Origin of the sequence: Mycoplasmopsis equigenitalium (assembly GCF_024498255.1) — a bacterium.
GTDB classification, from domain to species: domain Bacteria; phylum Bacillota_I; class Bacilli_A; order Mycoplasmatales; family Metamycoplasmataceae; genus Mycoplasma_H; species Mycoplasma_H equigenitalium.
The window spans coordinates 692,059-806,532 of record NZ_CP101808.1 but is presented as its reverse complement, the minus strand read 5'-3'; the positions used below and the strand labels follow the sequence as shown (position 1 = coordinate 806,532).

At 31.0% G+C, this 114,474-nt stretch carries 91 protein-coding genes and 2 tRNA genes (1 of these 93 only partly in view); 57 read left to right on the top strand and 36 right to left on the bottom strand.

What is annotated here, in order from left to right; all coding sequences use genetic code 4:
- Positions 1 to 275: 275 nt before the first annotated feature.
- Entirely contained in the window at positions 276 to 536 is a 261-nt protein-coding gene (locus NPA09_RS03575; protein WP_129722702.1) for a hypothetical protein, read from the top strand.
- A 9-nt stretch (positions 537 to 545) separates the two neighbouring features.
- A complete protein-coding gene (gene fba, locus NPA09_RS03570; RefSeq protein ID WP_129722705.1) occupies positions 546 to 1,406 on the top strand; it encodes a class II fructose-1,6-bisphosphate aldolase in 861 nt (286 codons plus the stop codon).
- Positions 1,407 to 1,447: 41 nt separating this feature from the next.
- On the opposite strand, the gene NPA09_RS03565 is transcribed toward fba, so the two are convergent.
- Complete coding sequence (locus NPA09_RS03565; protein WP_129722708.1) at positions 1,448 to 5,839, bottom strand: PolC-type DNA polymerase III; 4,392 nt, start codon at positions 5,837 to 5,839, stop codon at positions 1,448 to 1,450.
- An 88-nt stretch (positions 5,840 to 5,927) separates the two neighbouring features.
- Here NPA09_RS03565 and tmk point away from each other — a divergent pair, with 88 nt between their 5' ends.
- The 13 genes from tmk to NPA09_RS03500 all read left to right on the top strand — a co-directional run bounded on the left by tmk (position 5,928) and on the right by NPA09_RS03500 (position 17,668).
- Complete coding sequence (gene tmk, locus NPA09_RS03560; protein WP_129722711.1) at positions 5,928 to 6,578, top strand: dTMP kinase; 651 nt, start codon at positions 5,928 to 5,930, stop codon at positions 6,576 to 6,578.
- Positions 6,565 to 7,473 carry a hypothetical protein gene (locus NPA09_RS03555; RefSeq protein WP_129722714.1) on the top strand — a complete coding sequence of 303 codons (909 nt, stop codon included), beginning with the start codon at positions 6,565 to 6,567 and terminating at the stop codon, positions 7,471 to 7,473. Before tmk ends, NPA09_RS03555 begins: the two co-directional genes overlap by 14 nt.
- A complete protein-coding gene (gene rsmI / locus NPA09_RS03550; RefSeq protein ID WP_129722717.1) occupies positions 7,466 to 8,128 on the top strand; it encodes a 16S rRNA (cytidine(1402)-2'-O)-methyltransferase in 663 nt (220 codons plus the stop codon). The genes NPA09_RS03555 and rsmI overlap by 8 nt, the downstream gene beginning before the upstream one ends.
- An 89-nt stretch (positions 8,129 to 8,217) precedes the next feature.
- Positions 8,218 to 9,645 carry a proline--tRNA ligase gene (gene proS / locus NPA09_RS03545; RefSeq protein WP_129722720.1) on the top strand — a complete coding sequence of 476 codons (1,428 nt, stop codon included), beginning with the start codon at positions 8,218 to 8,220 and terminating at the stop codon, positions 9,643 to 9,645.
- An 85-nt stretch (positions 9,646 to 9,730) separates the two neighbouring features.
- Entirely contained in the window at positions 9,731 to 10,078 is a 348-nt protein-coding gene (locus NPA09_RS03540) for an MG284/MPN403 family protein (protein ID WP_129722723.1), read from the top strand.
- Positions 10,078 to 11,226, top strand: coding sequence for an MHO_1580 family protein (locus NPA09_RS03535; RefSeq protein ID WP_129722726.1), 1,149 nt, complete (start codon positions 10,078 to 10,080; stop codon positions 11,224 to 11,226). The genes NPA09_RS03540 and NPA09_RS03535 overlap by 1 nt, the downstream gene beginning before the upstream one ends.
- Positions 11,216 to 11,644, top strand: coding sequence for an MHO_1590 family protein (locus NPA09_RS03530; protein ID WP_129722729.1), 429 nt, complete (start codon positions 11,216 to 11,218; stop codon positions 11,642 to 11,644). Before NPA09_RS03535 ends, NPA09_RS03530 begins: the two co-directional genes overlap by 11 nt.
- Positions 11,645 to 11,934: 290 nt before the next feature.
- Positions 11,935 to 12,912 (top strand): lipoate--protein ligase, encoded by a 978-nt coding sequence (locus tag NPA09_RS03525; protein ID WP_129722732.1) that lies wholly within the window; start codon positions 11,935 to 11,937, stop codon positions 12,910 to 12,912.
- Positions 12,913 to 12,914: 2 nt separating this feature from the next.
- Entirely contained in the window at positions 12,915 to 13,700 is a 786-nt protein-coding gene (locus tag NPA09_RS03520) for an alpha/beta fold hydrolase (RefSeq protein ID WP_129722734.1), read from the top strand.
- 143 nt (positions 13,701 to 13,843) lie between these two features.
- Positions 13,844 to 15,028: an elongation factor Tu gene (tuf, locus tag NPA09_RS03515; RefSeq protein ID WP_129722737.1), complete on the top strand. Its 1,185-nt coding sequence runs from the start codon at positions 13,844 to 13,846 to the stop codon at positions 15,026 to 15,028.
- Positions 15,029 to 15,274: 246 nt separating this feature from the next.
- Positions 15,275 to 15,952 (top strand): hypothetical protein, encoded by a 678-nt coding sequence (locus NPA09_RS03510; protein WP_129722741.1) that lies wholly within the window; start codon positions 15,275 to 15,277, stop codon positions 15,950 to 15,952.
- A gap of 70 nt (positions 15,953 to 16,022) precedes the next feature.
- A complete protein-coding gene (locus NPA09_RS03505; RefSeq protein WP_129722744.1) occupies positions 16,023 to 17,024 on the top strand; it encodes a hypothetical protein in 1,002 nt (333 codons plus the stop codon).
- A gap of 56 nt (positions 17,025 to 17,080) precedes the next feature.
- Positions 17,081 to 17,668: a 4'-phosphopantetheinyl transferase family protein gene (locus NPA09_RS03500; protein ID WP_129722747.1), complete on the top strand. Its 588-nt coding sequence runs from the start codon at positions 17,081 to 17,083 to the stop codon at positions 17,666 to 17,668.
- A 43-nt stretch (positions 17,669 to 17,711) separates the two neighbouring features.
- Here NPA09_RS03500 and NPA09_RS03495 read toward each other — a convergent pair whose 3' ends face one another.
- A complete protein-coding gene (locus NPA09_RS03495; RefSeq protein ID WP_129722750.1) occupies positions 17,712 to 18,770 on the bottom strand; it encodes a hypothetical protein in 1,059 nt (352 codons plus the stop codon).
- A gap of 271 nt (positions 18,771 to 19,041) precedes the next feature.
- On the opposite strand from NPA09_RS03495, the gene NPA09_RS03490 reads away from it, so the two are divergent.
- Together NPA09_RS03490 and NPA09_RS03485 are read left to right on the top strand one after the other, a co-directional pair.
- The gene (locus NPA09_RS03490; protein ID WP_129722753.1) at positions 19,042 to 20,019 is read left to right on the top strand and encodes a PTS sugar transporter subunit IIC; all 978 of its coding nucleotides are present in this window, start codon (positions 19,042 to 19,044) and stop codon (positions 20,017 to 20,019) included.
- Positions 20,020 to 20,146: 127 nt separating this feature from the next.
- A complete protein-coding gene (locus tag NPA09_RS03485; protein WP_129722757.1) occupies positions 20,147 to 21,142 on the top strand; it encodes a nicotinate phosphoribosyltransferase in 996 nt (331 codons plus the stop codon).
- 25 nt (positions 21,143 to 21,167) lie between these two features.
- Here the strand turns inward: NPA09_RS03485 and NPA09_RS03480 are convergent, their stop codons facing one another.
- Positions 21,168 to 23,114 (bottom strand): transketolase-like TK C-terminal-containing protein, encoded by a 1,947-nt coding sequence (locus NPA09_RS03480; RefSeq protein ID WP_129722760.1) that lies wholly within the window; start codon positions 23,112 to 23,114, stop codon positions 21,168 to 21,170.
- Between the two features lie 152 nt (positions 23,115 to 23,266).
- Between NPA09_RS03480 and NPA09_RS03475 the strand changes: the two genes are divergently transcribed.
- From NPA09_RS03475 to NPA09_RS03445, 7 genes are all read left to right on the top strand, one after another.
- Entirely contained in the window at positions 23,267 to 23,911 is a 645-nt protein-coding gene (locus tag NPA09_RS03475; RefSeq protein WP_165036258.1) for a beta/alpha barrel domain-containing protein, read from the top strand.
- Complete coding sequence (locus NPA09_RS03470) at positions 23,911 to 24,573, top strand: hypothetical protein (protein WP_129722765.1); 663 nt, start codon at positions 23,911 to 23,913, stop codon at positions 24,571 to 24,573. Before NPA09_RS03475 ends, NPA09_RS03470 begins: the two co-directional genes overlap by 1 nt.
- The gene (locus NPA09_RS03465) at positions 24,573 to 25,268 is read left to right on the top strand and encodes a hypothetical protein (protein ID WP_129722768.1); all 696 of its coding nucleotides are present in this window, start codon (positions 24,573 to 24,575) and stop codon (positions 25,266 to 25,268) included. Before NPA09_RS03470 ends, NPA09_RS03465 begins: the two co-directional genes overlap by 1 nt.
- Positions 25,261 to 25,578: a hypothetical protein gene (locus NPA09_RS03460; RefSeq protein ID WP_129722771.1), complete on the top strand. Its 318-nt coding sequence runs from the start codon at positions 25,261 to 25,263 to the stop codon at positions 25,576 to 25,578. Before NPA09_RS03465 ends, NPA09_RS03460 begins: the two co-directional genes overlap by 8 nt.
- Positions 25,579 to 25,586: 8 nt before the next feature.
- Positions 25,587 to 26,036, top strand: a complete 450-nt coding sequence (locus NPA09_RS03455) for a PTS sugar transporter subunit IIA (RefSeq protein ID WP_129722774.1) — start codon at positions 25,587 to 25,589, stop codon at positions 26,034 to 26,036.
- A complete protein-coding gene (locus tag NPA09_RS03450) occupies positions 26,036 to 26,311 on the top strand; it encodes a PTS sugar transporter subunit IIB (protein WP_129722777.1) in 276 nt (91 codons plus the stop codon). Before NPA09_RS03455 ends, NPA09_RS03450 begins: the two co-directional genes overlap by 1 nt.
- Positions 26,312 to 26,419: 108 nt before the next feature.
- Complete coding sequence (locus NPA09_RS03445; RefSeq protein WP_256541827.1) at positions 26,420 to 28,009, top strand: PTS sugar transporter subunit IIC; 1,590 nt, start codon at positions 26,420 to 26,422, stop codon at positions 28,007 to 28,009.
- 37 nt (positions 28,010 to 28,046) lie between these two features.
- On the opposite strand, the gene NPA09_RS03440 is transcribed toward NPA09_RS03445, so the two are convergent.
- The 6 genes from NPA09_RS03440 to ychF all read right to left on the bottom strand — a co-directional run bounded on the left by NPA09_RS03440 (position 28,047) and on the right by ychF (position 33,389).
- Positions 28,047 to 29,711: a S41 family peptidase gene (locus tag NPA09_RS03440; protein WP_129722782.1), complete on the bottom strand. Its 1,665-nt coding sequence runs from the start codon at positions 29,709 to 29,711 to the stop codon at positions 28,047 to 28,049.
- 46 nt (positions 29,712 to 29,757) lie between these two features.
- Positions 29,758 to 30,237 carry a nucleoside 2-deoxyribosyltransferase gene (locus tag NPA09_RS03435; RefSeq protein ID WP_129722786.1) on the bottom strand — a complete coding sequence of 160 codons (480 nt, stop codon included), beginning with the start codon at positions 30,235 to 30,237 and terminating at the stop codon, positions 29,758 to 29,760.
- A 177-nt stretch (positions 30,238 to 30,414) separates the two neighbouring features.
- Positions 30,415 to 31,347 (bottom strand): tRNA (adenosine(37)-N6)-threonylcarbamoyltransferase complex transferase subunit TsaD, encoded by a 933-nt coding sequence (gene tsaD, locus NPA09_RS03430; protein WP_129722789.1) that lies wholly within the window; start codon positions 31,345 to 31,347, stop codon positions 30,415 to 30,417.
- Position 31,348: 1 nt separating this feature from the next.
- The gene (locus NPA09_RS03425) at positions 31,349 to 31,885 is read right to left on the bottom strand and encodes a hypothetical protein (RefSeq protein ID WP_256541826.1); all 537 of its coding nucleotides are present in this window, start codon (positions 31,883 to 31,885) and stop codon (positions 31,349 to 31,351) included.
- A 15-nt stretch (positions 31,886 to 31,900) separates the two neighbouring features.
- Entirely contained in the window at positions 31,901 to 32,293 is a 393-nt protein-coding gene (gene tsaE, locus NPA09_RS03420) for a tRNA (adenosine(37)-N6)-threonylcarbamoyltransferase complex ATPase subunit type 1 TsaE (protein WP_165036268.1), read from the bottom strand.
- Between the two features lies 1 nt (position 32,294).
- The gene (ychF, locus tag NPA09_RS03415; RefSeq protein WP_129722798.1) at positions 32,295 to 33,389 is read right to left on the bottom strand and encodes a redox-regulated ATPase YchF; all 1,095 of its coding nucleotides are present in this window, start codon (positions 33,387 to 33,389) and stop codon (positions 32,295 to 32,297) included.
- An 82-nt stretch (positions 33,390 to 33,471) separates the two neighbouring features.
- Here ychF and NPA09_RS03410 point away from each other — a divergent pair, with 82 nt between their 5' ends.
- Together NPA09_RS03410 and NPA09_RS03405 are read left to right on the top strand one after the other, a co-directional pair.
- A complete protein-coding gene (locus NPA09_RS03410; protein ID WP_129722801.1) occupies positions 33,472 to 34,344 on the top strand; it encodes an MAGa7180 family putative nuclease in 873 nt (290 codons plus the stop codon).
- Entirely contained in the window at positions 34,334 to 36,226 is a 1,893-nt protein-coding gene (locus tag NPA09_RS03405; protein ID WP_129722804.1) for a UU173 family protein, read from the top strand. The genes NPA09_RS03410 and NPA09_RS03405 overlap by 11 nt, the downstream gene beginning before the upstream one ends.
- A gap of 39 nt (positions 36,227 to 36,265) precedes the next feature.
- Here NPA09_RS03405 and NPA09_RS03400 read toward each other — a convergent pair whose 3' ends face one another.
- From NPA09_RS03400 to NPA09_RS03380, 5 genes are all read right to left on the bottom strand, one after another.
- A complete protein-coding gene (locus NPA09_RS03400) occupies positions 36,266 to 37,687 on the bottom strand; it encodes an alpha-amylase family glycosyl hydrolase (protein WP_129722807.1) in 1,422 nt (473 codons plus the stop codon).
- Positions 37,687 to 38,643, bottom strand: a complete 957-nt coding sequence (holA, locus tag NPA09_RS03395) for a DNA polymerase III subunit delta (protein WP_129722810.1) — start codon at positions 38,641 to 38,643, stop codon at positions 37,687 to 37,689. The genes NPA09_RS03400 and holA overlap by 1 nt, the downstream gene beginning before the upstream one ends.
- A 150-nt stretch (positions 38,644 to 38,793) precedes the next feature.
- Positions 38,794 to 40,593: a translation elongation factor 4 gene (gene lepA, locus NPA09_RS03390; protein ID WP_129722813.1), complete on the bottom strand. Its 1,800-nt coding sequence runs from the start codon at positions 40,591 to 40,593 to the stop codon at positions 38,794 to 38,796.
- Between the two features lie 172 nt (positions 40,594 to 40,765).
- Positions 40,766 to 41,467 carry a glycerol-3-phosphate 1-O-acyltransferase PlsY gene (plsY, locus tag NPA09_RS03385; RefSeq protein WP_129722815.1) on the bottom strand — a complete coding sequence of 234 codons (702 nt, stop codon included), beginning with the start codon at positions 41,465 to 41,467 and terminating at the stop codon, positions 40,766 to 40,768.
- A complete protein-coding gene (locus tag NPA09_RS03380) occupies positions 41,452 to 42,213 on the bottom strand; it encodes a type I phosphomannose isomerase catalytic subunit (RefSeq protein WP_129722818.1) in 762 nt (253 codons plus the stop codon). Before NPA09_RS03380 ends, plsY begins: the two co-directional genes overlap by 16 nt.
- Before the next feature lie 43 nt (positions 42,214 to 42,256).
- Here NPA09_RS03380 and NPA09_RS03375 point away from each other — a divergent pair, with 43 nt between their 5' ends.
- Positions 42,257 to 43,096 (top strand): Cof-type HAD-IIB family hydrolase, encoded by an 840-nt coding sequence (locus tag NPA09_RS03375; RefSeq protein ID WP_129722821.1) that lies wholly within the window; start codon positions 42,257 to 42,259, stop codon positions 43,094 to 43,096.
- 14 nt (positions 43,097 to 43,110) lie between these two features.
- Here NPA09_RS03375 and NPA09_RS03370 read toward each other — a convergent pair whose 3' ends face one another.
- The gene (locus tag NPA09_RS03370) at positions 43,111 to 43,989 is read right to left on the bottom strand and encodes a DegV family protein (RefSeq protein WP_256541825.1); all 879 of its coding nucleotides are present in this window, start codon (positions 43,987 to 43,989) and stop codon (positions 43,111 to 43,113) included.
- A 27-nt stretch (positions 43,990 to 44,016) separates the two neighbouring features.
- On the opposite strand from NPA09_RS03370, the gene NPA09_RS03365 reads away from it, so the two are divergent.
- The 3 genes from NPA09_RS03365 to NPA09_RS03355 are packed head-to-tail and all read left to right on the top strand — an operon-like array spanning position 44,017 to position 47,246.
- On the top strand, positions 44,017 to 44,580 hold the full coding sequence (locus tag NPA09_RS03365; protein WP_129722827.1) for a hypothetical protein: 564 nt from the start codon (positions 44,017 to 44,019) through the stop codon (positions 44,578 to 44,580).
- Entirely contained in the window at positions 44,573 to 46,069 is a 1,497-nt protein-coding gene (locus NPA09_RS03360) for a hypothetical protein (RefSeq protein ID WP_129722830.1), read from the top strand. The genes NPA09_RS03365 and NPA09_RS03360 overlap by 8 nt, the downstream gene beginning before the upstream one ends.
- A gap of 19 nt (positions 46,070 to 46,088) precedes the next feature.
- Positions 46,089 to 47,246 (top strand): CvpA family protein, encoded by a 1,158-nt coding sequence (locus NPA09_RS03355; protein WP_129722833.1) that lies wholly within the window; start codon positions 46,089 to 46,091, stop codon positions 47,244 to 47,246.
- A gap of 27 nt (positions 47,247 to 47,273) precedes the next feature.
- Here NPA09_RS03355 and gyrA read toward each other — a convergent pair whose 3' ends face one another.
- Both gyrA and NPA09_RS03345 read right to left on the bottom strand, forming a co-directional pair.
- Entirely contained in the window at positions 47,274 to 49,958 is a 2,685-nt protein-coding gene (gyrA, locus tag NPA09_RS03350) for a DNA gyrase subunit A (RefSeq protein WP_129722836.1), read from the bottom strand.
- 93 nt (positions 49,959 to 50,051) lie between these two features.
- Complete coding sequence (locus NPA09_RS03345; RefSeq protein WP_129722840.1) at positions 50,052 to 51,548, bottom strand: TrkH family potassium uptake protein; 1,497 nt, start codon at positions 51,546 to 51,548, stop codon at positions 50,052 to 50,054.
- Between the two features lie 76 nt (positions 51,549 to 51,624).
- Between NPA09_RS03345 and NPA09_RS03340 the strand changes: the two genes are divergently transcribed.
- The 7 genes from NPA09_RS03340 to NPA09_RS03310 all read left to right on the top strand — a co-directional run bounded on the left by NPA09_RS03340 (position 51,625) and on the right by NPA09_RS03310 (position 59,900).
- Positions 51,625 to 52,311 (top strand): potassium channel family protein, encoded by a 687-nt coding sequence (locus NPA09_RS03340; RefSeq protein WP_256541824.1) that lies wholly within the window; start codon positions 51,625 to 51,627, stop codon positions 52,309 to 52,311.
- On the top strand, positions 52,311 to 54,026 hold the full coding sequence (gene aspS / locus NPA09_RS03335) for an aspartate--tRNA ligase (RefSeq protein ID WP_129722845.1): 1,716 nt from the start codon (positions 52,311 to 52,313) through the stop codon (positions 54,024 to 54,026). The genes NPA09_RS03340 and aspS overlap by 1 nt, the downstream gene beginning before the upstream one ends.
- A 1-nt stretch (position 54,027) precedes the next feature.
- Positions 54,028 to 54,450, top strand: a complete 423-nt coding sequence (locus NPA09_RS03330) for a large conductance mechanosensitive channel protein MscL (RefSeq protein WP_129722848.1) — start codon at positions 54,028 to 54,030, stop codon at positions 54,448 to 54,450.
- Between the two features lie 223 nt (positions 54,451 to 54,673).
- On the top strand, positions 54,674 to 55,963 hold the full coding sequence (locus tag NPA09_RS03325; RefSeq protein ID WP_129722850.1) for a PhnD/SsuA/transferrin family substrate-binding protein: 1,290 nt from the start codon (positions 54,674 to 54,676) through the stop codon (positions 55,961 to 55,963).
- A 23-nt stretch (positions 55,964 to 55,986) separates the two neighbouring features.
- Positions 55,987 to 56,874 (top strand): phosphonate ABC transporter ATP-binding protein, encoded by an 888-nt coding sequence (gene phnC, locus NPA09_RS03320; RefSeq protein WP_129722853.1) that lies wholly within the window; start codon positions 55,987 to 55,989, stop codon positions 56,872 to 56,874.
- A complete protein-coding gene (locus NPA09_RS03315) occupies positions 56,861 to 58,990 on the top strand; it encodes a PhnE/PtxC family ABC transporter permease (protein ID WP_129722856.1) in 2,130 nt (709 codons plus the stop codon). The genes phnC and NPA09_RS03315 overlap by 14 nt, the downstream gene beginning before the upstream one ends.
- Positions 58,974 to 59,900, top strand: a complete 927-nt coding sequence (locus NPA09_RS03310) for a DHH family phosphoesterase (protein WP_129722859.1) — start codon at positions 58,974 to 58,976, stop codon at positions 59,898 to 59,900. Before NPA09_RS03315 ends, NPA09_RS03310 begins: the two co-directional genes overlap by 17 nt.
- Positions 59,901 to 59,910: 10 nt before the next feature.
- On the opposite strand, the gene NPA09_RS03305 is transcribed toward NPA09_RS03310, so the two are convergent.
- Positions 59,911 to 60,408: a dUTP diphosphatase gene (locus tag NPA09_RS03305; RefSeq protein ID WP_129722862.1), complete on the bottom strand. Its 498-nt coding sequence runs from the start codon at positions 60,406 to 60,408 to the stop codon at positions 59,911 to 59,913.
- A 45-nt stretch (positions 60,409 to 60,453) separates the two neighbouring features.
- Between NPA09_RS03305 and gltX the strand changes: the two genes are divergently transcribed.
- The gene (gene gltX / locus NPA09_RS03300) at positions 60,454 to 61,848 is read left to right on the top strand and encodes a glutamate--tRNA ligase (RefSeq protein ID WP_129722865.1); all 1,395 of its coding nucleotides are present in this window, start codon (positions 60,454 to 60,456) and stop codon (positions 61,846 to 61,848) included.
- Positions 61,839 to 62,213 (top strand): YwiB family protein, encoded by a 375-nt coding sequence (locus NPA09_RS03295; protein ID WP_129722868.1) that lies wholly within the window; start codon positions 61,839 to 61,841, stop codon positions 62,211 to 62,213. The genes gltX and NPA09_RS03295 overlap by 10 nt, the downstream gene beginning before the upstream one ends.
- Before the next feature lie 26 nt (positions 62,214 to 62,239).
- Here NPA09_RS03295 and pgsA read toward each other — a convergent pair whose 3' ends face one another.
- Genes pgsA through NPA09_RS03275 form a run of 4 tightly spaced genes read right to left on the bottom strand, consistent with a single transcriptional unit; the run spans position 62,240 to position 65,179 of the window.
- Positions 62,240 to 62,884, bottom strand: coding sequence for a CDP-diacylglycerol--glycerol-3-phosphate 3-phosphatidyltransferase (pgsA, locus tag NPA09_RS03290; protein ID WP_129722871.1), 645 nt, complete (start codon positions 62,882 to 62,884; stop codon positions 62,240 to 62,242).
- Positions 62,871 to 63,446 (bottom strand): MHJ_0274 family protein, encoded by a 576-nt coding sequence (locus NPA09_RS03285; protein ID WP_129722873.1) that lies wholly within the window; start codon positions 63,444 to 63,446, stop codon positions 62,871 to 62,873. Before NPA09_RS03285 ends, pgsA begins: the two co-directional genes overlap by 14 nt.
- 15 nt (positions 63,447 to 63,461) lie before the next feature.
- Entirely contained in the window at positions 63,462 to 64,280 is an 819-nt protein-coding gene (locus tag NPA09_RS03280) for a YcsE-related riboflavin metabolism phosphatase (RefSeq protein ID WP_129722876.1), read from the bottom strand.
- Positions 64,281 to 64,285: 5 nt separating this feature from the next.
- Positions 64,286 to 65,179 carry an MSC_0882 family membrane protein gene (locus NPA09_RS03275; RefSeq protein WP_129722879.1) on the bottom strand — a complete coding sequence of 298 codons (894 nt, stop codon included), beginning with the start codon at positions 65,177 to 65,179 and terminating at the stop codon, positions 64,286 to 64,288.
- Positions 65,180 to 65,239: 60 nt separating this feature from the next.
- Between NPA09_RS03275 and pth the strand changes: the two genes are divergently transcribed.
- From pth to NPA09_RS03230, 9 genes are all read left to right on the top strand, one after another.
- Positions 65,240 to 65,806: an aminoacyl-tRNA hydrolase gene (pth, locus tag NPA09_RS03270; RefSeq protein ID WP_165036272.1), complete on the top strand. Its 567-nt coding sequence runs from the start codon at positions 65,240 to 65,242 to the stop codon at positions 65,804 to 65,806.
- Positions 65,799 to 66,659: a tRNA lysidine(34) synthetase TilS gene (gene tilS, locus NPA09_RS03265; protein WP_129722886.1), complete on the top strand. Its 861-nt coding sequence runs from the start codon at positions 65,799 to 65,801 to the stop codon at positions 66,657 to 66,659. The genes pth and tilS overlap by 8 nt, the downstream gene beginning before the upstream one ends.
- Positions 66,660 to 66,704: 45 nt before the next feature.
- Positions 66,705 to 68,912: an ATP-dependent zinc metalloprotease FtsH gene (gene ftsH, locus NPA09_RS03260; RefSeq protein ID WP_129722889.1), complete on the top strand. Its 2,208-nt coding sequence runs from the start codon at positions 66,705 to 66,707 to the stop codon at positions 68,910 to 68,912.
- A gap of 128 nt (positions 68,913 to 69,040) precedes the next feature.
- A complete protein-coding gene (locus NPA09_RS03255; protein ID WP_129722892.1) occupies positions 69,041 to 77,431 on the top strand; it encodes an ABC transporter permease in 8,391 nt (2,796 codons plus the stop codon).
- Positions 77,431 to 78,324: an ABC transporter ATP-binding protein gene (locus NPA09_RS03250; RefSeq protein WP_129722895.1), complete on the top strand. Its 894-nt coding sequence runs from the start codon at positions 77,431 to 77,433 to the stop codon at positions 78,322 to 78,324. The genes NPA09_RS03255 and NPA09_RS03250 overlap by 1 nt, the downstream gene beginning before the upstream one ends.
- Before the next feature lie 359 nt (positions 78,325 to 78,683).
- Positions 78,684 to 79,403: a hypothetical protein gene (locus tag NPA09_RS03245; RefSeq protein ID WP_129722898.1), complete on the top strand. Its 720-nt coding sequence runs from the start codon at positions 78,684 to 78,686 to the stop codon at positions 79,401 to 79,403.
- A complete protein-coding gene (locus NPA09_RS03240; protein ID WP_129722901.1) occupies positions 79,403 to 81,106 on the top strand; it encodes an AAA family ATPase in 1,704 nt (567 codons plus the stop codon). Before NPA09_RS03245 ends, NPA09_RS03240 begins: the two co-directional genes overlap by 1 nt.
- 1 nt (position 81,107) lies before the next feature.
- Positions 81,108 to 81,398 (top strand): hypothetical protein, encoded by a 291-nt coding sequence (locus NPA09_RS03235; RefSeq protein WP_129722903.1) that lies wholly within the window; start codon positions 81,108 to 81,110, stop codon positions 81,396 to 81,398.
- A gap of 129 nt (positions 81,399 to 81,527) precedes the next feature.
- Complete coding sequence (locus NPA09_RS03230; protein WP_129722905.1) at positions 81,528 to 82,262, top strand: phosphotransferase; 735 nt, start codon at positions 81,528 to 81,530, stop codon at positions 82,260 to 82,262.
- Here NPA09_RS03230 and rbfA read toward each other — a convergent pair.
- The 3 genes from rbfA to ftsY are packed head-to-tail and all read right to left on the bottom strand — an operon-like array spanning position 82,259 to position 83,926.
- Entirely contained in the window at positions 82,259 to 82,594 is a 336-nt protein-coding gene (gene rbfA, locus NPA09_RS03225; protein ID WP_129722907.1) for a 30S ribosome-binding factor RbfA, read from the bottom strand. The genes NPA09_RS03230 and rbfA overlap by 4 nt on opposite strands.
- 1 nt (position 82,595) lies before the next feature.
- The gene (locus NPA09_RS03220; protein ID WP_129722909.1) at positions 82,596 to 82,817 is read right to left on the bottom strand and encodes a sigma factor-like helix-turn-helix DNA-binding protein; all 222 of its coding nucleotides are present in this window, start codon (positions 82,815 to 82,817) and stop codon (positions 82,596 to 82,598) included.
- Entirely contained in the window at positions 82,817 to 83,926 is a 1,110-nt protein-coding gene (gene ftsY, locus NPA09_RS03215; RefSeq protein WP_129722912.1) for a signal recognition particle-docking protein FtsY, read from the bottom strand. The genes NPA09_RS03220 and ftsY overlap by 1 nt, the downstream gene beginning before the upstream one ends.
- Before the next feature lie 206 nt (positions 83,927 to 84,132).
- Between ftsY and tpiA the strand changes: the two genes are divergently transcribed.
- A complete protein-coding gene (tpiA, locus tag NPA09_RS03210) occupies positions 84,133 to 84,849 on the top strand; it encodes a triose-phosphate isomerase (protein ID WP_256541823.1) in 717 nt (238 codons plus the stop codon).
- Positions 84,850 to 84,881: 32 nt separating this feature from the next.
- Here the strand turns inward: tpiA and NPA09_RS03205 are convergent, their stop codons facing one another.
- The 7 genes from NPA09_RS03205 to NPA09_RS03175 form a co-directional block, all read right to left on the bottom strand.
- Positions 84,882 to 87,815 (bottom strand): AAA family ATPase, encoded by a 2,934-nt coding sequence (locus tag NPA09_RS03205; protein ID WP_129722914.1) that lies wholly within the window; start codon positions 87,813 to 87,815, stop codon positions 84,882 to 84,884.
- Positions 87,802 to 88,545: a ribonuclease III family protein gene (locus tag NPA09_RS03200; protein ID WP_129722916.1), complete on the bottom strand. Its 744-nt coding sequence runs from the start codon at positions 88,543 to 88,545 to the stop codon at positions 87,802 to 87,804. The genes NPA09_RS03205 and NPA09_RS03200 overlap by 14 nt, the downstream gene beginning before the upstream one ends.
- Complete coding sequence (gene plsX, locus NPA09_RS03195; RefSeq protein WP_129722918.1) at positions 88,545 to 89,525, bottom strand: phosphate acyltransferase PlsX; 981 nt, start codon at positions 89,523 to 89,525, stop codon at positions 88,545 to 88,547. The genes NPA09_RS03200 and plsX overlap by 1 nt, the downstream gene beginning before the upstream one ends.
- Positions 89,525 to 91,141 carry a DAK2 domain-containing protein gene (locus NPA09_RS03190; RefSeq protein ID WP_129722920.1) on the bottom strand — a complete coding sequence of 539 codons (1,617 nt, stop codon included), beginning with the start codon at positions 91,139 to 91,141 and terminating at the stop codon, positions 89,525 to 89,527. The genes plsX and NPA09_RS03190 overlap by 1 nt, the downstream gene beginning before the upstream one ends.
- Positions 91,134 to 91,445 carry a hypothetical protein gene (locus NPA09_RS03185; RefSeq protein ID WP_129722922.1) on the bottom strand — a complete coding sequence of 104 codons (312 nt, stop codon included), beginning with the start codon at positions 91,443 to 91,445 and terminating at the stop codon, positions 91,134 to 91,136. Before NPA09_RS03185 ends, NPA09_RS03190 begins: the two co-directional genes overlap by 8 nt.
- A 100-nt stretch (positions 91,446 to 91,545) precedes the next feature.
- Positions 91,546 to 93,561 carry a hypothetical protein gene (locus NPA09_RS03180; protein WP_129722924.1) on the bottom strand — a complete coding sequence of 672 codons (2,016 nt, stop codon included), beginning with the start codon at positions 93,559 to 93,561 and terminating at the stop codon, positions 91,546 to 91,548.
- Between the two features lie 54 nt (positions 93,562 to 93,615).
- A complete protein-coding gene (locus NPA09_RS03175; protein WP_165036274.1) occupies positions 93,616 to 97,926 on the bottom strand; it encodes a lipoprotein 17-related variable surface protein in 4,311 nt (1,436 codons plus the stop codon).
- A gap of 555 nt (positions 97,927 to 98,481) precedes the next feature.
- Between NPA09_RS03175 and NPA09_RS03170 the strand changes: the two genes are divergently transcribed.
- From NPA09_RS03170 to NPA09_RS03155, 4 genes are all read left to right on the top strand, one after another.
- The gene (locus NPA09_RS03170; RefSeq protein WP_129722928.1) at positions 98,482 to 99,549 is read left to right on the top strand and encodes a lipoprotein 17-related variable surface protein; all 1,068 of its coding nucleotides are present in this window, start codon (positions 98,482 to 98,484) and stop codon (positions 99,547 to 99,549) included.
- A 2-nt stretch (positions 99,550 to 99,551) separates the two neighbouring features.
- Positions 99,552 to 100,394, top strand: a complete 843-nt coding sequence (locus tag NPA09_RS03165; RefSeq protein ID WP_129722930.1) for a coiled-coil domain-containing protein — start codon at positions 99,552 to 99,554, stop codon at positions 100,392 to 100,394.
- A gap of 90 nt (positions 100,395 to 100,484) precedes the next feature.
- Positions 100,485 to 106,055: a lipoprotein 17-related variable surface protein gene (locus tag NPA09_RS03160; RefSeq protein WP_129722932.1), complete on the top strand. Its 5,571-nt coding sequence runs from the start codon at positions 100,485 to 100,487 to the stop codon at positions 106,053 to 106,055.
- Between the two features lies 1 nt (position 106,056).
- Positions 106,057 to 106,281 carry a hypothetical protein gene (locus NPA09_RS03155; RefSeq protein ID WP_129722934.1) on the top strand — a complete coding sequence of 75 codons (225 nt, stop codon included), beginning with the start codon at positions 106,057 to 106,059 and terminating at the stop codon, positions 106,279 to 106,281.
- Between the two features lie 74 nt (positions 106,282 to 106,355).
- Here the strand turns inward: NPA09_RS03155 and NPA09_RS03150 are convergent.
- The 4 genes from NPA09_RS03150 to nrnA (NPA09_RS03135) all read right to left on the bottom strand — a co-directional run bounded on the left by NPA09_RS03150 (position 106,356) and on the right by nrnA (NPA09_RS03135) (position 108,517).
- Positions 106,356 to 106,430: transfer RNA gene (locus tag NPA09_RS03150), tRNA-Gln, on the bottom strand.
- A gap of 4 nt (positions 106,431 to 106,434) precedes the next feature.
- Positions 106,435 to 106,518 (bottom strand) — tRNA-Tyr (locus NPA09_RS03145).
- An 80-nt stretch (positions 106,519 to 106,598) separates the two neighbouring features.
- A complete protein-coding gene (nrnA, locus tag NPA09_RS03140) occupies positions 106,599 to 107,552 on the bottom strand; it encodes a bifunctional oligoribonuclease/PAP phosphatase NrnA (RefSeq protein WP_129722936.1) in 954 nt (317 codons plus the stop codon).
- Positions 107,543 to 108,517: a bifunctional oligoribonuclease/PAP phosphatase NrnA gene (nrnA, locus tag NPA09_RS03135; RefSeq protein WP_129722938.1), complete on the bottom strand. Its 975-nt coding sequence runs from the start codon at positions 108,515 to 108,517 to the stop codon at positions 107,543 to 107,545. Before nrnA (NPA09_RS03135) ends, nrnA (NPA09_RS03140) begins: the two co-directional genes overlap by 10 nt.
- Before the next feature lie 211 nt (positions 108,518 to 108,728).
- Here nrnA (NPA09_RS03135) and NPA09_RS03130 point away from each other — a divergent pair, with 211 nt between their 5' ends.
- The 4 genes from NPA09_RS03130 to NPA09_RS03115 form a co-directional block, all read left to right on the top strand.
- Positions 108,729 to 110,864: a P68 family surface lipoprotein gene (locus NPA09_RS03130; RefSeq protein WP_129722940.1), complete on the top strand. Its 2,136-nt coding sequence runs from the start codon at positions 108,729 to 108,731 to the stop codon at positions 110,862 to 110,864.
- Between the two features lie 65 nt (positions 110,865 to 110,929).
- Entirely contained in the window at positions 110,930 to 112,135 is a 1,206-nt protein-coding gene (locus NPA09_RS03125; RefSeq protein WP_129722942.1) for a thermonuclease family protein, read from the top strand.
- Between the two features lie 12 nt (positions 112,136 to 112,147).
- Positions 112,148 to 114,247, top strand: a complete 2,100-nt coding sequence (locus NPA09_RS03120; RefSeq protein ID WP_129722944.1) for an ATP-binding cassette domain-containing protein — start codon at positions 112,148 to 112,150, stop codon at positions 114,245 to 114,247.
- Positions 114,231 to 114,474: the start of a carbohydrate ABC transporter permease gene (locus NPA09_RS03115; RefSeq protein WP_129722946.1), read on the top strand. 830 nt of this gene lie beyond the right edge of the window; only the first 244 of its 1,074 coding nucleotides appear in the window; it begins with the start codon at positions 114,231 to 114,233; the stop codon falls past the right edge of the window. The genes NPA09_RS03120 and NPA09_RS03115 overlap by 17 nt, the downstream gene beginning before the upstream one ends.

Here is a 114,474-nt window from a genome sequence, read left to right as displayed (position 1 = left end):
GCTTGCAAACATTAATTTATTTATTAATTTATTAACAATATATATTATTAATAAGCAAAACACGAAATGTTAAAAAATATTGAAAAAAAAGCAAAAAGTTAAAATTAATGCCAAAAAACTAAATTAAATTATTTTTTTACAATATTTTCAAGTGTGAAAAACTTTTCAAAAACTAACAAAATAATGTCGAAAATTTTGGCCGCAACTTTTTTATTTGTCGCGCATGGAAAAATAAACAAGTATTATATAATAATAAAGATTACGAAAGGATGCTGATGAAAACAATGGTTGACATCGCCTTAGAGCACTTAAATGCTCATGGTGAAGACAAGTTTGAAAACATTTTTGTATCAATTAAAAATGAATTTTTAGAAAGATGACAACATGAATCTGAAAAAAATAACACCCCAATTGAGGAAACTTTAACCAAGAAAATGGGTGAATTGTATAAACTTTTAACTGTAGATGCTAAATTTACTTATCTCGGTGATAACAGATGAGATGTTGCTTACCGTGAAAACGAAACAAGAAAATAGGAGAAAAATATGATTGTTAATGCAAAAAAAATGCTGAAAGATGCATACAAAAACGGCTACGCCGTTCCACATATTAATACAAATAATTTAGAGTGAACAAAAGCTATTCTTTTAACTGCTGAAGAAATGAAGTCACCAATTATTATTGCAACAAGCGAAGGTGCAATTAAATATATGGGTGGTTTTAACGTTGCTGCTGATTTAGTTAAAGCAATGGATAAAGATTTAAAAATTACCGTTCCAGTTGCTTTGCACTTAGACCATGGTACATTTGAAGGCGCTAAAAAAGCTATCGAAGCTGGTTACACTTCAATTATGTATGATGGATCACACGAACCATTTGCTAAAAACTATGAAAACACTAAAGAATTATTAAAACTTGCTAAGAAACATGATTTAAGTTTTGAAGCAGAAGTTGGAACTTTAGGTGGTGAAGAAGACGGAATTATTGGTGCTGGTGAGTTTGCTGACCCAGCCGAAGCTAAAAAAATGGCTGATTTAGGAATTGATGTTTTAGCTGCTGGTATTGGTAATATTCATGGTCCATACCCTAAAGGTTGAAAATCATTAAACTTTGATGTTCTTAAAAACATTTCGAAAACAATTGGTATGGGTGTTGTACTTCATGGTGGTTCAGGTATTCCTAAAGACCAAATTCAAAAAGCAATTTCATTAGGTGTTGCTAAAATTAACGTTAATACCGAATTACAACAAGCAAACCACAAAGCAATTCGTGCATTTATTGAATCTGGTAAAGATTTAGAAGGTAAAAACTTTGATCCAAGAAAACTTTACGCACCAGGTTACAAAGCAATGTGCGATACAGTTCGTGAAAAAATTGAAGAATTCGGTTCAAACAATAAGGCTTAATTTTGAATAAAAAACCGCTAAAGTGCGGTTTTTTATTTATTTTAATCATCAAACAAAGTAAATTGTTCTGAGTTGCTCAAATTATTAAGTGCACCAAGTGCATCCATTTCGGCAAAAAGAGTTTTATTAATTGCTGTTCGTTTTTGTAAATCTTCTTTTGAAGTGAAAGGTGCTTTTTTACGAGCGTTAACAATTGACTCAGCAACTGCTTCACCAAGTCCTTCGATTGCTGTAAATGGAGGAATTAGTTTTTTGTTTTTATAGTCAATTAATCATTCAGTTGCGGCTGATTTTTCGATACAAATTTTGTCAAAACTAAAACCTCTTAATGTCATTTCGTAAGCAACCTCTAAAGTTGTTAGTGTTTCTTTTTCTTTAGTAGTTAATTCATTTTTTAAATTACGTTTTTCAAGTAATCGTTCGTATTTTTTAGCAATCGCATCTTTGCCTTTACATAAAGTTTTTATATCAAACTCTTCCGCTCTGACTGTAAAGTAGGTTGCGTAATGTTCGAGTGGTTTATATAATTTGAATCAAGCTACTCTTCAACCCATAAGCACATATGCGGCAGCGTGTGCTTTTGGGAACATGTATTCAATTTTTTTCATACTTTCAATATATCAATCAGGAATTTTATTTTTCTTTAAAATTTCTTCTTGTTCCGGTGTTACTGTTCCATTTTTCTTCCGAACATTTTCCATAATTTGGAATGCAACAAGTGGTTTAATTCCTTTTTTCATTAAGTAGTTCATTACGTCGTCACGACAAGAAATAACATCTTTAATTTTTTTATTTCCTTCTTTAATTAAATTCTGAGCATTATTAAGTCATACATTAGTACCATGACTTAATCCTGAAACAGAAATTAAGTCTGCAAACGACTCGACTTGCACTTCTGCTAACATTTGACGAACAAATGAAGTACCAAATTCTGGAAGACCAATTGCGCCGGTTGTATCTTTTCCAATTGTTCCTGGTTCGATATTCAGTGCTTTCGAAGATCTAAAAAGTGATAAAACTTTTTCATCCATATTAGGGATTTCAGAGAAGCTAATTTTAGTTAAACGCTCAAGCATTTTAATAGCGGTTGGATCTTTATGACCTAATAAGTCTAGTTTTAATAATGATTCGTGAATCGCTTCAAAGTTGAAGTGAGTTGTTTTTCATTCACTTTTTTCATCATTACTTGGGTAGTTGATTGGAGTAAAATCTTCGACATCATATTCTTTTGGAACAACAACAATACCACCCGCATGTTGTCCTGATGTTCTTTTGGTTCCTTCGATCGAAGATGCTAGATATTTAGTGAAACCATAAGTCATAGGTTTTCTAATTTCTTGGGCATAAGTTTTTACATAACCAAAACAAGTTTTGTATTGTGCTGCCAAAATTGTGCCAGCACGAAATGTGTGGTGTTCACCAAACATTTTCTTAACTTCCTCGTGAATAATTGGTTGATATTCACCAGGGAAGTTAAGATCAATATCAGGAACTTTGTCTGCGTTGAAACCTAAAAATGTTTCAAAAGGAATTAATTGTCCATCTTTGTATAAATCGGTATGACAATTTGGACACATTTTATTTGGTAAATCGAAACCAGAAGTGTAATCAGTTTTTTCTAAAAGTTCGAAATATTTACATTTTTTACAAATGTAGTGAGGCGGAAGTGGATTGATTTCGGTAATACCAGCAAGAGCAGCGACAAGCGAAGAACCAACACTACCACGACTACCAGCGAGATACCCATCATTTCTTGTTTTTTGAATTAGTTTGCTTGCGATTCAATAAATAACAGAAAAACCATATTTTAAAATAGGATTAATTTCTTTTTCAATTCTAGACTCAATAATTTTTGGTAATTTTTCTCCGTATTGTTTATGCGCGTTTTTATAAACAAGTTCTTTTAATTTAACATCAGAATTATCGTAAATTGGGGTAAATAATTTGTTTTCAAAAATTGTAATTTGATTTATTTGTTCTGCTAATTTATACGTGTTTTCGACAACAATGTCATTGATTAATTTGGGGTCACTTAAAAACTTAAAGTAGTCAATCATTTGGTTGGTTGTGGGAACAAATTGAAGTGGGTAAAGTAAAGTTCCTTCTTGTGCCTTTTTATAGTTGTATAGATAGTGTTTTGAGTTTCCTACACCACTTGTATGAATTAAAACTTTATGAATTTCTTGTTCATGTGGATAGACATATCTCGCATCAGAAACAGCAATAACCAATTTACCCATTTTGGTTGCTTCTTTAACTAAAATTTTTAGTAATTTTTTAATTTGCTCTTTTGAAAATTTATCCTCTAAATAAGTGAAATTATGAGGAGGTGTAATTTCAATATAATCATAATTTTCAAGTTCTTTTCTAACTGCAGAAAGGGAGCGATAAAATAAACAATCGTAAAGATCGCTTCGAAGAGTTGATGATCCTAATAACAAGTTTTGTGAGCCCTTTAGTTTATCAAAAAATATTAAAGGGTTTTTGCTCATTTTGTGTTCAATTAAGTCGGTGTGCGCTTGTGAAATTAATTTATAAAGTTCTTTTAGCCCCTCTTGATTTTTAACCAAAACACTTACTTCTGAAGTTAGAAAGTTTGGAACAAAACCACGATATTTTAACTGACTTAGTTGTGTTATAGTTGTAATTTTTTTATTGATTAAAAGATTTTTAAAGACGATTCAAATTTTAGCCAAAACTTCGGCATCGTAATCACCACGGTGCGCTTCAGTTGTGTTGTATGTTATACCAAGACGTTTTGCTACTGCGCCAAGTGTATGTTTATCATTGTCTTTAGATATAATCCTCGAAAGTGAAAGTGTATCAATAAAGGTGGTATTTCCATCATCGAACCCATACTCTTCAAATTTTTGTAAAATAACATTCATATCAAAGGCAGCGTTATGAGCAACAGTGACTTTATTTTTAACGATGTTATAAATTTTTTCAATGCCTTCTTTTTGTGAAAGACCACTTTCCAACATCTCGTTTGTTATCCCTGTTAGTTTTGTTATTTCCTCAGAAACAGGGTGTGTAGGTTTAATTAAGAATTGATAATTTTTTATAATACTTTTACCTTTAACAACACTTGCACCGAACTCAATTACTTCATCTAAAATTGGAGATAAACCAGTTGTCTCAACGTCAAAAACAATATACTCGTTATCGTCTAAATTTTCTTCGCATTCAGATCTTTTTAAAACAATGTTGTTAAGCTGTTTTATGGTTGTAAAAGTTGAACCATAAAATTTAGAAAAATCAACAGAATTTGTTGAAAAATTGTTGAATTCTGGAAAATTCTGTACTGAATCAACATCCATTAAAGCCATCCCTCGAAGACCCATTTCCTTAAGCTCTTTAGCGATAGCTTTAGCGGGTTTGAAACCATCTAAAACAGTCATATTTGATTTAACATTAAATTCAATTCTTGGTTTTTTAGTTTTATCCTTTTCCAAAGAAATAAGAGGGTCAATTTCATGGAAAGAGTTAAGGAGAATATTTCATTCTTGTAAAGTGCCAAGAGTTTTAAATTGTGTGGTCCCCTTAAATTCGTAACTTTGACCGGTTTTGAGTTTTTTAAATTCTTCAATCATTTCTTTTTCGCGCGCAAAACCAACAAAGGAAATAGCATCCTTATAGTCGGTAATATTAAATACAAACATAATTGAACCATTTTTTACAGGTTTATATTCCACGTTTCCAAAAATAGTTCCTCTAACAATAACGCGCTCTTTAATATTTGTGTCTTCGGTCATGTTAATTTCTGAAATAGTTCGCTTGAAATATTGATAACTTGTGTTTTTAAAGGTGCGTGAAAAATTGCTTAATGGTTCTTCTTCAATTTCTTCATAAATACCATTTTTAAAATTGTCTGATTTTTGTTGTTCTAAAACTTCGAATAGTTCATCATGATTCTTTTTCTTTGTTACATAAAAACGAACAGTTTTAAATCCTGTGTCGTGAATTAGTTTTAGCATATCGTCTTTAATTTTTTCAAAGGCTGTTTTTAGCTCGTCATTTTCGAACGAAAAAGTAATTTTTCCATTTTGCTCAAAATTAAATGAATTCCCAAAATATTTTCTAAAAAGCAAACATTCTTCAGTTGTTAGTCGGTCAGCTACTTGTTCGTAAAAGTGTCATAAATAAGTAGTAAAATTACCAGCAGTATACACCGGGGTTTTAACGTTAATTATCAAATTATTTCCAAACGGGTCATCCTTATTTAATACAGCTCAAAACTTTTTAAATTCGACTGAATTTGGAATTGTATCAAATGTTAAATCCAATTCACGAATCCATCCCTTTTCAACATCAAAATCACCATATAATTTAATTACCTTAAACTGGTTTCAATTAACATCGATTTTAAGTTTTTTGCAGATGAGTAAAAAGAATGATTTTGTTTCTAATTCTCTAGCGCTATCGTTTGTCATACTATGATTATAATAAAATAATGTGTCTAAATTACGAATAAATTTTTATTAATTAATGACATAATTATTTAAGTTAAAAGGAGATGAAATGTTCATAACTTTTGAAGGTTTAGATGCTAGTGGAAAATCAACAGCAATAAAAAAAGTTTATAAATATTTAAAAGAAAAATATCCAAAACTTGAATTAGTTTTAACAAGAGAACCAGGCGGAATTAATTTAGTAGAAGCAGAGCGCGTTAGGGAAATTGTGTTAGATAAAAATTCACATCTTTCAGATTGATCTGAAGCATTTTTAATTTCAGCTGCCAGAAGAATTCATATGGAAAAAGTAATTTGACCTGCTTTAAAAGCTAAAAAACTAATTTTATGTGATCGTTATGTTGACTCTTTTTATGCTTATCAGGGTTTTGGTCGTGAAATAGGGTATCAAAAATTATACGAGTTCTCAAAATTTATTATTGAAGACACAATGCCAAATTTAACTTTTTATTTTGAAATCAGTGTTGATAAATGTTTGGAACGTATGCATAAAACAAGAACAACACTTGATCGCTTGGATAGTCTAGAACATCACTTTTATGAACGTGTTGAAGAAGGCTACAAATTTTTAATTAATCAAGACAAAGAACGTTTTTTGATGATTGATGCCACCAAAAGTGTGAATAAAGTAGTTGAACAAGTAATTGAAAAACTAGAAAATAACAAACGTTTCCAGGAGTATATTAATGGATATTTTTAAAGTTATGGATGCTTATGTGAAAAATAAACAACTAACACATTGTTATATTTTTCACGCATCACAAAATACTGATATCGAACAATATATGCTTTATTTTTTTAATAAAATTAATAAATCAAATTTTAAAAAACTAGATTACGAACAAAGTTATGATAACGTACAACTTGTTAATTTTGATTACGCGCAAAAAACTGATGCCAAAATTACCGGTAAAGAAGCGATGGTTCGCGCTTTTAGTCAGTTAGAAAATAAAATTAGTGGTGGTCGTAAAAAGTTTTTAATGATAAAAAACCTAGATGAAATGCATGTTAATGCGATTGGGTACATTTTAAAGTTAATCGAAGAACCATCGCCAAATTCGATTATTATGATTAGTACAAGAAACCTTTCTAATTTACCAAAAACAATTATTTCAAGAGCAGCATTATTAAAAGTGCCAATTACTTTTTCTGAACAAGAATTAAAACAAATTAAAAAAGAAATTACTAGTAAAGAATTTAAAGAAATTTTAATGAATATTTTTTATTCATACAAACATATTAGTGAATTTATTAAGTTTTTTAGTTTGCAAGATATAACTAATGTGCTGAGTGTGTTGGTTGAATCAACTACTAATAAATATAAACTTGCCGCTTATATCATTGAAAAAATGGATATGAAAAATTATTACTATTTATGTTCGCTATTAATTTTTCTATTTCAAGAAGCAAGATTACAAAAGACTCAATACGCGCAAAAAAACATCGAACAATTTGAAGTGATTGCTAATTCAAAAATAGCTGTAGAAAAGGTTGTTGAATACATTTATAAATTTATAAAAACAGCTAGAAGTAAATATAATTTTTTCCTTTTCAAACAAATTTTAATAATTGATATTATGAGGTCTTATGTCTAAACTATACTTAGTGGCTACCCCTATTGGCAATTTAAAAGATATTACATTACGTGCGCTTGAAGTGTTAGGGAGTGTTGATTATATCGCTTGCGAAGACACAAGAACATCAGCAAAATTGTTAAACCATTACAACATTAAAAAACCACTTTTGTCACACCATACACATAACGAGAGAAACAGTACAAAAGGTATTTTAAAATTACTTGAAGAAGGGAAAAATGTAGCATTAATTTCCGATGCGGGAATGCCAATTATTTCCGATCCTGGTTTTAATCTTTTACAAGAAGCAAAAGAGCATAATTTCGAGTTTGAAATTATTCCTGGTGCCTCAGCATCTGTGCTTGCTTTTGCTTATTCTAATTTAGGGAATAGTTTCACCTTTTTAGGTTTTTTAGAATCGAAAACAACACGGATTAAAAACCAGTTATCCTCATTACCAAAAGGAACATATGTAGCGTTTGTTTCACCTCATAAATTAATGACAACAATGAGCATTTTTCAAGAGAATTTCAACAAAAATGTTGAAATTTACTTAGTTAAGGAACTTACAAAAGTTAATGAAAAACACTTTACAGGAACACCTGATGAAGTAATCGAACAACTTAACAAAAGTTCATTAAAAGGCGAGTTTACAATTGTCTTTAAAATCAAATAAATAGTACTTAGGCCACCAAAAAACACCTTTTTGGTGGTTTTTTCATATGAAAAAACAACTTTTTATGTTTTTTGTGTCATAATTCTTAAATGAAGACATTAAATAAGATTACTCCACAAAAAGAAAATTTTGCAAAATGATATGTTGACGTTGTTAAAAACGGCGAATTGATGGAATATGGCTTAGTAAAAGGAACAATTATTTTCAAACCAAACAGTTTTGGAATATGAGAAAATATTCAACGAATTTTAAATGAAAAGTTTAAGCAAGAAGGTGTTGAAAACGTTTATCTTCCAATGCTTATTCCTACTCAGCAATTTCAAAAAGAAAAAAACCATATCGCAGGTTTTAATCCCGAATTAGCAACCATCACTAAAGTTGGTGATAAGGAACTACCTGAACATATTTATATAAGACCCACATCAGAAGTTCTTTTTGCAGATTTATTTCGTAATATAATTAGCGAAAAAAATGAGCTGCCAATTCTTTTTAATCAATGAGCAAATGTTCTTAGATGAGAAAAAACAACAAATCCATTTTTAAGAAACTCGGAATTTTTATGACAAGAAGGACACACAGTTCACGATAACGCTATTGAAGCAAGAAAATTAACAAGAAAAATGTTAAGCATTTATGCAAAATTTATTAAAGATTATTTAGCGATCCCAACAATTACTGGTAAAAAAACACCACGCGAAAAGTTTGCGGGCGCATGTACTACTTATACAGTTGAAGCGATGATGAAAGATGGTAAGGCGCTACAAAGTGCTACAAGCCACTATTTAGCCCAAAACTTTTCAAAACCTTATGACATAAAATTTAAAAATAAAGATAATGAGTTTGAATACGTTTACCAAACCTCGTGAGGAGTTTCGACTAGATTAATTGGAGCAATCATTATGAATCACGGTGATGATCGAGGTGTGATTATACCACCACTTATTGCAAATACACAAATTGATATTCTTACATTGTTTTCGAATAAAAATCCTGATGTTTCGAAGGTTGCCAAACAAATTTTTAACAAATTAATTAAAAAATATCGTGTAAAAATTGATGATACCGATAAACAACCTGGTTTTAAAGCCGCACAAAGCGAAATTCAAGGTGTTCCGATTAGAATAGAAGTTGGTCCACGCGACCTAGCAAATAATCAAGTATCAATTGTGCGGCGTGATACTTTAGAAAAAACATTGGTTGATATTGACAAAATTCAAGTTTTTATTAAAAAATTAATTAAAGATATTCAAGACAACTTATATAAAATGGCGAAAGAAAGACTTGATGCCAATATTGTTGAAGTTAATAACTATAAAGAATTTAAAGAAGCCATTGCGCAAAATAGATTCGTTATTGCGCCTTTTGAGGGCGAAGAAGTTGTAGAAGAAATCATTCAAAAAGAAACCGGCGCTACATCGCGTTGTATCTTGATTCAAAACAAAAAAGCATCTCTCAAAAAATGCATTTATACAAGCACCAAAACTAAGCGAAGAGTGCTTTTTGCTAAAAGCTACTAGGAAAAAATGGGCAAAATTCCCATTTTTTTTCTTTTTTATATCAATTTTGACCCCTCAGAATACATATATAGGTAGGAGGACATAAATGAATATAAAAAAATTAGACTTCACATCTAAGAAAAACTTAGTTAAAGACGCTTGCAAATTGTACAAACGTGTTAAAGGTGTACAGTTAAGCGACGAAGTTTTAAAAAGATATAACACATCTGCTAAGAACACCTTAGAATTGAATAAAACTATGAAAGTAAAATCAATTTTTGAACAAATTTTGAATTTACTTTCGCCAACAAGTTATATGATTATCGATAACTTGTTTCTTAAAGAACACGAAGAAAAAGAAAAATGAATTGACCAATACTTTTCAAAAACCACTTTTTATAAAAGACAACACGAGGCTATAGATGAGTTTCTAGACTATCTATATGAAAAATAATGATAGTACTAAACTACGATATGCCCCAGAAACAGGTTAAGGAAGTATTTCAAGGTCAAGTTGATTATCATTTTAAAGGAAAAAGGACAAACATTAGTTTGGACATAAATCCTAAAAACCAATTATTTTATATTAGATACGCATTTTATTCAGGCGAAATGACTGGAAGAACAGGTAAAATAAGAATGAAAGTATTTATTAATTCAGAATTAGTTTGTGATTCGACCGAATTACAATGCACACACTACGCTTATGGATATTATGGTATAGAGATACCAGAACCAGCACTAAAATTTACAAAATGAAACGAAGTAAAAAATATTTTTATATCGTCTGAATATAAAACATCAGAAGATAACGAATGACATGTCTTCGACAAATTACATATTGTAAATAGCACAAATGAAGAAGACATTAAAAACAAAGAATATTCTTTTGGAAAAAAAGGAATCGTTTTCGGCGAACTAACCGGACTTAGAGTAAATGATAATGGCTTTAAAGAAAGTCATTCAACAATGACAATTATACCTATTCTGGACGAAAACGAAGACACGTATGATTATAAAACAAGATTTTTTAAAGTGCGTGTAGACGCAGAAGGACAATATAATAATTATCCTGTTGATCACGAAATTTATGGAATTAGTAATTTGATTATTGATAACAAGTTACAAACATTACCTACAAAATTTGAATATTTTTCTTCGAGAGAACGAAAACATTTCTTTGTTGATATTGATGCACAAACATCGTATGATTATCATAACAAAACTACTACATCAAACATAGATTCTAATAGCAAGGATGGATATATTATTCCATATTCTTTTGCCGGAACATTTTCTCCAAGATTAGAATTCAGTTTTGGTAGTTTTAAGAATATTAAAGCAGGTTTTGATGTAGATGTAGAAAACTCACTATTAGGTGATATAGATAGTAAAATTACGGTTGACATAAAAGAAAAAAACTCAATAGAAAATAAAGGTTTTTCTTGAAATTATTATTCAATTAGTTCAAAAGATTTTGCATATATTTTACCTGATAAACTTAATTTCTCATTACTACTTAAACGATCGTTAGCTACAGGAACTTTGCCTGTTTGAAAAGAAAAAGATTTTGAAATTAAAAAGGAAGAAAATGAAGAATAAAATTAAAAAGTTTTTAATTAGTTTTTCCCCGCTTCCTATCTTACTTCCTTGCGTTGCAGTTAGCTGCGATAAAGGAACAAAAAGCAGTCAAAACAACAGCACTGATTTAGACAATATAGATTCTACAAATAGTGGGACAAACTCAAATGATTACACCCATAAAAATGTTTTCCCCGATTTTAGAAATGATGAATTTCAAAAATTTGTCAGATATAACTCGCTCACAAAACAAGCATATTTAGACAAAGAAATTATTGCGGCATTCATTAATAGTTTAATAACTAGAATGAATATTCTAACCGGGGAGTTGCGTTGAAGTTTCTCACAACCTTCTCCCCGGATTCTTGAGATTTACATTTCATGATTTAATAATAATAAAACACTAGACAAGACTTATGTGTTTTCAATTAATGGTTAAAAATTTATAAAAAATATTATAGAATACATCTAAATACAATTACACTCCTTCTTTTTTTATTTATATTATTTATATTATTTTCGGTTTATATTTTCATACTAACTAAATTAAAAATTAAATTATAAAGTTTGCATTTTTGATTATGGGCATAGTTCATTCCTTCTATTTAATTGCTTATTTTCACAAAATTTTAATAAAAAAAACAGAACACCTTACCTCCTTTCTTTTCTTTGGTGTTCTGTTTTTTGTATTTTTGTGAAATAATTATTTGGCTATAAAAAGGAGAGAAAATGATAGTTTTGAAAATGAAATCTAATGAACCATACAAAACACTATCGTTAGAAGAATTAATTTTAAAAGACGAAAAATATATAGATCAAGACATTATGTTGTTATATCAACATGACAATTCAATTATTATTGGCCGCAATCAAAATTTACACGAAGAAATTAATCTAGATTATACCAATGAACATAACATAAAAATAGCAAGAAGAATATCTGGTGGCGGCGCCGTTTATCATGATTTAAACAATTTAAATTTTAGTTTTATAACCAACAAAACCACCAAAGGATATAAACAATTTTTACAACCTATTATTGAATATTTGAATCAAATTGGCGTACCTGCTCAATTTGAAGGGCGCAACGATATAAAAGCTAATGGTTTGAAAATTAGCGGTAATGCTCAATTTATTTATAAAAACAGAATGTTTAGTCACGGCACCCTACTTTTTAATGTTAATATTGAAAAAATGGTCGGTTCACTTAAACCCAACCCATTAAAAATGCAATCAAAAGGCATTAAGTCAGTTAGACAAAGAGTGGGAAATATCAAGGATATGCTCAAAGAAGATATTTCTATAGATGATTTTGCAAATAATTTAATTAAATATATGCAAGAAAAATATGGAGCCGTTTTAAAAACAGAAAAAGATTTTGACTACAAAGAACACGCCGCACTTGCAAAATACAAACAATCAGATGAGTGATTATATTTCAAAAATCCAGAATTTAGTATTGTTAACACAATGAAATTTGATAACGGACTTATTTCATTTAAGGCAAATTTGGAAGAAAACAAAATTAAGTCAATTGCATTTGAAGGTGATTTTTTATCACAAAAAGAAATGAGCGATGTTATTCATTTATTTGATAATGCAAATTACGACAAAAAAACTTTCGCTACAATTTTAGATAAAATCGACTTAAATTTATATTTTGGCTGAATTAAGAAAGAAGAATTAATTACTTTAATTTTTGGGTAGGCATGACAATTAAACTTTTAAATGAAACAATTGAATATACAAGTGATGATACAGGCAAGGAAAAAGTAATTTTTATTCATGGATTTGGCTCAAACGGCGCCGTAATCAACAGGTTAAAAAAATATAATTTGAATTTTGATTTAGTACAAATTGATCTTCCTGGCTGTGGAAAATCAACAATGAATAAAGAAATTTGTTCGCTTGAATATATGTATGAAATTGTTGTTCAATTTATTAAAGAAACAAAATTTAATTTTAAATTTGCGATTTCGCATTCAATGGGCAGCGATATTGTTTTACAACTCTTAAAAAATAAGTTGGTTGAAAAAGCGATTTTAGTTTCTCCACTTACTTATCAACTTCATCATACTAAGATTAATATTAAAAACAATATCTTGCCAACAAATTCCGAACAAGCAAAACAATCGCTTTTAAATTTATTCGCGCACCATTCTGAAGGTTTTTTAAGTATTGTAGATCGCCAGGCTCAAACAGCTTTAAATTATGCTAATGAACATCGTAGTTTTTTTGAAGCAATGGTAGATAATCAAATTTTGAATTCAAATTATTTAAATCAAAAACAATTTGATATTTTTCAGAAATATCATAAATATATCAGCATTATTGTTGGGCAAAACGATCTATTCACTGTATGTGAAGCGTTAGAAAAATTAGCAAAAGAACACGATATTAATTTTTACACTATTCCCGATTGTGGTCATGCTATCTTTGTGGAAAAATCGGAAACAACTGCTAACTTAATAAATAATATATATAATGATATATAGTACAAAAATGTAATATAATAAGTTTTATTTTTGTTAAAATATAGTAACTACGTGCTCTATGGACAGGTTATAGGTGAAAGACTATACAAAGGTGGTTTTAGCGCGTTAAAACAATTTTTTATAAATAAAATGAAAGGATAAAAATGGCAAAACAAGATTTTGACCGTAGTAAAGAACACGTTAATATTGGTACCATTGGTCACGTTGACCACGGTAAAACCACATTAACTGCTGCTATTGCTACAGTATTAGCTAAAAAGGGTTTATCAGAAGCTAAAGACTATGCTTCAATTGATAATGCACCTGAGGAAAAAGCTCGTGGTATTACTATTAATACATCACACATTGAATACCAAACAGAAAAAAGACACTATGCACACGTAGACTGTCCTGGTCACGCCGACTATGTTAAAAACATGATTACCGGTGCTGCACAAATGGATGGTGCAATTCTAGTTGTTGCTGCATCAGATGGTCCAATGCCTCAAACTCGTGAACACATTCTTCTTTCAAAACAAGTGGGTGTTCCAAAAATGGTTGTTTACCTTAACAAATGTGATATGGTTAACGACGAAGAAATGATTGACTTAGTTGAAGTTGAAATTCGTGAATTACTTTCACAATACGGATTTGACGGTGACAATACACCTATTATTCGTGGTTCAGCTCTTAAAGCACTTAACGGCGATGCAAAATATGAAGAATCAATTTTCGAATTAATGAACGCTGTTGACACATGAATCGAAAACCCACCAAAAGAATTCGACAAACCATTCTTACTTGCAGTTGAAGACGTTTTCACAATCACAGGTCGTGGAACTGTTGCTACAGGTAGAGTTGAACGTGGTGTTTTAAAACTTAATGAAGAAGTTGAAATCGTTGGTCTAAAACCAACTAAAAAAACAGTTGTTACTGGTATCGAAATGTTCCGTAAAAACCTTAAAGAAGCACAAGCAGGTGACAATGCCGGCTTACTTCTTAGAGGGGTTGACCGTGATGGTATCGAACGTGGACAAGTTCTAGCAAAACCAGGATCAATTATTCCTCACACAACTTTTGAAGCAGCTATCTATGCTCTTAAAAAAGAAGAAGGCGGACGTCACACTCCTTTCTTTAAAAACTATAAACCACAATTCTACTTTAGAACAACTGACGTTACTGGTGGTGTAGAATTTGAAAAAGGCCGTGAAATGGTTATGCCAGGGGAAAATGTTAACTTAAAAGTTACACTTATCGCTCCTATTGCTGTTGAAGAAGGTACAAAGTTCTCAATCCGTGAAGGTGGTAGAACAGTTGGTGCCGGATCAGTTACAAAAATTATTAAATAATTTTATAAAAAAGCGAAATAACAATTCGCTTTTTTATTTTTTCAAGGAAAAACAAAGAAAAACAAACAATATTTATGTTTTTTTGTATTATGAAATCACGCTAAAACAAAGAGAAAAAAACAAAAAAATATCGAAAATCCGGCATTTAATTCGGATTTTTTTTTTTTTTACTTTTAGTGTATAAATTGGGTATACCAACAATAAGTCGCATTTATTGATTGGTGTAAAAATATTAAGGAGGTTTCAATGAAACTAAGAAAATTAAATTTAATAGCTCTAGCAATATTACCTACAATTACAACCGTTGCTGTAAGTTGTGGTAATTCAGAAAACAAAACTAAAGAATTAGATGCTTTAAAAGCATATGTTAATGAAAATAAGGTTGAAGCTCTTCTTAGTGGTGTAACAATTGTTGCCACAGAAGACGAAGCAAAACCCGAAAATGTTGAAGAAGGTAAAAAAGTTATTCTTCAATCAGATGTCGATGCTTATAAAGTTACTTGACAAACAGCAAACGGAGTTACAGAAGAATCTAAGGCAAAAGAGGCAAAGACAGCTTTAGAAAATGCTGTTACGGTTCTCAAAGGAAAAATTGTAACAGGAACCAAGGTTACAACACCTACAACAGAAATCGATACTTTAAAAGCATATTTACCAACCGTTAGTGTGGGAAAACTTAAAGAAGCTGGCCAATTATTGGACAGTACAAAAGTAGAGATTGTCGAATCTCTTCCAGGTGCTGACACATACGAAATAGGAACTTTCAAGGTTCTCAAATCAGATGTTGAGGCTTATGGGGCTGTATGAAATGACGCAAATGGTTCGGGTGTAACTAATGATCAAGCAGCTGCCAAACAACAAGCGGTTAAAGATGCTCTTGAAGCTCTTAAAACTAAACTTGTTGAAGGTACAAAAACAGAGTAAAAATAATTAATTATTTTTTTAATTTATTAATATAATTTTTCTTTGTCAAAAAATAGAAAAAAGGAGAATTATGAAATCGATTAAGTTAACTTTAACAGCGTTAGCATTTTTACCCATTGCAATTACTGCTGTAAGTTGTAATCAAGAAAATAAAAAAGAAAATAAACAAAAAGAAAACAAGGAATTAGCTGAACTTAAAGAATTTATTGCTTCTCATAGCGTAGAAAAACTACAAGAAGCTGGCGGAGTATTAGAAAACGTTAAGGAACAAATAACAACTTCGCTTGATGCTGCCAATATTTTAGAAAACGAAAAACAAATTCTTAAAACGGACTTAGATGTTTATAAAGAAGCTTTAAAAAAAGCGAGCGAAGCTACGGACAATACTAAAGCTTCTGCAGCAAAATTAACACTTGAAGCAGCATATAACACACTATTGTCAAAGATTGTAATTGGTACAAAAAAACCAGCTCCATCAACCACAGAATATGAAAAAGCTAAAGCGCTGATGGTTACATATGATTATGGTAAATTATCAAAATACGATCTTACATTAAAAGGCGATGTAGAGCCAAAACCAGAGGAATACGGTGAAGGGTTTAAGGTTGTTTTGAACAAATATTTAATGCCTTTTAAAAAAGCATATGTTGCAATTCAGAGGTTAAGTAAAAAAGATGGTGAAGCCAAAGCCAAAGAATTAGCTGATAATCTTATTAAAACAGCAGAAGAACTTATAGCAAAAACTGTTATTGGTACATCTAAAGTTCCTGCTCAATTAGGTGAGGCTGTAAAAAAATACTCGCTTGAAAAACTACAAGAGGCTGGCGGAATTCTTTATGGTGTTGAGTATGTTGATACTACAGTTGCGTCTGCAGATTTGCCAGCAGGTAAAAAGCAATTATCAAACGCTAATAAAGAAAAATATATAAAAGTATATGCTAAGGCTAATAGACTTTACATTAACTTTTCAAAAAAAGCAACCATTAAAGAAATGCAAGAAGTTATACCAGAATTAGAACAAGCGGTACAAGAGCTTAAAAATAATATTGTTATTGGTACTAAAGCTAATTAAAATAAAAACCAGCCAACAGGTTGGTTTTTATTTATAAAAAGGTAAAATATATAAAAATGAGTTTATATGTTTATTTATCCAATGTAAATAGAGAGATCGATTTAGATAAAATCTATTCAGAAACAAGAAAACAAGAAATTAATAATACAAGTAATATTGATGTAAAAAGTAGCAAGTATAGTGGATGACTTTTATTGCAAAAAGCAGTTAAAGAAGTTTTGAATTTAGACCCAAGCAAAATCAACTTTACAAAAGACATCAATAATAAATGGATATGTAAAGAATTTTATTTCTCGCTTTCACATACCAATAAATTTGTTGCAGTTGCAGTCTCAGATCAAAGAGTGGGTATCGATATAGAAGAGATAAAAACGGTTTATGTAAATATCTCGCAACGTATTTTAACCAGTGAGGAATTAGAAGAATTTACTTTGCTTTCACAAGAAAAAAGAAATGATTATTTATTAGAAAAATGAACACAAAAAGAGGCGCTTTTTAAATATGGACACAACAGCATTTTTGAAGCTAAAAAACTAGACACGATCACAAACCAGAATTTATTATCAACGCAAATACTTAACAATAATTTAGTACTATCAATTTGTTCGAAAAACAGCAAAAAACCAAAAATCATTTTTAATTAAAAATCAACACATTTTCTTTATTTTGTGTTGATTTTTTACTATTTTATGAACGAATAATTTTAATATTTATAGTACTAAATTTATTAAAAATATCATTTAGAACTTCCTGGCGTCTTTCTTCTGATTTTTTAAGATTATTAGTGTTGGTTTCGATCCTTGTTTTTAACGTTTTTTTATTATTCAAGGACAATCATTGTTTTAAGGTTTCGAATTTTTTAATTGAGAAAAGAGCATCAAAAAAAGTAATTAAAAGGGCCTTTTCTTTTTTATCCAACGAACTGGTTTCAATAAGTTTTGGATAGTCTTTTGTTAGGTTATTGTATTTAGTTTCTTTTAGTGCTTCTAACACTTTATAAAATGATTTTTGTTCATTTAAAGCATTTTCTAATTTTGTATTGCTTGAGCTTAAGTTGTAAATACTTACAAGTTTTTCTTTTAACTCATCTTTAATTTCATAAGCATAAACCATTGTTTCAACATCGCTATATGAGTAATTTACCATTTCATCAAACATTTCTTGGCTTGTAATGTATTTTGTAAGCGATTTTCATTTGGGATCGCCATTTGTTAGTTTTCAATAAATGTAACCACAAACACTTGCCATACGGCCATTTTTCTCGATCATTTTCTTATTAATTTCTGATTTCGCATATCCTGGAATTATTCTTAAAACATTTTTATTTAACATTACAGAACGAAATTTTGGAAATTGACTTTCGCCTTTACCATTTTTTAAGGTGTTAAGAGCAACCCGTGCTCTGTCAAAATTTCCATCTCTAATATCATTAGCAATAATTTGAGTACCTGTTTTTAAATTTTTAAAAATCCTGTTTTCGAATTCGGGCGCTCATCCTCAAAATTGTGAGGTTTCCGCAAACTCTTGTCAGGATTTTATTGACAATTCTTCAAACACGACATTTTCAATTTCTTTCAGCATTAATTCGCTTCAATTTTTCTCATTAACATTTTTAAAATCTACTCATTTTGTGAATGTTTTATAAGTTTTTTCGTCTTTTTTAATTGCCATTGAAAACATATATGGAATGCTAATACCATATGATTGTATACCTTCAAAATCAATTAAAACGACGTTCTTACTCATAATACCCCCTAATTATATGACAAAGCCCTAAACACAATAATATTTTTTATGTCTTTTAATTATCATAGTGCCTTATTTATTTATATAATATAAATGCAGTCACAAAGATTGTAGTTTCCTGACTGGGTTAGTTTCCCAACCGGATGTTAAAGCCATCGTACTCATTGAGCATGAGCAGGTGAAATTCCTGAGCCGACAGTAAAGTCTGAAGATAGTCTCTACACACTGTGTAAAGCTTTTGCAGGAACTTCTTCAAAGGAGTTTTTTATTTATGAAATTCACTAAATGGAAAGAAATAAATCATAAGAATTTATGGTTTGATTCTTTAACTGGAACCGGAATTGGTTTCTTTGCCACATTAATTGTGGGAGGATTGTTTGGAATGATAGGAACATATTCGGACGATAATTTGTTCCTTTCCATTAAAAAGTTTTTAGCATACATCTCACCACTCGCGATTGGTATTGCAATTGGAATCAAAAGTAAAAAAACTATTTTAGAAACGTTAGCAATTGGTATTGCAGCTTTTATTGTTGCAAATAGCACAATTAAACCATTTTTTGATTTAGCGAACAATACAATTGTTTATCAAGTTAAAACAATTAATATTAATTTAAATATGAATGTTATTGGCGATGCCGTTAGTGCATGATTAAGTGCGGTGTTTATTCTTTATTTTTTAACAATGATTAATATCGAAAATTCATTTTCGATTATTATCTTACCAATTGTTGGTGTAGCCCTTGGAATTATTAATGCGCTTTGATTAACGTATCTTTGTAATTTGCTTTTGGTTTGGATTGAATGGATTATTAATAATTCAGTTAATTCAAGTTATGGGTTACGAATTGCACTTTCGCCACTAGTAAGTTTGATTATGGGGCTTGCATTAACATTGCCTATTTCTAGCGCGTCAATTGCTTATTCAATTCACTTAGATTCGTACGGCGCATCAATTGCGGTGGCGGCCACAAGTGCTCAAATGATCGCGTATGGCTTTATTGTTTTACTTGCAACTCGTAATATGAGTTATTATATTTCTACAAGTTTTGGCACGACAATGACACACATTAACAACTATACAAAAAATTGAAAACTGTTAATTTTACCTTGCGTTGCCTCAATAATTTCGGGATTTATTGCTAGTTTTATGCCTTGCGATTTTGACTTAGAACCAACAAAAATTTTGTGTTGGGCGGAATGGGAACAGCGATTTTATATGGGCCAATTTTTAGTATCATTGAACTAGGTTATAATCAACCATGATCTTGAATCCATGTGTTGTGCTTGCAGTTTGCGCTACCAATAGTATTAGCTACGGGATTTTATTTTTTAAATAAAAAACTTAATTGATTTGAAAATAAGGAGTTTGAATTATGAAAGAATATATAGCAGAATACTTTTTTAAAACCAAAAAAATACTTGAAGCAAAAAAACCAAACAACGTTATTACAATGCAGTTTTTTCAACGCGAAGATAATACTGTACTTTGTGGAATGAAGGAAGTTTTAGAACTTCTAGAAAAAGAAACCGATACAAAGAAATATAAAATTCGTTACTTGCCAGACGGAAGTATTATTAATGATAAAGAAGTTGTGCTCGAACTTGAAGGACATTATCAAGATTTTGGTATTTACGAAGGAATGATTGATGGAATTTTAGCGCGTAGCTCAAGTATTGCAACCAACACAAGACGAATTGTTGAGGTAGCTAATGGTAAAAAAATTGTTTATATGGGAGACCGCGCCGATCATTATTTAATGCAAAGATTTGATGGTTATGCTGTGCATATTGGAGGAGTTGATACACAATGTACAAAAGAACACGTTGCACTTCATAACGGGCTAGCGGTTGGTACAGTTCCTCATGTTTTGTTTCAAGGTTTTGATGGTGATATTGTCAAAGCTCTTCAAGCTTACAAAGAAGTGATTAATGAACCAATAACTGCTTTAGTTGATTTTAATAATGATGTTATAAACGATTCTTTAAAAGCATTGAAAGTTTTTGGTAAAGATATGGTCGCATTAAGGGTTGATACGGCCCAAAATGTTCGTGATAAAATGTTTAAAAATAACGAAGACGAATTTGGGGTAACCCCAAACCAAATTAAACGTCTTCGTCAAGCGCTTGATGAGCATAATGGAAAGCATGTTAAGATTATTGTTTCGAGTGGATTTAATGCTAAAAAAGTTAAGTGGTTTGAAGACGAAAAAACGCCTGTTGATGTATACGGAATAGGCGGAAGCATTTTAAAAATTAAGTTAAACTTCAGCGCTGACGCTGTTAAATTAAATGGTAAAGAAATAGCAAAATTTGGACGAGTTTATTCGCACAATCCAAAACTAATTGAATACAAAAAAAGCAGCAAATAGGCTGCTTTTTATTATTTATCTATTTTTATTTCTTTAATAATTTTTTTATTAAAAAGCTTTTAACTTTTTTAACTAAGTTTTCAACACTAAAACCTTTTAATGCATAAACTTTTCCACCATCTTCTGAGTAGCCGTATGTACTTGCGAGGTGAGCATCTATTTTGTTATATTTTGACAATCTAAATCACATACTATCGTTTGTAGCTTCGATTGCGAACATAGGTTTTTTGTCAAGTTTTAATTCTTTTGCAAGTTTGTCATTATCAACAAGTTCTTGAAGTAATGGTACTGAAACAACTTGTGCTTTGATGTTTTCTTTTGCAAGCGCATCAGCAACTTCGGTTGCTAATCCAACTTCTGAACCTGATGCAAGAAGTGAAATGTCGAATTTTGGTGTCGATTTAACTACATATGCACTCTTGAATTCTTTAAGTAAATTAAACGATTTAATTCCTTGACGACAAGCAATAATTGCATATTTTTCTTTATTTTGGTTAAGTGCTTTATCAAATCCAAATTTCATTTCTGTTTCATCACAAGGACGAATAACTTTTACATTTGCCATTGCTCTAAGCATAGGGATTTGATCGAATGGTTGGTGTGTTGGCCCATCTCCCCCAACTTGATATGAGTCGTGAGTGTAAACATGAACACTAGGAATTTCCATTAAAGCACCAAGTCTGAGCGCTCCCTTAGCATAGTCGGCAAATGCTAAGAAAGTAGAATCGATAGTTTTTAAGTTTGAGTGAAGGAAAATACCATTATTAATTGCGGTCATAGCGTGTTCTCTAATTCCGTATTTAATGTATTTGCCACCTTCACTAATTGTCTTGGCAAATTTAATTTTGGTTGCGGCAGCAAGGTCTGCACTACCACCAATGATGTAAGGATTGTTTTCTAATTCTTTCATAATTGGTGAGAAGTAGTTTCTTGTTGCAACATTTGTTTCACTAAATGTAACTTTTGAGAAATCAAATTTATATGTTTTTTCTTTTAATGTATTAAGGAATTCAAAGTCTTCTGGGTGTGATTTTTTGAATTCTTCAAATGTTTTTTGTCATTCACTGTATGTTTTTTCTTTTTCTTCTCAATGTTTTTGTGCATGAACATAAACATCTTCGTCATATTCAAATGGTTCTTTGTTATCTAGACCAAGTTTTGCTTTGAAAGCAAGTGTTTTTTCAGGGTCGAGAATTCCATTGTGGCCTGCTGATGTGTTTTCAACTGGTGTGTTAGCAGCAATCACAGTGTGAATTTGAACATATGAAGGTTTGTTAGCATTTTTAGCTTTTTCTAATGCAGCCTCAATGTTTTCTGGAGTAGGTTCGGTAACAACGAATGTTGCAAAGTTTTGTGCTTGGAAGTAAGAAACAAGGTCGATGTTGTTAACTTCGTTTGCTCTTGAATCGATTTGTACGTCGTTAAAATCGTGAATCAAGATTAATTTGTCAAGGTTAAGTGTACCTGCTAATTGAATTGCTTCAAGAGCAACACCTTCTTGAACGCAACCATCACCATGCAATACATAAATGTTGTGGTCAATTACGTTTAGTCCTGGTTTGTTAACACGATTTTGTAGGTATTTTTGGCTAAGTGCCATTCCCACACCCATCGCGATTCCTTGTCCAAGTGGTCCGGTTGATGCATCAACAAAATCTTGTGAGTCGATTTCTGGGTGACTTGGTGTTTTTGAGTAAAGTTTTTTGTGGTTTTTAATATCTTCAACACTTAAAAGTCCAAGGAAATGCATAATTGAATACATCGACATTGAACCGTGACCAGCACTTAATACAAAACGATCTCTGTTGATTCATTTTGGATCGTTCTTGTTAATGTGAAGTAGTTTTGAAAATAATGTATATGTGATCGGTGCAGCACCAATTGCCATTCCAATGTGACCTTGGCCTGCTTTGTTAATGGCATCAAGCGCAATTCCTTGCATCGATGCTATTACTTTTTTATCTAAGTTCATTTATCCCTTTCTGATTGATAGTTTAATTACATCTCAATTATACATTTTATGGAAAAATATCGGCTAATAGTTAATCATTATGTTTGAATTTTGAAAAATCCGTTATTTAAAATATATCATTTTAATGTTAAATAACACATATGGAGGTGTGGATGCAATATTCACAAAGTATATGCGCCTTAAATTCTTTCGAATCGCTCAGTGATATCGACTACTTATATCAAAATGGATTTGATAATTTTCATCTTGATTTTATAGATTTTCATTACGTAAAAAGTTTTGGTTTAAAACTTGATGATGTACTTTGATTGCGTAAGCGTTATACCAAAGCAACCTTTGAAGCGCATTGCATGTGTGTATATTCACATCCCCTTATTTCCACTCTTGTTGGTGCTGGCATAAATAAAATTTCTTTGCCAGCCAAAGAATTTAACCTCAAGTATCTTTTAGAAAATAAGAAGTTATTCCCTAATACTAAATTCGGAATTATGATAGAGGCTAAAGACGATGTACAAGAATTAAGTGAATTAATAAAAAAATGCGATTATGTCGTTTTAATGACAATTGATATTATTGGTGGTGTTGGTCAAAAACTTAATCCAACACTTCTTGAAAAAGTTCCACAGATCAGAAAGATTAAGAAAAACATAGAAATTATTTCTGACGGTGGTCTTCGTCAGGAAAATGTTTTTGAGTTTTTAAAAGCGGGTGTAGACATTGCTGTTGGTGGATCAATTTTGCATAATTTTCCAACAAAATTCAAAACTTTTAAAGAATTTTGAAAGGAAGTTGAATAATGTTTACCCAGCCTACAATTCTTAATATTGCCTTGTGAGTATTGAGTGGAATATTAGTATTAATTGTTTTAGGGGTAGTTATTTGAAGAATTGTAATTCACTACAAACCATCCCTAGACAAAAAAGGCAATAACAAAAAACAAATCGGCTCAATCAATAATGATTTGAACAAGTTTGTTAAAACCATTATTCTTAAAAAAGACTCGCATTTAATTTATAACGTCTTACTTAAAAACAAATTTGCAAAATTAAATTATTCATTAATACCAATTTTAATTTTTCACAACAATCAAGCATTTCTTGTTTCTAATCTTATTCGCAACACGAAAAACGAAACAATTGTGTTGGAAGAAGGTACACTTAAGCTAATAAATAGTAAAAAACAATTAGAAATCGAAGATGTGAAAATTGAGTGATATGAAGATATTGTTAAATTACTTGAAAGTAAGTTTGAACTCAAACAATCGCAACTCACTAAAATTTTCTTAACACTTAACAATTCAGAGCAAGCAACACTTAATGATTATCACATTGTTTCTACATACGAGCTTGTCCCCTTTATTGAAAAAATAGAGACAGAAAAAATTTCATCTTTTGAAATTGAAAAAATAAAAGACAAAATCTTAAGTAAAAATATGATTAAGTTAAAGGTGGGTAAATAATGTTCGATTTTACAAACTACGACTTTTACATTAGTTTTGCCATTATTGTATCCATCATTTGCTTTAGTTGTTTTTATAACTATATTGTGTTATTCAACATTACTCATGAACAAAGACAAATGCCGTTGCCGCGCGAGAATCCGGTGTTATATGAAGCAAACGAAATAACACGAAAATATAAAATTAATTCTTTATTTCGGCAAACTAACTTTACATTTTTGGTACCTTACAATCTTAAAAAGTCAATTATTAAATTTAAGAAAGATGTATTCGTAAATAACAATCTTTATAATTCAACTAACGCAATTTTTACGACATTTGCATTTATTAGCGATAAGTTAAAACAAAAAAATTTTACTTATTGATTTAATAAAATATTTAGTTATTTCAACTTAGTTATTTGAATTATTGAATTAGTTTTCTTAGCAATGTCGTGATGAGAAATAGGGCTTGCCGTCATAGGGTTTAGGTTGATTGCGATAATAATTAAATTTTTCATAAATTTGAAAAATATCAACAAAAACATTGAAATTACACTGAAATTTTTAGAAACAAGTGATGAAAATTTTAATAAAAAAATCAAAAAAGTGTTGTCATTAAAACATTTAGGAATTTTAAATGATACTTTTAATTGGTATTCGAAAAATATTTTTGAATTCGCAGTGTGATTTAAGGAATGGGGGAGAAATGAGTAATGCAAAATTTGATCGCGATCATGTTATCCAACTCTTAGTCAATGTTTATGGCGAAGATTTCGAAAAATTACAAACATATAACGATGACGAACTCGAAGAGTTGCGTAATAAATATGAAAAAGAACAAATAAAAAAGAAAATGAATCCAAACAATTTTTTCTTAATTAAAGGAATGCCAATTCCTAAAGAATACGAACCTAAAACTTCAACGAAGGCCGGCTGGATTCTATTTATAGCAATTATTGCTGCCATTCTTTTCTCTTTTATTACATTTTTATTAATAGGTTTCAAGATGAATGGAATTATTTAGGAGGTTATATGAAACTATTTGACAAAAAAATGATGGAATACAGAAACGATTTAAGCGACTGAAAAGATGTTGTTTGTGCTGGTGTTGACTTACTTGTTAAAAATAAGTATGCAACTAAAGAACTAGCGGACGCTGTCTTCGAATCAACAGAACAATATGGCGCTTATTATGTTTTAGAAAAAGGGCTTGCACTTGTTCATGCTAAACCTGGACCTTATGCTCTTAAACCGGGAACAAGTACATTGATCCTTGATCGCTATGTTAAATTTAACAATCAAGATGATAAAGAAGCTAAGATTATTATTACTTTATCAGCGATTGATAGTACTAGTCATATTAGTATTATTCAAGAATTTGGTGAATATTTTACTGACGAGAATTTTAAAAAACAAGCTTTAGCTTGTGAATCACTTCAATCATTTGTTAAATTATTGGATAATTATAAAGGAGGTGAATAATGAATATTAAGACGGTATGTGGATCTGGTTTAGGCTCTTCATTACTTGTAGAAATGAATGTTAAAAGTGTTTTAGACAAGTTAGGAGTTGACTACGATAGTTGTGAACACACAAATATCTCAAGTTTTTCAGCACATGGGGTAGACCTTATTGTTGTAGGAGCTGATATTGCTGAAGCAATTGATTTCCCTGAAGAACATAAAATTATTTTAACTAATATCTTGTCTAAAGTTGAACTTGAAGAAAAACTTAGAAAATACTTCAAATTAAACTAAAGCAATTGATAAAGAATTTAAAACATTTGTGATTCGTCTATTGTCACAATACTCATTGCGAAAGCTTGTTTTAGATTTTAGAAATAGATAAAAAATGAAAGGAAAAGTATGTGATTCTTAGAATTCCTTAAGGCTTTTATTGGTGTTCCTGCATTCTTAGTTGGTATTTTTACTTTAATTGGTGCATTAATCCAACGTAAAAAAGCCTCACAAGTTACTTTATCTGTATTTAAAGTAATTATTGGTTTCTTGATTCTAGGTGGTGGTGCAGGTGTTGTTGTTGGTTCAATCAGCAGCTTCCAACCTGTTTTCCAAGCAACATTTGGACTAACTGGTGTTATTCCTAACAACGATGCTCTTGCTGGTGCACTTACAGGCCCACTTCCTAAAATCGTTACACTAGGTAGCTTAATTATGATTATCGGTATGATTCTTAATATGATCCTTGCCGCATTCTCAAGATTAAGATACGTATATCTATCAGGCCACGTTCTATACTATACATCATTAATGATTGCCATGGTATTTTACGCAATGGGCTTTAAATTTGATAGCAATGGTGGTGACTTTGCTGCCGCTCTTATCTCAGGAAGTGCATTAATAGCTGCATATATGGTTATCGCACCTGCTACTCAACAAAGATATATGAGAATGATTACTGGTACCGACGAAATCGGTCTAGGCCACACAGGTGGTTTTGGTTACGCACTTAGCGGTCTAATTGGTGAAGGTATTGGTAAACTTTCAAAAGGAAAAATTGTTTCAACTGAAGAAATTAGATTCCCTAAAGGACTTTACTTCTTAAGAAATACAATTATTTCGTTAACAATTTCAATCTTTATTTTCTACGCTGTAGCATTTATCCCAGGTGGTATTCAATACGAAATGGGTAGAATTACCGAAAGCAATTACAAAGATGCTTACAATGTTTTAAGTAAAGGCAACTGAGTTATTACACTATTCGTACAAGCGTTTACATTTACCGCTGGGGTAGAAATCCTACTTTCAGGGGTTAGATTATTCGTTGGTGAATTAGTGCCTATGTTCAAAGGTATTAGTGAAAAACTAATTAAAAACTCAAAAGCTGCAGTTGACTGTCCAGTTGTATTCCCATACGCTCCAGTTGCTGTACTAATTGGTTTCTTATCGTCATTCGTTGCTGCCGTTATTGGTATGGGAATTACAATTGGTCTTAACAAAGCAAACTTATTATCAGTTGTTATCCTTCCAGGTCTTGTTCCTCACTTCTTCTTAGGAGCAACATCAGGTGTATTTGGTAACGTACGTGGTGGATGAGTTGGAGCTATTGTTGGTCCATTTGTTGGTGGTATTATCATCACCTTTGTTCATGCAATCTTTATCTGAGGTGGATGAGTTCCAGTTTCAAACGAAGAATTCGCTAAACTAATTGAAGAACACGCAAAATCAGGTTTATCAGATCCAAAAGAAATTGCTGATGCAGTTCAGAAAGCTAAAAGTACCCTTAACACCCTTAACTGAGGTGACACCGATTATATCATTGGTGCTATTCCTGGTGTATTTGGAAAAATTAAAGGTACCGCAGGTAAATGAGTTGGATTTGCAGTTCCTCTTCTTATTTACTTTGGTGTTCTTCTTGATGGTATTATTAGCTACTTCATTAAGAAAAACAAACCACAACCAGCTGAAGAAACTAAAGAAGCTTCTGTTGAAGCCTAAAATAACAAACAAAAAAACATCGCTTGCGGTGTTTTTTTTATTTGTTAATTGCTTTATAAAGTTCAGCATCATTATAGAAGAAATCGTATTCAAGATTGATGTCGGGTTCAACACCATTTTCTGTTTCGATATATTTATCTCCATCATGAATAACAATACAGTTATTTGAACTAATTTGGAACGAAGTTCCATCAACCAAAACAACAGGCATTACAGCACACATACCGCCACCGGTTTTTTTACCAACCAACTTAGCTACTTTTGTATATTTAGCTAAGAAAGAAAACAAATTGGCAGCACTAAAGGTATTATCGCTAGTTAAAACGTATCATTCATATTGTGTGTATGCATCTTGATCTTTATAATCGCCATCATTATCGGAATCGATTTTCATTGTTGTTGTCATAACACTATCTGTAATTGAATCTTTCCAACTTTGTTTAACATTTTGGTTTGTTAAAAAACCAAATGTTTTATTCATAGCAGCAACGCTACCGCCACCATTTAGCGAAAGATCAATAACGACTTTTTTAATGGTTTTGTTTTCTTCGCATTTTTGCATTGCGGTTTCAAATAATTTAAAAGTATCTTCTTTGATTGTGTGGCGATTTACCTTGCCTATTTTAAAACTGTCGAAGCTGATAACTGCCATGTCGTTATAAAAACGAATCGGAGGAACGCCGTTTGGGAATTTCTTATTTCTTAAACCTTTTAGTTTTTGTTTTATGTTTTTATATTGGATAAAACGACTGCCTTCAGTACCGTATTTACTTAGTTTGTCGTTAGGGTCATGGTAAAACGAGAGTAGTGTAGGCGAGGTATGTAATTCGTTTAATTTGTTGTAAATTAAATCCATATACGCTTTTGTAAATTCGGCAGGATTAGTAGAAAGAATTCGCTCAGAAAGTCCTGGGCCCATAAATGTTTTAAAATCATTGATTGACTTGTTATTTTTTAATCCATAGAAATAATCAAGCGTAAATCATAAATGGTTAAGTGTATCACGACGTTCTGTTTCTGTTGGTTTTGTTAAATTTAATGGGTTTTGTGATACCTCTTTGATGTTAGGAATATTTTCGTCGAGAAGGAAATAAGCACCAATTACTTTATCGCCAGCGAAGTATAAATTATAGTAATTTGTGCTACAGAACAGCGTACTAAATAAAGCTAACGGAATTAGTATTTTATCCTTAACGTGAACGATATCCAAATTGTATTTATCTAAATTGAAAAGAACGCTTTGTTCGCCCTTTTCGATTTCTGTTTTTAGATATCTAATGTTAGAGCCAAAATCTGATACCTGCGATTCGTGAACGCATCCAAAAACATCTTGGTTGCTAACTCATATAGTGTTTTCTTTTCAATTTAAAATTAATTTCGAACCATTAGCTCAAATATATAGTTCGTTTTTAAATCAACTTTTATGAGTATGTATAGAATGAGTTCTAAAAAAACCATCTAAATTGTTAATCATCTCCTCAACATCAACATATTTTGTTTTACCATCATTAATCTCGTATAACTTCACATTTGCTGTATCAATTTCGTATTCTTGTGTTGTATTATAAAATTCATAACGTTTACTTGTAACGTTTATCTCTTTATCAACTTGGTGAAAAGGCGTGGTACATGATAATGCGCTTAGCGGTATGACGCTAAAAGCTGTTCCTATAAGAAGTTTAATATTTTTGTTTTTCATCATATAAAGATTATATTGTTAAAAAATAAAAATAAAAAAACACGTTAAATTACATGTTTTTTAGTTTAGAAATCAAATCATCCACATTATCGAATACATCACCATTTTCTTTGATTGCGCCAATAACAAATAAATTAAAATACATGAATTGGGACTCGGCAACTTTAGTTTTTATAATTTCTAATTTTGGATCATTTCCTTGCATATGTCCGGTTTTTCTAGAATCGGTAATTAAGCCTAAAATTGGTTTTTTTGACTGTGCAAAAATTCCGATTTCCGCAGCAACGCCAGGATCAATTACCAATCCATCAAGCACAGCAACAAGAATGTCTGAGCGGTCTAATTCATTTTTATCAGCGCGATAAATATCAACAGAATCGGCTGATTTAGTTTTATCATTAATACTCATATTTTCTTGTGGTGCATACACTGTGTATTTTTTTAGTTCTCGAATTTTTTCAATTAATGTTTTATTAAACATAACTTCTGCTTGAGAAAATAAAGCATTTGCAAAATATATTCTTTTCATAATCTCCCCTTCAAATAAATAGTACAAAACTATAATATAATATGCGATTAAATAAATTATTGTTCTATATTAAAATTGCTGGAACAGTAATTCATAATTAAAAAACACAAAATTATTATTTTCAACATAAAACATTGATTAATTATTGAAAGTAGCATAGAAATTGTTTAAAAAAAACTACTTACTTATAAGCAGTTTTTCATAGCAACATTGGGCAATCATTGCGCCGTTATCTTGACAGTATTCTGGTGCGGGAATTAAAGCGTTTTTGTGTAGCTTTAAAAACTTTTCACGTAATAATGTATTAGAACTTACACCACCACAAAGAATAATTGATTTTGGGTTAAATTTATTTATTGCCAATTCCATTTTTTCAATCACATAATTAATTGCAGTGTCCATAAATGAGGTAACAATGTTTTCGACATCAATGTCATTTTTAGCATTTTTATTATAGTAATTTACTACTTGTGTTTTGATACCGCTGAATGAAAAATCTAAATCATTTAAAGTTTTAGGTTTTGTGAATTTAATTAGTTTTTGACATTTATTTTTGTTGTAGATTTTATTTATAATTGGACCACCCGGAAAACCTAGATTGCATTTAGTGGATACTTTATCAAACGCTTCCCCGATTGCATCATCTTGTGTTTCGCCAACAATAATATAATCTAATGGTTTTTTAGCTAAAATAATTTCACTATGACCACCAGAAACAACCAATGCTAGAGCGGGGTATTTAATTTTTCTTTCATCAATATTTACTGAATAAAAATGTCCTAACATATGATTAATTGGAACAAGCGGAACATCAAGAGCAATGTTTAGACCTTCTGCAAAAAGTCTGCCAACTTGTAATGAACCAATAAGGCCTGGTTCATTTGTGTAGGCTATGTAATCAAGAGAGTCTAACATTTTATTTTTATTTAAAAGGTTAAAAATTATTTGAATGTTCTTTGTGTGTTCGCGAGATGCTAATTCTGGAATTGTACCTCCGAATTCTTTGAAAATATCAATTTGTGATAAAGTAATCATTTTAACAATTTTATTGTCTTCTCATAAAGCAACCGATGTGTCGTCATGACTCGTTTCTATACCTAGGATTCGCATTTTAGACACCTCCTATTTGAGGATTTTTGGCGTAAAGTGGTTCAATAATTTCTTCGGAATTTATCAATTTAAAATTACTTGTAATTAGTTTAATATTTTTTTCAAGCAATTCATAATCAATAGTAGAAGTTATTAAATTGGAAGCTTTATCAACAAGAGAGACTTTATTTGTATCGCGGTTTCATACAAATAGTTGGGTTTTGCTTGCTTCTAAAAAAATGTCATTATCAGTTTTTAGAACTTTTAAGATGTCAAATGTATTACCAATGTAAATATCCTTTTTTAAAACACTTGCAATTGTTTTGAAAAGAATTAGTGCGCTACGGCTACCTGTAAAAGAGCCGGGACCAATATTAATATAGAATGAATCAATTTGTTCTAATTTAATATTTTTTTCTTTTAATAGTTGTCTAAATTTAAAAATCATTGGTTCAATTTTTTTAACTAAATCACAAACATAAATTCTTGCATGCAACTTGTTATTTTTAAAAATGCCAATGTATAAATCTTTACCTGCGGTGTCTGCGAACAACATCATAGCGCACCTCCTTTTTTAATAGAATAAGTATTCTCGTTCGTCTTCGTTTTTTGTGTATTTTATTTCAATTGTTAATTGTTTATTATATTTTTTATAGTCGATCAAATTAGCTCATTCAACGATAATTAATTTATCGTCAAAGAAATCCTCAAAATCGTCAATACCATTTTTCAAATTGTAAGCATCAATGTGCACGAACTTATCATAAATTTTAATGTAATTGAACGAAGGCGAATTAACTGTTTTTGTTTCGCCAAGCAATTTTCCAATTAGTTTTACAAGCGTTGTTTTTCCAGTTCCTAATTCACCTATTAAAAACAAATAATCAACATTTTTTATTGATTTTTGTAGAAAATCAACGAATTTTTGATTTTCATTTAAAGGTAATTTTAATGTAAATTTATGCATATTATTTTCCAAATCTAAAGTGGCAGATATCGCCGTCATTCATTATGTAATTTTTACCTTCGAGTCTTAATTTTCCGGCGTTTTTTGCTCCCAATTCACCTTCAAATTTTACATAATCTTCATATGAAATAACCCCTGCTTTTATAAATTTATTTTGAAAATCAGAGTGAATGATTCCTGCACATTCTGGAGCCAACATTCCATCTTTATATACCCATGCTCTCACTTCCATTTTACCGGCAGTAAAATAAGTTTTTAAGCCGAGGATATCAAAAGTTATTCTAGTTAATTTATTAAGACTTGTGTCTTGTAAATTATACATTTCCATAAATTCAACTTTTTCATCATCATTAACCTGAGAAATTTCGTTTTCGGTAAGGATGCAGATTGGTAATAGTGGTTTACTTCCTAAATATTTTTTTAGGCTTGCAACAAAAGGGTTCGCCTCTATATTATCAAGCGATTTTGCATCTATGTTGGCAACATAAATCATTGGTTTTGCAGTTAAAAATTGATATTTTTTAAACAAGTCTTCATTTGCCATAAGTTCTTTATCATCGTAAATTAAATTTCCCGATTCTAATAAACTTTTAATTTTTAAGAACAAATTGTATTCTTCTTGCGCCTCTTTGTCGCCGCTTTTCGCTTTTTTATTAATCTTAGCAATCATACTTTCAAGTGCGCTTATGTCAGCAAGAATTAATTCTTCATTAATAGTTTGAACATCATAAACCGGGTCAATTTTATTATTAACATGCAAAATATCTTTGTTTTCAAAACATCTTACAACATGTACTATAGCATTAACCTCTTTAATGTTGCTTAGAAATTTATTTCCTAAACCTTCACCTTTGCTAGCGCCTTTAACGAGACCGGCAATATCAACAAAATCAAAGGTTGCATAAACAATTTTGTCTGGTTTAACAATCTCAGCCAATTTATCAAGGCGTTTATCTTCAAGTGTAACTGTGCTGATATTAGGGTCGATTGTAGTAAATGCATAATTACTCGATTCGACCATTTTTTTCGTAAGCGCATTAAACAAACAGCTTTTTCCCACATTAGGCAAGCCTACAATTCCTGCTTTAAGACCCATATATTCCTCCGCCTTATATATTGTTAGTATACTAACAATGAATTTATATTAATATTATGTGTATTATATATAATTCTATTATATGAAAAGATATTATTATAAAAACAAAGATTACATAATTGATTATGACAAGCGGGTTGTAGTAATTAACAGAGATTTGCACGAAAAATTATTAAATAAACAATGTGTTTATCCAGGAACGGCAATAAAATATGGTTACAAAAAGATCGGAGGATCAACAATAGGTAACATTTTGAAAGCAACAGCGTTTAGTTCGGATTTTAATGCCTTTTGTGGCTATGCATATTTAGCACCAAAACCACTAGTGATGAAATACATAAATGCCGGGATAGCTGTCGAGCCAAAAGTGATTAAATTGCTTGATGAATTTCTTAATAAAAATAGAAAAGAAAACGAAAAAGTAATTGTTTCGGGTACAAACGCCAAAGATTACAATTATGATTATTTTAGTGGTCACGACACGTTAATTAATGGGGTACCTGATGGATTTATTACTTTGCCCAATAAGTCGCAAGTTTTGTTAGAAATTAAAACTGCTGGCGAGAAAAAATTTGCAGAATGAAAGCGAAACGTTCCGAAAAATTACATTAAACAAGCGCAACTTTATGCGTATATTTTAGGGATTAAAAAGTTTTGAATTGTTACATCTTTCCTTAAAGAAAGCGATTATGCCGAACCAGAGGAAATTCCTGTGCATAACCGGATACTTAAAAATTTTATGTTTGTAGTAAATGAATCCGAAGCAAAGGACGATATGGAATATGCAAAAGAATGATACAAAAAATATATTCATAATGGTGTTTCTCCAGAATTTAACCGAACAAAAGATGCAGAACTTTTAGAATATTTAGAGTGTGAAAACGAGGAACAATGACAAGCATTAATTAATAAATGAAAAAAAGAAGGGGAGTGTGATCAAGATTATGAAGGATAATAAAAAAATAGATTTTCGATTATTTTACAATTCAATGACAAGGTCTAAAGGGTTGTGATTTGATGATGAAGAATCAAGTGATGATGACTTAGAAGAAAATATTTTAATTATTTCGAATTTTGATGACGATGAGGGAGAAGAAAAATCATATTTAAATGGACCAATTTCCATTTTCGAAGACTATAAAAAAGCAAGAGACATTTTTTTCGAAAATTCAACAAAAAACAAGAAATTACATTGAAATTCTTCAAAAAGTGCTGAAGATAAAGTAAAAGAAACTATCGAAGAAATTAAAGCTAATAAAAGTGACATTATTGTTAATGGAGCGTTAGAATATAATGATGCTGTTTCGACGTTTTATGCCTTAGATTTAAAATCAATGACATTGTATGTTGAAACATTTAGTATTATGCCAGTCGCAAAAGATATCTTGAAAGCGTATTTTGCTTATGGTGTTGTTAATGGCTATTTCAAACCATTTAATAAATCGTTAGCGTGTGTTAAGTTTATTTGTCGTAGTGAAGAAGAAAAATATGAGTTACGCAAGTTTTATTTTAAATTCACGGAACATGCGGTATGTTTGAAAGCAAGACCAAATAATATGAAAAGAACATTAATTACTAAGAAATTTGGCTTTGTAAATGCATGTAATTTGAAGTACTTAGAAGATTTTGAAAAATCTAAATTAATTAATATGTTTGACACGCTGACGTTATATGAAATTGGAATACCAAAAAGAGGTACAAGTAATTCTTTAGAAGTTAAAGAAAGTCAAAAGTGTGTACTAAACCCGTTCAATGGAATTTTAACTTACATTAAAGGTTTTATGAATCATAAGTTTGATAAAAACGATTATTTAGAGAAACCGATTTTATTCTATATCGAGAATAAAAGTTCATGAGGAGATAATCCACATTTCAATGACCTTTATGCAGAAATTTTTCCAGAATATGCTGGTATTCAAGGTAACTTTATTCCTAGAAAAAAATTACTCGATGAGTTAACTAAAGGAGACTTGTCATTAGCATTAATGGCTAAAAAGTACTTAAATGTAAAAGAACAATTTATTATTCCTGATCGTGAAAAATTACAACAAGAAATTGAAAAACTAGATAATAAAAAAGTCGTGTGATATGACTACGAATCAATTTCATTACCATATGCAATAGTAGAAAATTCAAGACCTTACCAACAAATAGTATTCCAAGTATCTATTATTAAATCTAAGAATAACAAAATATATGAATCTAAAGATATTGTTTATGATCCAAAAACAATAAATGTCATGGACTTTGTAGATAATTTTTATCAATTGTATGAAGAAAACGCAGATCAATATGTTGTGTACAACAAAGGATTCGAAAACACAAGAAATGATGAAATGATCGTGATGATAGAACAAGCGATGGACGATCCGGAATTCGCTAAAAAGGTAAGTGATAAATATAATTTAACAATTGTCGACTTGAAAAATATGGTTCAAAGTATTAAAGAAAAAACTTATGACTTAGCTGACATTTTTGATTTTCGAATCACTAATCCTAAAACAACAGGAGCAACAGAAATAACAGACAGAAATGTTCCGCTTTTATATATTCCATATTTAAGATTTTATTATTCAATTAAAAAGGTTGAAAAGTTTGTTTCTAATAATCCAGAAATTAAGTTAGAACACAAGATAAAAAAATACGAAAACTTGGATATAAAAAATGGTATGTATGCTCAAGAAGCAGGTATTAAAAGATATTTGGGCGATCATAAAGATAATGTTTGAAAAGAAGTTGCTGAGAAATTAAAAGAGTATTGTCATAATGATGTTATGGCAATGCTAATGGCCTTCGATTTAGTTAAATATTGTCAAAATAAATACAAATCAAAATAATAAAAAAATCAACAAAGAACATAGAGTTTTTGTTGATTTTTATCAAATTAGTTCATCTTTAAAATAGGGGTTATCGATATAAGCGACGATTTCGTAAGGATTGATAAAATTTTTGTTTTTAATAGTCTTAATATCAATATTGTAATTACTAAAAATCATATTTTGAGTGTCAAATTTTTTGACATATTTTTTTCTAATATCAAGATTAGCAAAAATTATAATTGAGTAATCAAGACCAATAATTTTTATCTTTAGTAAATTGAAGAAACCAGTTACCTTAATACGCGCATTCTTAAGTAGTTTTTGATATGTTTCGTTATTTGAAAAAGTTATTAGTTTTTTGTAAAAATGAAGAGTGGAATTAGGTTCATTTCTTTGAACTTTGTGGTTATTATTTTTATAGCTTTGATCGTAGATGCCGACGATATCTCTAGCATCGCTAAAACCAGAATTTTCATTGCTGTTTCAAGTAAATACTAGTTTCTGATTTTTTGGCTTAAAGAAATTCTTAAGGAACATATCTACGGAAAATTCTGGCTCCGCCTCGCTAAATAAATTAAGACCTATTTCATCACCGAAATAGATAAATTGTTTTTCTTTAATTAATAGCACTAATCCAAGTAATAATTTAGAAATCTCGGTATTTAAATAATAGTTACTAAAGAGTGTTCTAAGAACTCGGTTATGGTTAAGGTGGGTTAGGTTTATGATGCAATCAGCTTTAATAACTTTTTTGATTTTTCTAACAAAATTATGCTTTGTTAAGTTATTAATTTGAGTTATTAAAATATCATCAAAAATTGCTCCACGAAGATATTTTAGTTGTCTTAATTTATTTAATGGAACCTCAAAAATAATGCTTGTAAGCTCATTAAGGGTTTTTAAATCTCCGTACACTGATTTTAGAAATTCAATTCAATTATGGTTGTTATTAATTTTTTCCTCTGAAAAATCTTTAAATACAAATCCGTATACACCAAGATCTAGAAAGTAGTGTAGTATCTCTAAAAATTTTTGTCCTTGTTCGTTTACTTGTTTGGCGAAAGGTAAAACATAAGTATTTTCAGAAATATAGAAGCTTTCAGTTTTATCGATGTCGGCATATTCTTTAGCAACTACATCGTTTTTGTTAATTTGAAAGCGGTCTTGTAAATTGTTGTATCAAACAATAATTTCATTTATTTTTGATAAATCAATTTCAATCAAAGATTTTAATTTGTTTTTATTTAAATTCTCAATCAAGTTTTTAAAATCTTCAAATGTTCCATATTTGTTTTCGTTAGAGACGATCTCTTCAATGAAACTTGATTTGTAGATTGATAGTGGGTTTGGCAAAATTACGTAAGTTAAATCAAGCTTACTAATAACATTAATTTTTTGGATAACGCCATTGTAATCACCAAAACCGGAATTATTACTATCGAAAAATAAAGATGGTTGAATTTTATAATATCTTTTCATTATTTGCTAACTATATCAATAAGTTTTGTGATGAAATAGTCAAACCACCTTTCTCTGTTGATGCTTGTTGTTCTTGAATTTATTTCAATTTTACCAAGTTCGATAATAATGTTATTAATTCGGCTAATACCGTATGTACTAATGGTGCGTTTTGCAAAAGTAAGACGATGAGGGTTAATTTGTGTTATTTGTTGAATTGCCGCATCACTAAAACCTGCTTTTAAAAAACAATAATATTGGCTTGCTAAAGTAAAAAAGTTAGAGAACACTTTGATTAGTCGTGAGGTATCTCCATCAATTTCGAGATTTTTACGACATTCTTCTAAAAGTCCGGCAAGGTTTTTGCTTTGTAAGTGGTCTTGGATTGCAAACGGCTTGTTACTAATATAAACTGGGAAATCAAGCTCGGGGTTAATTTCTATTTTTGGATTACGACTAATAAGTTTATCTAATTCTTTTGAAATAACTAGTAGTTCGTGTGGCAAACATTCAATAATTGTGTCAATGTTTTTTTCGCTAATAGTTGCATTTTTTGATGTTACATATTTTTCAATTCAAAAACCCAACTGGCGTTCATTTAGTTTTTTGATTACTGTTACATTTGAGTTTTTTAATAAATATTGAATGATAGGATTTGTTTCATCAAGTTTATCAGTATTAAATTTGAAAATGAAATCCATATTTTTACGACGATTAAGCGCATCAATAATTTGTGTTGTTATATTTTTATTTTTAGAATTTTTAAGTAGAAATGCAAGGTTATCGCAAACAATAATACGTTGTGAAAAAATTAGTGAGTCGTTTTGAATTTCGAATAAAAAATCTTCTTCAGTAGTGTTTTCGCCAAGTTTTGAGATATCGATATCTAGTTCATCGAATTTCTTTAAATATTGGTTAATGATGTCCTGAATTTTTTGTTCTATAAGATATTTTTCTTCGCCATAAATTACATACATACTTAATTATTATATTTAACTATTTAAGTTTTTATTAAATAAAAAACCTAATTAAAACTCTAGAGTTATACTGAAAATAATCAATAATCTTGAAAGCGAAAATTTAAAAAAATCAACGAAAAACGTTGAGTTTTTGTTGATTTTGTTTTTTTATTTCTTTTTAACTACATTAGTTTTTAGTATTGTAATAAATGCTTCTTGAGGAACTTCTACACTTCCAAATTGCTTCATTCGTTTCTTTCCTGCTTTTTGTTTTTTTAGTAGTTTTTGACGTCTAGTAACATCGCCACCATACAACTTGGCAGTAACATCCTTACGGTATGCTTTAATTGTTTCGCGAGCAATAATTTTGCCACCAATTGCAGCCTGTACAGGAATTTCAAACGATTGACGCGGGATTACTTCTTTTAATTTTTCAACCAATTCTCTTGCTTGTGGATATGTATGATCTTTGTGACAAATTATAGAAAAGGCATCAATCTTGTCGCCATTTAGTAATATATCAACTTTTACTAAATCGCTAATTCTTTCTTCAATTAGTTCATATTCAAAACTTGCGTATCCTTTAGAAATAGATTTCATTTTGTCGAAAAAGTCAAAAATAATTTCTGCAAGCGGTAGTTCATAAATTAATTTACGGCGATCACCCTCTAAAAATTCGATGTCCACATAAATTCCCCGTTTTGTTTGACAAAGATCCATTATCGGACCAATGTATTTTTCTGGTAACAAAATACTTGCTCGAATATATGGTTCTGTAATTTCTTTAATTAATGTTTTATCTGGTAATAAGGCGGGATTGGAAATTTTTTGAATAGTTCCGTTATTCATATAAATTGTATATTCAACACTTGGTGCAGTAGCAATAACCCCAATGTTATATTCACGATCAAGACGTTCTTGTAAAATTTCCATGTGAAGCAACCCAAGGAAACCAACGCGGAAACCAAAACCTAGCGCTTTTGTCGATTCCTGTTCTCAGGTAAGCGAAGAGTCTGATAATGAAATTTTTTCAAGACTCTCTTTTAAATCGTCATAATCAAGGGTATCGATGGGATAGAAACCGCTATAGACAACAGGTTTCATTTTTTTATATCCTGGCAACGCAGTTGTTGTAGGGTTTTCGATGCTGGTAATTGTATCACCGACAGAAACTTCTTTCGCATCACGGATGTTTGCGGCAACTCAACCAACCTCGCCTGCTACTAACATATTTTTTTTAATTTCTGTTGGATTTTTAATCCCCAATTCTGAAACATAATATTCAGCATTGTTTGACATAAATTTAATTTTTTGATCTTGTTTTAGAACGCCATCAAAAATTCTAACAAGTAGAACCACACCACGATAAGGATCAAAGTAAGAATCGAAGATTAATGCTTTTAATGGTTTGGTATCATCAGCTTCTTTAGGAGAAGGAATATATTCTATAATTGCATCAAGCACCTTTTCGCAGTTGAGTCCGGTCTTGGCGGAAATTTCAACAGCGTTATCGGTTGGAATACCAATGATATCTTCTATTTCTTTTTTTACTCGTTCAGGGTCTGCGCTTGGTAAATCAATTTTGTTAATAATTGGAATAATTTCTAAATTGTTATCCATTGCTAAATAAACATTAGCAAGAGTTTGTGCTTCAATTCCTTGGGTAGCATCAACAATTAATAATGCCCCTTCGCTAGCGGCTAGCGAACGAGAAACTTCATAAGTAAAATCGACATGTCCTGGAGTGTCAATTAAATGAAAAACATAATCTTTATATTTGATTTGTGCTGCATTTAATTTAATAGTGATTCCACGTTCGCGTTCTAAATCCATTGTATCCATTGTTTGTTGTTTGATTTCGCGTTTAGTTAAGGTGTTGGTTAATTCTAAAATTCGGTCAGCCAAGGTTGACTTTCCGTGATCAATATGAGCAATAATTGAGAAATTTCTAATTTTAGATTTATTCATATACATAGTATTATAAACAAAGTTAGAATAAAGCAAGATTAAAAAATGTATTATATTTACATTAAAATTAATTTTTTTGTGTCTAAAAAACGAGTTTCAAAAATTTTTGATAATCAATAAAAATTCAGTATTTTTTACTGAAAATATAGAAAAAATGTAAAGAAAAACCCGATTAATTTTCGGGTTGTTTCTTTTTGAATGAATTCTCTTGTCCTTTAACCAAACGTATAATATTTTGTCGATGAGCAATCAAGACAAAAATATATGAAAGACAGGATACAATCCCAATTAATCAAAAGCATTCCTTAACGCTTTTATTTAATTCGGCAAGCGGTGAGCCAGTTGCTATTCAAGGGATAAAGGCAAGACCACTTAAAACAAGAGTAACACTTATAACTGATATTGAAACAATTTTTGTAATGTAGACCATTGCAATAAATAAGATTAATCCAATAATAAATAATGTGATGTTAATTGAGGTGATTAAGCCAGCAAAACAACTTGCACCTTTGCCACCGCGAAAATTGTGATATATAGGGAAGATGTGACCGATAACAACACCAAGACCGATACTTTGGGGAATGATGTAGTTGTTATAAAATCAGTTTTCGCCAACCGGTTCCAAAAATCTAGCTAATAATCCAATAATTAAAATTGGGATATAACTTTTAAAAAAGTCAAAAAGCAAGATCGTTAGGCCGATTTTTTTTCCATAAACACGAAGTCCGTTTGTAGCACCAGCGTTTCCTGAACCCTTGTCTCTGATATCTTCTTTTAGTTTTCGTTTTGAAATAAAAAGTGCAATATTAAATGAGCCAATTAAATACCCGATCACAAGCAAAACCAAGTTGTAAAGAATTACATAACCGTGCATGTTCGTACCTTTACTATCCAAACGTTTTTTAATTTAATTGGTTCTTCGGGTTCAAATAAAAATGTTTCATATGTGTCTTTTTTAATTACTCAAGAATAAGTATCCATTTTGACATCTTTTGCTTTTGTATCAATAATTGAATAATTTTGAAGTTTATAAACTTTTCAGTCACCCGTTTGTTTTTGAAAATCAACGCTTGTGTATTTTAAAGCGGCTAATGATTTTTCCAAATGAAGTTCGCGGTAGGTTCCGTCTTTTTGTTTGCGGTGGTAGTCATATAAACGATAGGTAACATCGCTAGGTTGCTGTACCTCTAGTACTTCAATAAAATCATCGTGATTGTAACCAATTCCATGAATTAAACCAGCGGGCACATTGTAAAAACCACCAATTTCAGGTTCGATAATATTAAGGTGTTCATCAAGCGTATTGTTCAAAACGGCCTCTTTAATTATGTTTTTATCAATGGTTTTTGAACCTCAAACAAGTTTTGCGGCTTTACTTTTTTTGAGTAAAAGTCAAGCCTCATTTTTGCCGTTTGGTTCGTTTTCTAGCTTTTTAGCAAGTTCATCATCGGGGTGAACTTGAATACTAAGTGGCTGATTTGCTGAAATTATTTTAATCAAAGGACCAAAAGTGTTTTTTGTATCATCTTCAAAAGTAGTTTCCATTCCTTTTAGGGGCGAGTGTAATCAAATTTCTTTACCCCACAATTTTTCGTGAACAACAGGTATTATTTTTTTCATAACTTATATTATATTTTAAAAATTTATAAATTATAATATAGACATGTCAGTAATTTTCGCAGATATCGATGGCACAATTTATGGCCACGGCGAATCAATTTCGCCCCAAACAAAAGAGAAAATTTTATCATTAAAAAATCTTAATGTTGATTTCGTCCTTAATACCGGTAATGCTAATTATCAAAAACACGTTAAGTTAGCAGAAGATTTAAATACTTCATACGCAATTTTTAGTTGCGGAGCAGGGATTTGAGATGTTAAAAATAAAAAATATCTTAAAACATTTCGAATGGATCCTAAAATTGGTCAACAAATAGTTGACATCGCAATTAAAAATAATTGCGGCCTTTATTATTTTGGCGAACACAAACAATACTTATTTAATACATCAGAAGTTTATGATGAATTTATTTTTAATCACACCGGAACAAAAAACTTTGAAAAAACAGGAACTGTTCCTGAAGATTTAATTAAAATTGAGATTTGTCACGATTCACTTTTTGAAATAAACTCATTAGGACAAGAAAATGCCAACATTAAAAAATGTTATGAGGCACTTGTAGCAGCAGGTTTGGATAAAAAAGTACATATTATGTATATGAATGGTACACATATGGAAATTGTTGCGAAAGGCATTTCAAAAGGTAGTGGAATTAAATGAATGTGCGAAAATGTTTATAACATTGATCCCGAACATGTTATGGCAATTGGCGATAGTCCAAATGATATTTCAATGTTTGAAAATGTTGGATATAGTTATGCAATGGACAACTCGCCTCGCAATGTTAAAAATGCTGTTAAGTATCATACTTGTGATGTTAGTCAAGAAGGCTTATATATGGCGATTATTGATTATCTTCATCGCCGAAAAATTGAAATTTAATATAAAAAATTGCCCTAAAGCGATTTTTTTCTTAAATTAGCTAGCAATTCAAGATGCTTATCTTGAGCGTTCATATTCATTATTGAAATTGATTCTGGGCCTGTGTGAATTGCCACAACGGGTGGAATATGATATAAATATTTTAGCTCGGCTTTTTCCGTTTTCAAAATATCTAAAAAGGCTTTTAAGTCAGAGCAGCGCGCTTCTAAAAATGCTAGTTTTAAATGTTGATTTTTGTTGGAACATTCAATTGCATCATTAATTAAATTTGAAACTGTTTTAACAAATTTATGACCTTTTCCGTATTTTAAAAGTTTACCGTCACGGAATTCGATAATCGGTACTATTCGAAAAATTTTTGCAAGCGTATTTGCAGCAGGCTTAAGGCGCCCGCCTTTAAGTAAAAAATCAGTAGTTTTAGGAATTAGTAATACAACTTGATCTTGTTTGAACTTTCCTAATTTACTAAATTCGTCTTCAAATTGTTCGTTGGTTGTAATTTTTTTGTCAAGAAATTCAAGAATATCGATTGTGATATATTCACAAATGTTTTCGCTAGGCACAACATAAACGTTATTAAAATCGTGTGATAAAACTTTTAAATTTGCATATTGCGAAGAAAGATGCATTGATATTGGATAAACCACAACTTTATCGAATTCGGCACTTAATTTTGTAAGTAATTTTGTTGCTTCGTTTAGGTTAGAAGCAGAGGTTTTAACAACAGATTCTTTGTTATAAATATCAAAAAAATCAAGAGCATTAAAATCCACGCCATCAGCGTAATCTTTGCCATCAATATTAATATATAGAGGGAGTAAATTTCATCCTAATTCTTCAGCTTCGCGTTTATTTAGATTTGCCGATGAATCAATAACTATTGCAATTTTCATAAACATATTTTACATTATAATTTATGTATGATAATAAAACTAAGTATTGATAATAATTTTAAAAACCACACTATTTATAAAATTAGTAATGTCAAAAATAAAGAAAATTTGCAAATTATTAAGGATAATAATTTCATCGGTTATGTCGAAGAAGGTAATTTAGTAACAGTTATTGATACAAACGACAGTGCTAATAAGGCTCGTTTTCAACTTATAAATGAACTGCCAAAAAGTATTAAAAATGCTTTTAATGAATTTTCTGTGAAAGAAAACGATTTTTATATCTACGCAAAAATTGCTAAAAAAGAGCAATTAAAAAATAGTAAGTTATATGGGCTTGAAGTTGAGTATAAAAATAATAAATATAGCATTTTAACAAACAGAGAAGATGTAATTGAAGGCAAAAAATATTGATTTGGTCTTGCTGGTGCTGTACTTTTTGATGGTAGCGTTTTGGAAAATACTAAAATTAATAATGTGCTTTCACAAGGAATGATTTTGGGTGAAAAATCAATTTATAATATAGATAGCAAAAGATTGTTGAGTGAGCGCAGCGATTTGGATAAATTGTCTAAAGGGATAAATGGATAACGAAGAATTATTACTTTCAAACTGAGAAAATTTTTGATTAAAACAAAAGAAAAACAAACTTGCAAATTTGGTTAGAAAAACAAACAATCAAGTTATGTTTTTAAGTGCACCACTTATTGATGAACGAGGCGCAATTGTTTGAAGTAATTTTGAAGGTTATAGTAAACTAAATTCGTTTACCTTATCTCAATTTATTCAAGAATTTAATGAAGAAATTGGACTTGAACGCAAAAAAGTTTTGGTGGTACAAAATCTTGACAAACCAAATATTATTTATGATGTTTTCAGCTCATATCTTGACGAATTTAATTCCACGATTTATGTTACAAAACGTAAACAAAGAACATGTGATGTTGTTGTTAAAGAAGTTATTAAACGTGTTAGTGTTGATTTAGCATTTTATTTTTACGAAGATAATACTGAAACATATTTACTAATTTACAATAATAAGGGCGAGTTATTAGATAAGGAAAAATTAACACAAATTATTGAAAAAGCAAGAATTCAAAATGTAGATTTACCAAACAAGAATTACAATAAAGCAATTAATATTGATCAGAATTTAGTGATTGAAGATTATGCAGAAAAACTAATTAAAGATTTCGCCGGTAGTTTTCTTTATGACGAACCATTAGTAAATGTTTTTGTTCATAACAACAAAACACAGTATGACACCATTTTTAAACTTTTTGCCCAAAAGATGAAGTGAAATATTAAGTTTTCTAAGTTGTCAAACCGAATTTTTTTCACTCGTTTCTTGAACTGAATTAGATTCAAACTTTTTCGTAACACTGACTTAATTTTAGATTTCAAAGCGGTTGGCGAATTGCCTGAGATTAAAATGTTTCACGATGCAAAATACAAAACAATTCAATCGAATAATTTGTGTGGTTCATTTTTAGACCATTATTTAGAAAGCGAAAAACGACTTGGTAATAGTGAAAATCTAAACATTATTCTTGATAATTATTCAAACAAATTTGTGGAAAAAATAATTAGTAAATACAATCAAAATAATCAACAAAATGAAGATGAATATTTCTTCAAAAAACAAGAACATAATATTTCGCTTTCGAGCAAATATCCTAACGATAATATTCCATTTTTATTTAAGTATATTCAATATGTTAATTACTTAAAAAATCAAAATATTAATTTCTTTTTAAAATGAAAGAGCCTATTTAAAATCTACGGCAACTATTTCGAAGCATTTCGCACATTTGATTTTGTAGATGTGGATTCTGATTCGTTTCGTCAGTCGCTAGAAAACAATCTTGATGCATCTCAATTTGAAGTTGAAGATATTACAAAAATAACTAATGGATTTAAAATCAAATTTGAGAACGATATGTTTGTTGTTGTTACTTTTGATGCTTTAAAAAAACATTACAAAATTTTCATAAATATCAACAAAAATCAACGAAAATTCAAGAAAATTACTAAAAAATTGTTTAACACAATTATTCGTTCAATTACGGAAACACAATAAAAAAGAAAGAGGGGCAAAAATGAACAAGGAACAAATTTCTCCAGTGCTTGATTCGTATATTAAATTTACTGAGAATAACGCGCTATTATATATTCCTTTATGTGTATTTATTGGTGTTCTTTTGATTGGTTTACTTTTAGGTGTTTGAAAAGGAATTTGATATTCTTTATATTTTCTTGGTATTGGTGTGCTATCGTTATTGCTATCAATCGCGATAGCGCCGCCAATAGCAAACGCATTAAAAGACAAGTTTGTAAGCGATCCTAATTATCAACAGATAGTCGATAATCATACGTCAATGTTTGCTGGAATTGTTGCGCTTGTAATTTGGTTTATTATATTTACTATTGCTGGAATCGTTTTTATTTTTATCAGGTTATTTTTCAAGAAAAAAGACAAAAGTCTTGGATACACTTTATTTTTTAGAATAGGTGGTGCAGTCGCAGGTGTTGCGGGCGCTTCGATTCCGGCAGTTCTTATTGCAAATACTGCCTCATTAATTAATTCGGGACAAAGCAAAAAGTTTGACGATTTTCTTGACAAAGTTCTTAATATATATTCATTTAATACGGGCAAAATGGGAAGCGCAGGAAAAGGTGTGCGTTCGCTTCCAACGCTGGCTAAAATCGGTAAAAACTTACTTGAAATAGAATCGATGGATTGATTTTATGATGCGATATTTAATGGTAAGCCAGGTGATTTAGAGGGTCAAAAACTTCAAGAACAACAAGTACTTGCCTACAAACCAAAACTCAACAATATTATTGAATTATCGCATGACTTAGTGCATGATGATAATAATCGTTATAACGTTATTGATGACTTTATTCGTATAATTGAAATTAAATTTAATGAGATGTTAGATGCCAGTGGCGGTTCAATGAATTTGGATAGTGCGCTTTATAAAAAGCTTTCTCTCGCCAATGCCTTAAAGCCAGGATATATTGACAATACAATTAAGAAAAATATTGATGAAAACAATATTAAAATGATGGCCTTGCCTGATAAGATCACTAAGCTCTTTGTTAATATTTTTATGGCTAGAATCACAGTTAATAAAGATCCAATTGAAGATAGATGACAACCAGAATTAAGTGACGAACAAAGACAAAAACTTGCTGAAGATATTTTAAAAAAACACTTAGATATTGTCTTACCATATCTTTTTAGCGAATAAAAAAAGAAGCGACTTGCTTCTTTTTCATTACTCATCATCGTTGTCTTCGCTACGTTGACTGAGTAATACTTCCTGAGTTCTTTGGTATTCTGCTTCCGCTTCTTCCTCAATACCTTTGCTATCAACAATTTCAAAGGCCTTTAAGGTTTCGTTACGTTTGAGACTAATAACTTTTACACCTTTAGCAAAACGACCAATTACTGGAATTTCATCACCACTGATTCGAATTGTCATTCCTTTATTGTTAAGCAGAATAATGTCTTCATCACCTTTGATGTAACGACAACCAATTAAATCACCGGCTTTGTCAGTGTTAAGGGTGTGTACCCCACGTGCACCACGTTTGGTTTTTCTATATTCGTCTGCAATAGTTTTTTTACCAAATCCTTTATCACCAAGTGAAAGAATAAAGTCACCTTCACCACTATGGCTAGCAGAAACAACATAAGCATCCTCTCTAAGACGCATACCAATAACACCAATTGCGGTTCTTCCGCTTTGACGAATGTCACCACAAGCAAAACGTGCTAGGCTACCATCGTTTGATGCGATTACAATATCTTTGTTTTCATCAACGATCATTGCCCGAATTACTTCATCTTCTTCTTTAAGACCTAAAGCAATTTTTCCGTTAGCATTAATTCTTCTATATTCAGAAATTGGTGTCTTTTTAATCATTCCTTGTTTTGTAACAGTTACAAGATAATTGTGATCATCATAGTCATTATTAGCGATAATTGAGATTACTCGTTCTTCAGCCATTAAATCAATAATGTTAACAAATGGTAGACCTTTTGAATTTTTACCTTGTTCCGGAATTTGAAGAGCACGAATCCGATAAATTCGACCAAGCGAAGTGAAAATTAATAAGTCGATGTGCGTTGTAGTAATAATTAATTGTTCAACATCATCATCTTGATAAGTTTGCATTCCTTTAGCACCAACACCACCACGTCTTTGTGCGCGGTATTGCATTAAATCTGTTCTTTTTACATAACCTTTTGAGCTAAGTGAAATAACAATTTCGCGTTCAGGAATTAAATCTTCATCTGAGATTTGAACTGATGCCGATTCGTTGACAATGGTACGACGTTTATCAGCGTATTTTTCTTTAATTGCTGCTAATTCATCAACAATTAAATCGGTAAGTAATTCGCGACTTGCAAGAATTGCTTTGATCTTACTAATTTCAGCTTCAAGCATTGCAATTTCTTCATTCATACGGTCGATTGCAAGTCCAGTCAAACGACCTAGACGCATATCAACAATTGATTTGGCTTGAATTTCAACAAGTTCAAAGCGTTTCATTAAACGCTCAATTGCGTCTTGGTCGTTAGCCGATCTTTTAATAATTTGAACAACTTCGTCAATGTTATCAACGGCAATTTTTAAACCTTCTAAGATTAATAATCTTGCTTCATTTTTTTCAAGGTCAAATTTTAAACGTCTTGTTACAACATCGTATTGGTGTTCAAGATAATACTCAAGTGTTTCTTTTAGATTAAGTAATTTAGGCTCACCTTTAACTAGCGCAACAATGTTTGCGTTGTAATTAGTTTGAAGCGGAGTTTGACGATAAAGTTGGTTAAGCACAATGTTAGGTTCGGTGTTTTTCTTAATTAAAATTACGATTCGAATTCCGTCTTTATTTGATTCATCACGAAGATCGGTAATACCTTCGATTGCTTTATTTTTAACTAATTCAGCAATCTTTTCAATGATTGTTGTTTTCTTAATTTCGTAAGGAATTTCGGTAATAATAATTTTTGACTTACCACTTGCTAGTGTTTCAATTTTAGCTTTGCTACGCACCGGAATTGTGCCACGACCAGTCATATAGGTCTCAAAAATACCACGTTTACCAAGAATTTCTGCTCCGGTTGGGAAGTCGGGTCCTTTAACAAATTGCATTAATTCTTCAATGGTAATTTCTGGATTTCTGGCAAGCGCAATTGTGGCATCAATTGTTTCGCCAAGGTTGTGAGGAGGAATTGAGGTTGCCATCCCAACCGCAATTCCGGTTGCGCCAGAAACTAAAATATTTGGGAAACGCGAAGGTAGAACAACAGGTTCTAATTCGCTGGCATCATAGTTATCAACAAAATCAACTGTATTTTTCTTGATTCCATCAAGCATTTCAGCAGCAATTTTTGACATTCTTGCTTCAGTATAACGCATCGCAGCAGCGGGGTCGCCATCAATGCTACCAAAGTTTCCGTGACCATCAATTAATGGATAACGAAGAGAAAAATCCTGAGCCAAACGCACCATTGCTTCATACACAGAGCTATCACCGTGTGGGTGGTATTTCCCTAAAACATCACCAACAATTCTCGCTGATTTTTTGTGCGCACTTGAGTAAGTAATTCCCAGTTCATTCATCCCGTGTAAAATTCTTCGGTGAACAGGTTTTAAACCATCGCGAACATCAGGTAGTGCCCGTGAAACAATAACGCTCATTGCATAATCAAGGAACGAATTTTTCATTTCTTCACGAATTTCGCGAGGGTAAAGACCTTGGGTAGGTTCTTCAATAATTGCTGATTCTACCTGATATCCCGCAGCATTTTGGGGAAGATTTTCTTCCTCTTCATCTTCTAATTCTTCTTTTGGTTTATCATCACTAAAGACTGTTTTGATTTCCTCATCATCATATTCTTCAGTTTCGTTATCATTTACTTTTTTTTCTTCTTCATCATCTAAAAATAACATATTAACTCCTATTTAACTGATAACTTTCTTTTATATAAATAATTAATAATAAATTATTACTATATATTATATATATTTATATAAAAAATATTGCTATCCAAGCGCAATATTTTCTTCAATATATTCGTAATAGTTTTCTTTTGAACTTCGATCTTTTCAAACAAGGATTGTACTTGAAATTCCGAACTGACCAATAAACATAATTAAGATTAACATTAATTTCGAAGGCAGATTAAGCATTGCGGTGATTCCGGTACTTAAACCTGTTGTTCCAAAGGCGGAAGCTGTTTCAAATAAAAGGTGTGCCGAACTATATGTATCAGGTAATTTGCCATTGTAAATATCAAGCGACGAATGAAGAACAAGTGTGCCAATAATAATTAAAAATAAACTAATCATAAAAATGTTTGAAGCCATTTGAACCCGGTCATTAACAATTTTCCGTTTGAACATTCTGGTTGATTTGTAACCAAGCATTTTTGAAAATAATGAGATAAAAACTACAGCAAAGGTAGTAGTTCTAATTCCACCACCCGTCGAAGCGGGAGCAGCTCCGATAAACATTAAGATACTAAAAATAATTAGTGTAGCAGGCGAAAAGTTATTCATATCTGTAACCGCAAAACCGGCACTTCTTGTAGAAAATGTTGAGAAAAACATCACCCAAGTTTTACTTCATTTATCACCCAAAGCTTCATCTTTTCAATATTTAGTGTTACCACCCATTTCGATAGTAATCACAATTAAAAAACCAATTAATGAAACAATAAAGTAGGTGGTAACACTAACTTTTGAAATTAGCGATCATTTGTAATGTACTCCTTTATTTTTTTTGTTAAAACGGAATTTAACAAACATAATAAAATCGTAGATTACAGGGTAACCTATGCCACCAATTAAAAAAAGAACTAGAAAGATAACATGAAGCCCAAAGTTGTAGTAATAAGGTGCTATCGAGTGTTTACCCATAATATCAAAACCAGCATTATTAAGGGCACTAATGGCGTGAAAAAAACCAAAACGACAGGCGAGCGAAGCATTATGGTAGGGGCTTTCTGGTAAAGCGCTAGTATCCAGGCTTGCAAGCGGTTTGTTTGGCACAAAGTAAAAATATAAAGTTAAAGAAATTCCGCCAATAATTAATGTTCCAATAATAAAGTTAATACTACTAATAACCAAATCACTAGTTTGACGAGTAGTGTCGCCCCGTTCAGCGTTTAATAATTCACGTTGTGAAAAATCATATGTTTTGATTTTGAAAAGATAATTAATAATAAAGATTTTTAAAGCAAAGAATCCAATTCCACCAATAAAGATTAAAGTTGCGATAATTGCTTGACCAAACATATTTCAAGCATTTCGTGTTGTGACCGTAATTAATCCGGTATCACTAAAAGCACTAGCACTTGTAAATAGCGCATCGCCATAGTTTATTGTTTCGTTCCCACTGTGTGCCCAAGGAAAAAATAGAATTAACGATGCAATCAAGACAATTAAAAAATACACAAAGAAAATGTATTTAATCTTTTTTTTGTTTGAACGCTTGTTTTGAAAACGTGATGATAATAATTGGAATTTATTATTTTTCATAATTCTATATTTTATACTATTATTAGTATATATCTTATTTTATGCCCAGGGCATGCAAAGGAGATAAAAGATAAATATGAAGATGAAAAGAGATATTTGTGTCATAGGCGCGGGTCGTTATGGACAAGCTATTATAGAACAATTAAACAAGTTAAATCACTCAGTTTTTGTACTTGATAAAGACGAAAAAGCATTACAGGCTGTTAGTGATTTATCAAGCAATGTTTATATTGTTGACGCTGCTGATATGAAGGCTCTAAATGCGATTGATATTAAAGAAGTATCAACCGTTATTGTTGCTTCGCCTGATAACATTGAGATTGTAGCGGCACTATTAGAATTAAAAGTTAAAAACATTATAGTACGTGCCACTTCAAGAAGACATGCTCGTGTTCTTAAACAAATTGGTGTACATATGATTGTGCATCCAGAATATGAAGCCGGAGTTCGTACCGCATTAATTGCCACCAACCCTAACTTTATTCACTATTCAAAAAATTTAAACGAAGTTGGGAACAACTTTGTGATGGGAACAACATACGTTTATAACAAAGACTTTGAAAATAAAGAATTGAAAGATTTAAATTTATACCAACAAGGAATTAATGTTGTGCTTGTTTCACGTGATGGGAAAAGTATTTTACCAATTGGTACAACCAAACTTTTAAGAAACGATAGTATTACATTTGTTGGTTCAATTGCCGATGCCACAAAATTTATGGCTGTAATTAATTTAGAAAACGAAAAGAAATTGGAAGATTAATGAAAACAATTAATAATAATGATATTACATCGAAGTTAGTTAATAAAACTGTTACGGTGTTTGGATGGGTACAAAATAAACGTCGTTTTGGTAAAAAAACTTTTATTGATTTGCGCGATCGAAGTGGAATCGTGCAAATTGTTTTTGATAATTTAGATTTACACATTAGCAAAGAATCAGTGTTAAAAGCAGCAGGTAAAGTTGTCAAAAGACTAGAACCTAATAAAGAAATTAATTCGGGTGAGATCGAGATTTTAGTTAGTGATTACGAGATTATGTCTACATCGAACGAATTGCCTTTTACAATTCGTGACGATAATAATGTTAATGAAGATTTGCGGATTAAATATCGTTATCTTGACTTACGTCGTAACGTAATGCAAAAGAACATTATTTTAAGATCGAAAGTAATTTCAGCTATGAGAAATTATTTGGATGCTCAAGATTTCTTAGAAATAGAAACGCCAATTTTAGGAAAATCAACACCCGAAGGAGCGCGCGATTATCTTGTGGCTACAAGACACGCAGGCAAGTTTTTTGCCTTGCCTCAATCACCACAACTTTTTAAACAATTGTTAATGGCTTCAGGTTTTGAAAGATATTACCAAGTTGCAAAAGTATTTCGTGACGAAGATTCACGAAAAGATCGTCAACCAGAATTTACTCAGTTTGATATTGAAGTTTCATTTATGACTAAAGCACATTTTCAAGAACACATTGAAAAAATGATGCAGAAAGCATTTGCTGTTATTGGACAAAAGATTAAAATTCCGTTCGCTAGAATGAGCTTTGATACAGCGATTGATTTATATGGTTGTGATAAACCTGATGTTCGCTATGATTGTAAAATTTCAACTATTAATGAATGAGATCGCAACTCAAATTTCGAAATTATTTCGAAACAAGAATCGATTAGAATGATTCACATCCCTGATGTAATTTCAAATAATGATTTTAAAATTTTAGAGGAAATTGCTAAGAAAAATGGCGCTAATATTCTTTGATATATTACCCACGAAAATAACAAAATTTTAAAAAGCAATTTTGCAGCAAAAGACCAACAAAACTCAACAAAAATCGTTGAAAAATCGAAGAAAATGTTTGGCAAAAAAGGAACGATTTTCATTGTAGCTAATACCTATAATATCGCTTCAAATTCATTGGGCGCAGTACGGGTAAAAGCAAACGAATTATTTAATTATGCTAAAGATGCTTACGAGTTTCTTTGAATTGAAGATTGACCTATGTTCGAGTATGATGAAGAATCAAAACGCTATGTTGCAATGCATCATCCATTTACTAATTTTGAAGGCGATATTGATAATGTTGATATTACAAAAATGAAATCACAAGCATATGATTTAGTTCTTAATGGATATGAAATTGCGGGAGGTAGTGTAAGAATTCATAAAAAAGAGATTCAGCAAAAAATGTTCGATTTAATTAAATTATCAAAAGAAGAAATAAAAAATAAATTTGGATTTTTTATTGAGGCATTTAATTATGGATTACCACCACATTTAGGAATGGCGTTTGGGGTCGATCGTTTAATTATGATTATGACAAACTCGAATTCAATTCGCGATGTTATCGCTTTCCCTAAAAATGCTAACGGTTTTGATTTACTTACAGAGTCGCCTTCTAATGTTTTATCAACGCAATTAGACGAAGTTCATTTACAATTAAAAGAGGAAAAAAAGAAAAAGGAGAATTAAGATGGAAAAGAAAAAACCAGGTGTTGTTAGAAAATCATTTTCTGACGCAAGAAAGGCCTTAAGTAAAGGTAATATGATCATGTTGGCTATTGGTTTAATTATTGGTGCCGCATTTGGTGCAGTAGTTAAATCATTAGCAGATGACGTGATTATGGCAGCAATCGTTAAATTTGTTGGAGTTAACGAAAAACTTGCAGAATGACAAGTTAATGGAATTTACGTTGGCAAATTTTTAGCAGCATTACTTTACTTTGTGATTGTATTTGTGTTCTTATTTATTTTCTTAGGCTCATACTTCTTAATCAGAAACTTGGTTATTGCAGCAAGAGAAAAAAGAAAACCAAAAGAAGAACCAGCAGCGCCAGCACCAACAACAGAAGAACTTATTCTTGAAGAACTTAAAAAATTGAATAGTAAAAAATAAGTTTTTTAGACAACGCTTTGGCGTTGTTTTTTATTCAAAATAAATAAAACAAATATGTTTAATTTATTAATTTCTATATATCTTGACAAACTAAAAAAATAATTGTTTTCACCACCTTTTATTGTCTTTTTTAATATAAATTTTTGATTTTATTATAATGTGGGTGTATTTATTTGTCAAAGGTAAATGCGTTATATATGAAAAAGAAAAAAAGGAAATTAAAATGAACAAAAAACTTATTTTAACAGGGGCAGCCCTTGTTTCTTCAGCGGCGTTACCAGTAGCCGCTATTTCTTGTGGAACACAAGATAGTAGTGATGCAGTAGCACTTAAAATGAATGGTTATTCAGACGCAATGAACAAAGTAGCCGCAGGCGATATCACCTTAGCCGGTGTTTGGGGCGATGCTAGATATATGGCGGGTGAAAATGCCAAAGATTTAATTGCAATTGGTGCCACCAGAACCATTGCTAACGATGGTGTGCAAGCACGTAGTAATCTCAAAAAAGGTGATTTGGAAGCAATTCAAGAAATTTTAATTGAAGCAATTAAAAATTCTAAGGAAAAAGATGCTAATGGAGCATACAAATATCCAGACCTAACTTATACGGATAAAGATGGCAAAGCGCAACCTATTTTTAAAATTTATTCACACGATGCATATTCAAAAGTAGGGGAAAATTCAAAAATTTTCTATTCTTCAAAAGGCGAAAACAAACCAGCTTTTAGTGTTAAACCTGAAGAAGGCAATGAATATTTTGAAAAAGCGGGAACAAAATATCAAATGAAAGCAGGGGCAGCAGAATTTAAAATTCAATTTATTCCTTCGAATGATCCTGCTTTAGTGCAACAAGCAACCGCTAATTTACAAAAATATTTAAATGGTATTGGTTTTACAAATATTAAAGTAACTGTTTCTGCCGATTACAATGCAGCGGCAAACGCTTTAAAAAATAAATCAATTGATGTTGCTTTCTTACCAGTTAATGCATGAGCAAAGGAAGCGGGAGATGCATCATTTATTCTTGTAGCGGGTCGAGGTGTTCAAATTATTGATCCATATAAGGCGGTTGATAATACTGCCGAAGCACAATTCGAAGATGAGCAAATTTTAATTGATGCGCACAACAACTATTTAGAGTTTAACAAAGCAGCAGGTAAAGGTGCGTTGTATATTAACGACGATCCAAGTAAAAACCCAGCAGCAGTTGCAACTGGTTACCCAGAAGATCTTAAAAAACATGTTGATAAATTAGCGAACGAAGCAAGTATGCCAACTACAGGATTTTACCGCTCATATATTATTGCTCGTAAAGATTCTGAAATCGCTAAACTTGTTTTAAAAGCATTGAAAGAACAAGGTACAAACTGAAAATTACCATGAGCAGATGTAAAACATTTGGTTAAATATGGATATACATCAACTACATCATCAGCATCATATAACTATGTTGAAGAATGAATGCAAAGACACTTCGAAGGGTTTGCAAATTTAGCTTCATTAATCAAATAGCGAAAAATAAGTTAAAGGTTTTTATGGAACAAAAAAATATAAAAACCGAAACTAAGCAAGATTGACAGATAGATTGACAAAATATTAGCAAAACTTATCCTAATGGAAAGAAAGCGCTGGTGAATGTCAATCTTTCTATTAAACAAGGAGAATTTGTCGCAATTATCGGTTTAAGTGGAGCAGGTAAAACCACGCTTATTAAAACCGTTAATAAGATTAACGACATAACGGAAGGAAAACTATTTGTTGGACCTTATGATGTTAATTCTCTGAAAGGAAAATTTTTGCGTAAGTTTCGGAGTAAGGTTGGGATTGTTTTTCAACGTTATAACTTGATTGAAAACATTTCGGTTTTACAAAATGTTTTAACCGCAAGGCTACCGCAGATGAATAAATTTAGAGCCTTTTTTGGTTTGTATTCAAAAGAAGATACTGATTTTGCTTATCAATGTTTAGCCCGAGTTAATATCTTAGAAAATGCATATGATTTAGCTCGCGATTTAAGCGGGGGACAAATGCAGCGCGTAGCGCTAGCTAGAACCCTAGCACAAAGACCAAATATTATTTTAGCTGACGAGCCCGTAGGGGCGCTCGATCCAATTATGGCTAAAAGTGTGATGGATGGTTTTTTACTAGTTAATAAATTAGATAAAATCACTGTTTTAGCTAATTTGCACCATGTCGATTTAGCATTACAATATGCAGACCGAATTATTGGCGTTCGCGAAGGTCGTATTGTTTTTGATGGCTCTAGTCAAGAAGTTAATTATGATGTTTTAAAAACGATATATGGTGATGAATTACAAGAATTTGACAAAGAACAATTTACAGAAACTTTTAGAAAAAGACATTTAGTACAAACAGAAGTTTTGGAAAAAATCGAAAGATTTAAAGAAAATGAAAAATCATAAAAATCAACAAAAAATCAACAAATTTAAAGAATTTTCTAAAAATTTTGTAAATCATTTTCGTGTTAAATTTACTGATATTGATGGTCAGAAAGTTGTCAAAAAATTTCCTTGATGAACACTTGTTGGATGGATTGTTGGAATTATCATTTTTACAGTTATGATGTATGAGGTCAGACCTGATTTTGGTAACTTTAAAATTTTCTGAGAATACATTGGCAAGTTTTTTGAGACTAATAAAGATGCAAACATTGCTTCTGCAAAAATTACACCAAACGAAACATTTATTAAGTCTTTGAGTTTACTTTGAAAGACTGTTACTTATTCAATTTTAGGAACTATTTTTGGCATTATAGCCTCAATTCCGATCGCATTACTTAGTTCAAAAAATTTTATTCGTAGTCCGTGAATTTATACACCTATGCGAATGATTATGTCGGTCATAAGAACGGTACCACCTCTTGTTTATGCTTTTATCTTTTTCTTTGTTTTTAGCAGTGATTTAGCAGCAACCATCTCCGTAGCCTTCTTTGTTGCTTCACTAATGGCAAAATGGTTATACGAAGATATGGACACGTATGATATGAACGCATATTACGGAATGCTTGCAATTGGTAATACAAAATTCAATGCTTTTAAAAAATCAATTTTACCTTACCTTTCAAAGCGAATTAGTTCATACGGGTTTTACTCATTTGAAATGGTTGTTCGTTTTGCTGCAATCCTTAGTGCTGTAGGAATTACCACAATCGGACAATTATTGAGTGATAATTATGCGACTCCTGACAATTATTCGCATCTTTCGATTGTGCTTTGAGTATTAATTACATTTATGATTGTTATCGAGTTTTTGAACTACCTTCTTAAAAAATATGTTTTAGAACCAAAACCAAAAAGTTCGCAAATCGATAAGTCAAAAACATATAATGAACAGCTCAAACAACTTAAGAAACAAAAACCAAAAAGAATTTATTTAATTATTACTGTTTGGGTATGCGTCGCTATTTTGATAATTGTTTCATTGTTTCAAATTGATTATTCAATAGCTAATCCAATTAAATTAAAAATGTTTAAAAAAGGTTTACAACGTTTATTTCAACCTGATTGATCTTTGTATGCGGAGTGAGATAATGGTGTAAATCCAATTAATTTAGGTCTAACGGCACTTTCAATTTCGGTGTTATCAGCTTTTCTTGGAACAATCATTGCTGTTATTTTTGGAATTTTAGCATCTAAAAAAATTACCGGGTTCTTTATTTCTAAAGTTTTCAAATTAATTATTATTGTTTTAAGAGCAATCCCTCCATTTACCTTTGCACTTTTATTCTTAAATATTCAGTTGAATTCAATCGAGTGAGCCGGAATGTTGGCTCTCGTGTTCCACTCGGTGGGTATGCTTGGCAAGCTCGTTAACGAATCAGTTGACAAAATAGATGATAAAGTTTTTGAATCGCTTGATGCTGTAGGCTGCAATTGATATGACAAAATTCGCTATGGTGTTATCAAGCAAATTATGCCGCAGACATTATCAAATTTCTTGTACAGGATAGAAATCAACTTTAAAACAACTGTAGCAATAGGTGTGGTAGGAGCTTCGGCATTTGGTTTTCAGGTTGTAACATATTCAAGTGACATTAATTATTGAGAACAGTTGTCTTCATATTTATTCTTTACAATGATTTTACTTTTAGTTCTTGAACAGATATCAAACATTTTACGTAAAAAAATAATGACCGGATATTTCTTGAAACAAGACGCGTTTGCTAAACAGATTACTAATATGCGTAAAAAATCGCGCGCATTAGCAATTGCAATTACGAATAAAGCTAGATATAAAACCGGTTACAAAAACGTTGAATATGCAATTGCCAAATGAAATGAAATTGATATTAAATTTGCAAATAAAGAAATTTATAAAAACTCACTTAATTCAATTAATAAAAAACTTACATCATTATTCTGAGGTGCCTTTAAAGATAGTCTAAGATATACAAGTAAAAAGCAATGTTGAAGACTTTTCACAAGATTAAAAAATGCATTAAAAGTTTCATTTAATAAGGTCGATGAATATTTTGATAGTTATAATAACAAGGTATTAAATTATGAAACAACAATTTAAAAAATTTTGAAGTTATATTTTAAAAAACGAATATATTACGCTTTGTACTCATATCGAACCTGATGGAGATACACTAGGCTCGGCAGTAGCTCTAGCGGAAGTTATTAAGTTAAATGCGAAGAATGTTAAGCAAGTTAAGATTTCAGGAGGTGTTTTTCCTAGAAACCTTAACTTTCTGATAAATCAACAAATTTCAACAGTTTCTACTGATTTTTTCGAAAAATCGTTAAAAATTGTTATTGATACTTCAACTGTTTCAAGAATATATGATGACCGTGTTGTGCCGGAACAATCACTGAAAATAGATCATCATCCCCTCGAGAATAATTGATTATTTGAAATTGGTGGAGACAAATGGCCGGCGACTGGACAGTTGCTTACTCAGGTGATAAAAGAATTAAAATTAAAAGTTAATTACTTAGCTCTTGAAGGACTTGCGGTTGCAATTATTACTGATACCGAAAATTTTAAAGAGCGCAATATTACTAGTGAAACATTTGAAGCAATGGCGTTTTTATTAGAAAACGGACTTGACTATTTAAATTTGGTTAAGAAAATGAGCCTACTACCAAATGAGAATAAGCAAATATTTAAATATTTAAAAGATGTAAAAAGAGAACAAAATATTACTTATGTGGTGGCGGACGAGCCAGTACACAATGACATTGTTCGTCCATTAGTTGCTAAACTTGCCGAGCTATCTGATACTGAGGTGTGTGTCGCTTTTTTAAAAAAAGACGACGGAAATTATCGAGCAGAAATTAGATCAAAAACAAATTTTGATGTCTCTAAAATAGCAACACATTTTGGCGGCGGGGGTCATCTTAATTCGTCAGGTTTTATTGTTAAAAACCGAAGCGATATAAAGCAAGTTTTAGATTATATTAAAGAAAAAAACAGCCAACTGTAAGGGCTGTTTTTTAATAGTTATTATTAATTCGATCTCAATTAATTTTATTTTTAGCAAGATATGATTGTTCAATATCGCTTTGGCTTAGACCAATAATTTGTGCCAGACCAATAATTAATTCTAAAGCATAGGTAACGTTTCGGGTGCTATCATCATCAAACAATTTATTAACTGCTTTTACAATTTCGATAAATTGATCGTTAGGATCGCCGTTAATAATTTGTGGCTCGATTGTAGGATTTACATTTTTTAATACAGCTCAGCTAATAATAAAATGTAAAACATCCGCTAATTCTTCTTTGATTTTATTGATATTGTTTTTTCTATGTTGCTTTCAGTATTTGAAAGTTTCAAGTTCGTTCATAAATTCACAAATTTCTATGAGTAGTGAAATTTTACTTAATTTATGTCTTTGTTCTGTGGTCAGCGAGGCGTACACAGCTTTTGATTTTTGAATGATCGAGTTATCAAGCTCACGTTGTTTGATAAATATTTTTTCTAAGTTCATGTGTTTATTATAAACTCTTTTATAGTGAAGTGTTAAAATAAGGATATGAAAAAAATTAGAACAAGATACGCACCTAGTCCAACTGGTTATTTACACATTGGAGGAGCTCGAACAGCCCTTTTTTCTTACCTTTTTGCTAAACATTTTAAAGGCACATTTGTTATTAGAACCGAAGATACAGATCAAAAACGTGATGTTAAAGACGGAGAAAAGTCACAACTAGAAAATCTTGCTTGACTTGGTATTATAGCTGATGAAGATCCGCTTCACCCAAATCCAAAATATGGTAAATATCGTCAATCAGAAAAACTTGATCGTTATAACGAAGTAATAGACGAAATGTTGAAAAAGGATTTGGTTTACAAGGCTTATGATAATTCTGAAGAACTAGAAGCGCAAAAGCAAGAACAGCTCGCTCAAGGGATTACATCATTTCGCTATGACTCGAAATGATTAAAAATTTCAGATGCCGAAAAAGCAAAGCGTGAAAAAGCGGGTGATTACTCAATAAGATTTCGCGTTCCACAACATAAAATTTACAAATGAAATGATTTAGTACGTGGTGAAATTGAATTTAATTCTGATGAGATTAGTGATTTTGTAATTAAAAAAAGCGACGGGTTTCCAACCTATAATTTCGCTGTTGTTGTCGATGATCATGATATGCAAATTACTCATATTTTAAGAGGTGAAGAGCATATCGCTAACACGCCAAAACAACTTGCAATTTATGATGTATTAAAATGAGATGTTCCTGAGTTTGGACATTTAACTATTATTACTAATATGGAAGGTAAAAAACTTTCGAAGCGTGACTTAAGTCTTAAACAATTTATTGAAGACTACAAAAATGAAGGTTATGTTCCTGAGGCTGTATTTAATTTTCTTGCATTATTAGGTTGGACTGATGCTGAATCAAAGGAAATTATGTCACATAAAGAATTGATTGAACGCTTCGATTATAAACGTTTATCAAAAAGTCCAAGTAAGTTTGACATTACAAAAATGCAATGATTTTCTAAACAATATTTAAAACAAATTGATGATCAGATTTTAGCAAAATCACTTGTTTCAAAACAAAATAAAGAATGAAAATTATTATTTATAGAAACATATAAAGATAGTGTATTTTCCGTAAAAGAATTACAAGAAAAACTAAGCATTTATGACGACCATAAAATAGCCAAATTTGACATCGAAAATTTTGATGATTTAGTAATCAAAGAATTCAAAAAATCAATAGAAAATCAACATTTTACTGTTGAAAACATAAAAAAAGCGATTTCAGATACACAGGCTAAAACCGGAATTAAAGGCAAGAATTTATTTATGCCAATTCGTTTAGCAACAACTAACCAACAACACGGTCCAGAACTAGCAAAAGCAATCTATTTATTTGGAGAAAAAACGATTAAAGAAAGACTAAAACTATGAAAATAAATTTTAATAGTGTTAGTGAGATTAACGGTGAAAAAAACGTAATTGATTTTACTTCATTTGTTGAAATTGATAAACATGAGGATTTTGATGTTTTTGAATTCCTAGAACCAAGTAATAAAGTTATGAATCGTATTGAAGTTAAAGATGATGCTGTTAACATTATTGCGGGTACAAGTTTTCTTGAACTTGAATTGGGAAAGAAAATAGAAAACACATATCAAACAGAACACGGTGCGATCGATTTAATTATTCATGCAACCAAAATAAAAAATAATAAAAATGACATTTCTTTTGAATACGAAATGCTCGATCATAATGAAAATAAAGTAGCAAATTTTGTTATTACGCTTAAAATATTTGAATAAAAAACCACATCATTTTGGTGTGGTTTTTATCTTTGACTTAAATATGGTCAAATCGATTTTAAATATAAAACTCCTGAATAAATACTAAAGAAAACAGAAAGAATAATAAAGATATTTAGTGAGTGATTTACAATTACATCAAGTCAGTATTGAAAGGTTTGATTTTCGTGTTTGATTAAATGAGCATCAACGCTAAAACCTGTGTAAAATCCCATCACAACAATAATTCCGAATGATAAAAATAATGTTTTAAGTTTTCCTCAAATTGATGCAGAAAGCTCAATATTATATTTTGCCATCACAACTCTTGCGCCATCAACAATTAAATCGCGAAGAATGTGAATTAATAAAATTCAAACAGGCACCATTCTAAAACCAACTAAAAATAATAATGCAGTTGTTGTAATAATTTTGTCAGCAAGAGGGTCTCACAACTTACCAAATTCAGTGATCGTTTTATTTTTTCTTGCATAGTGTCCATCAAGATAATCTGTAAACATTGCAACCATAAAAATAAGAAGCGAAACACCTAGGAATATACGACCATAAATTTCATAACCCATATTGTTAATTGAAATACTTACTTTGTACATAGTAAGACAAACAATAAAAGGAATTACTAAAATTAAGCGACTAATTGTTAATTTATTGGGTAGGTTATAATTTTTCATTTTTTTCCTTTTGATAAAGCTTTTCAATTCTATTTTTTGCTCATAAACGACGGTTTTCAAAATCTTCAAGAGAATTCTTTAAATTTTCTTCAAGCCCCGCAAAAAAATCAAGTGTATCAGTTAGTTTTTTGCGTCAAAGATTGCTTTTTGTATCTTTTAAAAGTAAAGTTTGGTTATAAAGATCGTCATATTCGCCACTGTTTTTGAAAATCGTTTGATATGTATCGCTTTCAATAAGTTCGCTAAGGAATTTACGAGCCGCGCCTGTAATTTCACCCATTTTGTAAGTGCCTATTGAAACTTCAAAGTTTTCTAATTTGTTGTCATTCTCACGAATTAAAGCATTAATATCAAGAATTGCTTGTTCAAAACCTTTTTGTGCCAGCCCCTCAATAAGAGCTTTTTGCTTTTTAATTTTACGTTTTCCCAAAACACTTTTTATTACCGAATAAAGAATAAAAAGCACAAGCAAAGTACCAGCGATTGAGAGTAAGACAACTGTACCTGTAGTACCTCCAACACCACCGGCAGCTAGATGTTTAGTTGCGTTTTGTGTAACCATATTTTCCTTTCTTATTTATATCATTTTGTTTTCTCGAAGAAATTCAAGTGGCCCAAAATCTTCGGGTGCAGCAACAATAAATTTTGCGACTTTGTTGTTTAAATTATCTTGATAATTTTTTCCTAAGACACTAACACCTATTCCGGCATCGCGAATCATCTTATAATCGTTAGTTCCATCACCAAAAGCCATTACGTTTTCCATTGTATAATCCAATTTTTTTGCCAGCACACTAAGTGCTGTTGATTTATCAACATTTTCTTTAGCAAGGAATGTTCCTCGTGATCAAGTTGCTGTAATTGCAAGTGGTAGTCCACTTTCATCAAGGGCAGCTTTAATTTTTTCATATGTTCCCTCTTCACTATGTGAAAGAGCGATTTTTGAGATTTGATTTTTATCTATATTATTGTAGTCTAAAAGTTTAATTTTATCCATATATTTAGAAAGGAATCAGTTGTTTTCGTAATCACCATGAGTAATATGAATGTTTTGTGAATCGGTGACATAAATTGATTTAACTAGCGGTTTTGTTAGTTCAATAATCTCTTTTACATCGTTAATATGAATGAAATCATTATAAATTTCTTTTTTCTTATTTAGATCATAGATAAAAGCACCATTAGCACCAATGAAATAATCAGCACTCAAATCATCTAAGACATTAGAGATTGTTACGTATTCACGTCCGGTTGCAATTGCAACGATATAATTTTTTTTACGCAAATCAACCAACATTTTTTTTATTTTTTTGTGAATCTCGTGCTGCCCGTACGGCAAAATCGTGCCATCGACATCGAAGGCAACGATTTTAATTTTTTCAAACATTTTATTCATTTGTTCTAAGCTCTCTTTCTTCTTTTTCTAAATAATACATAAAGTGGAATTACCACAAGACTAAGGAATAAAGCAAGAACAACAAGCGAAATAATTAAACAAGCTTTATTAAGTTGACGAAGGTTTGCTTTTTCATGGTATTGCGCAATGTTTGATGGCGAATAGTTTTCAACAGTTTTAATCTTTTTGTAGTTGTAAATGTATCTTGTAATCGATAAAATATCAAAAACACCAAGTGAAACCGCAACCATAATAACAAAGAAAGTAACATTACCGAATCCTGATTCGAGAATTGCAGGTCAGTTTATATCCATCATAAACTTGCCATCCTTACTATCGATTGTCCATGAACCTTTATTGAGTCAAAGGATAATGGCAATAAAAATTAGGGTATAAAAATTAATTCACGATGTTAGTCAAATATTAACTAAATTTGATCTGGCAGCGCTGATGTATGAATTACCAACAAAGCTAGGTGTAACACTTGTATCAACATTTTCAAGTCGATAATCATTGATTTGAGTCTTGATTGATGAAACATTGATACCGTGTTTGATAAGGAAAAAACCACAACCTAGTAACATGAGCGATAAGGTAATATATCAGCCTACCGATGTGCTTTTAATTCGTGGTGCTAAATTTCCTGTTGCTTGAAGTGACAACAAAATAATTGTGATGGCAATGACTATTGTATGGAACCCCATTTTAATGTAGCTAATAGTGAGTTCTGACTTGTGTAATTTGTAAAGTCGAACAGGCATTTTATTTTCTTGGGCGCGTTTTTCGTCCTTTTCAGAAATTTCAGGAACAAACTCTTCTTTACGGGTTCTGTTGTCGTTGTTAACAATAATTATGGCGTCGGTATCTTCTTTAAAATTCTTTGGTTTGTATTCATTCATATTGACTTAATTATATTGTAATTTAGCGAATATAACAAATAATGTGACTATAATATGGATATGAAATTAATTGTTGGACTAGGAAATGAAACCGAAAAATATGCAAATACAAGACACAATTATGGCTTTATTGTGCTTGATGCTTTTGCACAAAAATACGGCTTAGAATTTAATAAAGAAAAGTTTAATGGCGTCTTTACAAAACTCAATGATTTTATCATTGCAAAACCTAAAACCTTTATGAATTTGTCTGGCGAATTTGTTAGAGATATCTGCCATTTTTACAATATTCGCTCTGATGATGTGCTTGTAATACATGATGATGTGTCACTACCGATTGGTTCAGCGACATTAAAAGTAAAAGGTGGTGGCGGCAACCACAATGGTGTCAAGAATGTTTTAAAAATGTTGAAAGTAGAAGAGCTTAATCGTTTGAAATTGGGGGTCGGTAAAGATCCGAATTATGAAATGAAAGATTGAGTTTTATCAAAATTCACTCCCGAGGAACGTCAAATTATTAATTCAAAACTTGACTTATATGTTGATGCAATTTCGTGTTTTATTTACAATGATATTTATGTAGCGATGAATAACTATAACGCAAAATTAAAAGGTAATAATGAGTAAAATTTTAATCGCAGTTTCGGGCGGACCCGACTCGATGTATCTCTTAAATTTATATAAAAATGAAAATATTATTGCTTGTCACATTAATTACAATAAACGCGAGAGCGCTCTGCGCGACGAAGGAATTGTAGTTAATTTTTGTAATCAAAATAATATCAAGCTATACAAAAAAGTTTTGCCAAAAGATTTTAACTTTATGAATAATTTTCAGGACTGTGCTCGTCGTATTCGTTATGATTTTTTCAAAGAAGTTTATGCTTTAGAAAAATGTGATGTTTTATTAATAGCCCATCATCTTGATGATTTTGTAGAAACGTGTCTTATGCAAGAAGACAAAGGAGTCAATCCCTTGTATTTTGGCATCAAAGAAGAAACAAAATTACAAGGGATGAATATAAAAAGACCCTTACTTTTCAAAATAAGAAAAAAACAAATTATTGATTTTTTAGACCTTAATAAAATTCCATACGGTATTGATGAAACCAATTTTTTAGATATTTATGAACGTAATAAAATTCGCAATAAATTAAAAAACATAAATGACAATGAATTCAACAAAATTCTTGAAAAATTCTTGAAAATAAACAAAAAATGTTCTGAAAAAAACAAAGAAATTAACACCGAATTAGAGGAATGGAAAAAAGAAAAATGAAGCAGCGATGCTTTTAAAAAACTTGTTTATAAAAAAGAAGTTTTATTCGCTTTTATTCACGCGAATTTTAATGAAGTTAATATTACTAGTAAAAAGTTGGATGAGATTATTAAATTCATCGAATCGACTGTTCCGACGTCATCTTACAAGCTAAAAGATGACATATTTCTTAAAAAGAAAAAACATTTTATAATAATATAACAATTTTATAATAATATTATTGTTGTATATTTCCTAGGAGGCACCATGAAGAAAAGCAGACCAATTAGATGATGACGTGTCATTATTATCACCATTTTATTATTAGTTGGTGGGTTTATTTTGTACTCGTTATTTAAACCAAAACCACAAATAATTTCACCAAATGAATTTCGTTCACAGATTGTGAAAGCCGCAGCAAAAAAAGATGATAAAGAATATTTTATTGAGCTTAAATCAAACATTGAATCAGCAAGTGTTGAAGGTAGATACCACACAGAAATTGATGGTAAAGCCAGAGAAATTTGATTTAAAACTCAATTGCGAGGCTTAGAAGAAGGAAACGCATTCTTGTCATCAACAACATCAAAACCAGTTGGTGACGAGCTCATTAAAGAATTAATAAAAGCGGGAGCAGAAGATGCATCAGGTAATGCAAAAATAGGGGATGTTATTTTTACTAAAGATACCTTGTGAAACACAGTTATTAAAACAGCAATGTGAAACACAAATGACGATCACAATAAAAAAATCGACCAAAGAATTATGGTTGATGAGATTAAAACAGGTATTAGTTTTTGAGATATATTCTTAAGATTGTTCCCAACATTATTATTAATTGGACTAATGGTTTGAATCTTTAGAATGCAAGCTAAATCAATGGGAGGAACCGGATTGGGTGGCACAAATAACCAAGCAATTCGTGTTAAAACCAACAAGAAATTCAAAGACATTGCCGGTAATGCCGAAGTTAAACAAGAAGTTGAAGAACTTGTTGACTACCTTAAAAACCCTGCTAAATATTCAGCAGCAGGCGCAAGAATTCCTAAAGGTATTTTACTTGGAGGTCCTCCAGGAACAGGGAAGACTCTTTTAGCCAAAGCAACAGCAGGTGAAGCAAGCGTACCATTTTACTTTATTTCGGCTTCGAACTTTGTTGAAATGTTCGTTGGGCTTGGCGCTAAACGTGTTCGTGATATGTTTAAAGAAGCACGTTCAGAAGCTCCTGCAATTATTTTTATCGATGAATTAGATGCGATTGGTCGTCGTCGTGGTAGCGGTGTCGGTGGCGGAAACGATGAACGTGAACAAACCCTTAACCAAATCCTTGTTGAAATGGACGGGATTACCGAAAACTCGGGAATTCTTATTATGGCCGCAACCAACCGTACCGATATTCTTGACCCCGCTCTTTTAAGACCAGGACGTTTCGATCGAACCATTACAGTTAATTTACCAGACGTTAAGGAACGTGAAGAAATTCTTAAACTTCATGCCACTGGTAAACGTTTAAGCCCTGATGTTAAATTTGAAAATTTAGCAAAAAGAACACCAGGTTACTCAGGTGCACAACTTGAAAACGTAATCAACGAAGCAGCAATTTTATCAGTTCGCGAAAATACAAAAGTTATTACTTCGGCACAAATTGATGAAGCAATTGACCGGGTAATGTCTGGTCCTGCTAAAAAAGGTCGTGTAATTTCACCTGAAGAATTACAAATGGTAGCATACCACGAAGCTGGGCACGCTGTCGTAGGACTTAAAGTCCCAGGTGGTAATAAAGTTCAAAAAATTACAATTATTCCTCGTGGTAATGCTGGCGGATATAACTTAATGCTTCCTGAAGTTGAGAAATATAATATGACCAAAAAAGAAATGCTTGCAATGATTGCATCATACATGGGCGGTCGTGCAGCAGAAGAAATTATTTATGGTAAAGATAATATTTCAACAGGCGCTGGTGACGATATAGCCAGAGCAACCAAGATTGCAAGAAAAATGGTTACTGAATACGGGATGTCAAATTTAGGTCCAATTAAGTATGAAGAAGATACTGAAAACCCATTTTTAGGTCGTGATTATGCTAAAAATTCATCTTTTAGCTCGAAAGTGGGACACGAAATTGATATAGCAGTACGTGAAATCATTACTGAAGCTGAAAAGATCGCGCAAAAAACAATTAATGAAAACCGTGAACTTCACAAATTAATTGCTGATGCCTTACTTGAAAATGAAACAATTGTTAAAGAAGAAATCGACTACATTGCAAAACATTTAAAACTTCCACCTAAAAAAGAAGAAAGAAAAGTTACTGTTAAAGAATACTCAATTGATGAAATTCTTTACGAAATCAATGAAGAACAAGCAAAAATTAATAAAGAAATTGAGGCGTTAGATAAGACCCAAACTCTAGGTGAAAAGCCCTCAAAACAAGAAGAAAAACCTAAAAAAACTTTAAAAACAAGCAAAAAATAGGCAACTTAAAAAAGAGACTTCATAAAAAGTCTCTTTTTTGTATTTTTATTATTTTTTTATAAAATAGTATTATTATATTTTCACTTTATATATTTATATTATAGATATATACAGATAGGAAGCAAGGAATGATTAAATTATTCAAGGAAGTATTTAAATCGCTTTCAAAAAATAAGGTTGTCATTATCGGCCTTACATTTTTAGTGTTTCTAACTTCTGCTATTTTTACACTTTTATTCAACTTGCGTAGTTCGTTTAATAGTCAGTTTGGTGATTATAAAAAAATATCCAAAGTTCACGATGTTACTGCTGACCTTAACCTTCCAAGTAGTGGTAGCGCCTATGGTGGTGGCTATTTTGTTAATGATTTTTTAAAAGAAGATCAATATGGTAAAGATAATGCGGGTAATTATGTAACATCAAAAGAGTGAAAAGATAAGTATGGAAAACGTGAATGAGATGATCCAATCGCTTTTATACCAAAAGACGATTGAAATAAAGCACCAAGTTATAAAGTAGATTTATATGCTGAAGCAAGCGAAAAAGATCAAGGGTATATTGCACTTAAACGCTTTGATGTTTCATTTCCTGCTGATTTATATATTCGTAAAATTGATTTTAATTCAATTTATACTAATTATTTAATTTCTAAAGAATCTGCTAGCAAACCAAAGCATTATCAATTTTCTTTGAAGGATTATGACTCAACCTTTCGTTTAAATAAGACAGTTTATGATAATTTAGTTGCTTCAAGAAAACAACCAACGATTTTTGTTTACCGTAAAAACGGTAATAACTATGAACCAAATTTAGAGAAAAAAGAAATTCTTTTTACTGATGTTTTTACTTTAGAGACAACTTATACAAACCCTACTACAGTAAGTAAATTAATTAATTTTCAAGATTCAGAAGACGGCACAAAAATATATTTTAAAAATATTAGTCCAGCCTACTTTAACTTTGTTACTAAAAAAATCACTTTTGATTATTTTGAAGCCAAAAGTTGACTTGATTTAGGAATTGGTTTTAAAATTTCGGAACAAAATGTTGCAAAGCTTTTTAAATTAAAATCAGATACAACCTATCCAAAGCTTTTTGTTCGCGATGATAGTGTTAGCGCAAACTTTTTTGACCATAAAATTACTGTCGATGGTAAAGGTAATAAAACATTAACTTGAAACATTGTAAAAGATACAATTACATTTACTGAACTTCAAGCATTTGCCCTTGAAGAAATTAAGGAACAATTTTTTAGTCGTTTTAAACTTTTAACTAACAAGGTCGAAATCGATGTTTTTGATATTCGTGATAATTTGTTTGTTCCCGAACACGATTATAAAATTGACAAAAATTTTGTTTTTAAAGAGTTGCAAATTAATAAATATTTTTTAAAACACTATGCATCTACTTATTCTGATCTTAAAGTAAGAAATACAAAAACAGATGTTAAATATAAAGACTTATGAACCGGATCGTTCGGTAGTTTTATGAGTAAAATTTCAGATTATCTTAATCCTGAAAACGAAGATTATATTCGAACATATGGCAGCTTTAAAGAGTATGAAAAATTAAGTTACTGAAGTAAAAAAGCAATTGTTTTTGCGTGAAGAGCGGACACAAATTTATTTAATTTACAAACAAACTTGTTTAATTTTGAAGAAATTAATAATCCAAATTTAATTATTAAAGGCGCTGAAAAGAATAGCTATAACACTGTTGTTATCGAAGACTTAGATCGTGAGCTTTACCGTTTCAATGATAACGAAACAGGTCTATTTTTAGACGCGGGAAAATTAAAAGAAGAAAGTATTTTAAAAATTGAAAAAGCTTATCACGAAGGATGAGATAAATTAAGTGACGAAGAAATTATTTCGCAAATTTACAACCCAAATATCAAAAATAAATATTTTGCCAGAATAGCCAAAGGTGCCGAGTTTTTCAACATTCAAGAATCAACCAAAGAAGTTATTCGGATGGTAGGGGCTGAAAATGTTGGTTATAGACAAACACTTACAGTAGATGGGTTTAATGAAGACACAAACGAAAAAAATGTCTTTCATTTTATTAATGCTGGTAATGAAAATTTTGAAATTGATGGTGTGAAATTAAATGTCGGAAAACTTTATAATGAGTATTATGAACCTACTATTTTAAATGAGATTAGCTCTTCAAAAAGTACTTTTTACAAAACAAATCAATTACCTACTTATGTTGCAGCTAAAGTTGTTAACCAAATTTTTAAAAACATTAACCCAGATCCTAAATACTTCGATACCGATATTCGCTTCGATCGAGTGGGAATTGTAAGTAATTTTACAAATGAAACAAAATATTACAACTCACAAAAAGTTGTTGTTTTAGCAAAATATTCTGTTGACCAATCTAATGTAAATCAAACAGTTTTTAACGAAGCAGGAACTGATTTTGAATATGCGATTACGATGTTGCAAAATAAATTTATTTTATTAAAAAGAAAAGTTGGTGACTTTACCTGAACTAGCGTCAATCCTGAAGCGTTTACTGATGAAAAAATAAGACAGACAAATAACCGTATGAGTGTTGTTGAGATGGAAAGATTGTTCATTAATAACAACTTTTTTACATTGCATTACAACACACCAATTGAAAAGCGCGGATGAGCTAAAGAAGATCCATTATTTAAAAACTTTATTTATATTCCGATGATTTTCCGTGCTCCACACAATGAACTACTTACCGAAGCATTTAAGACCGGTACTGTTGATTTTATGATGGCTAGTGTTGAAAAAGTGCTTCTAAATTTAGATTTAGTGAAAAACAACTTTATAGATGTTGAGTTTATTTCGAAATTTATACCAGTTGCCAAAGATGTGCTTCAAAAAGCAAACTTTGGACAAGTGTTTGCGAGCGGAATCTTAAATCTTAAAATTGTTACTCCGTTAATGCTTGATGTATTTTATGAAGTAACAAAATCAAACCCGGGTATTTTAAACAAGTTATTTACAAACTTTTTCCAACAAATTAAGATTCAGATTATTGAACGCCCCGATTTTGTTTCATACTTTACTGAACAATATAACAAATTAAAATTCTTGTTTAAACACGTTTTTAACGTTAACTTTATTGATGCAATTCCGGCAGACGTCTTGATTCAGATTTCAAACAATTCAAGCACGATGGTCGATGCGCTTTCAGAAATTGTTAATTCAATTGATTTTAAAAAATGGTTAGATATTTTACATGAATTTCTTCACGCAAAAGATGCTGATGGAAATAAATTGTACTATGGTTCATTTGACAAAGATAATTATGAACGCGGAATTTCAAGTATTGATTTAATTAAGCCGCTCCTTTATTCAATTGATACTAACCAGTTATCAAAATCGCTAATTAAGTTAGTTGAATCCATTGATTTTAACCGTTTATTAGGACCCGAAAATAGTATTCTAAGTTCATTTATTTCTAAAGATAATCAGATTTGAAAACTTTTACCAAAAATAAATCAAAACAAAGACAAAAACCATCCCGAAAATAATTTCAAAGAATTTAAACAAGGTCTTATTAAATTAATTGAAATTATTGATTTAAAATCATTTTTTGCAAAATTAAATCTTGATAGCTTTGAGGGTGAACGAGTAGAAATCTTTTATTCACCAAGCATTATCAACGGCATTGAAGACCCATCGATTATTCACAAAGTAAGAGTGGGTATGTTTAAACTTTCAGATATTATTTCTGCCTTTTTAGAATCGTTGTTCGAAGGTAAACAAAACAATGTTGTTATTAAAAAGACAATTATTGAAATGTTTAACTTGTCTTCAAAAACATCACAAGCAGCAGGTGCACCAGGTATAAATATTCCTGCCAACGACCCAGATAAAATTGGAATATTTGATCTTTTATCACTAACAAGTTTGTTTGATTCGGGTGAGAAAACCAGCGAGTTTGACACATACTATAATTTAAAAATTAAAGTTGAAAATGTTACTGAAAAATTAATTGATAAGAACACTTTAAGAAGTTCGGAAATTAAATTTATTAATTATTATTTAGGAATTGACACCTCATTAATTAATTATCTTTCAACGGATGAACTAAGAAACAAGTTATCTAAATTTGAAAGATTAAGTAATCTTTTAATTGGCGATGATTCATTAGTAAAATACGCTAATACGTTTTTAGAAATTGGTCAAACTAACGGAACAATTGGGTTAATTACGGATACATTCAATAAGCTTTTAAAAGTCCCTGATACTAAACAGGGACAAGCTATTACAATGTCGCCACTTTATTTTTACTTGACTAAATTGTTTACTTACATTGATAATGTGGATGATGCTAGATATGTAGCAACCAAGTTGCTAGAATTAATTTTCTTACCAGGTTCGAAACCAATTTTAGATGAGTTATCAAGTGAAAAACTTGAACCACAAGAACCAAATATAAGCAATTTTAATGCTCTTAAAACAGTTAGTGGTTTAATCAATTTCCGTAACATTGCCAACAAATGAAGTGATTTTACAAATCAACCTTATCTTAAAAATTTTATTGCTAACGATCCAATTTTAAGTAAATATTTATTTGCTAAAACAAAAGATGGCAACACTGTATACGAAACCTTAAAATACGACACTTTCTACTATTTTGCAATGCTTGCTTCAAGCAAAAAGTTTACTAAAAATACCGGATTCTTGGATTTAGAAAATGGTTCATATTTCTACAATCAAAAACAATTTATAGATTTGGTAACAAGACCAGAAAATTATCAAGTAAAAGACTTTTTAACTAAGTTTATTTTTAAAAATTCAAAAACGTCACAACTTTTACTTAATTTAAACTTGCCGCCAATTATGATTAATCCATATTTAACCCCAATTAATACCGGGATTCTTTTATGGTTTATTACTAATACCAACACTACAGGCGAAAGTCAAACAACTGGAAATTTACAGCATATTTTACTCAACAAACTTGTTGATTTTGAAGCATTAACAAATGACAAAGTTTGATTAAAAAACTTTACCAGCACAATTCTTTTAGATATGTTGCCAGAGCAAGAAAATTTCTATCATTTATTAAGTCAAGATCAAGATACAAACTTAATTATTGATAACGCTTACTTTGATTATTTAGACAAACTTAATAAAGAGAACGCCCTTACTACTTTTGGAATGAATTTAATTAACTTAATTAATGAATCAATCGGTTCAATTACTTATCAAAATCCACGTGATGATATTATTAACTTTAACGATGTTGGTGGTTATGTCGCAAAAGTAAACTATTTATACTTAATTCTTAATAATAAAGAAATTTACCAACCAACTAAAGACTTTAAATTACCTAACGACCCAGTTGAAATCCAAAAGTTAATCGCTCAACTTGATGACAAATACATTTTAAATGTTAATGGTAGCAAATTCATTATTATTGGCGAAGAAACCACAGTTGATTATTTATATCCAGTTATTGACGAAAACAATCTTCAAGTTAATACTAAGAACCAAGCGATTGTTTATGTTAATAATAAAGGGTTTGACCGGATCAAAAACGCTTATCAAGGTAACGTTATTAAAAAATATTTATTAATAAGTAATAAGACAGAAAAAACAGATGAACAGTTAAGAGATGATATTCAAGCAGCCATCAGTAGAATTACTGGTCCAAGCGATGTAATTAAACGGGCATATTTACAATCAGAAGTTGATCCAATTAACCCTGAACGGGCAATTCGACTAATTATGCCAGTATCAGTTATTAACATGGTAGACCAGTCAACAACATTAATTATTGTTACACTTGTAACATTAGTAGCGCTGTCGGTAATCTTTATTATTCGTCGTTATATTGCATCTAAGTCGAAAGTTTTAGGAATCTTGATTTCGCAGGGGTACAACAAATGAGAAATTGCAACTTCACTACTTGTGTTTTCGGCGGTGACTTCGATTATAGGTGGTGTTCTAGGTTATACCATAGGCTCGCAATTGCAGATTTTCTTAATGGATATTTTTAGCAACTACTGAACATTACCTAAACAAAAAATACCATTTAACTGGTTCTCAATGATCTTTACCGTCTTTATTCCTTTCCTTGGAACCTCGGCATTGATTTTTGTGGTTACGATCTTAATGCTTCAGACAAAATCGATTGAGTTAATGCGCGGAACCAATGATTTAGCATTTGTTAAAACACAAACCAAAATTTCAAAAGCAAGCAAATTTAACATTAAGCAAAAATTTTCAATTAGTTTAATTCTTAATTCGCTTGGAAAACTATTCGCCTTTATGTTTTCAATTTTACTTACAACAATTGTTAGTGCCTTTAGTATTGTTTCGATTGGTAAATTTGAGTCGATTACGAAAGAAACATATCGTAATCGTTATTACAATTATAAGATTGATATGGAAACACCAACAATTGAGGGTGGTATTTATCGAACCTATGGTTCGCACGAGTTGGAAAATTTAATTTATACTCCAACCGGAACATCAAATGAAATTGAAACAACGCTTTATAATTACTTCCGCCCCGGCTATTCAAAAGCAATTAATTTAGGCGGTAAAAACGGTAACATTGCTCAAGACTCTAAACAATTTGAGCCACATATCATTACGCAATTTAGTGTTAACATTGCGATTGAAGGTGGGGTCAGTGTCGATCCATGACAAATAACTTATAACTCTATGCCTGACACACAAAAAGCTAAGGTTAACGCAATTCGTGATTCGGTCGGTTATGCCTTACAAAATGTTGTTAATAAAGAATATGAAATTCATTACAATTTGCACGATATGGCCGTTAACAAGGTATGTAACGATTTAAATTTAAACGGGCCTGATGTTGACTTAGTTAATAATAAGGAACATAAAGCAATTTACGACGAAGAAATTAAACGTCAAATTATTGCTAAAATCCTTCAGTTTGAAGTTGATGCTAACTCGTACTCGCCAAGTAAACTCGATGAATACTATCATTCACTTATTGCCAACAATACAATTTTTAAATACGTTAATATGTTTGGTGTTTATGCTTTAGATAAAACAACAAAAGCGTATACTGATTTCTTCCTTTATACACAAACATGAGCAGAAGGGCAATTTAAATACAATAAATTAATTCCAGGTGGAACCTACAAGCAAGATGATATTTCTAATAATTCACATCGTGAAGTGTACCGTAGCTTCTTAATTGACGGTTATAAAAATATTTATCTTAACAAATTTAATAATCAGATTTTCACAATTGATAATCGTTTTAAAGATTACTATATTTCATTTGGTGGTGTATTTTTCGACGATAAGCACGACGAAAAATACACTTACATCAATTCAAAAATCAATGATTCAAATGTTAAAATTTATGGCTATAAAAAGGATTCGCGTCTTATTAAATTAAGCGGTTCGCTATTCGAAGATTTATATAATTACAAAGGCGAACACATACCACTTGTAATTAACGAGGTGGTAAGCCATGAATTTGATTTACAACCCGGAAGTATTATTGAATTACCAATTTTGAATAAAACGACACGTTATACAAACAAAATTAATAAAATAATTGGTAAACCAATTGATGAAGAAACAACGCAAAAATTTGAAGTTATTGGTATTAACCAAACATATATTAACAATGAATTAATTACAAGAAAAGATTGTGCAGATCAGTTGCTAGGGCTTGATGAAATGTTTACTAACAAAGTATCCAGCGGGTTAATTGAAGAACCATTTAATGGAATTATGACAGATGCCAAAGTGCCGGAACAAGTTATTGGTTCTTCTACCCTTTACTCGCCAAGCGGTTATTGAGCAGCCTTAAATAATTATGATATTGACACACTTTCGCAACAGGATAAAGAGTTAATCTTTGATAATTTATTTGGTACTGATGAAACTTGGGCCTCAAACAAACCTGGTGAAAGCAGCGTGTTTGAAGATATGGGATTAACCAAGGAAGATACAAAGAAATTCCTTGGCGAAAATGGCCAAGAAATTGAAATTGCCAACGCCAAAAAAAGCGCTTTAGAGCAATCAAATAATAAATACTCAAGCATTTTTAACAAATCACTTTATATTGCTCTAGCAACATCAATTGACTCGAAGGATATTGAAGCTGGATTTACTCTTAATATCGCTAATACTGTAGAAAGTTTACTAGTTTCGATTATTGTTGTTTCGTTTGTTATCTCAATTACTATTCTTATTATAATTTCAACGATTTTAATTAATGAAAATCAACGTAATATTGCGATTTTATCAATTTTGGGCTATTCACAACAAGAAAGAATTAAAACAATTTTCTTTATCTTTGTACCATTTATTGTTTTTGCTTTAATATTAAGTATACCGATCACGATTTTAACAATTAAACTATTTACAGGCGTTATCCTAAATTCAAGTTCCATCTTCTTGCCGTTACATTTAACAGTTTGACCTGTCTTTGTAACAACAATCATAATCTTTAGTGTTTTCTTGATTACAACATCAATTGCGTGATACGCAATTAACAAAATGAAGGCTATTGATTTATTGAAAGGAAAATAATGAAAAAAAATGAAAATGATCCATTATTAAGTCAAAAAATCACAAGAAAAAATGTGTTTTCAATTATCAATGAGCAAAATCAAAACATTTTAAATGTACCACTTAAGATTGTGCGAATGATAAGTAAGGCGAATAAAAAACCACGTGCAAAAGATGAAAATAAAGATTTAAAAAACACTGACGATAATATATTTGATATTCAAAATGTTACTAAATATTATTTAAGCGGTAACGTTTTGACAAACGTGCTTAAAAATATTTCTTTTACAATTAAAAGAGGTGAATACGTTGCCATTTTAGGTAAATCAGGAAGTGGTAAATCAACTTTACTTAATTTGATGTCAGGACTTGATCGAGCAAGTAATGGAAATGTAATTGTTAATAATTTGAATTTGCCATATTTAAGTGACAATAAACTCACTAAATTTAGACGAAACAACGTTAGTTTTATTTTCCAATCATACAATTTACTTCAAAATTTAACAAGTTACGATAATGTTATGTCGGGCGCTTATCTTCAAAAAGATAAAACCAAATTACTTAATATCGACGAACTTTTTAAAGAGTATGATGTTGAGGATGTAAAATACAAATTTCCAAGCACGATGTCTGGTGGACAACAACAACGGATTTCTATTTTAAGAGCACTTATTAAAAATGCACCAATCATTTTTGCCGACGAACCAACCGGAGCTCTCGACCCTGGTACTGCCAAAATTGTTCTTGAAAGTTTAGATGGGATTAATAAAAAATACGGAACCACCATTGTGATGGTTTCGCATGACAAGAAGGTTGAAGAGTTAGCTGATAAGGTTATTTATCTTAAAAACGGATACATTGAAAAGATACGTGTTAACAAGACCAGAAAAGATCCTAAAGAAATTTTGATTTAATTTAAAAATTTGATATAATGATATATAGCACTTACTCGGATAGTGTATATATAGTTTGATAATGGTAACTACGTTTCTACCACCAACCTAACTGGTGACTACACTAACCCCCCTTTTTTTCTATTTCATATAAGAATGCAACCATAAAATTGCATTCTTATTTTTTTTATTTATTTTTTCGGTTGCTTTTCATTGTATAATGAAATGGATAATTAGCTAATAATAATGTGTTGGTGTTTTGATTAATTAATTATCTTATTTATCAACATTACGCTTTATTTTCTATACATTTTAAAACAATCAAACTTTATTGATTATTTAATTATCACGGCAAAATGTATAGGAGGTTACGATTAGCTATGGCTTGAATAAAAATTGATTTACACACACATTCTGCTGATTCGAATATTACAGGAAGCAATGCGCAAAAATACACAGATTTAGAGATCTTTGATGTTTTAATCAAAAACCATGTTGCTGTTGCAAGTATTGCTGATCATGATTACTTTTATAAAGATAGTTTTATTAAAAGGAGAGAATTATTAGCTAATAAAAAATGAAATTTAGTACTTTTCCCAGGTGTTGAAGTTGATTTGAAAACACATAATCCAAAAGCGAAAACGCAAAATGAAAAAGGCCAAGCGGTTTTTATTTTTAATCCTGATTCTGACTTAGACAAACTTGAACAAGTGATTAAAAATAATTTTAGTAAATATCGAACACCAATGATTGTTCATACGTATAAAGAAGCACTTGAAATTCTGAAAGAATTTGATTTTATGGTTTTTCCCCATACTGGCAAAGGCCAAGATAACATGCACTGAGAGGATTTTGAGGACGCTCGTGTTGATGCGTATGATACAACAGATCTTAAAAGTTCAAATCTTAAATCAATAAGAAAAAAGGAAAAAGAACTAGCAAGAGAAGAAGTTCCGGTCGTTGTTTTTAGTGATACCCATACTTGAAGAAAATACCCAGAACACAGTAAACATAATACTTATGTTGAAGCCGATGCAACTTATGAAAGTGTTAAGATGGCAATTAAAAATAAAAAAATATATATTGAAGAAAGGAAGTAATGTTAAAAAAACTAATTTTTAAAGAAAAAAATGGTACAGATAAAAATGTTCTTGAGTTTGACGAAAAAGTCAATATTATTGTTGGGCCTAAAGGTTCTGGCAAAAGTACTTTATTAAAATTAATTGCTTTTGCTATAGCAGAAGAAAAATTTATCGAAACAAAACCGTTTTTGGCAGGTCAATTAAATTGTGAAGAAAATATTGAATACAATTTGGATTCGGAACAAAAATCGTTTTCAATTGCTAAAGGAACTAAGAGTGATCTTAGGGATGCTGAAGAAATTGTTCAAGAGAAAATAGAAGGTTACATTACACAAGACGATGATCGTAAAACTTCGCTTGATACAACAGAAAATGTTGAAAACAATAAGAAGAAAAAACGTGAAATTTTCGTTCGACAAATTAATGGTAATGCTGCCCAAGAAAAATGTTTATTTTCAATGTTTGAGAGTTTAAAAGATGAATTCTCAAATTATCAATTAAAAACTGAGCAAAAACCACACGCTCCAGTTATTTTCGAAGTAACTAAACCTTTTGATACAAATAAAAAGCAAAGTGAATACTGGTTTGATATTAATTTTAACAATAAGGTTGTAAACAATAATTTCGATCAACTAATTAATCAATATAAAGAGGATATGCAAAAAGAATTTGGTAAGGCATTCACTGATTATGAGAAGTTCGTAAATTTAGCTTATGAATCAAGATTGTGCAATGTTCATGAAAAAGACCAAAAGTTAAAAATCCGAAAAGAAATTTACGATTTATTTGAAAAACAAATGTTGAGTTTCGTTTTAGAAATCGAAAAAAGAATTAAGAAATGTCAAAATGGTATAAATTCTTTTGCTGCTTGTTTTCAAGAGTTATCAAGAAAATATAAAGATGAAATTCAAAAAGAACAAAAAGAATATCAAAGTTATGACAAATTAAAAACCTTTTTTGCCGATGCCTTAAAATTGATTTTTAATATTAATAAAAAATTAAAAGATGTTATTAATACCGAAATAACAATTAATTGGGATTATTCAATTAAAGGGGATGGTAGTGATAATTTTATTTATAAAATTACACCCTTTTCTTTAGATATGGAAGAAAAGCAAGAAATTTTTAAAAGACTTTTTGGTATGAGTAAAGACAATATGAACATTTACGGCCTAATTTGTAATAAAACAGCGAACAAAGAAATTACATCTACAATTTCGAAAAAAGATAAGGAAGATATTATTAATTTTCTTGTTTTTAGACACTTGAAAGTCTACGCTGGTGATGTTCCATACGAGAATTTATCTCAAGGACAAAAAACTTTATTTGGTGTAACCTACACAATAAAGAATGTATCTTCTCACAAAAAAGAGTCAAAATATTTATTACTTGATCAAATTGAGGACAACTTAGATAACAGAACAATATTTTCAGAAATTCTTCCACTTTTAAAAGAACAAAAGAATAAAGGCAAACAAATGTTCATTGTTACTCATAATTCAAATATCGGATTATTACTCGACGGAAAAACAATTTCAACAAATTTATTTGCCGAAAATTTACGTGATAAATTTAAAATTGACGAAGTAATTATTAAAGACAATAATAAAAAAGAAACAGCAGATTTTCATTATTTAGAAGGAGGCGCCGAAGCCTTTGAACTTCGAAAAGAAGTATATGATGAAAAAATGAAAAATATAAAATCTAGAAAGGAAAACTAAAATGATAAATATCGATTACAAAGAAGAAAAAAACGGTGTTAAATTAATAAAAATTTCAGATTCTAATAATAGCAAAAATTTTATTTCAATTGATTTAGAAAGACCAAAAGAAAATTGACAAACAGATAAAATTTTAGAATTTTTACTAAAACACTTATTAAATTCGGACAATATTGAGGTTCAAGAAACCCAAAATTTTCAAGAACTTAAAAAGACAAATATTTCAGCAAAATATCTAGGTGACTTGTTTCATGATTTTGCTGCAAAAATTACAACAGAAAAAACCCAATAATTTATATGCTAAAAAAAGCAGTTTATCAACAAAATTTCAGTATTTTTTATTGAAATTTTCTATATTTTGTTTTCTGAATATAAGAATAAATCTGCAAAACTTATTACTTAATTTATATATAATAAAAATATGCAAAAAATTACGCAAGGGCTCACCAATTATTCATATGTAGAAAATAACACTTTTGTTCAAGAGAAACATAAAAATCAATTTAATCATAATATTGATTATGCTATTTTAAGTGTTCTTAATTTTGTGCCAAAATTAATACTTAACACACCAGAAAAAACAAAATGAGAATTAATTGAAGGCGAAGAGCCAAAGTTAACAAAAGATAACATTGAAAAAATTTCTGACTGTTTAAAAACATTGCACAATTCTAATCTCGCTTTTCCTAAATTTAATATTAAAGATCGAATTCGCGAATATCTTAAAATTTTGGCTCAAAAAGGCATTAAGATTCCTAAAATTGATGCTTACTATAAACGGATTAATAAAATTTTAACTAATATGAAAAAAGACACTCCGTGTCATAATGACTTATGAACTCAAAATATGGTCTTAAAAAATGACAAACTTTATATTGTGGATTGAGAATACGCGACAATGGGTGATAAGCATTTTGATTTGGCATATTTTATCGAATCGAGCCACCTAACTGACGAGCAAGAAACGATTTTATTAGATCGTTATGATGATTATATTTATGAATATATATTGCAACAAAAAATTTTAGTTAATTATCTCGTTGTTCTTTGGGTTAATGCGCAACCAAAAAAATATTTTGACGATGCGCCATATATTAAAAATCTAGACAAGTATCATCAAGAAATTTTATTAAGAAGAAAGAAAAAAGAGGACTAAGCCTCTTTTTTTAAATCTTCCAAGATTTTATCAATTCTCATTCCATCATCAGTAAGATGATCTAATTCAAAAACAAGGTTAGGAATTTTTCGTCAGTCCAAGTATGCTGCAAGTTGTTTTTTAATATAGTTGGTTGCCCCGATTAATTTTGATAATCCACGATTTTTTTGTTTGTAAAAACTTACAAAGATTCGAGCGTGTGATGTGTCGTTTGATAAGCGAACATCAACAATTGTGGGTAAAACAATGTCCTTATCATCTAATTCTTCGATAATAATGCTAAGAATATTTTTAAGTTGACCTTCTTTTTTAGAAATAGAAATACTTCTCATTTTACTCCTTACCTAGTTTGTTTTCAATTTCAATTAGTTTTTGTTTAGCTTTTTTGATGGCATCATACGCATTGGCGCGAGTTGTTCCTAATACCTTGCCAATTTCACCATAAGTTAGATCATCGATTAAATACATTTCGAAAATTTCTTGTTGTTTGTCAGTTAAAAAGTTTTTATATTTATCTCAAAGCTCTAGTAATTTTGTTCGATCATCAATATTCATTATTGCTCCATTAAGCTGTTTGTCATTCCGTAAATAAAGTTATCAAGGTCAAATTCTTTGAGATCATCTAAACCTTCGCCTAAGCCTAAAAGTTTAACATCTAAGTCAAACTCATCTTTAATAGAAACAACAATTCCACCTTTGCTTGTTCCATCCATTTTGGTTAAAATTAAACCTGATAAATTCGTAATACTATTGAATTCACGGACCTGAGAAATGGCGTTTTGACCAGTGGTTGCATCAAGTACAAGTAAGCATTCATGAGGCATAGTTGCATCTGTATTGCGAAGAATTTTATACATTTTTTCTAGCTCATTCATTAAGTTAACTTTGTTTTGTAAACGCCCGGCAGTATCTATGATTAATAAATCATAATTTTCTGCTTTTGCTTTTTCAAGTCCCTTGTAAACAACGCTTGCAGGATCGCCGTTAACTTTTTCTGATTTAACAATTTCACAACCAATACGTTGCGTTCATTTTTCAAGTTGATCAACTGCTCCAGCACGGAATGTATCAGCTGCGGCAACAAGAACCTTTTTGCCTTGTTTTTGGTAATTATGTGCTAGTTTGGCAATTGAAGTTGTCTTGCCACTACCATTGACACCAATCACGATAAACACATTTAAGCGATTATCTTCAAAATTGAGTGTGGTATCAACCACAGTTTTGTTAGCGTAAACCATGAACATTTTATCAACAACAATTTCGTTAATTAATTTGATATCTGTGATGTTGTTGATCTTAACTTCTTTCTTAATTTCATTAACAATAATCATTACAAGTTTTGCTGAAATATCAGACATAATCAAAATCTCTTCCAAGTCATCAAAAAAATCTTCATCAATCTGATGATGTGAGGTTTGTAATTCCATAATTTTACGAGAGAAAGAATTATTGATTTTTGCTAGCCCAGCAACATATTTATTAGCGTCATGTTTTTTGTAATATTCATCTTCTAGCTTTTGAATACCTTTAGCCTGTGTTACTTCTTCCTTTTGGGCTACGCGCTCTTGACGTGCTTTTTCTTCTTTTGCTAATATTTCTTCTTTAGTCTCGTCATTAACTTTTAAACGAAAAATTCGTTCTTTTAATCTTTTAAAAAATCCCATGTATTTATTATATTAAATTAATACTTTTTACTGACATAATTATTATTTTATAGTAAACAAATTTTTAGTATAATTCAAGGTTTTTTCAACATTTTTCGTTGAAAAACAATAATTTATGTTGCCAAAAATATGCCGCCAAATGTCTTTAATTTTTAGAATAAATAAAAATAAATTTACTTTATAATTTTTACATTAAGGAGAATTAAATGATTATTATTGGTAACTGAAAAATGAACAAAACCTACAGCGAAACCGTAGAGTTCATTAAAGAATTTAAAGAATTACATCGTGAAGAAAAAAACAAATATCCAAGAAAAATGAAATTTGCAATTGCTGCCCCATTTGTTAACTTAAGTGCATTTTTAAAATCAAAATTACCTGTGTGTGCACAAAATGTTTCGGAACACGCATCAGGCGCATATACTGGTGAAGTTAGTGCATCTATGTTAAAAGATCTTAATGTGACATATGCAATTGTTGGTCACTCAGAAAGAAGACAATATTATGGGGAAACCGACGAAATTGTTAATGCAAAAGCAAAAGCGCTTATTGAAGCAGGTATTACACCTGTAATCTGTGTAGGGGAAACACTTGAAGAATATGAAGCAGGCAAAACCAAACAAGTTGTTTTAAAACAATTGCAAGATTCACTTAAAGGCTTAGATTTGGAAAAAATTGTTCTTGCCTACGAACCAATTTGAGCAATTGGTACTGGTAAAGTAGCAACCCCAGAAATTGCTGAAGAAGTATGTAAATTTATTCGTAAAAATACATCTAAAAAACTTGTTATTCAATACGGCGGTAGCGTTAAACCAGATAATGTTGCAGAACTAGCGGCACAAAAAAATATTGATGGTTTCTTAGTTGGTGGCGCAAGCCTAACAGCAAAAGGGTTTGTCAAACTTCTAACTTTAAATAATTAAAAAAAACATACCGCAAAGTGGTATGTTTTTTATTATTTTTCTTCTGCTTCTTCAAGCATTTTTTTGGCATCTTCGATACTTACAGTAAAGAACGAAGTAATACCTCTTTTTTGCATCGAGGCACCAACTAAACGATCAACGTTTGCCATTGTTCCATGACGGTGTGTAACAACAAGGAATTGGGTTGTATCTTTTAGTTTTTGTAAGAATTCAGCATAACGAACAACGTTCGATTCATCAAGTGCGGCCTCTACCTCATCAAGGATACAAAGTGGAAGCGGTCTTGATTTAATAATTGCAAATAATAACGAGATGGCAATCAATGATTTTTCTCCACCTGAGAATAATTTAAGGTTTTTAATCATCTTGCCAGGAGGTTGTGCTTCAATTTCGATTCCTGATTCAAGCACATTGTTTGGGTCGCTAAATTTAACATTAGCGCTACCACCACCAAACATTGCACTAAAGACTTCGTTAATTTCTTTATTAACTTCATCGACAACATTTGTTAATCTTGAAATAATAATCTTATCTAATTGAGCAATAGCCTCATCAATTTTGTTTTTTGCTTCTGAAATTTCGTCATAGCTTTCGGTAAGAATGTCATATTCTTTTTTAACTTCTTCGTATTCACGAAGAGCTTCTAGGTTAACTGCTCCAAGCTCATCGATTTCACGGCGAAGTGTTTTAACAATCTTGGTTGCTTCATCGACTTCGAGTTCAAGCTTGTATTGTTCACTTGCGACTTCAAAAGTCATTTTGTAGTGTTCGCTAAGACGTTCTGATGCTTGTTTAAGGTATAGTTGTGAACGATCTTTTTCACGAATTTTGTCATTAAATTTGGTTTCAAAATTTCTTAATTGTTTTTCGAAGTCCATTTTTTCAATTGTTAATTTAGTAATTTCCTTTGCAAAATCAGCAATTTGTTCTTGTTTTGCATTGATATGTGCTGTATTTTCAATTTGCTTAGTTTTAAGTGCTTCAACGTTTGTTTCAATATTTAGAACATTTGAAAGTTTAAGTTCTTCATTTGAAAGGTTTCTAAATTTAATATTAAGTTCAGTAAGTTCAACTTCGGTGCGTTCAATATTTTGTCTAATTTTGAATGCTTCCTCGGTAAAACCGGTAATAATCTTCATTTTGTTTTCGTATTGAATTTGAACTTTGTTCATTTCGCTACGAACATTCTTTTCGTATTCGTCGTGTTTTGGAATAGCGGCTTCAAGTTCTTTGATTTTTTCTTCAATACCAAAGATGGTGTTTTTAACTTTTTCACCACCTTGCATAACCCCGCCAGGACGAACGATATCACCATCAAGTGAAACAACTGTGTATCTTTTATCTAGTAATTCGGCAATTTGGTTAGCGTGTTCGATAGTTTCGGCTACCAAAATATTACCAAGTAAGAATTTAACAAGAATTCCAAATTTAGCATCGGCTTGTGCTAAGTCGCTAGCAATTCCGATGTAACCTTTCATTCCTTCAAGAATGTAAAGGTGTTCTTGACGCACAAATTTAGGCGAAACAGACGAAAGAGGGATGAATGTTGCCCGACCATTTTTATTATTTTTTAAGAAATTAATGGCTTTAATGGCGGTTTCGGGTGTATCAACTACAAGGTTTTGAACGCTTTGGCCAAGAATAATCGACATCGCGTTGTGGTATTTTGAATCGAATTTAATTAAATCAGCAACGGTACCTTCAAGTCCTTTGAATAAAAACTTGTTATCAAGAATTGTTTTTGTTCCTTGTGATAAATGGTTTTGTGATTTATATTGTTCTCTTAATGAAATTAAAGTTGCATTAATAACTTGTCTGTTTCGTTCATTAGTTACAAATTTTGCATTTAGTTCTTGACGAATTTTTTCAAGTTCTTCAGCTTCTTTTTTAAATGTTTCAGCTTTGGTTCGAATGTTTTCTAATTGGTTTTTAAAAGCTAAAAAGTCATCATTTTTTTCTTTAATTTCTTCTTTTAATGATTCGATGATTTGTTCTGGTGTTGCATCAACTAAACCACCATAAATAACTTTTCTTTGTTCGGCTTGACGAACTTTTGCAATTTCAATGTTACGTAATTTAACATTGATTGCATCATTTTCATTTTTAAGTTCTTGTAATTCTTTTTCGAGGTCGTATTTAAAGGTTGATTTATGTCTAATAACATCTTCTGCTTCATCAAGAAGTTTGTTAAGGTTAGCTTTAGTTTCATCTACCCCTTTAAGTTCGGTATCAAGTTTTTCAAGTAACTCGCTGTAATGACTAATGTTGTTAACGAGTAAACCAATTTCAACATCTTTAAGTTGGTTAGTTTTATCCATTCAGATTTTAGCTTTTTCCGCTTGTTTTTGCAGTTTGTTAAGAAGCTTTTCTTGTGTCTTTACCCGATCTTCAACTTTTTCAAGTTCGATCATTGTTCTTTCAAGTTTACGTAGTGCTTCATCTTTTCTTGATTTATAAATACTTACACCCGCCGCTTCTTCAAAGATTCCACGTCTTTGAATTGGACTTGCTTCAGCAATATCACTAACCGTTCCTTGCGAAATAATAGCTAAAGATGATTTCGAAATCCCTGTTTGCATTGCGATTTCTTTAATATCTCTCAACCGAGCTTCTTCACCGTTTATGAAGTAAAGGTTACCACCTACATTACGTTTAATTACCCGTGAAATAGTAAAGGTATCACCTTGGTTTTGAATTGTTCGATCTTTATTATCAAAAGTAAGAGTAACTTCGGCACGATCCATTTCTGGTGCTGTTTTACTTCCGGCGAAGATAACATCGTTCATGTTATCTCCCCGAAGCTGTTTTGATGATGATTCACCTAAAACTCAACGCACAGCATCATTAATGTTTGATTTACCACTTCCATTTGGTCCAACAATCCCCGTTACACCACCATCGAATGTTAGTGTAATAGGGTCGGCGAACGATTTAAATCCGTGAGCGAAAATTTTAATTAGTTTCATTACGAACCTCCTGGTATTTTTTCAACCCTTTTTCAGCAGCGTCGGTTTCAGCATTTTGTTTACTTGTGCCTACACCTTCCCCAAAAACCATGCCATTAACCATTAATTTACTGATGAACATTAAATGATTATCTTCAACAAATTCCTTGGTTTCGTAAACAATTTCGCCGAGTTTGTGTTTTTGAATTAACTCTTGAAAAATTGATTTTGGGTGCTCTGCCATCTTGTCTATTTTCTTTAATTGTGCCACAAGTTTTGGCTTTAATATTATATTTAAAAAATTATTTAAGTCGTTTAAACTTGTGTCAACATAAATGCATCCACAAAGCGATTCAAAGATATCACCTTTAATCTTATTTTGTTCTTTATCATCAAGATTTTTAAGGGAGTGAATAATTAAATCTACTAACCCGGTTTCAACAGTAATTTTACCTAGTGCAGCGTTTTTAACAACTTCTGATTTAATCTTGGTGGCAATACCAGGATCGTTGATATCTTTCTCATTAAGTTCATAATAAATGTGTTTTGCGGCGTAACTACCAATTAATGAGTCGCCAAGAAATTCAAGCAGTTCGTAAGTTTTTTGTTTGTGTTGTTGGTTGTTATACGAACCATGTGTAAAGGCTGTAATATAAAGTTCAAGATTATTGTATGGTACTTGATAAGTTTCAAGGAGGGCCTTGAGCTTACTTAAGTAGGCTTGATGCTCTTTTTTGTTTGTTAAATTCATTATTTAAACTCTTCCTTTATCTTATTAAAAATGTTATTATCAAGGCCAAGTTTTACTTGGTTGAGTGCTCCTAAAAAAGCTTTTCGATCGCTTGAGCCATGTGTTTTAATTGCCATATGGTTAACACCCATTACTCAGGCTGCACCAACATTACGATAGTCAAGATCTTCAGCTACCTCACTAAAAGCTTTTTTAAGGGTAACGGCGGCTAATTTTCTTAAAAATGTTTTAGTAATTGCATCCTTAATAATCTTTTTAAAATTAAGAACCGTGCCTTCCATTGATTTTAAGACAAGGTTACCCGAAAAACCATCGGTAACAACAATATCACAGTTTCCTAGTAACAAATCTCTTGGTTCAATGTAGCCTTGATAGTTAATATTTTCTTTAAATAATAAGTCGTTTGCTTCGTGTTGTAATTCTCCACCCTTATACTCTTCGGTTCCGATATTAATTTGTTTAATAATAGGGTTGGAGATATTGAACATATATTTATAGAAAATTCTTGCTATCTTAGCTCATTCAACCAAAAAATTTGGTTTCGTTTCAACGTTTGCTCCGGTATCGAGCAATAAAAACTTTTTGTTTTTGATAACTGTAGGCATAATTGGCATAAAGGCTGCGCGCGACACGCCTTTTAGTCTTTTTAAAATTAATGAGCAAGCCACTAAAAACATTCCGCTATCACCGCATGAAACAACAGCATCAACTTTGCCTGATGCTGTTAATTGAATTGCGTCCATCATTGAGCTTGGTTTTGCCATTTCCTCGCGAATGTTTTTCGAAAATTTAATAGTGTTTTTTGAATCGATAATCTTAATATTTTTTAGGTTGCCATTATAGTATTTGGCAATTTCATCACCATCGCCAACAAGTCAAATTGTGTAGTTTTCATTTTGAGTAGCAAACTCAATGCTGGCGGCGATTGCGGGTTCTAAGCCTTTATCGTTGCCCATAATATCAAAAGCGATTTTGTACATTACTCAACCCCCATTACAAATTGATAATTAGGTTGTCCGCCGTTGATAATTTCAACTTCAACATCAAATTTAAGTAAGATGTAGTCAGCTACTTTTTTAGCATCGATTTTACTTACTTCGTCACCATAATAGATTGTGACAATTTCGCTTTGTTTATCAACCGTTTTATCTAAAATGTGTTTAGCTGCATCAATGTAGGTGTTTGAAGTATTAACAATTTTATTATCGATGATTGATAAGTAATCGCCTTGAGTAATTTTTAATCCATTTAATTTAGTATCACGAACGGCTTTAGTAACTTGTCCAGTTCTTACCGATTTAATTGAATCAAGCATTAATTCTTTATTTTCTTCAGCGCTTGTTTCGTTATTAAAATACATTAAGGCTGTTAGACCTTGGACTTGAGTTTTGGTAGGGATGATAATAACTTTTTTGTCAGTAATAGTTTGCGCAGCTTGTTGCGCGGTCAAAATGATGTTTGAGTTGTTTGGTAAAACAAAAACTGTTTTAGCATTAGTGTTATGAATAGCTTCAATAATTTGCGTTGTTGAAGGGTTTTGGGTTTGACCCGACTCTACAACATAGTCACAGCCAAGCTCTTTAACTTTACGAATAATTCCTTGCCCCAAATTACATGAGACAATGCCACATTCTTTTTTATCTTTGTTGCCGTTAATACTGTTGTTTTTTGATTCGTTTGCTTGCAATGACATATTGTCAACTTTAATTTTGATAAATTCACCATATTTTTGGGCAATGTTAAGTAAGTTTCCTGGTTTGATAGTGTGGCCGTGAACTTTTAAAATGTTGACATCATTGATAACAACAAGCGAATTCGCTTCTTTTTCGATAATTTCTACAAAATCGTTTTTACTAAAACCATCAACATCCTTTAAATCAACAATAAATTCGGTACAGTACCCAAATTCGCCATCATAAATTTCGGTGTCTGAAATAAAGCTATGTTTTTCTTCTGTATCTCTAATTGCAACATCTTTACCTTTGAATGAAAGATACATCCCTTCAATGATAAGGAATAAACCTTCACCACCCGAGTCGTTAACACCAACTTCCCGTAAAACGGCAAGTTTTTTAGGTGTATTTTCACAAGCGACACGAGCATAATCAACAGCATTTTTCATAAACTCAACAATTGAAACATCTGAGTTTTTGAATTTTTCAAGCGCTTCGGTTGTTTCGCGGATAACACTAAGAATTGTTCCTTCAACTGGTTTTAGAACTGAAGCATAAGCTTTTTTAGTTGCTTCTCGAAAACCAACTAAAAGACCAAAAGTATCAATGTTTTTCTTACCTTCAAAAGCGATTGAAAATCCTTTGAAAATTTGCGAAAGAATTACCCCCGAGTTTCCTCTAGCGCCCATCAACATACTTTTGGCAGTAGTGTTGGCAACGTCACTAATTTTTTCAAATTCTTGTTTTTGTAAATCAGTTTTTGCTTGATTAATTGTGCTTGACATGTTTGAACCAGTGTCACCATCAGGAACAGGGAACACATTTAAACTGTCAATTCTTGATTTGCTATTGGTTAAATTATTGGCCGCTGAAATTATGGCTTTTTTTCATTCTTTGGCACCGATCGTTGTATTTTTACTCATACACTACTCCTCTAATAAAAATCGAAACTTCATTAATACGGATATTTTGTTGTTTAGCCAAAAAGATTATTGTATTAGTCATTGCTAAAGCAACATTTTTCGAAGTAACGCTATCTTGAATCACGATTGAAAGTTTGATATTAAACATTTTGTTATTTTCTGTTAAATAAATATGGTCTTTTCAACCTTTGCGATCAACGATTTCAAATTCTTGGTTGGTATAATCGAGTTTAGTTAAACCACTAACACCAGGTGTTGTTTCTATGGCTTGGATGATGATATCTTTTAATTTTTGGTTCACCATTTTCTCCTTATCATACTAGTTAGTTATTATATATTATATATAGCAAAGTTTATATTGGATAAAATGCAAAAATAAAAGCCAACGAAATTGTTGGCTTTTACTAAATTTTAGGTTTAAAACCAGTAATAACTGCCTCTATTAAATGAGATTCAATACGATTAGTAATTTTGGGTTCGACATAGAAGTAAAATCTTCTAATTCCGGCCTTTAAATCTGCTTCGGTTGCAGGAGCTGAAGTAATAACATCAGGGAAGCTGAACTTGTGTTCTCATTCATAATGGTTTGGGTCAATAATACCAAATGCTTCAAAATCAAAGTCAAATTCATTAGCAAATTCTTGCATTGTATATTTAATTTTAGGTTGATCATTATCACCATGAATTTTTGTTTTTGGATTTGCAGCAAAAATTGTATCAAGTTCAGCGAATTTTTCTTTCCAATAATCCTCAAGAAATTTATAACCTTCAACAATTATTGGTACCTCAATCATATCAGCATCGTCTGGTAGGTAAAATTCTAATGTTACGCTTAATCTGCCATATTCATCATCGCTGTAGTATGTTCTGGATCCATCCGCTAGTTTTAATGTTATTTCTTCTTCAGCACAACGTGTTTTTAGTGAGAGTAGGTTAACATCCGTTAAGAAATCGTCCATATTGACATACGATTTAATTGCCTCACTAGGAAGTTTCTTGGTATTAAATGTAGTCGTAAATAACGATCCTGAGGCGTGAATCATACTATTAATTTCATCATATAAATAATCGGCTAAGAAATCCGTAAGTGGTGTGTAACCAGAAATGCTAAATTGTACCAATTTTGATGTTTCATTAAGCCGCGCAGTTGCTTCTACGGTGACAACATTTTCGCCAACAGCATCTAACTTCAAGCTATCGAATTTTAAGTCAGGGTAATTATTGTACAAATCGACAATGTTGTAATTTATATCGTTAAATACATCTGTTATTTCTTTGTATTTTTTTCTAATTGTATGTTTGTTAGACTTATCTTTGTATTTAAGTGTTTGAAAACGCACACCGTGAAGACCAACTAAGGCTTCATCTAATCTTTTTCCGTCATATTCTTCAAGTGAAATAAAACCAGCAACAGTTACTTTTGTATTTTTGATAATACCATCTTTTTCAACACTCAATTCAATTTCTAACGAGTCATTTTTCTTAGTAGAAGGATTAAATACTGGAATTTGTTTGTTAGGAACAATTTTAATATCAACACCTTGTTTTTTAATTTCGCTTAGGGTTAAACCGGTGTCGATATCTAGTTCGTAAATATCTTTATAACGAAAATTATGAGCTGTTTTATCCGTGTTATTTTTGGTTAAAAGACGTTGTGCAAGCGAAGTAGGCTCAAGCGCTTTAACTTGCCCTTTAATTGATTGGATAGCACTTTCGATATCTAAAGAAGCTTGGCTAATAATGTTTTCTGGAAAACCACCAATTTCAATTGGTTTTTCCAGAGTAAGGTCTTCTTCATCATTCGAATTTAAATATAAAGTTGCTTGAATTGTTCGTTTTTGATAGTTTTTGTTGTAAATAACAAAATAATATTTAAATCCACTCGTTGCATCACCTACAAGTTTAATGTCCTTGTCAGTAATTTCGTTGAAATTAACTGCTAATTTGCTATCAACTTCACCATTAAGTGAGTGTAGAACATCTTGCATTTTAAAGTATGTTGGCGATGCTGATTGTATGTTGTTTTGTTTTGTTGTTAAGTATGCTGATGCAACTGCAGCCACACCAATTACAGGGACAATTGCCGCCGCATAAAGTCCTAAAATCCGTCCAATACTATTTCTTTTATTTGGGTAAAATTCAACACTCATTGTAGGGTTTGGTGTTGCTATTGCTACTTGTTGTGAAGCTTGGGTTGATGCTAGATTATTTTCGCCATTAACAGGCAAATTGTTATTTGCTGGCGCTTCTTTGAAGCGGTTAATTGTTGTAATCTTTGTGATTTTACCAAGTCTTGTGGTATGTGTAACGCTAGGTTTTTTGATTTGTTTTGTTGATGATTCTTGGGTAGCTTCGTTTTTAGTTGTTATTTCTTTTGTGTTCGCTTTTTGAACTGAATCTGGTTGCTTTTTTGTCTTCATAGTTCTCCTAGTATTTAGTCTGTAATATTATAAATAAAATATATTTATAGCAAATTATTTTCCATCTATATATTCAGAACCAACTGAATTATTAGTCATTTCATAAAATGGATAGTAAATAATGGCTGGATTTGTGGTGTGCGAATCTTTTGCGCCGGCATATTGAGAGTGTAATCCACCATCAATTAAGCCGATACCTGAGATAAGTGTTTTTCAAACAACAACACCTTTATAAGAAAATCTAACATTAACTTTTATACGTTGTTTGGTGTTGTTTGCTCAGTTAAACTGAACGTCTGCAGGTGCTTTACGGTTGTGAATTAGTGTCGAGTTACGTTGACCAAATTTTGTGTCTGCTTGCAGCTTTTTGTTAACGGTTATGTAGTCGTAATATACAAGCGCATTGCCTTCTTCTTTAGCAGAAAGTGTTTTCTTTTCGCTAATTACTTGGCGTACAATTTCTTTATCTCCTGTAAGGTATTCTCAGTTGCTGAAAGTAATTTCCATTCCTGGTTTGATACCAACAAAATCAACAAAGTCTGCTTCTGTTCCTAAAAACTTAGGTGTTTTACCTTGTTCGGTAAATGAAATGTGTAGTGCATTATTTTTAACATTAGGATTATTTGGATTTAATTCACCTAAGTAAATAATTGGTACATTATCTTTAAGCACTCCCCATTTAGTTGCCTTTCATACCTTTTCAATTTCGGCAGCTGCTGGCGCAGCATTTGTTGTTCGAATTTGTTTGGTAATTTCAGGAGTTTTCAATGTTTTTCCTTGATAAACTGTTGAAGTTACGAAGGTAACATTTAACGATAAATTATCATTATCGGGAGTGATTTTAACTAATTGTACTTGGTACTTAGCATTATCAATTTGATTACCGTTTTCATCTCTGAATAAAATATCGGTTTCTAGAATTTGGTCAGGAAGTTTTTCGGTGTAAAATCCTTCAACAATTTCACCCGCATTTTGTACTTTGATTTGAATTTTTTGTGCGTATGCCAGTAAATTTCTTTCAATAGGAACAACGCTGTTTTGATCAACGAACCCATTGTAAACAATAGGAAGTGAAATTGTTTGTGATCTGTAGTGTGCTTTAATGTAGAAAGTAATAGTTCCATCAGCATCATTTTTGGTTATTGGTTGTGATTCATCAAGGTTAATATTAATTAAATCACCGGCATTGAACTTTCCTACCGCTTTGTTTGCTAAGTGTTTTAATAAATTACCGCCATCGGCAATCATTTCATTAATATTTTTATATTCTACTTCTGTTGGTTTTTGGTAATTGTGGAAAATAGTTTTAATTGGTGCTGTTGCTAGTGTTTTAAATTCGTTAAGAATTTGCATTTCACGTTTTGTGTTATCTTGGTTAAAGCCTTTTACTACTATTTCTTGACGGTAATAGTAATTAGGGTCTGATTTTAGATAGAAAGTAACATCGTATCTTAATTCGTTATTGTTTAAGAAAGAATATTTAAATGACATATCTTTAATAGCTAGACCGTTAGCATCTAAATCATTTTTAAATTGAGGATCAACATCATTAATAAGTTCATCGGTTGAATGGTAGAAAACTTCAGTGATGTATTTATCAGCGTTATTAACGGTTGTAAAGATAGTATTTATATTTTTAAGTATAGTTTTAATTGGCTCAGAATATCTAGATGTTTGGAAACTGTATCTAGAAATTCGTACAAGTACAATTTTTTGTAAGTGGCCTGATTGAAGTACAACGTGAACATATTTATCGCCTTCTCAATCACGATTATCTACTTCCATAAAAGTAGCAAGGCTTTCGTTTTCAATTTTTCAAGTCGATTTGAAAGTAGGATCGATTGCATAAATATCACCAAGGTCGTTGTATGTATTTTCTGAGGCCATTGTAAGCCCATCTGCTCTTAGCTCGGCGCTTCAACCGGTTGTAGCGGCATCAATTTGTTTTTGATAGGTACCGTAGTTAATAATTGTTAAGTTACGGTGTACTGTCACAGCATTTTTGGTAAAACCTAGAACTAAAGTTAGTTTTCCATTGACGTTGTCATAGGTTGCGCCTTTAGTAGTTACTTTAATTCCTTGAGTTTCAATACCATCAACTAGATTTGTTCCAGCTGCATCATCAATTGCTTTTGCATTAGCAAAATTAGTGCTTCAGTTTTTAGCGTATTCTGAAGGAAGTGTTTGTGAAGCATTAAGGTTTGATTGAAAGTATTCATTATTGAGATTTTCAATAACGTCTGAAATTTCTTTGTTAGTAGCAGAGCTAGCGCTTGTAAAACCACTTACATAAACAATTTTTTCTGCTCTTAGTCCTTTGTAATTTACAAAGAATTTAACACATTTCTTACTATCAAAATCAACAACTTCGATATTTTGTTCAATCGATAGTTCGCGATATCTTTTAGCGATTGGTGTAATCGCATCATTAAGGTCCGCATCAAATTCACTAAAGTTTGTATATGATACATTGTTTGATAATGAACTTGCGTTATTTTTGGTAACTTGGTTATCGTTAACAAGTTTTAAAAACTCATTAAGTTTTTCATAATCAGCTTCTTTTTGAGTTTTAAAACCATAAATTGTCATTTTATAAGGTTCGCCATAACTGCCGTGTAAGATTTTGAAATTAAATGTTTTTGTTCCCTTATCAAGATCATCTTTCTCGAATGCAAAATTAAATTTAACACCTCATCTTTTTTCAATTGCTTTAAGATCAAAACCGATATCATTACCTAATTCCTCTAAGTTTAAAGGAGCATAAGTTACTTGGTTAGGAAGTTTTTTTGTAAAGTTTTTTGTACTGTGATGTTTCGGAAATCTTTCTTCAGTAATCATTTTTTTAATAATTTCTTTAGCATAATTTTCTGGATTGAGAAAGCCTGTTAAAAGGATATTTTTTGTAATTGAATTACCACCTTTTGAAAGTACTAATTTTACAGTTCTTGTGCCAGCGGCAAGATTGTATTCGCTATTACTTTCAATTTTAAGGTTGATACCAAAGATTTTTGCGTATTCGTGGATGTCATTATCAATATAATCGTTAAAAAAGTTAGGAATATCAGTAGGAATTACTACATCTTTGACAAGTTTTGGACTTGGCTGAATTGATTTATAGAGCGGAATCTTTACTTCGTTAGGAATTGCATCAGCAAATTTTTGTAGATAATCAGTGTAATAAGTGCTTAGGGTTTTGAAACCATCGACATTAAAGTTGATTTCTTTTACACTTTGTCCTAAGTGAGCAAATAAAGTAATATTAAGGCCATCGTTTTCAGCTGACTTAAATTTAGGAGTCGAAAACGACAATCCCGGGCAGTTAATAATTGCTGTTTTTAATTCAAGAATATCATTTGCAATACTATTGCCATTAACATATTCGTCATTTTTCACTTCTTCGTAAGTTTTTGTTCCAACAAATTTAGTTGTTTTAAAAGTTTTGCCAACTAAATCTTTTACGGCATCATTTAAAATTTGCTCTTCACGAGCTTTAATGGTGGTAAAACCAGCAACTCTAAGATTTTGTTCTTGTTTTAAGTTACCATTGCTAATTAGTAAAGTAACTTCAAGACCTGCTATTTCGTTATTTTTGTTATTAAGATATACCTCTTGGTTTTTAATTGAAATTAAAGATTTTTTATAATCACCCAAATCAATAGCAAGGTCGTCGCAAAGAACGGTTAATGATTCGTATTTAAAGTTTTTATCAATTGTGATGTTGGTGTAATTTTTAGTTATTATTTCACCATTACTATTTTTGTTTGAATTAATTTCATTTTTTAATGTTTGTAAAGCGCTGTAGAATGGATAATTAGCATCAGCCTTTTCTAAAATTTTAAAACCACCAATTGTATAAGTTTGTTCTGCAACAGCGTGGAACCCCTTGTCTTCAATTGGTGTTATTGATACCAAAATTTTAATTAATCCATTTTCTGAATCAATTTTTGTAATTGTAAAAAATGGCTTGTAACCATCCAAAGGTTTCGCAAATTTAATGTCAGTTCTTTCGTTAACGTCGGCAGCATACAAGTTTTGTTTGTTTACAACATCAAGCTGCGAGTTTTTCAAAAGCTCCTTCATTTTATTTATTTCTTCAACACGAGCTTTTCATGTATTTTCATCTGCTAATTTTTGTCCAAATAGGACAGCCACAGCAGCGGCACTAGCAACAATTGGTGTTACTCCAGCAGCAATTAAAATGCCAACCATTTTTGAGTTGCTTTTCTTTGGGGCAACATGCTGGTTTTGTGTTGGTTGTTGTGGATAATTTGGGTTTGCAACAGGAACATTTTGTTGAGAATTTGGTGCAACATTTGGTGATGAATTTTGGTTGTAATTTGTATTATTTTTATTTTGTTTAGACATTTTTTCTCCTATTTTTTTGAAGTATAAAGATTGCCTTGTTATTTTAGTTTGGCTTAATCGCCCTAAACATAGTATATTTACACTTACATACGTAAACAATAAAATTATATAATATATTGTCGCTTGTGGTTTATTTATGTAGTTTTTAGAAGGCGGGTTATTCAAAAACATTGATTTTTTTTGAAAATGCAATTTTTTTGTTGTTTTTTATTTTAATTATTAGTGTTTTTAAAAATTAAAGACAAAAAATCGTGCATTTTCAATAAAATCGTTGAAATTTTGTTGAAAAACGAATATTTCTGCAACAAAAAAATACTTCAAGAAAACAGTGATTTTACTATGATTGCATACTTAAATTATGTAAAACAATGCCATTTTATATATAAAAGGGTTTTTTATATTATAATAACTAATGTTGATTGAGATGCTTATTACTTTTCAATACAAAATAAGTATTTTCTCAACAAAATAGAAACAAACTGCTGTAATGATATGCGTAAAAGCAAAGGGATTAGGCAAGTTTGTTATTTTATAAAAAAGTAAAGGATTAGAGATATGAAAAAAAATAAACTACTTATTTTAGGATTATCATTGGCTACTACTGCATCAGTTGTATCGCTTTCTACTATTGCTATTTCTAACCAAAACAACAATAGCGAAAGTTTATTAAGCGCACGTAAAACTATTAGTGTTGATTCAAACTTTGCTAGTGGTTCGTCACAAAACAATTGAGTTTTAGGTGTTGCTGAGGACGAAGCAAGTATTGCAAGCGCAGTATCGGGATACAAAGTGTATTTAGGTACAGATAATAACGGAGTAATTGATAAAAAAGACCCATCAAATTATTACGCTGAAGAAATTGTTCCTGAAGAACTTGTTTTTGTTTACGAAGGTTCAAATCCAGCAAGCGTACAAGGTGTTATTTTCTCAATTGTTAAAATTGTGCCAAATGGTGAAGAAGGAAAAATTACAGTTACATACAGATTTAAGAAAAACGACTCATATTCTACCGAAATTTCTAAAGACATTACAGGTTTTAAAAAAATGAGTAAAGACTTTGGAAAAGAATGAATTACCAAAAGAATTGCTGACCTTACTGTTGAATTCGGAAAACAAGCAGGCAACCCAGAAGAAAGACAAGTTATTTATCTTAAAATATGTACCCTTAAAGCAAAACTTCTTGCACAACACAAAATCTCAATTAGTGAATTAAATGAGCTTGATAAACTTGTTACCGAAGACTTAGTTGGAAACGAACTTGATAGTAACAATTGAAGTGAATTCAATGCAATTGTTAACGAATTGAACAATGAAATAACTGCTTATGATGGTGGTTCTTCTAAATTAAGTCAAACTTATGTTGACAAACAAGTTAAAAAACTAAAAAGTCTTAAAAACAACTTGACCTCACCTACAGCAAAAGCAGCTGCTGATAAAAAAATTAACGCACTTCAAGATATTGTTGCGCCTCTTCAACTTCCAAAATACAACAATAAAGGTTCGTACTGAGTGTGAATCGTATTTGGTTTGAGTGTTGTTTTAGCAACCATCTTCTTAGTATGATTAATCTTGGCTCTTACTAAGAAAAGAAATGACCAACAAGTATGAGGAGGAGGTTACTAATTATGGCTAAAAACGATACAACAGCAGAAAAACAAACAGAATTCAAAAAACCAGAACGTGAATTTTGATACTGTTCTTGAACAAATAAAGGTGACCAAGAAGCTTGAAGACTTAAAAAGAAAAAATCTAATGATGCTAAGTACTTTAAAAATCAAGAAGACGCGATTGCTTACTATATGTCATTAGAAGTAGATGGATACTTGTGATTCCACGCCAATGGTAAATATGTCAGAAACATTAAAACAATCCGTTCTTTAGAAACTAAAGAAACGATTGTATTTGACTCGTTTGATTCAGAAGAGAAACAAAAAGAACAAGAAAGACGTCTTGAAGAAGCTTTCAAAAGAAATCAAGAAATTTTACAAAAACAATGAGAGGAAAAACAAAAAGAGCTCGATCAAAAACTTTCTAAGGTTGAAGAAGCTAAGAAAGATCTTGAACTCAAATCAGAAGTTATGGACTGAAAATTACAAGAAATGAATGAACTTAATGAGTCATTAAATGAAAATGCCGCACGTTTCGATGAACAAGCAAGCGCTTCACAACCTCAACAATCACAATCAAAACAACAAGCTGATGCTGGAGTAACACAGTTATCAATTTACAACGAAATCCCGGCACAACCTCAACAACAAATTCCTGTTCCCTATCCAAACCCAGCAACAGCGATTGTGCCAATGCCTTATCCTACAAATTCAACACAATATTTCTACGGTGCACCACAATCAAGATGATCTGATCGAATTACAGGTAAAGTTATTGCCCTAATGTTCTTCACATCATTATTTATTTGCATTGCCGTAATTGCGTTACTAGCATTTTTCGGACTAATCCCTTGATTCTAATAAAAAAAGGCCGCTTGGCCTTTTTCTTTTCAAAAATAGCATATTTCTTTATTAATATATAATATTAATATAGACATATACGAGGACAATATGATTAAAAACAAAATAAAGAAGTTACTTTTTATTTTTTTTATTCCACTAATTTTATTAGCGGTTTTTACTTTTCAAAAAATAACAAATATAAAAGAAACTGTTGTTACACACAGTAAATACGAAATGAAGAAAGCGGAAACGCCGAATATAGAAATTTTAGCGTCAGAACACAAAGGCGACCTTGAAACAATTGATAAAGTGTTACGTGACAAGATGAATTTATTTATAGCTGAAGTTTATAAAATCAGTGGGAAAGGATCTGGTAATTACGTTTCTGCTCAGACTAATGAAGTTAAACATTTTATTTACGATCCGGTTCATGAAAATGATGGAACATTTTTAACTAATCTAACAAAGAGTTTAACAGATCTTTATACATTACCCGCCGCGACGGAAATTTTTAATAATATTACTCTTGACAACCCCGCCGTGCAAAAATATATATCAACTAATAGTGAGATTAGTAAATTAAATTTAAATTGTACTTTTAAATTTAAGAATATCGACAGAGTAGACAATCTTCCTTTTAAAGATATTAATAAGAACAAAAAATATGATAATAAAACAAGCTTTATCAAAAGTAATGTCGAAATTTTTAATGGTAACGTTTTAATTGGAATTATCAAAGAAATTTATGTTCCTATTATTAAAATTCGCTATTATTCTGATGAAGAGGAAGCAAAAAAATATTGTTTTGAATATGTTGACGCGGATAAGGAATATGAAAATAATTATAATATTGATAGCGAATCAACATACTTAAAAACACATATCGATAAAATTATCGAGATTAAAAATTTTATTGAACAAGATAACAATAATAGTTTTATTTATCACATTAAACCAAATTTTGAGACACAGCTTGATGTCTTTAATTATGATTTTAGTGGTAAAGATTGATTTAAAAATCAGGATAATCTCAATAAATTAATTTCTGAAGATATTGATAGCAGACAAACTGCGTTTATTTTTAAAACATCTAGTTTAGTAGATACTAAAGAATATACCCCTCATGTTTCACTCGAAACGATTAGTGCTGACAATATTGATACTTCATTGAGTTTTACATTAAGTTATGATGATAAAAACCCAAGCAAGGTTGCGTATCCTTGAAAAACAAAACCTAGAAAATATACTGACAAAGCATTTAAATTTATTTACGATAACATTTATTTAAATAATACTATTGTCCCAGAACAAAATAAAAGTCTAAACCTTCATCGACTTTTTGCTAATACAAATGGTAATTTATCAAAATTCGATACTTTACCAATTTGAAGTACTAAAGATCATATTACTTCATCAGGGTGAAGTCTTGTTTACCTTAATACTGTATATAATCCTGTAGAATATAAAGACACCAAAAACTGAAAATTATATTTTGGAAACACTCCTTTTGATAAGTATTTCGACCAGAATAAGTTAAAAGTGAAAATCAATAGCATAACATATAATAAGAATCCTAAAAATTGCATTTTTACTTTTCATTTATTTTATAACAACACTCAAATAAAAGAAGATATCATTGAAGTAAAAAACAGTGTTCTAGATACATTTTCAAATTTTAATAAAAACTATACAATGCCTTACTTGAAAATATTTAAGGAACGTGAAACAATTACTCAACGTGGATGACACATAAAATTCAGAGGCAAACCTGAAAAAATTGAAGGCAAAGGATCTCATACACTTTTATTAGATGAGAACAAAAAAATAATTACGAGTGAAGAAGGAGCGAACAATCCATCTGGAATTGTTAATCACACTGATGGTGTGGCTGATTTTTTTCTAAACTATCAAGTACAAAAATCTATATTTAACACTGAAGAGTTTTTTTTCCCAAGAAGAGTCTATAGTTATGACAAAACTGATGTTAATAGTGTTTTAGATAATTTGCAGTTTACTTATATAGAAGCGATAGATTTTACAAAAAGCGATGATACTATTAAGGAAGCTGTTCTTAGCAATTTAAAATACAGTAAGATTGTTGATTTTAATGATCAAATTGAATTTGTAGTAACTAAAGAAGAAAATAAGGAAATAAATTTAATTCTGGATAAATTAATTGTGGATAAAGTTCAAGAAAAACTTTATGTTGCTATTAACTATAAACACTCTGATGGCAAAACATATTACAAGATTTACAATGTCGATAACCAATCTAAAATTATCACGAAAATTCAAAACTTGTGCGACAACTTAACATTAAAAGAGCTCGAAAAAAATAACTTTCCAGTTGAGTATTCTGATAAGAACATTAAACTTTTGAATTGAGATTTAAAAGATTCAGATTCATACAAATATGAATTTACTGATTTTACTCCAGACAATGTATTAGGAACAATAAGTGTAAAATTAAAAATTACATGACTTGACAATGATGTTTATACCTTAGAAAAAGATTTTGTGCTTCAGGGATTTATGACATATAAAAAGTATGTTGATGAGATGGTGAAAAACAATAATTATAAATTAAGTTTATTGAATGAAGATACTGAATTAAATAAAGATAAACTACCAAGCAAGAATAATGTTAAAGGAATTAGTGCGGATAAATGAACACTACAAATTAAAAATAATACAAAATCTAACGTTGTTTCCGATGATAAATTTAGCTTAAATTTAGATGGACTTACTGCCGAACCTGATGATTTGCAAGGTGTGATTAGCGTTAAAGGGTTAAAGTTAAATCTAAAATACGAAACCCTATCGGGAGCTGTTAGTGTTGTTAGTGCTAATGAGTTACAACCGCTTGAATTTACCGGCTTTACATTTTTACAAAAAGTATTAGATAATCAAAAATTCATTATGAAAACAAATACAGATGTATCAAACATATTTGCTGCTGAAGCAACTAGCGATATGTTTAATAATTTGAAAATGGAAATGGAAGAAAGTAATGATCCTCAGTTAGATAAAGGATTAATAGAAACTGTATCAAATGACATTACTCTTTCTAATAAAAATAACGAAAAAGCCGAAGTGGACATACAGATAAAAGTCAGATATTATTACAATGGAATTGATCAATCATCTGTTTACATCGAAAGTACAATTTTAGAAAAAATTAGTGGCTTCTTAACTTATCAAACATATATCGACACAATGGTTAAAGACAACAATTATGTTATTAATTTACTTGGAGATAAAGCTAAACTTCCAAGTATAAATGGCATTAAAAACAATCCTAATGAATTAACACTAACTATTTCTAATAACCCTAAATCAAGCGTTGTTCCAAACGAAAACTTTAGTATTGTATTTGATACATTTGAGGTTGTAAATAATGATGTAGAGGGAACAATTGAAGTTTTAAAATTAAAATTAAAATTAACTTATATTTCAGGAAGTGTGTTCAGCCAGTTAGCGTCTGTTAAGTTTACTGGCTTTACAACCTTACATAAAGAACTAGAGAAAGCAACATTTGAACCAATGGCGAATGCTGCTACTGATGTTTTTGCTAGCGAAGCGGAAACAAAACATATTACAGTTATTGTAAATAACATTCCCCAGTTAGATCCAAGTTTAATCTCAAGTAGTTTAAAAATTACAACACGTAATAATGAAACTGGAACGATTGAAGTCAGCGCTAACATTAAATATACTTATGATAAAAAGAACAAGGAATTTATTGAACGCACTTGTACAGGAAAAATTACAGGTTTCTTGACCTATCAAACTTACTTGGACACGCTTGTGACAAACCAAGGCAAGGATTTAAGTATTGCTGTAGCCAATGAAACAACATTAGGTGAAAGATTGCCAGAAGGATTCTTGGCGAACGAATTAAAATTAGAAATTAAAGATCACGATCATCACAGCTTAGTTAATAGAATGATTAAATTAAGTGGCGGTCTCAATCCAACATATAACAATTTAGATGGTTATGTTGAATTTACAGATTTAAAAATTGTTGTAGGCGGTGCAAGGGCTGATTTAACACAAACAATTAAAATAGATGGCTTTGATTCATACACGAAACAATTTGAACGTTTTGATATGAATTTAAAGTTCGTTGATCATGACAAATTCGGCACAATTTCAGTAGGAAATATAGATGTTATAGACACTTTACCAAGTTTGGTGGAAGTAAATACTAACCACGAATTAGTCTTTACAAATAATGGTAACACGATTTCAAATGCGCCTGATTACATAGTACATGAATACGAAGTAACTAAACAAGATGATGAAAACGGAACGATTGACGTCAAACTTACATTTAAACATAAAAATGCGATTGGCACATTAACAGAAACGAAAAAAGTTATTTTATCTAACTTTATTACAACCGACCAAGTTAATAACCAATTAAAAAGTATTAGCACTAATAACTTCTCAAACGATACGATTAAAGAGAAAATGCCATCATCTATTGTTAAAGAAGATTTTAAAAAGTTCTATACAACAGTTGATTGAGTAAAGAAGGTTGAGGTTGAGAAAACAAACATCATTTATGTAAATGATGAAGAAGGGAAAATCAGATACAATGTATCAATCAAAAAGCACGGCATTTCGCATACCATGACTGTCGAAAAAGATATGTTGACATGAAAACAATATTTACGCAATGAATTTAATGAATATATTTTTAACAACATACGTGGTAAACTTGGGGTTACTGTTAAAAAAGATCTTATTAAACCAACCTACAAAGCTAATGGTATTGATATTCTAAAACCAGGTGTTTACCCTTCTACCTTAGAAGATAATAACAACAATAATTATTTAACTTTCCATATTCAAGGTTTAAAATCATCTTTTAATAATATTAGTGAAATTAACAACGCCAAACATAATGAAATAACATTAAGAATTGACAAAACAGATAATACGCCAGTTACAGAAAACAGACCAGTTTGATTAGATCTTCAATTAAGTATTAAATTTACTAACCCTGAAGATATTCAGTACGGTAAGGTTAGTGTTACTATCATTATTACTCAAGACGACATTTCTCACGCAAGAGCGGAACTAAAAACAGACTTAAGCTTCTGATCATTAAATAATGAAATTGAAACAATCAAAAATAAAACAAAATCATTCATTTTCTCATCAGACTCGGAAAAAGTAGACAAAGCACTTGATATTTGAAAATCATATATCACACCACTTAAAAATAAACCTAGTTATACTTACTTCTATCAAAAAGTAAAGAAAGAGTACGATAAAACAAGTACGATGTGATATGGTAAAAGAGATGAATCAGTACAAAAAGAAATTGATATTGTTTTTGAAAAGATGGAAGTTGCTATTGATAATGCAACTGACGCCAAAGTATTAGAAAAAGAATTTGGCACATTGAATCAAGATGCAAAAACCACAATTGGAAAACTTAAACTTGATAAAAATATCGCAGACAATGAATTAGAACTTAAAAAATTAACTGAAGATTATGAGAACAAAATCTCAGAATTGCAAGGCGGACCAATTATCCATCACAGAAAGAAAGAAATTAATTTTGCTTCCGCTGCTTTATTAGCGATTGGATTAGCAGGTATTATTGGTAGTGGAGTGTGATTATTCTTTGCCGTTAAAAACTTAAAGAAAACTAGAAAGGGAGTGTAAGATGTACGATGATGATGAAGAAGTAGTTGTTGGCGAGATTCTTGAAGTTACTCAGGATCACGAAGTTCCACACCGGCCAATTCGTCGTGCCGACCCTTCAACTTTTAAAGTTAAAGGTGAGAAAACGCCAAAAAACAAGTGATTTTATTTCTTTATTATTGCAATTGTTTTACTTGTTGTTTGTCTTGCACTAACAATTTCTGGAGCCGCTACTCTATACAAATAAAAAATAAAAAGCAGGACGATTATTCCTGCTTTTATTTTAAAGTTAGCTGTGCGCTAACTTGGTGTAATGACATTTGGCTGCCCCAGTTAGATTCGAACTAACGCGTGTCGGTACCAAAAACCGATGCCTTACCGCTTGGCTATGGGGCAAAAATGGTGGGGGGGGAGGGATTCGAACCCCCGAATCCGAAGAAAGTGGGTTACAGCCACCCGCATTTGGCCGCTTTGCTACCCCCCCACATTATGTGTAAAGCCATATTATTATAATATAAATATTTAAAATTAGTAAGAAAAAACAAGCATTTATCTTTGCTTGTTTTATTTATTTGCTTCTAAATCACAATCCTTAATAATGTCTTCGACAAATTTGAAATCTTTGATCATGCAACCGCAAGCGTGTTCGTGACCCCCGCCGCCTCATTTAACTGCGACGTTGCGAACGATTGGTCCATTTGAGCGAAATTCAACACGAATTTGATCTTTTTCTTCTTCAAGGAATGTAACTCAAATTGGGTGACCTTCAATATTACCAATGATATTTGCTCGCATTCCTGAAAGCGTGTCCATATCATATTTCTTAAGATCTTTTTTAGTAATAACGATATAAGCAACTTTACCATATGTTTTGAATGAACTTTGGAGAAAACTGTTGTATCTTAAATCTTTTTTGGGAGTAATCATTAAATTTTTAATGATCATATTACGTTCACAACCTTTGTCCATTAGCTCGGCTACAATTCGCATTGTTCGTGATGATGTATTTTGAAATTGCAGTGCACCCGAGTCGGTGTGAATTCCTAAATAAATAAAGTTTAGTGCTTTTGGTGTAAGTTTTCATTTAGCTCTAAGAGCAAGTTCGGCAACCATTTCGGCGCCAGCAATATAACTTGAATCAACTCATCTAGTAACATTATCTAAGTCATCTTCATTTGGGTGATGGTCAATTCTTAAGGTTTCTTTAAAGGTATCAGGTTTAAGTAAGTGAGCGAATTCAATTCACCCCTTATAGTTGGCATCGACAATAATTGCTAATGCTTCCTTAATAAACTCCATACTTGGGACTTCATCATGTTTGCCGCCTAAAAACTTAAATAGTCCTTTGTCATCGCCAACAGCACAGACTTTTTTATTAGGATAGTTGATACGAATTGCTTCTCTTAATCCATACTGACTTCCAAGACAGTCGCCATCTGGTCGTTGGTGGTGGAAAATGACAATTTTGTCATATTTTTCAATTTTTTCCAGTGCGATTTGATAATTACCTACTTGCATTTTGCTCTCCATTTTTTAATTGCAGCATTTGCTGCATCGATTACTTTGTTAATTTCAGCGTAGTTTTTAACGCTAGCACCAGATGCTAAATCGTGACCCCCGCCATTAAACTTTGTTGCGATTTTGTTAACTTTTGGCCCCATTGATCTTAATCTTACGCGGTAAGATCCATCTTCTAACTCGACAAAGAAAAGTCAAATTAAGTAGTTTTCGACACCAGCTAACAGATTATTATAACGCGCAACTTCGTTTGCGCTTAAATTAAATTCTTGTTGAATATTTTTGCTAGCAATATAGTAAATTACATCATCCTTGGTTTGAAAATAAGTAAGAATGTGTCCTTGCATTTTTAAATCAACTAGTGTTTTCTTGTAAAGGTTTTCGTGTAATGATTTAAGATCGAATTTACCTTTTTCTAATAAATAAGCAGCATGCTTGAAGGTACGAGGTTTGGTATTTGGGAATAAAAAACGTCCCGAGTCAGTATTAATTCCTAAATAAATATGACTTGCTGCTTCTTTATTAATTTGTCATTTTGCGCGTTTGGCAAGCTCTGCTACCATTTCGGCAGCAGCCGCAAAACTAGAATCAACAAATGTGTAATCAAAATTAATATCACTTTCATTAGGGTGGTGATCAATAATTAAACGAGCACTAACACGTTCATCAAGCAAGACTTCAACATTTTGAATTCGATCCTTGTTAGCCACATCAACCACAACTCCTAACGAGTTTTTAAAATCAATTTTGTTTGCTGGATTGAATTTGTAATTCATAAAATCAAAAATTCCATCACTGTCGCCGACTACAAACACTTTTTTATGTTTGTAATTAAGACGGATTAGTTCCGCTAATCCGTGTTGCGAACCTAAACAGTCGCCGTCTGGTCTAGTGTGATGAAAAATAATGATGTTATCGTATTTTTCAATTGCTTCTAGAGCCTGTTTTCAGTTTCCTTTTTTCATATATCTCCTTTGCTAATTTCATCACCATTATTATATTGATAATTTGCTAATGCAGTGTTAATTTTAAAAATATATATTTTATATATATTATTTTTATGGCAAAAATTAGATAATATTTACCTTTTTCTAATAAAAAATAATTTTTCATATATAAATAGTGTAGATTAGCTTTCCTACAACGGCGTTAGAAAGCTAATTGAAAGGGGAAAAAATGAAAAAATCTAGAGTAATGCTTGGCTTTTTAGGCCTAGCATCTGCTGCATTTTCACTTGCAGCGATTAGTTGTGGTTCGAGCGAAGAACCAAAACCAAAACCAGATCCAAACGTTCCTAAAGGTGTAGCAAAACTTGCAAATGACAAGTTTGCTAGTAAACGTTTTGATCAAGAAAATGATGGAAAAATTGTTTTTGGTTCGACTTGATCAAGTCGTGATGTGCAATGAAAAGCATTTGAAGCCGTAATTAAGGTATACAACGAACAAATGAAAAATGAAAAAGGGTTCATGCCAGTTGAACTTAAATCAATCGCTGGTGGATACTCAGGGGGAACAACCGACGTTCAAAGTAAATTATCAGGTAAAGATGCTAAAGCGTTTTACAACCTTACTGCTAACTACGCACCAGTTCTTTCAATGTTAGCTGGTGAAGGGATGTTATTAAACTTTGACGATGATGATGAAACAGTTGCTGTTAAAAAAGATGTATTTTCTGATTCAGTAATGGTTTTAAATAGTAACACAACTAACATTGTAAATGATGGTATGTGAATGGTTCCCGCCTTCAAATCAACAACTGTTATGTCAGTTAACGCGCCAGTAATGAGTTACATTATTGAAGGTCTTGTATCAAAAGGGGCAAAAATTGATCCTGCATTTACAGAATACTACAACAACCTTAAAACACAAGGTGCAGCTGACCGTGCTGAAGTTGCTAAATTATGAGGTGCTGTAAAATCATCAATTGTTGCTGATGCTTACAAAGATTTAATAATTGGTTTTGACACATTCAGAATTTATAACCAATTAGTTGAATTTGCTAAAGTTGCGCAAGACACATTTGAAGAATCATCAAAAGGTGTTAACTCACAAGTTCACTTTTTAGGACTTGATGATGCAATCGGTTTCCTTGAAACCATTGCTTTTGCATCAGTTAATGCAAATCCAGATGAAAGCTTTACCAGAATGATTACTAAAGATAGTAACAGACAAGTTGACTTTTCACCATTCGCATCAACCGAAGCAACAGTTTATAAAAACTTTGCAAGTATGTTTGATAAATTAAAACCAATTATGGGTAACGGTGCCGTTGTTATTAACGGTAAAGGTGTTTATACATCAAATACATTTATCGAACACAAATTTGCACTTTGAGTTGGCTCAACTGCTGGTTACAAATACAACCGTGTTGATGCATCTGATGTATATAAATATGGAACAAACGAATACGAATTAGAAAGAATTGAAAAAGTTAGCGTTAGAAAAAAAGATAACTTAATTGGAATTGGGAAATATTCAAACCCAGTTAAGAAATTCGATATTGATAATAGTTCAATTAAGAAATACGACTATATAACAAAAGACGAAACCACATGAAATAATTTTGAAAGCAATAAAGCAGCTATTACCAGTAATTCTAAAATTTCTCTTGTTGACGCTGGTCAAGCAGCAGGTTTAGATGCTGAAATTAACGGCGATGCTAACATCGTTAAGTTAGGAGAAATTATTGCTGCTATAGGTGATGGTAAAAAAGAAGGCGATTCAAAAATCGCTTACTTAATTAAAGATATTACTGACAGCAAAATTAAAAAACTTGCAAAATCACAAAGTACAAAACGGGTAAACGATAATGAATTATTCATTTTACCTACAACTTCAAAATTAACTTCACAAGACGAAAAAGATGTTTTCTATGGTCAAGGTCCTTCGATTATGGGTATTCACGCCAACGATGCTGAAGACTATGCAACCAAAATGTTTATGAAATGATTAGTAACCGATAAGAAATACGACATCGGAAGCAAAACTCAAGTAGTTCCTACTCAATACATTTCAGAAGAAGCATCTTATATCTTCGCTAAAAAAGGTTTTGAAAACAACGACCTATCAAAAGCGAACATCTTCCTAAAACATGCTTATGATGTTTATACTAAAGTTTCAAAAGAACCAGAAAAATATGTTCTTTTTGAAGAATTAGGTGACGCACAAGGAAGCAAGTTCCGTGATAGTTTCAACGCTGCCTACGCAACCGTTTCAACCCACTATGCAAACGGTGAAGCAGCAAAAGTAACAACATACGAAGAAATGATTGTTAAAAAAGTTAAAGAATCTAACGGTACATTATTTAGCTAATTCAAAACCAAAAAATATGAAATGCCAAACCATTTCATATTTTTATACATCACTAAAGGAATAACATGAAAAGAAAAATATGATTATTAACTCCATTACCATTTACAGTTGCTGCAGTTGTTAGTTGTGCTACATCAAATACTTCAAGCAACAGTGAATTTTTAGGCGCATTTACACCAAAGTATGATGTAGAAAATGAAAGCGAAGGAATTGTTGAATTTACAAATGAGCAAAAAAGTATGATTGATGCCGAAATGAATGAGATCATTTCGCTTGATAAACTTAATTTACAATTTCACTCACCCCTTTCAATTAATTCGGTTTATTTAGATTTGCACGATCTTGTTAATCGTTTTTACTTAGTAAAAGTAAACGATGTTAAGTATATGATCGAGCTTTCACAGTTGCCAGTTAAGGATGACTTGCCTAGAGATGTTGCACTTGATGATACAATAAATCAATTTAATAATAAGCGTAGTTTGATTTTCAAGTTTCACACACTAGATAAAAAAGTAGTTATTAATTACACATATCGGTTAGAAACCGATATTCAAATGAAATTTACATTGCGACCAAAACAACTTAATCCTTCTTTATCGCTTGATGATCCCAATATTCAAAAGATTAATGTTGATTGAGTAAATATCAATAACTGATTTGAAGGTGAAATTGTTAGATGAAAAGATGGAGACACGGCCGAAGTTAAAGTTTTAAGTATACAGCCAGGTGTGAGTGATATTAATGTTGGCGAAACTTATACAATTCGTTTAGCAGGAATTGACACACCAGAAAAAGGTGTTGGTTCCGGTGCTGATTATAAAAAATCACCTAAATGAGAACATCAATTTGCTGAGTTAGCAACCAAATTTGCCGTGAATACTTTACCTTCGAAAACTGTTGTTCGACTTTTCCTTGATGGTAAAGGTGTTGATAAATTTAATCGTATCCCTGCTGACATTTTCTTTGGTAAAGATTTTAATATTTCATATAACACTGAAATTGTTAGAAATGGTTGATGTTTACCATTTAGTGGTGGTAACAAGTCTGAAAATACAATTAAAGGAACTTTGAAATATTACACATTTTTTGAAATGGCTAAGGCAATGAAATTTGCAAAAGAAAATCGCTTAGGTCTATTTCAAGATTTTGCTAATGAAAAAACGATCGCAACCAAAGTATATTTAACTAGAAGTAATACTGGTTACCATACTTTTATGGAAGAAGACGAAGACTTAATTTATAAATATAAAGATAAGATGTATCCAAACTAGAAAAGGAATAATATGATTTGACTAAATAGATTAAAAAACTGAATTATAAAGCAAGTAATTCGTCCCAATGAAGAAGATAACAAAGAGTTGGAAAGAATTAACGCTAAAATCGAAGACAATAGCCAAAGCAATGAACAAATTCCTGCTATTGAACTTAAAAATGTTTCGATTGATTTTGGTGAAACATTAGCAGTTGATGATGTAAGTTTTAAGATTCCGCAAGGTAAACTTGTAACACTGCTAGGACCTAGTGGTAGTGGTAAAACGACAACCCTTAATGCTATTTCAGGCTTGTTAACAATTACAGGTGGTAAGGTATTTTTCAATGGTAAGGATGTAACCAAACTTTCACCACAAAGAAGAAAGCTAGGTTTTGTTTTTCAAAACTACGCCCTTTATCCACATATGAGTGTTTACGATAATATTGCCTTTCCACTTAAAAATGATGAAGATTGACAAAATAATATTCGTATAAAAAGACAGTATGCAGAACTTAAAATTGCTATGATTTATCTAAAACATTTAGGTGCTACAAAACAAGAATTAGAATCGTTAGAAAGATTATTTACGCTATATAAAAAAGTTGGGCGAATAACTGATATTGAATATTCAAATTTCATCTCTGAACTTAAATATGATTACGAAACTGCTTTGACAAATTACAAAATTAGTAAAGTTCGTTTTCAAACCGAATTAGGTTTGAATTCGAAAGATAGTATTACTAAAATTGAAGGTTTTAAAAACGAACGTAAAAAGCTTTTAAATAAACTACAAGAAGAGTGAGATGTACAAGTTGCTTTAGGGATGCAAAATAGTTTAGCAACCTCAAGTTCAGCGTTAAACTCAATAGATAAATCACTTTTAAAATGTACGAAATTAACAAATGAAGAGATAGAACAACGTTTAAATTTGCTTACTAAATTACAAAAAGAATTAAGTAATTTTAATTATTTAAATCACAATTGCACTGTTAATAAAAAAGCGGTTGATTTATTGTACCAAGTTAATATCACAATTCAATTTTATCTTCATCAAAAAAACCAACAAGAAATCACTGAAAAATATCGTGAATTAATAAAACAGAAAAAACAAGAACTCAATGAAAAACGTTCAATTTACAAAGAAAAAAGCAGAAATAATGTTCAGAAAAAACGTCTTAAAAGAAACTATAAATATTTAACAATGTTTGCTTGAAAAAGACACGATGATGAATTCAATTTAATTGCCACAAAATATAATTTGAAAAACGCATTAAAAAACAAAACCCTAGCAAATGTATTAACTGAAGAAGAAAAGAAAACAATTGAAGAGTTAGTTGAGAAATTTGTTATTAGTGTTCGTAAGGCGATTCATAAAGAAGTTATGGAAGTTGCTCACAGAGTTGAGATTGAACGTAATTTACAAAAGAAACCAACCAAGTTATCAGGTGGTCAACAACAACGGGTAGCAATTGCGCGGGCAATTGTTAAAAAACCACAAATTTTATTAATGGACGAACCCCTTTCTAACCTTGATGCTAAATTAAGAATTTCAACTCGTCAATGAATTCGTGAAATTCAACAAAGCCTTGGTATTACAACTGTTTTTGTTACCCACGACCAAGAAGAGGCAATGTCGATTAGTGATATCGTTGTCTGTATGTCGATGGCGCAAGTGCAACAAATTGGGGCGCCAATGGAGTTATATAACAGACCTGCTAACTTATTTGTTGCAAAGTTTTTAGGAATGCCTGAAATGGGTATTTTACCTGGTATTTATGAAAATGGAAAACTTAAGATTTTAAGTAATGAATTTGATAATTTTGAATTTAGCGGATTAAAGGAAAATACACCCCTTCTAATCGGAACACGTGCTGAAGATTATGAAGTTAAAAAGACTAAACAAAAAGCGACTCTTTTTGGTGTGGTTAAGGCAATTGAAAATCTTGGTAAAGAAAGTAAACTAATTGTTAAAATGGAAACCAAGTTTGGTGACTATGATCTTAACTTTTTGGTTGATAATGATTTACATTACAAAATTAATGATGAAATTTTCTTTAGTTTACCATTAAACAAACTTCACATTTTTGAAAAAGATTCAGGAGAAAGGGTGCGCTATGAAATTAAAAAATAGTTTTCTTTCCACTTTTACAAGTAATAAACTTTTTCATAATTTAGCTGTTAAAAAACAAGCAACAAACAAAGAAGAAGCGTTAGCTGGTTCAATTGTTGATAAAAGAACACCAATCTGGAAACCAATCACAATGTTGATTCCAACATTTGTTATTCTTGGTTTATTCACCATTATGCCGCTATTTTTCAACCTATATTATGCTTTCTTCAAGGAAACATATTTTAGCG